At 58.5% G+C, this 113899-nt stretch carries 114 protein-coding genes, 4 tRNA genes and 1 pseudogene (1 of these 119 cut by a window edge); 82 read left to right on the top strand and 37 right to left on the bottom strand.

What is annotated here, in order from left to right; genetic code table 11:
- From birA to bfr, 50 genes are all read left to right on the top strand, one after another.
- Positions 1-280: the 3' portion of a bifunctional biotin--[acetyl-CoA-carboxylase] ligase/biotin operon repressor BirA gene (gene birA, locus AK821_RS24285; RefSeq protein WP_064392274.1), read on the top strand. It extends 674 nt beyond the left edge of the window; only the last 280 of its 954 coding nucleotides appear in the window; its start codon lies beyond the left edge, outside the window; it ends in the stop codon at positions 278-280.
- Positions 270-1022 carry a pantothenate kinase gene (locus AK821_RS24280; RefSeq protein ID WP_064392273.1) on the top strand — a complete coding sequence of 251 codons (753 nt, stop codon included), beginning with the start codon at positions 270-272 and terminating at the stop codon, positions 1020-1022. Before birA ends, AK821_RS24280 begins: the two co-directional genes overlap by 11 nt.
- A 7-nt stretch (positions 1023-1029) precedes the next feature.
- Positions 1030-1461: a hypothetical protein gene (locus AK821_RS24275; protein ID WP_064392271.1), complete on the top strand. Its 432-nt coding sequence runs from the start codon at positions 1030-1032 to the stop codon at positions 1459-1461.
- Between the two features lie 143 nt (positions 1462-1604).
- Positions 1605-1689 (top strand) — tRNA-Tyr (locus AK821_RS24270).
- A gap of 25 nt (positions 1690-1714) precedes the next feature.
- Positions 1715-1788 (top strand) — tRNA-Gly (locus AK821_RS24265).
- Positions 1789-1814: 26 nt separating this feature from the next.
- Positions 1815-1890: transfer RNA gene (locus tag AK821_RS24260), tRNA-Thr, on the top strand.
- 84 nt (positions 1891-1974) lie between these two features.
- Entirely contained in the window at positions 1975-3168 is a 1194-nt protein-coding gene (gene tuf / locus AK821_RS24255; protein WP_064392265.1) for an elongation factor Tu, read from the top strand.
- A gap of 53 nt (positions 3169-3221) precedes the next feature.
- Positions 3222-3297 (top strand) — tRNA-Trp (locus AK821_RS24250).
- Positions 3298-3342: 45 nt separating this feature from the next.
- On the top strand, positions 3343-3711 hold the full coding sequence (gene secE / locus AK821_RS24245) for a preprotein translocase subunit SecE (protein WP_007916493.1): 369 nt from the start codon (positions 3343-3345) through the stop codon (positions 3709-3711).
- Between the two features lie 9 nt (positions 3712-3720).
- Entirely contained in the window at positions 3721-4254 is a 534-nt protein-coding gene (nusG, locus tag AK821_RS24240) for a transcription termination/antitermination protein NusG (RefSeq protein WP_007916492.1), read from the top strand.
- Positions 4255-4371: 117 nt separating this feature from the next.
- A complete protein-coding gene (rplK, locus tag AK821_RS24235) occupies positions 4372-4803 on the top strand; it encodes a 50S ribosomal protein L11 (protein ID WP_003228756.1) in 432 nt (143 codons plus the stop codon).
- The gene (gene rplA, locus AK821_RS24230) at positions 4803-5498 is read left to right on the top strand and encodes a 50S ribosomal protein L1 (RefSeq protein ID WP_007916481.1); all 696 of its coding nucleotides are present in this window, start codon (positions 4803-4805) and stop codon (positions 5496-5498) included. The genes rplK and rplA overlap by 1 nt, the downstream gene beginning before the upstream one ends.
- A gap of 200 nt (positions 5499-5698) precedes the next feature.
- Entirely contained in the window at positions 5699-6199 is a 501-nt protein-coding gene (rplJ, locus tag AK821_RS24225) for a 50S ribosomal protein L10 (protein WP_007916479.1), read from the top strand.
- Between the two features lie 78 nt (positions 6200-6277).
- Positions 6278-6643, top strand: coding sequence for a 50S ribosomal protein L7/L12 (gene rplL, locus AK821_RS24220; RefSeq protein ID WP_007916477.1), 366 nt, complete (start codon positions 6278-6280; stop codon positions 6641-6643).
- 221 nt (positions 6644-6864) lie between these two features.
- Positions 6865-10938, top strand: coding sequence for a DNA-directed RNA polymerase subunit beta (gene rpoB / locus AK821_RS24215; RefSeq protein WP_064392269.1), 4074 nt, complete (start codon positions 6865-6867; stop codon positions 10936-10938).
- Positions 10939-11002: 64 nt separating this feature from the next.
- Positions 11003-15202: a DNA-directed RNA polymerase subunit beta' gene (gene rpoC, locus AK821_RS24210; RefSeq protein ID WP_016984189.1), complete on the top strand. Its 4200-nt coding sequence runs from the start codon at positions 11003-11005 to the stop codon at positions 15200-15202.
- Between the two features lie 216 nt (positions 15203-15418).
- On the top strand, positions 15419-15790 hold the full coding sequence (gene rpsL, locus AK821_RS24205) for a 30S ribosomal protein S12 (protein ID WP_003186084.1): 372 nt from the start codon (positions 15419-15421) through the stop codon (positions 15788-15790).
- A gap of 107 nt (positions 15791-15897) precedes the next feature.
- Positions 15898-16371, top strand: coding sequence for a 30S ribosomal protein S7 (gene rpsG, locus AK821_RS24200; RefSeq protein WP_007916467.1), 474 nt, complete (start codon positions 15898-15900; stop codon positions 16369-16371).
- Positions 16372-16401: 30 nt separating this feature from the next.
- Complete coding sequence (gene fusA / locus AK821_RS24195) at positions 16402-18507, top strand: elongation factor G (protein WP_064392267.1); 2106 nt, start codon at positions 16402-16404, stop codon at positions 18505-18507.
- 31 nt (positions 18508-18538) lie between these two features.
- Positions 18539-19732 (top strand): elongation factor Tu, encoded by a 1194-nt coding sequence (gene tuf / locus AK821_RS24190; RefSeq protein ID WP_064392265.1) that lies wholly within the window; start codon positions 18539-18541, stop codon positions 19730-19732.
- Between the two features lie 157 nt (positions 19733-19889).
- Entirely contained in the window at positions 19890-20201 is a 312-nt protein-coding gene (gene rpsJ, locus AK821_RS24185) for a 30S ribosomal protein S10 (protein WP_003186070.1), read from the top strand.
- 80 nt (positions 20202-20281) lie between these two features.
- Positions 20282-20917, top strand: coding sequence for a 50S ribosomal protein L3 (gene rplC / locus AK821_RS24180; protein WP_003228738.1), 636 nt, complete (start codon positions 20282-20284; stop codon positions 20915-20917).
- Positions 20918-20929: 12 nt separating this feature from the next.
- Complete coding sequence (rplD, locus tag AK821_RS24175) at positions 20930-21532, top strand: 50S ribosomal protein L4 (RefSeq protein ID WP_007918468.1); 603 nt, start codon at positions 20930-20932, stop codon at positions 21530-21532.
- Positions 21529-21828, top strand: a complete 300-nt coding sequence (gene rplW, locus AK821_RS24170) for a 50S ribosomal protein L23 (RefSeq protein ID WP_002555488.1) — start codon at positions 21529-21531, stop codon at positions 21826-21828. The genes rplD and rplW overlap by 4 nt, the downstream gene beginning before the upstream one ends.
- A gap of 14 nt (positions 21829-21842) precedes the next feature.
- Positions 21843-22667: a 50S ribosomal protein L2 gene (gene rplB, locus AK821_RS24165; protein WP_003228734.1), complete on the top strand. Its 825-nt coding sequence runs from the start codon at positions 21843-21845 to the stop codon at positions 22665-22667.
- A 16-nt stretch (positions 22668-22683) separates the two neighbouring features.
- A complete protein-coding gene (gene rpsS, locus AK821_RS24160; RefSeq protein WP_011336172.1) occupies positions 22684-22959 on the top strand; it encodes a 30S ribosomal protein S19 in 276 nt (91 codons plus the stop codon).
- Between the two features lie 11 nt (positions 22960-22970).
- On the top strand, positions 22971-23303 hold the full coding sequence (gene rplV / locus AK821_RS24155) for a 50S ribosomal protein L22 (RefSeq protein WP_003103908.1): 333 nt from the start codon (positions 22971-22973) through the stop codon (positions 23301-23303).
- A gap of 13 nt (positions 23304-23316) precedes the next feature.
- The gene (gene rpsC / locus AK821_RS24150) at positions 23317-24003 is read left to right on the top strand and encodes a 30S ribosomal protein S3 (RefSeq protein ID WP_003176422.1); all 687 of its coding nucleotides are present in this window, start codon (positions 23317-23319) and stop codon (positions 24001-24003) included.
- A 12-nt stretch (positions 24004-24015) separates the two neighbouring features.
- Positions 24016-24429, top strand: a complete 414-nt coding sequence (gene rplP, locus AK821_RS24145; protein ID WP_007896757.1) for a 50S ribosomal protein L16 — start codon at positions 24016-24018, stop codon at positions 24427-24429.
- Positions 24429-24620: a 50S ribosomal protein L29 gene (rpmC, locus tag AK821_RS24140; RefSeq protein WP_002555481.1), complete on the top strand. Its 192-nt coding sequence runs from the start codon at positions 24429-24431 to the stop codon at positions 24618-24620. Before rplP ends, rpmC begins: the two co-directional genes overlap by 1 nt.
- 2 nt (positions 24621-24622) lie before the next feature.
- Positions 24623-24889, top strand: coding sequence for a 30S ribosomal protein S17 (gene rpsQ, locus AK821_RS24135; protein ID WP_003176419.1), 267 nt, complete (start codon positions 24623-24625; stop codon positions 24887-24889).
- 23 nt (positions 24890-24912) lie between these two features.
- Complete coding sequence (rplN, locus tag AK821_RS24130; RefSeq protein ID WP_002555479.1) at positions 24913-25281, top strand: 50S ribosomal protein L14; 369 nt, start codon at positions 24913-24915, stop codon at positions 25279-25281.
- 11 nt (positions 25282-25292) lie between these two features.
- Positions 25293-25607 carry a 50S ribosomal protein L24 gene (gene rplX / locus AK821_RS24125; RefSeq protein ID WP_003176416.1) on the top strand — a complete coding sequence of 105 codons (315 nt, stop codon included), beginning with the start codon at positions 25293-25295 and terminating at the stop codon, positions 25605-25607.
- 20 nt (positions 25608-25627) lie between these two features.
- The gene (gene rplE, locus AK821_RS24120) at positions 25628-26167 is read left to right on the top strand and encodes a 50S ribosomal protein L5 (RefSeq protein ID WP_003176415.1); all 540 of its coding nucleotides are present in this window, start codon (positions 25628-25630) and stop codon (positions 26165-26167) included.
- Between the two features lie 13 nt (positions 26168-26180).
- A complete protein-coding gene (gene rpsN, locus AK821_RS24115; RefSeq protein ID WP_003228726.1) occupies positions 26181-26486 on the top strand; it encodes a 30S ribosomal protein S14 in 306 nt (101 codons plus the stop codon).
- Between the two features lie 209 nt (positions 26487-26695).
- Positions 26696-27088 (top strand): 30S ribosomal protein S8, encoded by a 393-nt coding sequence (gene rpsH, locus AK821_RS24110; protein WP_016772944.1) that lies wholly within the window; start codon positions 26696-26698, stop codon positions 27086-27088.
- Between the two features lie 12 nt (positions 27089-27100).
- Positions 27101-27634, top strand: a complete 534-nt coding sequence (gene rplF, locus AK821_RS24105; protein WP_003176412.1) for a 50S ribosomal protein L6 — start codon at positions 27101-27103, stop codon at positions 27632-27634.
- A gap of 10 nt (positions 27635-27644) precedes the next feature.
- Positions 27645-27995: a 50S ribosomal protein L18 gene (gene rplR, locus AK821_RS24100; RefSeq protein ID WP_003186037.1), complete on the top strand. Its 351-nt coding sequence runs from the start codon at positions 27645-27647 to the stop codon at positions 27993-27995.
- 3 nt (positions 27996-27998) lie between these two features.
- Positions 27999-28499, top strand: a complete 501-nt coding sequence (gene rpsE / locus AK821_RS24095) for a 30S ribosomal protein S5 (protein ID WP_064392263.1) — start codon at positions 27999-28001, stop codon at positions 28497-28499.
- Between the two features lie 2 nt (positions 28500-28501).
- The gene (rpmD, locus tag AK821_RS24090; protein WP_003176408.1) at positions 28502-28678 is read left to right on the top strand and encodes a 50S ribosomal protein L30; all 177 of its coding nucleotides are present in this window, start codon (positions 28502-28504) and stop codon (positions 28676-28678) included.
- Between the two features lie 3 nt (positions 28679-28681).
- Entirely contained in the window at positions 28682-29119 is a 438-nt protein-coding gene (rplO, locus tag AK821_RS24085; protein WP_011336169.1) for a 50S ribosomal protein L15, read from the top strand.
- The gene (secY, locus tag AK821_RS24080; protein WP_003228718.1) at positions 29120-30448 is read left to right on the top strand and encodes a preprotein translocase subunit SecY; all 1329 of its coding nucleotides are present in this window, start codon (positions 29120-29122) and stop codon (positions 30446-30448) included.
- A 27-nt stretch (positions 30449-30475) separates the two neighbouring features.
- Positions 30476-30592, top strand: coding sequence for a 50S ribosomal protein L36 (gene rpmJ, locus AK821_RS24075; protein WP_002555468.1), 117 nt, complete (start codon positions 30476-30478; stop codon positions 30590-30592).
- Positions 30593-30721: 129 nt separating this feature from the next.
- Positions 30722-31078: a 30S ribosomal protein S13 gene (rpsM, locus tag AK821_RS24070; protein WP_009045849.1), complete on the top strand. Its 357-nt coding sequence runs from the start codon at positions 30722-30724 to the stop codon at positions 31076-31078.
- 30 nt (positions 31079-31108) lie between these two features.
- Positions 31109-31498 carry a 30S ribosomal protein S11 gene (rpsK, locus tag AK821_RS24065; RefSeq protein ID WP_002555466.1) on the top strand — a complete coding sequence of 130 codons (390 nt, stop codon included), beginning with the start codon at positions 31109-31111 and terminating at the stop codon, positions 31496-31498.
- Positions 31499-31516: 18 nt separating this feature from the next.
- A complete protein-coding gene (gene rpsD / locus AK821_RS24060; RefSeq protein WP_003176404.1) occupies positions 31517-32137 on the top strand; it encodes a 30S ribosomal protein S4 in 621 nt (206 codons plus the stop codon).
- Positions 32138-32159: 22 nt separating this feature from the next.
- Positions 32160-33161 carry a DNA-directed RNA polymerase subunit alpha gene (locus AK821_RS24055; protein ID WP_003186012.1) on the top strand — a complete coding sequence of 334 codons (1002 nt, stop codon included), beginning with the start codon at positions 32160-32162 and terminating at the stop codon, positions 33159-33161.
- Positions 33162-33203: 42 nt separating this feature from the next.
- Positions 33204-33590 (top strand): 50S ribosomal protein L17, encoded by a 387-nt coding sequence (rplQ, locus tag AK821_RS24050; RefSeq protein WP_003176402.1) that lies wholly within the window; start codon positions 33204-33206, stop codon positions 33588-33590.
- 240 nt (positions 33591-33830) lie between these two features.
- Positions 33831-35285 carry a catalase gene (locus AK821_RS24045; protein WP_064392261.1) on the top strand — a complete coding sequence of 485 codons (1455 nt, stop codon included), beginning with the start codon at positions 33831-33833 and terminating at the stop codon, positions 35283-35285.
- A 149-nt stretch (positions 35286-35434) separates the two neighbouring features.
- Entirely contained in the window at positions 35435-35902 is a 468-nt protein-coding gene (bfr, locus tag AK821_RS24040; protein WP_053124309.1) for a bacterioferritin, read from the top strand.
- A 65-nt stretch (positions 35903-35967) separates the two neighbouring features.
- Here the strand turns inward: bfr and uvrA are convergent, their stop codons facing one another.
- On the bottom strand, positions 35968-38802 hold the full coding sequence (gene uvrA / locus AK821_RS24035) for an excinuclease ABC subunit UvrA (RefSeq protein ID WP_064392260.1): 2835 nt from the start codon (positions 38800-38802) through the stop codon (positions 35968-35970).
- 191 nt (positions 38803-38993) lie between these two features.
- Between uvrA and AK821_RS24030 the strand changes: the two genes are divergently transcribed.
- From AK821_RS24030 to AK821_RS24010, 6 genes are all read left to right on the top strand, one after another.
- Positions 38994-40391, top strand: a complete 1398-nt coding sequence (locus tag AK821_RS24030) for an MFS transporter (protein ID WP_064392258.1) — start codon at positions 38994-38996, stop codon at positions 40389-40391.
- Between the two features lie 9 nt (positions 40392-40400).
- Positions 40401-40925 (top strand): single-stranded DNA-binding protein, encoded by a 525-nt coding sequence (locus tag AK821_RS24025; RefSeq protein WP_008081898.1) that lies wholly within the window; start codon positions 40401-40403, stop codon positions 40923-40925.
- 184 nt (positions 40926-41109) lie between these two features.
- Positions 41110-41856, top strand: a complete 747-nt coding sequence (locus AK821_RS29670; RefSeq protein WP_161806674.1) for a GNAT family N-acetyltransferase — start codon at positions 41110-41112, stop codon at positions 41854-41856.
- A complete protein-coding gene (locus AK821_RS24020; RefSeq protein WP_064392255.1) occupies positions 41853-42347 on the top strand; it encodes a hypothetical protein in 495 nt (164 codons plus the stop codon). Before AK821_RS29670 ends, AK821_RS24020 begins: the two co-directional genes overlap by 4 nt.
- A complete protein-coding gene (locus AK821_RS24015; RefSeq protein WP_064392253.1) occupies positions 42344-43378 on the top strand; it encodes a peptidoglycan-binding domain-containing protein in 1035 nt (344 codons plus the stop codon). The genes AK821_RS24020 and AK821_RS24015 overlap by 4 nt, the downstream gene beginning before the upstream one ends.
- Entirely contained in the window at positions 43375-44784 is a 1410-nt protein-coding gene (locus AK821_RS24010; RefSeq protein ID WP_152974193.1) for a hypothetical protein, read from the top strand. Before AK821_RS24015 ends, AK821_RS24010 begins: the two co-directional genes overlap by 4 nt.
- Positions 44785-44826: 42 nt before the next feature.
- Here AK821_RS24010 and AK821_RS24005 read toward each other — a convergent pair whose 3' ends face one another.
- The 7 genes from AK821_RS24005 to AK821_RS23975 all read right to left on the bottom strand — a co-directional run bounded on the left by AK821_RS24005 (position 44827) and on the right by AK821_RS23975 (position 50074).
- On the bottom strand, positions 44827-45984 hold the full coding sequence (locus tag AK821_RS24005) for a glutathionylspermidine synthase family protein (RefSeq protein WP_064392249.1): 1158 nt from the start codon (positions 45982-45984) through the stop codon (positions 44827-44829).
- A gap of 2 nt (positions 45985-45986) precedes the next feature.
- Positions 45987-46682 carry a DUF1190 domain-containing protein gene (locus tag AK821_RS24000; protein WP_064392247.1) on the bottom strand — a complete coding sequence of 232 codons (696 nt, stop codon included), beginning with the start codon at positions 46680-46682 and terminating at the stop codon, positions 45987-45989.
- Between the two features lie 17 nt (positions 46683-46699).
- The gene (locus AK821_RS23995; protein ID WP_064392245.1) at positions 46700-47125 is read right to left on the bottom strand and encodes a DUF350 domain-containing protein; all 426 of its coding nucleotides are present in this window, start codon (positions 47123-47125) and stop codon (positions 46700-46702) included.
- Positions 47126-47139: 14 nt separating this feature from the next.
- Positions 47140-47790, bottom strand: a complete 651-nt coding sequence (locus tag AK821_RS23990; RefSeq protein WP_064392243.1) for a DUF2491 family protein — start codon at positions 47788-47790, stop codon at positions 47140-47142.
- 199 nt (positions 47791-47989) lie between these two features.
- On the bottom strand, positions 47990-48688 hold the full coding sequence (locus tag AK821_RS23985) for a PspA/IM30 family protein (RefSeq protein WP_064392241.1): 699 nt from the start codon (positions 48686-48688) through the stop codon (positions 47990-47992).
- A gap of 17 nt (positions 48689-48705) precedes the next feature.
- Complete coding sequence (locus AK821_RS23980; protein WP_064392239.1) at positions 48706-49374, bottom strand: YjfI family protein; 669 nt, start codon at positions 49372-49374, stop codon at positions 48706-48708.
- A gap of 145 nt (positions 49375-49519) precedes the next feature.
- Entirely contained in the window at positions 49520-50074 is a 555-nt protein-coding gene (locus AK821_RS23975) for a cysteine hydrolase family protein (protein WP_064392236.1), read from the bottom strand.
- A gap of 101 nt (positions 50075-50175) precedes the next feature.
- Here AK821_RS23975 and AK821_RS23970 point away from each other — a divergent pair, with 101 nt between their 5' ends.
- The 3 genes from AK821_RS23970 to AK821_RS23960 all read left to right on the top strand — a co-directional run bounded on the left by AK821_RS23970 (position 50176) and on the right by AK821_RS23960 (position 53312).
- The gene (locus tag AK821_RS23970; RefSeq protein WP_064392234.1) at positions 50176-51177 is read left to right on the top strand and encodes a GlxA family transcriptional regulator; all 1002 of its coding nucleotides are present in this window, start codon (positions 50176-50178) and stop codon (positions 51175-51177) included.
- Between the two features lie 280 nt (positions 51178-51457).
- The gene (locus tag AK821_RS23965) at positions 51458-52567 is read left to right on the top strand and encodes a DUF3182 family protein (RefSeq protein WP_064392232.1); all 1110 of its coding nucleotides are present in this window, start codon (positions 51458-51460) and stop codon (positions 52565-52567) included.
- A complete protein-coding gene (locus AK821_RS23960) occupies positions 52557-53312 on the top strand; it encodes an alpha/beta hydrolase family protein (protein WP_064392230.1) in 756 nt (251 codons plus the stop codon). Before AK821_RS23965 ends, AK821_RS23960 begins: the two co-directional genes overlap by 11 nt.
- Before the next feature lie 87 nt (positions 53313-53399).
- Here AK821_RS23960 and AK821_RS23955 read toward each other — a convergent pair whose 3' ends face one another.
- The 4 genes from AK821_RS23955 to AK821_RS23940 are packed head-to-tail and all read right to left on the bottom strand — an operon-like array spanning position 53400 to position 57377.
- Positions 53400-54389: a lysylphosphatidylglycerol synthase domain-containing protein gene (locus AK821_RS23955; protein ID WP_064392228.1), complete on the bottom strand. Its 990-nt coding sequence runs from the start codon at positions 54387-54389 to the stop codon at positions 53400-53402.
- On the bottom strand, positions 54386-55660 hold the full coding sequence (gene clsB / locus AK821_RS23950; protein WP_064392227.1) for a cardiolipin synthase ClsB: 1275 nt from the start codon (positions 55658-55660) through the stop codon (positions 54386-54388). The genes AK821_RS23955 and clsB overlap by 4 nt, the downstream gene beginning before the upstream one ends.
- A complete protein-coding gene (locus AK821_RS23945; protein WP_064392225.1) occupies positions 55657-56454 on the bottom strand; it encodes an endonuclease/exonuclease/phosphatase family protein in 798 nt (265 codons plus the stop codon). The genes clsB and AK821_RS23945 overlap by 4 nt, the downstream gene beginning before the upstream one ends.
- On the bottom strand, positions 56451-57377 hold the full coding sequence (locus AK821_RS23940; protein ID WP_064392223.1) for a DUF72 domain-containing protein: 927 nt from the start codon (positions 57375-57377) through the stop codon (positions 56451-56453). Before AK821_RS23940 ends, AK821_RS23945 begins: the two co-directional genes overlap by 4 nt.
- A gap of 411 nt (positions 57378-57788) precedes the next feature.
- On the opposite strand from AK821_RS23940, the gene AK821_RS23935 reads away from it, so the two are divergent.
- A complete protein-coding gene (locus AK821_RS23935; RefSeq protein ID WP_064392221.1) occupies positions 57789-59882 on the top strand; it encodes a mechanosensitive ion channel family protein in 2094 nt (697 codons plus the stop codon).
- A 115-nt stretch (positions 59883-59997) separates the two neighbouring features.
- On the opposite strand, the gene AK821_RS23930 is transcribed toward AK821_RS23935, so the two are convergent.
- On the bottom strand, positions 59998-64284 hold the full coding sequence (locus AK821_RS23930) for a DEAD/DEAH box helicase (protein WP_064392219.1): 4287 nt from the start codon (positions 64282-64284) through the stop codon (positions 59998-60000).
- Positions 64285-64561: 277 nt separating this feature from the next.
- Here AK821_RS23930 and AK821_RS23925 point away from each other — a divergent pair, with 277 nt between their 5' ends.
- Positions 64562-65446: a sugar nucleotide-binding protein gene (locus AK821_RS23925; RefSeq protein WP_064392217.1), complete on the top strand. Its 885-nt coding sequence runs from the start codon at positions 64562-64564 to the stop codon at positions 65444-65446.
- Complete coding sequence (locus tag AK821_RS23920) at positions 65439-66371, top strand: NAD-dependent epimerase/dehydratase family protein (RefSeq protein ID WP_064392216.1); 933 nt, start codon at positions 65439-65441, stop codon at positions 66369-66371. Before AK821_RS23925 ends, AK821_RS23920 begins: the two co-directional genes overlap by 8 nt.
- A gap of 476 nt (positions 66372-66847) precedes the next feature.
- On the opposite strand, the gene AK821_RS23915 is transcribed toward AK821_RS23920, so the two are convergent.
- From AK821_RS23915 to AK821_RS23895, 5 genes and pseudogenes are all read right to left on the bottom strand, one after another.
- Entirely contained in the window at positions 66848-67546 is a 699-nt protein-coding gene (locus AK821_RS23915; protein WP_064392214.1) for an OmpW/AlkL family protein, read from the bottom strand.
- Positions 67547-67768: 222 nt separating this feature from the next.
- Complete coding sequence (locus tag AK821_RS23910) at positions 67769-68287, bottom strand: DUF3299 domain-containing protein (protein WP_064392280.1); 519 nt, start codon at positions 68285-68287, stop codon at positions 67769-67771.
- Between the two features lie 11 nt (positions 68288-68298).
- Positions 68299-69563, bottom strand: a pseudogene (locus tag AK821_RS23905) (ABC transporter permease).
- A 1-nt stretch (position 69564) separates the two neighbouring features.
- Positions 69565-70275, bottom strand: coding sequence for an ABC transporter ATP-binding protein (locus AK821_RS23900; RefSeq protein WP_064392211.1), 711 nt, complete (start codon positions 70273-70275; stop codon positions 69565-69567).
- A gap of 136 nt (positions 70276-70411) precedes the next feature.
- On the bottom strand, positions 70412-71011 hold the full coding sequence (locus tag AK821_RS23895; protein ID WP_064392209.1) for a DUF2796 domain-containing protein: 600 nt from the start codon (positions 71009-71011) through the stop codon (positions 70412-70414).
- Between the two features lie 135 nt (positions 71012-71146).
- Here AK821_RS23895 and AK821_RS23890 point away from each other — a divergent pair, with 135 nt between their 5' ends.
- Positions 71147-71506 (top strand): hypothetical protein, encoded by a 360-nt coding sequence (locus tag AK821_RS23890; RefSeq protein WP_064392206.1) that lies wholly within the window; start codon positions 71147-71149, stop codon positions 71504-71506.
- An 88-nt stretch (positions 71507-71594) separates the two neighbouring features.
- On the opposite strand, the gene trxA is transcribed toward AK821_RS23890, so the two are convergent.
- From trxA to AK821_RS23875, 3 genes are all read right to left on the bottom strand, one after another.
- Entirely contained in the window at positions 71595-72467 is an 873-nt protein-coding gene (gene trxA / locus AK821_RS23885) for a thioredoxin (RefSeq protein WP_064392205.1), read from the bottom strand.
- A gap of 156 nt (positions 72468-72623) precedes the next feature.
- Positions 72624-73280, bottom strand: coding sequence for a class I SAM-dependent methyltransferase (locus tag AK821_RS23880; RefSeq protein WP_064392202.1), 657 nt, complete (start codon positions 73278-73280; stop codon positions 72624-72626).
- Entirely contained in the window at positions 73277-73741 is a 465-nt protein-coding gene (locus AK821_RS23875; protein ID WP_064392278.1) for a YbaY family lipoprotein, read from the bottom strand. The genes AK821_RS23880 and AK821_RS23875 overlap by 4 nt, the downstream gene beginning before the upstream one ends.
- A gap of 128 nt (positions 73742-73869) precedes the next feature.
- On the opposite strand from AK821_RS23875, the gene nrdR reads away from it, so the two are divergent.
- The 12 genes from nrdR to AK821_RS23815 all read left to right on the top strand — a co-directional run bounded on the left by nrdR (position 73870) and on the right by AK821_RS23815 (position 82695).
- Positions 73870-74334 (top strand): transcriptional regulator NrdR, encoded by a 465-nt coding sequence (gene nrdR / locus AK821_RS23870; protein ID WP_007910946.1) that lies wholly within the window; start codon positions 73870-73872, stop codon positions 74332-74334.
- Positions 74331-75464: a bifunctional diaminohydroxyphosphoribosylaminopyrimidine deaminase/5-amino-6-(5-phosphoribosylamino)uracil reductase RibD gene (gene ribD, locus AK821_RS23865; protein WP_064392200.1), complete on the top strand. Its 1134-nt coding sequence runs from the start codon at positions 74331-74333 to the stop codon at positions 75462-75464. Before nrdR ends, ribD begins: the two co-directional genes overlap by 4 nt.
- 47 nt (positions 75465-75511) lie before the next feature.
- Positions 75512-76177: a riboflavin synthase gene (locus tag AK821_RS23860; RefSeq protein ID WP_064392199.1), complete on the top strand. Its 666-nt coding sequence runs from the start codon at positions 75512-75514 to the stop codon at positions 76175-76177.
- 31 nt (positions 76178-76208) lie between these two features.
- On the top strand, positions 76209-77300 hold the full coding sequence (gene ribBA / locus AK821_RS23855) for a bifunctional 3,4-dihydroxy-2-butanone-4-phosphate synthase/GTP cyclohydrolase II (RefSeq protein ID WP_008081846.1): 1092 nt from the start codon (positions 76209-76211) through the stop codon (positions 77298-77300).
- A 91-nt stretch (positions 77301-77391) separates the two neighbouring features.
- Complete coding sequence (gene ribH / locus AK821_RS23850; protein WP_003228649.1) at positions 77392-77868, top strand: 6,7-dimethyl-8-ribityllumazine synthase; 477 nt, start codon at positions 77392-77394, stop codon at positions 77866-77868.
- Positions 77865-78365, top strand: a complete 501-nt coding sequence (gene nusB / locus AK821_RS23845) for a transcription antitermination factor NusB (protein ID WP_034153728.1) — start codon at positions 77865-77867, stop codon at positions 78363-78365. Before ribH ends, nusB begins: the two co-directional genes overlap by 4 nt.
- 18 nt (positions 78366-78383) lie before the next feature.
- Positions 78384-79349: a thiamine-phosphate kinase gene (gene thiL, locus AK821_RS23840; RefSeq protein ID WP_064392196.1), complete on the top strand. Its 966-nt coding sequence runs from the start codon at positions 78384-78386 to the stop codon at positions 79347-79349.
- Positions 79346-79849, top strand: a complete 504-nt coding sequence (locus AK821_RS23835; protein ID WP_011336134.1) for a phosphatidylglycerophosphatase A family protein — start codon at positions 79346-79348, stop codon at positions 79847-79849. Before thiL ends, AK821_RS23835 begins: the two co-directional genes overlap by 4 nt.
- Positions 79850-79886: 37 nt before the next feature.
- Positions 79887-80639, top strand: coding sequence for a substrate-binding periplasmic protein (locus tag AK821_RS23830; RefSeq protein WP_064392194.1), 753 nt, complete (start codon positions 79887-79889; stop codon positions 80637-80639).
- 222 nt (positions 80640-80861) lie between these two features.
- Positions 80862-81479: a GTP cyclohydrolase II gene (gene ribA, locus AK821_RS23825; protein WP_016984117.1), complete on the top strand. Its 618-nt coding sequence runs from the start codon at positions 80862-80864 to the stop codon at positions 81477-81479.
- Entirely contained in the window at positions 81476-81895 is a 420-nt protein-coding gene (locus AK821_RS23820) for a hypothetical protein (protein ID WP_064392192.1), read from the top strand. Before ribA ends, AK821_RS23820 begins: the two co-directional genes overlap by 4 nt.
- Entirely contained in the window at positions 81895-82695 is an 801-nt protein-coding gene (locus AK821_RS23815; RefSeq protein ID WP_064392190.1) for a cobalamin-binding protein, read from the top strand. Before AK821_RS23820 ends, AK821_RS23815 begins: the two co-directional genes overlap by 1 nt.
- Positions 82696-82808: 113 nt before the next feature.
- Here the strand turns inward: AK821_RS23815 and AK821_RS23810 are convergent, their stop codons facing one another.
- The 5 genes from AK821_RS23810 to AK821_RS23790 all read right to left on the bottom strand — a co-directional run bounded on the left by AK821_RS23810 (position 82809) and on the right by AK821_RS23790 (position 89209).
- On the bottom strand, positions 82809-84695 hold the full coding sequence (locus AK821_RS23810) for a TonB-dependent receptor domain-containing protein (protein ID WP_064392188.1): 1887 nt from the start codon (positions 84693-84695) through the stop codon (positions 82809-82811).
- A gap of 139 nt (positions 84696-84834) precedes the next feature.
- Positions 84835-86733, bottom strand: coding sequence for a 1-deoxy-D-xylulose-5-phosphate synthase (gene dxs / locus AK821_RS23805; protein WP_064392186.1), 1899 nt, complete (start codon positions 86731-86733; stop codon positions 84835-84837).
- A 91-nt stretch (positions 86734-86824) separates the two neighbouring features.
- A complete protein-coding gene (gene ispA, locus AK821_RS23800; protein ID WP_064392184.1) occupies positions 86825-87712 on the bottom strand; it encodes a (2E,6E)-farnesyl diphosphate synthase in 888 nt (295 codons plus the stop codon).
- Positions 87709-87951, bottom strand: coding sequence for an exodeoxyribonuclease VII small subunit (locus tag AK821_RS23795; protein WP_003228627.1), 243 nt, complete (start codon positions 87949-87951; stop codon positions 87709-87711). Before AK821_RS23795 ends, ispA begins: the two co-directional genes overlap by 4 nt.
- A 112-nt stretch (positions 87952-88063) precedes the next feature.
- Positions 88064-89209: a Fic family protein gene (locus AK821_RS23790; RefSeq protein WP_064392182.1), complete on the bottom strand. Its 1146-nt coding sequence runs from the start codon at positions 89207-89209 to the stop codon at positions 88064-88066.
- Between the two features lie 276 nt (positions 89210-89485).
- On the opposite strand from AK821_RS23790, the gene AK821_RS23785 reads away from it, so the two are divergent.
- The 6 genes from AK821_RS23785 to AK821_RS23760 are packed head-to-tail and all read left to right on the top strand — an operon-like array spanning position 89486 to position 99667.
- A complete protein-coding gene (locus AK821_RS23785) occupies positions 89486-90277 on the top strand; it encodes a YfaP family protein (RefSeq protein WP_064392179.1) in 792 nt (263 codons plus the stop codon).
- 34 nt (positions 90278-90311) lie between these two features.
- Positions 90312-92024, top strand: coding sequence for a DUF2138 domain-containing protein (locus tag AK821_RS23780; RefSeq protein WP_064392178.1), 1713 nt, complete (start codon positions 90312-90314; stop codon positions 92022-92024).
- Positions 92009-92659 (top strand): DUF1175 domain-containing protein, encoded by a 651-nt coding sequence (locus AK821_RS23775; RefSeq protein ID WP_064392177.1) that lies wholly within the window; start codon positions 92009-92011, stop codon positions 92657-92659. Before AK821_RS23780 ends, AK821_RS23775 begins: the two co-directional genes overlap by 16 nt.
- Positions 92656-97230 carry an alpha-2-macroglobulin family protein gene (locus AK821_RS23770; protein ID WP_082355489.1) on the top strand — a complete coding sequence of 1525 codons (4575 nt, stop codon included), beginning with the start codon at positions 92656-92658 and terminating at the stop codon, positions 97228-97230. Before AK821_RS23775 ends, AK821_RS23770 begins: the two co-directional genes overlap by 4 nt.
- Before the next feature lies 1 nt (position 97231).
- Entirely contained in the window at positions 97232-98851 is a 1620-nt protein-coding gene (locus AK821_RS23765; protein ID WP_064392175.1) for a DUF2300 domain-containing protein, read from the top strand.
- A gap of 3 nt (positions 98852-98854) precedes the next feature.
- On the top strand, positions 98855-99667 hold the full coding sequence (locus AK821_RS23760) for a YfaP family protein (protein ID WP_064392173.1): 813 nt from the start codon (positions 98855-98857) through the stop codon (positions 99665-99667).
- Between the two features lie 9 nt (positions 99668-99676).
- On the opposite strand, the gene AK821_RS29660 is transcribed toward AK821_RS23760, so the two are convergent.
- From AK821_RS29660 to exaC, 11 genes are all read right to left on the bottom strand, one after another.
- On the bottom strand, positions 99677-100108 hold the full coding sequence (locus AK821_RS29660; protein ID WP_082355488.1) for a hypothetical protein: 432 nt from the start codon (positions 100106-100108) through the stop codon (positions 99677-99679).
- Positions 100109-100185: 77 nt separating this feature from the next.
- The gene (locus AK821_RS23755; RefSeq protein ID WP_064392172.1) at positions 100186-101355 is read right to left on the bottom strand and encodes a GGDEF domain-containing protein; all 1170 of its coding nucleotides are present in this window, start codon (positions 101353-101355) and stop codon (positions 100186-100188) included.
- 498 nt (positions 101356-101853) lie between these two features.
- The gene (locus AK821_RS23750) at positions 101854-102600 is read right to left on the bottom strand and encodes a S24 family peptidase (RefSeq protein ID WP_064392169.1); all 747 of its coding nucleotides are present in this window, start codon (positions 102598-102600) and stop codon (positions 101854-101856) included.
- A 222-nt stretch (positions 102601-102822) separates the two neighbouring features.
- Complete coding sequence (gene ppa, locus AK821_RS23745; protein WP_003205933.1) at positions 102823-103350, bottom strand: inorganic diphosphatase; 528 nt, start codon at positions 103348-103350, stop codon at positions 102823-102825.
- A gap of 112 nt (positions 103351-103462) precedes the next feature.
- Complete coding sequence (locus AK821_RS23740) at positions 103463-104275, bottom strand: zinc-dependent peptidase (protein WP_064392168.1); 813 nt, start codon at positions 104273-104275, stop codon at positions 103463-103465.
- A 3-nt stretch (positions 104276-104278) separates the two neighbouring features.
- A complete protein-coding gene (locus AK821_RS23735) occupies positions 104279-104929 on the bottom strand; it encodes a DedA family protein (protein ID WP_064392166.1) in 651 nt (216 codons plus the stop codon).
- A gap of 230 nt (positions 104930-105159) precedes the next feature.
- Positions 105160-105621, bottom strand: coding sequence for a GNAT family N-acetyltransferase (locus AK821_RS23730; RefSeq protein WP_003228592.1), 462 nt, complete (start codon positions 105619-105621; stop codon positions 105160-105162).
- Positions 105622-105736: 115 nt separating this feature from the next.
- Positions 105737-106570 carry an ethanolamine ammonia-lyase subunit EutC gene (gene eutC / locus AK821_RS23725; protein ID WP_442965595.1) on the bottom strand — a complete coding sequence of 278 codons (834 nt, stop codon included), beginning with the start codon at positions 106568-106570 and terminating at the stop codon, positions 105737-105739.
- On the bottom strand, positions 106567-107961 hold the full coding sequence (locus AK821_RS23720) for an ethanolamine ammonia-lyase subunit EutB (protein WP_064392162.1): 1395 nt from the start codon (positions 107959-107961) through the stop codon (positions 106567-106569). The genes eutC and AK821_RS23720 overlap by 4 nt, the downstream gene beginning before the upstream one ends.
- Before the next feature lie 52 nt (positions 107962-108013).
- On the bottom strand, positions 108014-109465 hold the full coding sequence (gene eat / locus AK821_RS23715) for an ethanolamine permease (protein ID WP_064392161.1): 1452 nt from the start codon (positions 109463-109465) through the stop codon (positions 108014-108016).
- Between the two features lie 214 nt (positions 109466-109679).
- Positions 109680-111200 carry an acetaldehyde dehydrogenase ExaC gene (gene exaC, locus AK821_RS23710; protein ID WP_064392159.1) on the bottom strand — a complete coding sequence of 507 codons (1521 nt, stop codon included), beginning with the start codon at positions 111198-111200 and terminating at the stop codon, positions 109680-109682.
- A 380-nt stretch (positions 111201-111580) separates the two neighbouring features.
- On the opposite strand from exaC, the gene AK821_RS23705 reads away from it, so the two are divergent.
- Positions 111581-113494, top strand: coding sequence for a sigma-54-dependent Fis family transcriptional regulator (locus tag AK821_RS23705; protein ID WP_064392158.1), 1914 nt, complete (start codon positions 111581-111583; stop codon positions 113492-113494).
- Positions 113495-113899: the final 405 nt, after the last annotated feature.

Genomic DNA, 113899 nt, shown 5'->3' with positions numbered 1-113899 from the left:
CAGTAGCTGCGATCGTAATGCTTTGGTGGCTGAGCTGAGTAATCAGTTGGACGCCTACATTCGGTGTCATCAGGTGAGTGGTTTTTCAGTCCTTCGGGCGGAATGGGAGGCGAATCACTTGTGGCAGGAGCGATCGGTATCGTTGATTGCCGGTGCCAGCCACATAGATGGTGTGGTGCTCGGAATTGATAATCAAGGTGCTCTGCGCTTGAGGGTGAACGGCGTGGAAAAAGTATTTAGTGGTGGTGAGCTCAGCCTGAGGTTGCGTGATGATTCTTGAGCTCGACTGCGGAAACAGCTTTATAAAATGGCGCGTGCTGAATGCCACGGTCGGCGGCCTGGTCTCGGAAGGGGTCGTCGACTCGGATTTGGCGCTGCTTGAGAGTTTGCGGGCGTTTGACCGGCTTTGTCTGCGTAAATGTCGACTGGTCAGTGTAAGGACCAGTGAAGAAACCGGCGCTCTGATCGAAATTATTGAGCGGGAATTCGGTATTTCGGTGGTGTGCGCGAAATCTGCTCGCGAAATGTCAGGCGTTAGAAATGGTTACGAAGACTATGAGCGCCTTGGGCTTGATCGATGGCTGGCGATGCTGGGTGGGTTTCATCTGTCTTCGGGAAGTGCTTGCCTGGTACTGGATTTCGGTACGGCGGTAACTGCTGATTTTATCGCGGCTGATGGCGAGCATCTGGGCGGCTTTATTTGTCCTGGAATGCCGCTGATGCGAAACCAGTTGCGTACTCATACCCGAAAGATTCGTTATGGGGATTTGGCTGCCGAACGGGCGCTGTCCAGTAACGCGCCGGGGCGGACTACCGTTGAGGCGGTAGAGCGTGGGTGTTCATTGATGTTGCGAGGCTTCGTATTGACGCAGCTGGAAATGGCGCGCTCCTATTGGGGGGCTGACTTCGCTGTCTTTATAACCGGTGGTGATGCTGATCTGGTTGCAGGTGTTGTTCCTGAGGCCAGAAACGTTCCGGACCTGGTGTTTGTGGGGCTGGCTATGGCTTGTCCTTTGTCCTGAGGTTTGTATGCGTTGGTTGTTCCTCCTGCTTCTGGTTCTCAATGTTTTCTATTATGTCTGGCATCAGCAGGAGGCGCCCTTGCGGGCAAAGGATGTGACGCCTCTTAGTTTGTATCGGGGTTCGCAGCAGGATATTCGCCTACTGAGTGAAACGACCGGTGATGTACGGGAGGTGCAGGGGGCGCGGCGCCAAGAGTGTCTCTTTCTCGGGGGCTTTACTCGACAGGAGTCGATCTCAGCTCTTCAGCAGCGTTTGGCTGAAATGGGGGTTAATGGGCAGTCCTCGTCGAAGGGGGCTTTGGGGGCGGGTTATTGGCTGTCTGTTGCGCCTGAGAGCCAGCGTTTGTTGGGGAGTGTGCAATTGCAAAACCTTTCCAAGGAATTCAATGAGTTAAAACATAAAATAATGCTGTGTGAGGGGGTTGCACCTGCCGAATAGTTTGCATAGAATGGCGCCCGCTCCACAGTGAAGACCCAGACGGGGTTTCAAAGTGAAGCGGTGTCAATGCAGCTAAGCTCAGGTTTTTAAATGAGAAAATGCTTGACAGGGGCTTGGCATGATATAGAATGCCGGCCTGATTAGGAGGGGTTCCCGAGCGGCCAAAGGGATCAGACTGTAAATCTGACGTCTACGACTTCGAAGGTTCGAATCCTTCTCCCTCCACCAGATTTAAGCGTGAGCTGCAGGCTCCGCGGGTATAGTTTAGTGGTAGAACCTCAGCCTTCCAAGCTGATGATGCGGGTTCGATTCCCGCTACCCGCTCCAAGTTTGCAGGTTGTGCAAAGTGTTTCGCTCTTGTAGCTCAGTTGGTAGAGCACACCCTTGGTAAGGGTGAGGTCAGCGGTTCAAATCCGCTCAAGAGCTCCATATAACAAGGCAGATATGAAAATATCTGCCTTTGTTTTAATGGCTAATGTTGTTTGCTCAATTCTTCTGTTAAGGGTGATATCGATGGCTAAGGAAAAATTTGATCGTTCCCTGCCGCACGTCAACGTTGGGACCATTGGTCACGTTGACCACGGTAAAACCACTTTGACTGCTGCTCTGACTCGCGTTTGCTCCGAGGTTTTCGGTTCGGCAATCGTTGACTTCGACAAGATCGACAGCGCTCCGGAAGAAAAAGCACGCGGCATTACCATCAATACCGCACACGTTGAGTACAACTCGAAGATCCGTCACTACGCTCACGTTGACTGCCCAGGTCACGCTGACTATGTGAAGAACATGATCACCGGTGCTGCTCAAATGGACGGCGCTATTCTGGTTTGCTCGGCCGCTGATGGTCCGATGCCACAAACCCGTGAGCACATCCTGCTGTCCCGTCAGGTTGGCGTACCGTACATCGTGGTTTTCCTGAACAAGGCTGACCTGGTAGACGACGCTGAGCTGCTGGAACTGGTTGAGATGGAAGTTCGCGACCTGCTGTCCACCTACGACTTCCCGGGCGATGATACTCCAATCATTATCGGTTCGGCTCGTATGGCTCTGGAAGGCAAAGACGACAACGAGATGGGCACCACTGCCGTCAAGAAGCTGGTTGAAACTCTGGACAGCTACATCCCAGAACCAGTACGTCTGACCGACAAGCCGTTCCTGATGCCAATCGAAGACGTATTCTCGATCTCTGGTCGCGGTACTGTTGTGACTGGTCGTATCGAGCGCGGTATCGTTCGCGTTCAGGATCCTCTGGAAATCGTTGGTCTGCGTGACACCACCGTGACTACTTGCACTGGTGTTGAAATGTTCCGCAAGCTGCTCGACGAAGGTCGTGCTGGCGAGAACTGCGGCGTACTGCTGCGTGGCACCAAGCGTGACGACGTTGAGCGTGGTCAGGTTCTGGTTAAGCCGGGTACCGTTAAGCCGCACACCAAGTTCACCGCAGAAGTTTACGTTCTGAGCAAGGAAGAAGGCGGTCGTCATACTCCGTTCTTCAAAGGCTACCGTCCACAGTTCTACTTCCGTACTACTGACGTGACTGGTAACTGCGAGCTGCCAGAAGGCGTTGAAATGGTAATGCCAGGTGACAACATTCAGATGACTGTTACCCTGATCAAAACCATCGCGATGGAAGATGGTCTGCGTTTCGCTATCCGTGAAGGCGGTCGTACCGTCGGCGCTGGCGTCGTAGCTAAAATCATCGAGTAAGTTGTTGTAATGTCTTTTTCGGGCCGGCATAATGGTCGGCCTGATTTTGTTTTAGGTCAGTAGCTCAATTGGCAGAGCGACGGTCTCCAAAACCGTAGGTTGGGGGTTCGATTCCCTCCTGACCTGCCAGATTCACTTCGTGTGTCTGGCTTTCTTTTCACAGGATCTTCATAGATGACTCCTAAAGCTGAAGCTCAAGGCTCTCGCTTCGATCTGCTCAAGTGGCTTGTAGTAGTCGCTTTGGTGGTTGTTGGCGTTGTTGGCAATCAGTATTACTCTGCTTCGCCGATCCTGTACCGTGTACTCGCATTGCTTGTCATTGCTGCTGTAGCTGCCTTTGTAGGCTTGCAAACGGCGAAGGGCAAGTCTTTCTTTGTACTGGTTAAGGAAGCTCGCACCGAAATTCGTAAAGTCGTGTGGCCAACTCGCCAAGAAACCACGCAGACCACCCTTATCGTGGTGGCTGTTGTTCTGGTTATGGCGTTGCTGTTGTGGGGTCTTGATTCCCTGCTCGGCTGGCTTGTTTCCTTGATTGTCGGCTAAGGGTGTCCCGTGGCTAAGCGTTGGTACGTTGTGCATGCTTACTCGGGTTACGAGAAGCATGTAATGCGCTCGCTCGTCGAGCGCGTAAAGCTGGCTGGCATGGAAGATGGCTTCGGCGAGATTCTGGTTCCCACTGAAGAAGTGGTTGAAATGCGTAATGGCCAGAAACGCAAAAGCGAACGAAAGTTCTTTCCAGGCTATGTGCTGGTTCAGATGGATATGAATGAGGGTACTTGGCACTTGGTCAAGGATACCCCTCGGGTGATGGGTTTTATCGGCGGTACTGCTGATAAGCCTGCGCCAATCACCGATAAAGAGGCGGAAGCAATTCTGCGTCGTGTTGCTGATGGTAGCGACAAGCCTAAGCCGAAGACTCTCTTCGAGCCAGGTGAAACGGTGCGAGTCAATGATGGCCCATTTGCTGATTTCAATGGCGTCGTTGAAGAAGTTAACTACGAAAAGAGCCGGATCCAAGTGGCAGTGCTCATTTTCGGTCGCTCTACCCCGGTAGAGTTGGAGTTCAGTCAGGTCGAAAAGGTCTAACTGGACAAGCATCCCAACCCCGCAGCCCTAGGCTGTGGGGTTTTGTCGTCACTGGGATAAACGCGCAAGTAACCGGGGAGCCTTTCGAGGCGTTCGAACCCGTAATTGGAGTGCCTCATGGCCAAGAAAATTACCGCTTACATCAAGCTGCAAGTGAAGGCCGCTCAGGCTAACCCAAGCCCACCTGTTGGTCCTGCTCTGGGTCAGCACGGCGTGAACATCATGGAATTCTGCAAGGCTTTCAACGCCCGTACTCAGGGTCTTGAAGCAGGTCTGCCGACTCCAGTGATCATCACTGTCTACAGCGACCGTAGCTTCACTTTTGAAACCAAATCCACCCCTGCTTCGGTTCTGCTGAAGAAGGCGGCCGGTCTGACCAGCGGTTCCGCTCGTCCGAACACCGTTAAGGTTGGCACTGTTACCCGTGCTCAGCTGGAAGAAATCGCGAAAACCAAAAACGCGGATCTGACTGCAGCTGATATGGATGCAGCCGTGCGTACTATCGCCGGTTCTGCTCGTAGCATGGGCCTTAACGTGGAGGGTGTGTAATGGCTAAGCTGACCAAGCGTCAAAAGGCTATCGCCGGCAAAATCGAAGCAGGCAAGGCCTACAATATTGTAGACGCTGCTGCCCTGCTGGCTGAGCTGTCGACTGTCAAGTTCAGCGAGTCGTTCGACGTTGCTGTAAATCTGGGTGTAGACCCGCGTAAGTCCGACCAGGTTGTTCGTAGCGCTACTGTGCTGCCGCACGGCACTGGCAAGACTGTTCGCGTTGCTGTGTTCACCCAGGGTCCGGCTGCTGAAGCCGCTCTGGCTGCCGGCGCTGATCGCGTAGGTATGGACGACCTGGCTGCCGAAATGAAAGGCGGCGACCTGAACTATGACGTAGTGATCGCATCCCCGGATGCCATGCGCGTTGTAGGTCAACTGGGTCAGATCCTCGGCCCACGTGGTCTGATGCCTAACCCTAAGGTTGGTACCGTAACTCCAGACGTAGCTACCGCGGTTAAAAACGCTAAAGCTGGTCAGGTTCGTTATCGCACCGACAAAAACGGCATCATTCACACTTCCGTTGGCAAGATGGGCTTCGACGCCGTCAAACTGAAGGAAAACGTTGAAGCCCTGATCGCTGATCTGAAGCGTATCAAGCCAGCTTCCTCGAAAGGTATTTACGTCAAGCGCGTTACCCTGAGCACCACTATGGGCCCAGGTCTGGTTATCGACCAGAGCTCGCTGGACGCGTAAGACAAAGGTTGGCGCGATTTTTTTCGCGCCAATTGAAAGATTGGGGTCCCTGCCTGGCGGGGGCTATCCAAGACCGTAGGCGACGCAAGTCTTAAACCATCAGCCTACGCAGATGGTGCTCCCGGTTCCTTACCGAATCAGACACCAAAACGACATTCGGTTCCGATCGAATGAAACGGTAACAAGCAGGAGTTAAACCCGTGGCAATTAATCTCGAAGACAAGAAGGCCATCGTCGCTGAAGTCAACGAGGCTGCCAAAGTCGCTCTGTCCGCTGTCGTGGTTGATGCACGTGGCGTAACAGTAGGCGCAATGACCGGACTCCGTAAAGAGGCTCGTGAAGCTGGCGTTTACGTACGTGTTGTACGTAACACCCTGCTCAAGCGCGCTGTTGCTGACACTGAATACAGTGTTCTCAACGACGTGTTCACCGGCCCGACCTTGATCGCATTCTCCAACGAACACCCGGGCGCTGCTGCTCGTCTGTTCAAAGAGTTCGCTAAAGGTCAGGACAAGTTCGAGATCAAGGCAGCTGCGTTCGAGGGCAAGTTCCTCGCAGCTAATCAGATCGACGTTCTGGCAAGCCTGCCGACCCGTGACGAAGCAATTTCCCAGCTGATGAGCGTGATTCAAGGCGCTACCAGCAAATTGGCTCGTACTCTGGCGGCACTTCGCGACCAGAAAGAAGCTGCTGCAGCCTGAGGCTGAGCGTTTCCTCTCTCGCGTATTTTTGTTTATTTCGATGGCCTCCAGGCTATCCCCCAATTCAGGAAATAAGTCATGTCTCTGACTAACGAACAAATCATCGACGCAATCGGCGAAAAATCGGTTCTGGAAATCGTTGAGCTGATCAAGGCAATGGAAGAGAAGTTCGGCGTATCCGCTGCCGCTGCTTCGGCTGGTCCAGCTGCTGCTGCCGCTGTTGTTGAAGAGCAAACCGAGTTCAACGTTGTTCTGCTGGAAGCCGGCGAGAAGAAGGTTAACGTGATCAAGGCAGTTCGTGAACTGACCGGTCTGGGCCTGAAAGAAGCCAAAGAGAAAGTAGACGGCGCTCCTCAGGTTGTAGCTGAAGGCGTTTCGAAAGAAGCTGCTGAAGACGCCAAGAAGAAGCTGGAAGAAGCAGGCGCTAAAGTCGAGCTGAAATAAGTATCGACTTTGCTCCTCCAGCCCGAGCGTCAAGCGACAGGCTGATGGCTGGTGGCTCTTGCCACCGGCCTTTTTCCGTTATTGGCAGCCGACTGGGTCGGTGCTGATAAAGGCGCTGTAACCACCCGATGCGGTGGCGCAAACCATGGGGTTTGCACGATTTTCTGGCTGCTCCCGTCGGGAGGGGCCAAACAAGCAGGTGACCAAGCTGGGGAACGCTGATGGCTTACTCATATACTGAGAAAAAACGTATCCGCAAGGACTTTAGCAAGTTGCCGGACGTCATGGATGTGCCTTACCTCCTGGCCATCCAGCTGGATTCGTATCGTGAATTCTTGCAAGCGGGAGCGACTAAAGATCAGTTCCGCGACGTGGGCCTGCATGCGGCCTTCAAATCCGTTTTCCCGATCATCAGCTACTCCGGCAATGCTGCGCTGGAGTACGTCGGTTATCGCTTGGGCGAACCGGCATTTGATGTCAAAGAATGCGTATTGCGCGGTGTAACTTTCGCCGTACCTTTGCGGGTAAAAGTGCGCCTGATCATTTTCGACAAAGAATCGTCGAACAAAGCGATCAAGGACATCAAAGAGCAAGAAGTCTACATGGGTGAAATCCCCCTGATGACTGAGAACGGTACCTTCGTAATCAACGGTACCGAGCGTGTAATCGTTTCCCAGCTGCACCGTTCCCCGGGCGTGTTCTTTGACCACGACCGCGGCAAGACGCATAGCTCCGGCAAACTGCTGTACTCCGCGCGCATCATTCCTTACCGCGGTTCGTGGCTGGACTTCGAGTTCGACCCGAAAGACTGCGTGTTCGTGCGTATCGACCGTCGTCGCAAGCTGCCGGCATCGGTACTGCTGCGCGCGCTCGGCTACACCACTGAAGAAGTGCTGGACGCTTTCTACACCACCAACGTTTTCCACCTGAGCGGCGAAACCCTCAGCCTGGAACTGATTGCTTCGCGTCTGCGTGGTGAAATTGCGGTTCTGGACATTCAGGACGAGAAGGGCAAGGTCATTGTTGAAGCGGGCCGCCGTATTACCGCGCGCCACATCAACCAGATCGAAAAAGCCGGTATCAAGACTCTGGAAGTACCTCTGGACTACGTCCTGGGCCGTACTACCGCCAAGGTCATCGTGCACCCGGCTACCGGCGAAATCCTGGCAGAGTGCAACACCGAGCTGAACACCGAGGTCCTGGCAAAAATTGCCAAGTCCGGCGTTGTTCGCATCGAAACTCTGTACACCAACGACATCGACTGCGGTCCGTTCGTTTCCGACACGCTGAAGATCGACTCCACCAGCAACCAATTGGAAGCGCTGGTCGAGATCTATCGCATGATGCGTCCAGGCGAGCCGCCAACCAAGGACGCTGCCGAAACCCTGTTCAACAACCTGTTCTTCAGCCCTGAGCGCTATGACCTGTCTGCGGTCGGCCGGATGAAGTTCAACCGTCGTATCGGTCGTACCGAGATCGAAGGTTCGGGCGTGCTGTGCAAGGAAGACATCGTCGCGGTACTGAAGACTCTGGTCGACATCCGTAACGGTAAAGGCATCGTCGATGACATCGACCACTTGGGTAACCGTCGTGTTCGCTGCGTAGGCGAAATGGCCGAGAACCAGTTCCGCGTTGGCCTGGTACGTGTTGAGCGTGCGGTCAAAGAGCGTCTGTCGATGGCTGAAAGCGAAGGCCTGATGCCGCAAGACCTGATCAACGCCAAGCCAGTGGCTGCGGCGGTGAAAGAGTTCTTCGGTTCCAGTCAGCTCTCGCAGTTCATGGACCAGAACAACCCGCTGTCCGAGATCACCCACAAGCGTCGTGTTTCTGCACTCGGCCCTGGCGGTTTGACTCGTGAGCGCGCAGGCTTTGAAGTTCGTGACGTACACCCGACTCACTACGGTCGCGTATGCCCGATTGAAACGCCGGAAGGTCCGAACATCGGCCTGATCAACTCCCTGGCTGCGTACGCTCGCACCAACCAGTACGGCTTCCTGGAAAGCCCGTACCGCGTGGTGAAAGAGGGTGTGGTCACCGACGAGATCGTGTTCCTGTCCGCCATTGAAGAAGCCGATCACGTGATCGCGCAGGCTTCGGCGACCATGAATGACCAGAAAGTCCTGATCGACGAACTGGTAGCCGTACGTCACCTGAACGAATTCACCGTCAAGGCGCCTGAAGAAGTCACCCTGATGGACGTTTCGCCGAAGCAGGTAGTTTCGGTTGCGGCGTCGCTGATTCCGTTCCTCGAGCACGACGACGCCAACCGTGCGTTGATGGGTTCGAACATGCAGCGTCAAGCTGTACCGACCCTGCGTGCTGACAAGCCGCTGGTAGGTACCGGCATGGAGCGTAACGTAGCCCGTGACTCCGGCGTTTGCGTCGTGGCTCGTCGTGGCGGCGTGATCGACTCCGTCGACGCCAGCCGTATCGTGGTTCGTGTTGCTGATGACGAAGTTGAAACCGGCGAAGCTGGTGTCGACATCTACAACCTGACCAAATACACCCGCTCGAACCAGAACACCTGCATCAACCAGCGTCCGCTGGTGAGCAAGGGTGATCGCGTTCAGCGTAGTGACATCATGGCCGACGGCCCGTCCACCGACATGGGTGAACTGGCGCTGGGTCAGAACATGCGCATCGCGTTCATGGCATGGAACGGCTTCAACTTCGAAGACTCCATCTGCCTGTCCGAGCGTGTGGTTCAGGAAGACCGTTTCACCACGATCCACATTCAGGAACTGACCTGTGTGGCGCGTGACACCAAGCTTGGGCCTGAAGAGATCACTGCAGACATCCCGAACGTGGGTGAAGCTGCACTGAACAAACTGGACGAAGCCGGTATCGTTTACGTAGGTGCTGAAGTCGGCGCAGGCGACATCCTGGTCGGTAAGGTCACTCCGAAAGGCGAGACCCAACTGACTCCGGAAGAAAAACTGCTGCGCGCAATCTTCGGTGAAAAAGCCAGCGACGTTAAAGACACCTCCCTGCGTGTACCTACCGGTACCAAAGGTACTGTCATCGACGTACAGGTCTTCACCCGCGACGGCGTTGAGCGTGATGCTCGTGCACTGTCGATCGAGAAGTCCCAGCTGGACGAGATCCGCAAGGATCTGAACGAAGAGTTCCGTATCGTTGAAGGCGCTACTTTCGAACGTCTGCGCTCTGCTCTGGTAGGCCACAAGGCTGAAGGCGGCGCTGGTCTGAAGAAAGGTCAGGACATCACCGACGAAGTTCTCGACGGTCTTGAGCATGGTCAGTGGTTCAAACTGCGCATGGCTGAAGATGCTCTGAACGAGCAGCTCGAGAAGGCTCAGGCCTATATCGTTGATCGTCGCCGTCTGCTGGACGACAAGTTCGAAGACAAGAAGCGCAAACTGCAGCAGGGCGATGACCTGGCTCCAGGCGTGCTGAAAATCGTCAAGGTTTACCTGGCAATCCGTCGTCGCATCCAGCCGGGCGACAAGATGGCCGGTCGTCACGGTAACAAAGGTGTGGTCTCCGTGATCATGCCGGTTGAAGACATGCCGCACGATGCCAATGGCACCCCGGTCGACGTCGTTCTCAACCCACTGGGCGTACCTTCGCGTATGAACGTTGGTCAGATCCTTGAAACCCACCTGGGCCTCGCGGCCAAAGGTCTGGGCGAGAAGATCAACCGGATGGTCGAAGAGCAGCGTAAAGTTGCTGAGCTGCGCACCTTCCTGGACGAGATCTACAACCAGATCGGCGGTCGCAACGAAGATCTGGACAGCTTCTCCGATCAGGAAATCCTGGATCTGGCGAAGAACCTGCGTGGCGGTGTTCCAATGGCCACCCCAGTGTTCGACGGCGCCAAGGAAAGCGAAATCAAGGCCATGCTGAAACTGGCAGACCTGCCGGAAAGCGGCCAGATGCAGCTGACTGACGGCCGTACCGGCAACAAGTTCGAGCGTCCAGTTACCGTTGGCTACATGTACATGCTGAAGCTGAACCACTTGGTAGACGACAAGATGCACGCGCGTTCTACCGGTTCGTACAGCCTGGTTACCCAGCAGCCGCTGGGTGGTAAGGCGCAGTTCGGTGGTCAGCGTTTCGGGGAGATGGAGGTCTGGGCACTGGAAGCATACGGTGCTGCTTACACTCTGCAAGAAATGCTCACAGTGAAGTCGGACGATGTGAACGGCCGTACCAAGATGTACAAAAACATCGTGGATGGCGATCACCGTATGGAGCCGGGCATGCCCGAGTCCTTCAACGTGTTGATCAAGGAAATTCGTTCCCTCGGCATCGATATCGATCTGGAAACCGAATAACACGTGACGCGAATCGAGAGCGGGGCAGGATTGCCCGCTCTCTGCTCCGCCAGGAGGAAAGGCCTTGAAAGACCTACTGAATTTGCTGAAAAACCAGGGTCAAGTCGAAGAGTTCGACGCCATCCGTATCGGATTGGCCTCGCCTGAGATGATCCGCTCATGGTCGTTCGGTGAAGTTAAAAAGCCGGAAACCATCAACTACCGTACGTTCAAACCTGAGCGTGACGGCCTGTTCTGCGCCAAGATCTTTGGCCCGGTAAAGGATTACGAGTGCCTGTGCGGTAAGTACAAGCGCTTGAAGCACCGTGGTGTGATCTGCGAGAAGTGCGGCGTTGAAGTTGCACTGGCCAAGGTTCGTCGTGAGCGCATGGCGCACATCGAACTGGCTTCGCCAGTTGCCCACATCTGGTTCCTGAAATCGCTGCCGTCCCGTATCGGCTTGCTGATGGACATGACCCTGCGTGATATCGAACGCGTTCTCTACTTCGAGAGCTATGTCGTTATCGATCCAGGCATGACCACCCTTGAAAAAGGTCAGCTGCTGAACGACGAGCAGTACTTCGAAGCGCTGGAAGAGTTCGGTGACGACTTCGACGCCCGCATGGGTGCTGAAGCTGTCCGTGAACTGCTGCACGCTATCGACCTGGAACACGAGATTGGCCGTCTGCGCGAAGAAATTCCGCAAACCAACTCGGAAACCAAGATCAAGAAGCTGTCCAAGCGTCTGAAGTTGATGGAAGCCTTCCAGGGTTCCGGCAACCTGCCAGAGTGGATGGTGCTGACCGTTCTGCCTGTTCTGCCGCCAGATCTGCGTCCACTGGTCCCGCTGGACGGCGGTCGTTTTGCGACTTCCGACCTCAACGATCTGTATCGTCGAGTGATCAACCGTAACAACCGTTTGAAGCGCCTGCTGGATCTGTCCGCTCCGGACATCATCGTGCGCAACGAAAAGCGTATGTTGCAGGAAGCTGTCGATGCTCTGCTCGACAACGGTCGTCGTGGCCGCGCTATCACCGGTTCGAACAAGCGTCCTCTGAAATCCCTGGCCGACATGATCAAGGGTAAGCAAGGCCGTTTCCGTCAGAACTTGCTCGGTAAGCGTGTTGACTACTCCGGTCGTTCGGTAATTACCGTAGGCCCGACCCTGCGTCTGCACCAGTGCGGTCTGCCGAAGAAGATGGCTCTCGAGCTGTTCAAACCGTTCATTTTCGGCAAGCTGGAAATGCGTGGTCTCGCGACCACCATCAAAGCGGCCAAGAAAATGGTCGAGCGCGAACTGCCAGAGGTTTGGGACGTTCTCGCTGAAGTGATTCGCGAACACCCGGTTCTTCTCAACCGTGCACCGACCCTTCACCGTCTGGGTATCCAGGCGTTTGAACCGGTACTGATCGAAGGTAAGGCTATCCAGCTGCACCCGCTGGTCTGCGCCGCGTACAACGCCGACTTCGACGGCGACCAAATGGCCGTGCACGTACCGCTGACACTGGAAGCCCAGTTGGAAGCGCGCGCGTTGATGATGTCGACCAACAACATTCTGTCGCCAGCCAACGGTGAGCCAATCATCGTTCCGTCGCAGGACGTTGTATTGGGTCTGTACTACATGACTCGTGAAGCGATCAACGCCAAAGGCGAAGGTCGTGTGTTCGCGGATCTGCAGGAAGTTGACCGTGTGTTCCGTGCCGGCGAAGCCGCACTGCACGCCAAGGTTAAGGTTCGTATCAACGAAACCGTCAACGACCGTGACGGCAACAGCGTGAGCGGTACCCGTATCGTCGACACCACTGTCGGCCGTGCGCTGCTGTTCCAGGTTGTGCCAAAAGGTCTGTCGTACGACGTCGTCAACCTGCCGATGAAGAAAAAGGCGATCTCCAAGCTGATCAACCAGTGCTACCGCGTGGTTGGTTTGAAAGAGACCGTGATCTTCGCTGACCAGTTGATGTACACCGGTTTCGCTTACTCGACCATCTCCGGCGTTTCCATCGGTGTTAACGACTTCGTTATCCCGGACGAGAAAGCCCGCATCATCGGTGCTGCCACCGACGAAGTGAAAGAGATCGAGAGCCAGTACGCCTCCGGCCTGGTAACCCAGGGCGAGAAGTACAACAAAGTAATCGACCTTTGGTCGAAAGCGAACGACGAAGTTTCCAAGGCAATGATGGCCAACCTCTCGAAAGAGAAGGTTATCGACCGTCACGGCGTTGAAGTCGACCAAGAGTCGTTCAACTCGATGTACATGATGGCCGACTCGGGTGCGCGGGGTTCCGCAGCACAGATTCGTCAGCTGGCCGGTATGCGTGGTCTGATGGCCAAGCCGGACGGCTCCATCATTGAAACGCCGATTACTGCGAACTTCCGTGAAGGTTTGAGCGTACTTCAGTACTTCATCTCCACTCACGGTGCTCGTAAAGGTCTGGCGGATACCGCGTTGAAAACTGCGAACTCCGGTTACCTGACTCGTCGTCTGGTAGACGTGGCGCAGGATCTGGTTGTAACCGAGATCGATTGCGGCACCGAACACGGTCTGCTGATGACTCCGCACATTGAAGGCGGTGACGTTGTAGAGCCGTTGGGTGAGCGCGTATTGGGTCGTGTTATTGCCCGTGACGTATTCAAGCCAGGCACCGAGGACGTTATCGTTCCGGCCGGTACTCTGGTAGACGAGAAGTGGGTTGAATTCATCGAGCTGAACAGCATCGACGAAGTGATCGTGCGTTCGCCGATCAGCTGCGAAACCCGCTATGGCATTTGCGCCAAGTGCTACGGTCGTGACTTGGCTCGTGGTCACCAGGTGAACATCGGTGAAGCGGTCGGCGTTATCGCTGCCCAGTCCATCGGTGAGCCTGGTACCCAGCTGACGATGCGTACGTTCCACATCGGTGGTGCGGCAAGCCGTACTTCCGCAGCCGACAGCGTTCAGGTGAAGAATGGCGGTACCGTCCGTCTGCACAACCTGAAACACGTTGAGCGAGTGGATGGTCACTTGGTGGCTGTGTCCCGTTCCGGTGAGCTGGCCATCGCTGATGACTTCGGTCGTGAGCGCGAGCGTTACAAGCTGCCGTACGGTGCTGTGATTTCGGTTAAAGAGGGTGACAAGGTCGACGCTGGCGCAATCGTGGCCAAGTGGGATCCGCACACTCACCCGATCGTTACCGAAATGAAAGGTACCGTGACCTACGTGGGCATGGAAGAAGGCATCACGATCAAGCGTCAGACTGACGAATTGACCGGTATGACCAACATTGAAGTACTCGACGCGAAAGATCGTCCAGCTGCGGGCAAGGAAATCCGTCCAGCAGTGAAGATGGTCGACGACAACGGCAAGGATCTGTTGCTGCCAGGCACTGACGTTATCGCTCAGTACTTCCTGCCAGCCAACGCCCTGGTCGGTGTTGCGGACGGTGCGAAGATCGCGATCGGTGATGTTATCGCGCGTATCCCGCAAGAAACTTCGAAGACCCGCGACATCACCGGTGGTCTGCCGCGTGTTGCCGACTTGTTCGAAGCTCGTCGTCCGAAAGAAGCGTCGATTCTGGCTGAAGTCAGCGGCACCATCGCGTTCGGTAAAGAAACCAAAGGCAAGCGCCGTCTGGTTATTACCCCGAACGATGGTAGCGATCCGTATGAAGAGCTGATTCCGAAGTGGCGTCACCTGAACGTGTTCGAGGGTGAGCAGGTCAACCGCGGCGAAGTTATCTCCGACGGCCCGAGCGATCCGCACGACATCCTGCGTTTGCTGGGTGTGAGCGCGCTGGCCAAGTACATCGTCAACGAGATCCAGGACGTTTACCGTCTGCAAGGCGTGAAGATCAACGACAAGCACATCGAGACCATCCTGCGTCAGATGTTGCGTAAAGTTGAAATCGCTGAATCCGGCGATTCCAGTTTCATCAAGGGCGACCAGATGGAACTGACTCACGTACTGGTAGAGAACGAGCGTCTGGGCGGCGAAGACAAGTTCGTCTCCAAGTACACTCGCGTTCTGCTGGGTATCACCAAGGCGTCGTTGTCCACCGAATCGTTCATCTCGGCGGCTTCCTTCCAGGAAACCACCCGCGTACTGACCGAAGCGGCAGTCACCGGCAAGCGCGATTACCTGCGCGGCCTGAAAGAAAACGTTGTCGTGGGTCGTCTGATCCCGGCAGGTACCGGCCTGGCATATCACAGCGAGCGCAAGCGTCGTCGTGAAGCAGACAAGCCGTTGCGCGTAAGCGCCAGTGAAGTGGAAGCTGCACTGACCGAAGCGCTGAACTCGAGCGGTAACTGAGTTCTGCGATAAATGAGCGTAAGGCCCTGATCGCTCCGTTCATCGAATCGAGACAATTTGTCGAGGTTCGGGGGGCGGGGAGGTCGGGGCCTTGCCTTGACTGGGGACAAGATCCTCTTTAGACTCTTGATCCCCTAAATTTGGCGGGAATTCGTTCCTGCCATTTTGCTTTTCTTGCAAGACAATAGCGTCGCAAGACAACAGTGGAGCTAGTAGATGGCAACTATCAACCAGCTGGTACGTCAGCCGCGTAAGCGTATCGTCGAGAAATCCGACGTGCCTGCGCTGCAGAACTGCCCGCAACGTCGTGGCGTGTGCACCCGTGTGTACACCACTACGCCGAAAAAACCTAACTCGGCACTGCGTAAAGTATGCCGTGTGCGCCTGACCAACGGTTTCGAGGTTTCCTCGTACATCGGTGGTGAAGGTCACAACCTGCAAGAGCACAGCGTGGTACTGATTCGTGGCGGTCGTGTAAAAGACTTGCCAGGTGTTCGTTACCACACCGTTCGCGGCTCCTTGGATACTTCCGGCGTTAAAGGTCGTAACCAGGGTCGTTCGAAGTACGGTACCAAGCGTCCGAAGTAATCGGCCGTTTTGCAGATTTTCATTTTATTGAGTCGATAAGAGTAAGGTCGGGCACGCATCCATTGGATCTGTCCCGAGCTAACCTGAAGACCGCTTGAGGGCTTATCATGCCAAGACGTCGCGTAGCAGCAAAGCGTGAGATTCTGGACGATCCGAAATACGGAAGCCAGATCCTCGCCAAATTCATGAACCACGTTATGGAAAGCGGCAAGAAAGCCGTTGCCGAGCGTATCGTTTATGGTGCCCTGGAAACCGTTGCGACCCGTAAGGCTGGCACCGATCCCCTGGAACTCTTCGAAAAAGCACTCGACGCCATCGCTCCGCTGGTCGAAGTGAAGTCGCGCCGCGTTGGTGGTGCTACTTACCAGGTTCCGGTCGAGGTTCGTCCTTCCCGTCGTAACGCTCTGGCAATGCGCTGGTTGGTAGACTTCGCACGTAAGCGTGGCGAGAAGTCTATGGCTCTGCGTTTGGCTGGCGAACTGCTGGATGCTGCTGAAGGTAAAGGTGCTGCTGTTAAGAAGCGTGAAGACGTGCACCGTATGGCTGAAGCTAACAAAGCTTTCTCGCACTACCGCTTCTAATTTTAGCTTCACTAATTTTGCGAGGGCTTTATGGCTCGTACTACTCCGATTAGCCGCTACCGTAACATCGGTATCGTCGCTCACGTGGATGCTGGCAAAACCACCACCACCGAGCGCGTCCTTTTTTACACCGGCAAAAGTCACAAAATGGGCGAGGTGCATGATGGCGCCGCGACCACAGACTGGATGGTGCAGGAGCAGGAGCGTGGTATTACCATTACTTCTGCTGCTATCACCGCCTTCTGGAAAGGTTCCGAGAAGCAGTACAAGGACGAGCATCGCTTTAACGTAATCGATACCCCGGGCCACGTTGACTTCACTATTGAAGTTGAGCGTTCCCTGCGCGTACTCGACGGCGCTGTCGTTGTGTTCTGCGGTACTTCGGGTGTTGAGCCTCAGTCGGAAACCGTATGGCGTCAAGCCAACAAATACGGCGTTCCACGTCTTGTTTATGTAAACAAGATGGACCGTGCTGGTGCCAACTTCCTGCGCGTGATCGGCCAGATCAAGCAACGTCTGGGTCACACTCCGGTGCCGATCCAGTTGGCTATCGGTTCCGAAGACAACTTCCAGGGTCAGATCGATCTGATCAACATGGAAGCTGTGTACTGGAACGATGCTGACAAAGGTATGGTGCCTGTTCGCAAGCCTATCCCTGCAGAACTGCAGGAGCTGGCTGACGAGTGGCGTAACAACATGGTTGAGGCTGCTGCCGAAGCCAGTGAAGAGCTGATGAACAAGTACCTCGAAGGTGAAGAACTCACCAACGTGGAAATCAAGGCTGCTCTGCGTCAGCGTACTATCGCTGGTGAGATCGTCTTGGCTGTTTGCGGTTCCTCCTTCAAGAACAAGGGTGTTCCCTTGGTTCTCGACGCCGTTATCGACTACCTGCCTGCTCCAACCGACATTCCTGCTATCAAGGGTACCAACCCTGATAACGAGGAAGAAGAGATGGAGCGTCATGCAGACGACAATGAGCCGTTCTCGGCTCTGGCGTTCAAGATCGCTACCGACCCATTCGTGGGTACTTTGACTTTCGTCCGCGTTTACTCGGGCGTGTTGGCCTCCGGCGACGGCGTGATCAACTCGGTTAAAGGCAAGAAAGAGCGCGTGGGTCGTATGGTGCAAATGCACGCAAACGCCCGTGAAGAGATCAAGGAAGTACGCGCTGGCGACATCGCGGCCCTGATCGGCATGAAGGACGTCACCACTGGTGAAACCCTCTGCAACGCTGACAAGCCAATCATCCTGGTTCGCATGGACTTCCCGGAGCCGGTTATTTCGGTTGCCGTAGAGCCTAAGACCAAGGATGACCAGGAAAAAATGGGTATCGCACTGGGCAAGCTGGCCCAGGAAGACCCGTCTTTCCGCGTTAAAACTGATGAAGAGACTGGTCAAACGATCATCTCCGGCATGGGCGAGCTGCACCTGGACATCCTGGTTGACCGGATGCGCCGTGAGTTCAACGTCGAAGCCAACATCGGCAAGCCTCAGGTTTCGTATCGTGAGCGCATCACGAAGAACTGTGAAATCGAAGGCAAGTTCGTTCGTCAGTCCGGCGGTCGTGGTCAGTTCGGTCACTGCTGGATCCGTTTTGCTCCTGCTGACGAAGGTCAGGAAGGTCTGCAATTCGTGAACGAAGTAGTAGGTGGTGTGGTTCCTAAGGAATACATCCCGGCTATCCAGAAGGGTATCGAAGAGCAGATGAAGAACGGCGTAGTTGCCGGCTATCCGCTGATCGGCCTGAAGGCTACCGTGTTCGATGGTTCTTACCACGACGTCGACTCCAACGAGATGGCGTTTAAAGTGGCTGCATCCATGGCGACCAAGCAACTGGCCCAGAAGGGCGGTGGTGAGTTGCTTGAGCCGATCATGGCTGTAGAGGTTGTTACGCCTGAAGACTATATGGGTGATGTGATGGGCGACCTTAACCGTCGTCGCGGCATGATCCAGGGTATGGAAGACACAGTGTCCGGCAAGGTTATCCGTGCCGAGGTTCCACTGGGTGAGATGTTCGGTTATGCGACCGACGTTCGTTCCATGTCTCAGGGTCGCGCAAGCTACTCTATGGAATTCAAAAAATACGATACGGCTCCGTCGCACATCGTCGAATCCGTAACCAAAAAACAAGGCTGATTCAGCCCCTTTAGGCTAGGAGTTAATTGTCGTGGCTAAAGAAAAATTTGATCGTTCCCTACCGCACGTCAACGTTGGCACCATCGGTCACGTTGACCACGGTAAAACCACTCTGACTGCTGCTCTGACTCGCGTTTGCTCCGAAGTTTTCGGTTCGGCAATCGTTGACTTCGACAAGATCGACAGCGCACCGGAAGAGAAAGCTCGCGGTATCACCATCAACACCGCACACGTTGAGTACAACTCGAAGATCCGTCACTACGCTCACGTTGACTGCCCAGGTCACGCTGACTATGTGAAGAACATGATCACCGGTGCTGCTCAAATGGACGGCGCTATTCTGGTTTGCTCGGCCGCTGATGGTCCGATGCCACAAACCCGTGAGCACATCCTGCTGTCCCGTCAGGTTGGCGTTCCGTACATCGTGGTTTTCCTGAACAAGGCTGACCTGGTAGACGACGCTGAGCTGCTGGAACTGGTTGAGATGGAAGTTCGCGACCTGCTGTCCACCTACGACTTCCCGGGCGATGACACTCCAATCATCATCGGTTCGGCTCGTATGGCTCTGGAAGGCAAAGACGACAACGAGATGGGCACCACTGCCGTCAAGAAGCTGGTTGAAACTCTGGACAGCTACATCCCAGAACCAGTACGTCTGACCGACAAGCCGTTCCTGATGCCAATCGAAGACGTATTCTCGATCTCTGGTCGCGGTACTGTTGTGACTGGTCGTATCGAGCGCGGTATCGTTCGTGTTCAGGATCCTCTGGAAATCGTTGGTCTGCGTGACACCACCGTGACTACTTGCACCGGTGTTGAAATGTTCCGCAAGCTGCTCGACGAAGGTCGTGCTGGCGAGAACTGCGGCGTACTGCTGCGTGGCACCAAGCGTGACGACGTTGAGCGTGGTCAGGTTCTGGTTAAGCCGGGTACCGTTAAGCCGCACACCAAGTTCACCGCAGAAGTTTACGTTCTGAGCAAGGAAGAAGGCGGTCGTCATACTCCGTTCTTCAAAGGCTACCGTCCACAGTTCTACTTCCGTACTACTGACGTGACTGGTAACTGCGAGCTGCCAGAAGGCGTTGAAATGGTAATGCCAGGTGATAACATTCAGATGACTGTTACCCTGATCAAAACCATCGCGATGGAAGATGGTCTGCGTTTCGCTATCCGTGAAGGCGGTCGTACCGTCGGCGCTGGCGTCGTAGCCAAAATCATCGAGTAATCTCTTTTATAGAGTTTGCTTGTTGACTTGAGAAAGCCCCCGCTCAGCGGGGGCTTTTTTATTGGGTTGACACCTATCTGGGGCGTCTATAGAATTGCGCCTCCTTTTAACGGGCGTATTGCGCTCGGTGGGAATAGCAGCCGGAGTCTGAAATCCAATGCAAAATCAGCAAATCCGTATCAGGTTGAAGGCTTTTGACCATCGCCTGATCGACCAATCAACCCAGGAAATCGTGGAAACCGCGAAACGTACTGGTGCTCAAGTGCGTGGTCCAATTCCACTGCCTACCCGTAAAGAGCGGTTCACCGTTCTGGTTTCTCCGCACGTCAACAAAGACGCGCGCGACCAGTACGAAATCCGCACTCATAAGCGCGTTCTGGACATCGTCCAGCCAACGGATAAAACCGTTGATGCTCTTATGAAGCTTGATCTTGCGGCCGGTGTGGAAGTGCAGATCAGCCTCGGCTAAGACTCGGTCTTAGTCGTGTAACGCTCTGAAATGGGCGGCCATAGCGGGTGAAAGCCCCGTACACTCATGAGGTTTACAACATGACTATTGGTGTAGTCGGTCGTAAATGCGGTATGACCCGTATTTTCACCGAAGAAGGTGTCTCCATTCCGGTCACGGTCATTGAGATCGAACCGAATCGCGTCACCCAGTTCAAAACTGAAGAGACCGATGGCTATCGTGCAGTGCAAGTCACTGTCGGCGAGCGTCGTGCTTCGCGTGTAACAGCAGCTCAGGCTGGCCACTTCGCTAAAGCGAACGTTGCCGCTGGTCGCACCACCATGGAATTCCGTCTTGAAGAAGGCGAGTACCAGGCTGGCGATCTGATCAACGCTGAAATCTTCGCCGCTGGTCAACTGGTTGATGTAACCGGTCAGTCCAAGGGTAAGGGCTTTCAGGGTACGATCAAGCGTTGGAATTTCCGCGGGCAAGATAACACCCACGGTAACTCCGTATCCCACCGCGTCCCAGGCTCTATCGGCCAGTGCCAGACTCCTGGTCGTGTATTCAAGGGCAAAAAAATGTCCGGTCATATGGGCGCTGAGCGCGTGACCGTGCAGTCCCTGGAAGTAGTGCGCGTGGACGCTGAACGCAATCTGTTGTTGGTCAAGGGTGCTGTTCCTGGCGCTACTGGCGGCAACCTGGTTGTACGTCCAGCAGCCAAGGCTCGCGGTTAAGGGGAAGCTGACATGCAATTAAATGTAAATGACGCTCAAGCGATCGAAGTTTCCGAACTGACATTTGGCGGCGAATTCAACGAGACGCTGGTTCACCAAGCAGTCGTGGCCTACATGGCCGGCGGCCGTCAAGGTACCAAGCAGCAAAAGACCCGTTCCGACGTTCGTGGTGGCGGTAAGCGCCCATGGCGTCAGAAAGGTACTGGCCGTGCTCGTGCCGGTACTATCCGTAGCCCAATCTGGCGTGGCGGCGGTACCACTTTTGCAGCACGTCCACAGGATCACTCCCAGAAGCTGAACAAGAAGATGTATCGCGCAGCGATGCGTTCCATTCTTGCTGAGCTGGTGCGTACTGATCGTCTGGTCGTGGTTCAGGATTTCGCTGTTGAAACTCCGAAAACCAAAGATCTGCTGGGCAAGCTGAACAACATGAGCCTGACCGACGTTTTGATCGTGTCGGACGCTGTTGATCAGAACCTGTACCTGGCTGCTCGTAACCTGCCGCACGTTGATGTACGTGACGTTCAAGGTTCCGATCCAGTTAGTCTGATCGCATACGACAAGGTGTTGATCACCGTGTCGGCCGTGAAGAAATTCGAGGAGCTGCTGGGATGAACCAGGAACGCGTATTTAAAGTTCTGCTTGGCCCGCACGTTTCCGAGAAGGCTACGGTTCTGGCAGACAAGAAAGGCCAGTTCGTTTTCAAGGTTGCTACTGATGCAACCAAGCTGGAAATCAAGAAGGCCGTCGAAAGCCTGTTCAGCGTGAAAGTAGAGCGCGTCACTACCCTGAACGTTCTGGGTAAGAGCAAGCGCACTGCTCGCGGTCTGGGCAAGCGTAATGACTGGAAGAAGGCAGTTATCTCCCTTCAGCCAGGCCAAGATCTCGATTTCAGCAGCAGTGCTGAGTAAGGAAGGGGTGCATCATGGCAATCGTTAAATGCAAACCGACTTCCCCTGGCCGCCGTTTTGTGGTCAAGGTGGTCAACCAGGAGCTGCATAAAGGCGCTCCTCACGCACCGCTGCTCGAGAAAAAATCGAAGACTGGTGGTCGTAACAACAATGGCCGTATTACCACGCGTCACATCGGTGGTGGTCATAAGCAGCATTATCGTATGGTCGATTTCCGTCGCAACGACAAAGATGGCATCGTCGCCACTGTCGAGCGTATCGAATACGATCCAAACCGTACTGCTCACATCGCACTGCTCTGCTACGCAGACGGCGAGCGCCGCTACATCATCGCCCCTAAAGGCGTGAGTGCTGGCGACCAGCTGATCGCAGGCGCTCTGGCTCCAATCAAGCCAGGCAACGCTCTGCAACTGCGCAACATTCCAGTCGGTTCTACCGTACACGGCATCGAACTGAAGCCAGGTAAAGGCGCACAGATCGCTCGTTCCGCTGGTGCTTCGGCTCAGTTGATCGCTCGTGAAGGCGTGTACGTTACCCTGCGTCTGCGTTCCGGTGAAATGCGTAAAGTCCTGGCTGAATGCCGTGCGACCCTGGGCGAAGTCTCGAACTCCGAGCACAGCCTGCGTTCGCTGGGTAAAGCTGGTGCCAAGCGCTGGCGTGGCGTTCGCCCAACCGTTCGTGGTGTTGCCATGAACCCGGTTGACCACCCACATGGTGGTGGTGAAGGTCGTACCTCTGGTGGTCGTCATCCGGTATCGCCATGGGGCTTCCCGACTAAGGGCGCGAAGACTCGTGGTAATAAGCGTACCGACAAAATGATCGTCCGTCGTCGCAAGTAAATAGAGGGATACGACAGTGCCACGTTCTCTGAAAAAAGGTCCTTTTATTGATCTTCACCTACTGAAGAAGATCGAAGTGGCGGCGGAAAAGAACGATCGCAAACCAATTAAGACTTGGTCGCGTCGTTCGATGATCCTGCCACAAATGGTCGGTCTGACCATCGCAGTACACAACGGTCGTCAGCACGTCCCGGTTCTCGTTAACGAAGACATGGTCGGCCACAAACTGGGCGAGTTCGCCGGTACCCGCAACTATCGCGGGCACGTGGCTGACAAGAAAGCCAAGCGTTAAGGGGTAAGGAAATGGAAGTAGCCGCTAAGTTGTCGGGCGCTCGAATCTCCGCCCAGAAAGCCCGCTTGGTCGCCGACCAGATCCGCGGGAAGAAGGTGGGCGAAGCGCTCAACTTGTTGGCTTTCAGCAGTAAGAAAGCCGCCGAGATCATGAAGAAAGTGCTGGAGTCGGCCGTAGCCAACGCCGAGCATAACGAAGGCGCAGACGTTGATGACCTTAAGGTCAGCACCGTTTTCGTCAACGAAGGGCGTTCGCTGAAGCGCATCATGCCACGTGCCAAAGGCCGTGCTGATCGCATCGTCAAGCGGTCTTGCCATATCACTGTCAAGGTTGCTGACAAGTAACGGAGTCGAAGAGATGGGTCAGAAAGTACATCCCATTGGCATTCGCCTGGGAATCGTCAAGGAGCACACCTCCGTCTGGTACGCAGACGGTCGGACTTATGCGGACTACTTGTTCGCAGATCTGAAAGTGCGTGAGTATCTCCAAGACAAACTAAAAAGCGCGTCCGTAAGCCGTATCGATATCCATCGTCCGGCCCAAACTGCACGTATCACCATCCACACCGCTCGTCCAGGTATCGTTATCGGGAAGAAAGGTGAAGATGTTGAGAAACTGCGTCAGGACCTGACCAAGCAAATGGGTGTGCCTGTGCACATCAATATCGAAGAGATCCGCAAGCCGGAACTCGACGGTATGCTGGTTGCGCAGAGCGTAGCTCAGCAGCTGGAGCGTCGTGTAATGTTCCGTCGCGCTATGAAGCGCGCCGTTCAGAACGCCATGCGCATTGGTGCCAAAGGCATCAAAATCCAAGTGAGCGGTCGTCTCGGCGGTGCTGAAATCGCACGTACTGAATGGTATCGCGAAGGTCGTGTGCCATTGCACACCCTGCGTGCCGACATCGACTATGCCAACTACGAAGCTCACACCACTTACGGTGTGATCGGTGTAAAGGTTTGGATCTTCAAAGGCGAAGTAATTGGTGGTCGCCAAGAAGAGCTGAAACCACAAGCACCAGCGCCTCGTAAAAAAGCTGCTAAGTAAGGGGTACGCCAAATGTTGCAACCTAAGCGTACGAAGTTCCGCAAGCAGATGACAGGCCACAACCGTGGTCTGGCTCAGCGCGGTAGCAAAGTCAGCTTCGGCGAGTTCGCGCTGAAGTCTGTAGCTCGTGGTCGTCTCACCGCTCGTCAGATCGAGTCAGCGCGTCGTGCTCTGACCCGTCACGTTAAACGTGGCGGCAAGATCTGGATCCGTGTATTCCCGGACAAGCCTATTTCCAAGAAGCCACTCGAAGTTCGGATGGGTAAAGGTAAGGGTAGTGTGGAGTACTGGGTTGCCCAGATTCAGCCAGGTAAAGTCCTGTATGAAATCGAGGGTGTTTCTGAAGAGCTGGCGCGTGAGGCTTTTGCCCTGGCTGCTGCAAAGCTGCCGCTCGCCACCGCCTTTGTTAAACGGACGGTGATGTGATGAAAGCGAATGAACTTCGTGAAAAATCCGCACAGCAGCTGAACGAGCAACTGCTCGGCTTGCTGCGCGACCAGTTCAATCTGCGTATGCAGAAAGCAACTGGCCAGTTGGGGCAGTCTCATCTGCTCTCGCAAGTTAAGCGTGACATCGCTCGCGTGAAGACTGTGCTCAACCAGCAGGCAGGTAAGTGATCATGGCTGAAGCCGAAAAAACTGTCCGTACGCTGACTGGCCGTGTTGTCAGCGACAAGATGGACAAAACCATCACCGTACTGATCGAGCGTCGCGTAAAGCACCCGATCTACGGTAAATACGTTAAGCGTTCGACTAAGCTGCACGCGCACGACGAAACCAATCAGTGCCACATCGGCGACAAAGTCACTATTCGTGAAACTCGTCCTTTGGCCAAGACCAAGTCTTGGGCGCTGGTTGATGTTCTCGAACGCGCTGTGGAAGTCTAAGGACTAGGGGTCGGAGAAATTATATGATTCAGACTCAATCCATGCTCGATGTGGCCGATAACAGCGGCGCTCGCCGTGTTATGTGCATCAAGGTGCTGGGTGGCTCCCATCGTCGTTACGCTGGTATCGGTGACATCATCAAAGTTACCGTGAAGGAAGCAATTCCTCGCGGTAAAGTGAAAAAAGGCCAAGTGATGACTGCTGTTGTAGTCCGCACTCGTCACGGCGTACGTCGTGCTGATGGCTCCATTATCCGCTTTGATGGCAACGCTGCTGTTCTTCTGAACAACAAGCAAGAGCCGATCGGCACCCGTATCTTTGGGCCAGTGACCCGTGAGCTTCGTACTGAGAAGTTCATGAAGATCGTCTCGCTCGCCCCAGAAGTGCTGTAAGGAGATCCGACATGCAAAAGATTCGTCGTGACGACGAGATCATCGTGATCGCCGGCAAAGACAAAGGTAAGCGCGGTAAGGTGCTTAAGGTTCTCGCCAATAACCGTCTGGTTATTGGCGGTCTGAACCTGGTTAAGCGTCATACCAAGCCTAACCCGATGTCGGGCGTACAAGGCGGTATCGTCGAAAAAGAAGCTCCACTGGACGCTTCTAACGTCGCCATTTTCAACGGCGAAACCAACAAGGCTGACCGCGTTGGTTTCAAAGTAGAAGACGGCAAGAAAATTCGTGTCTTCAAGTCGACCCAAAAAGCGGTTGATGCTTGAACACTGCTAGGTAGAAGACCATGGCACGACTAAAAGAGATTTACTGGAAGGAAATCGCACCGAAACTTAAGGAAGAACTTAAGCTTTCGAACGTGATGGAAGTTCCACGCGTTACAAAAATCACCCTGAACATGGGTCTGGGCGAAGCTGTCGGTGACAAAAAAGTCATCGAGCATGCTGTTGCTGACCTGGAAAAGATCACCGGCCAAAAAGTCGTTGTGACCTACGCTCGTAAATCCATCGCTGGCTTCAAAGTCCGTGAAGGATGGCCGATCGGCGTCAAGGTGACTCTGCGCCGTGAGCGTATGTATGAGTTCCTGGATCGTCTGCTGTCGATCTCCCTGCCTCGGGTTCGCGACTTCCGCGGCCTGAATGCCAAGTCCTTCGATGGTCGTGGTAACTACAGCATGGGCGTGAAAGAGCAGATCATTTTCCCGGAAATCGACTACGACAAGATCGATGCTCTCCGCGGTCTGGACATTACCCTGACCACCACTGCCAAGAACGATGATGAAGGCCGCGCTCTGCTGCGTGCTTTCAAATTCCCGTTCCGCAACTGATTGGAGTAGGAAAATGGCCAAGAAGAGCATGAAAAACCGTGAGCTGAAACGTCAGCTCACCGTTGCCAAGTACGCCACCAAGCGTGCAGCGCTGAAAGCTATCATCGTCGATCTGAACGCAAGTCCAGAAGCGCGTTGGGAAGCTACCGTAGCTCTGCAGAAGCAACCACGTGACGCAAGTGCTTCGCGCATGCGTAACCGTTGCCGCCTGACTGGTCGTCCGCACGGCGTTTACCGCAAGTTCGGCCTTGGCCGTAACAAGCTGCGTGAAGCTGCAATGCGTGGTGACGTACCAGGTCTGGTTAAAGCCAGCTGGTAATTGCTGTCAAAGTCTCGATGTTCGGGTTCGCAAGAACCTGACCATCGGTGGCCTTGAATCTGAATCAAGCCCCTTTTGGGGCTTGATTCATTTCTGGGGTGTGTCTAGAATGACCGGCTCGCCTGAGCCCGTGTTTTTCATGCCCGGAAGTTCTCGGCGACAAGTAGTAGCCGCAAGGCTAATTTTTCTGTATTAGGAGCGTCTAGCCCATGAGTATGCAGGACCCGTTAGCGGACATGCTAACTCGAATCCGTAATGCCCAGATGGCTGAAAAGTCTGTCGTAAGCATGCCGTCTTCCACGTTGAAGGCTGCTGTAGCAAAAGTCCTGAAGGACGAAGGTTACATCGCGGATTTTCAGATCACCACCGACGCTAAGCCGTCGCTGTCCATCTCGCTGAAGTACTTCGAAGGCCGTCCGGTTATCGAAGAAGTGAAGCGCGTTAGTCGTCCAGGCCTGCGTCAGTACAAGTCCGTTGAAGATCTGCCGAAAGTTCGTGGCGGTCTTGGCGTGTCTATCGTCTCCACCAACAAAGGTGTGATGACGGATCGTGCTGCGCGCGCTGCCGGTGTCGGCGGCGAAGTTCTTTGCACTGTGTTCTAAGGGGGGATAAGCATGTCTCGCGTCGCTAAGAACCCCGTTAAGCTGCCAGCCGGTGTCGAAGTAAAATTCGCAGGCCAACAGCTTTCGGTGAAGGGTGCCAAGGGCACTCTTGAACTGAACATCCATTCGTCCGTTGAGATTGTTGAAGAAGCTGGTGAGCTGCGTTTCGCTGCTCGCAATGGCGATCAACAAACTCGCGCAATGGCCGGTACCACGCGTGCGTTGGTAAACAACATGGTCCAAGGCGTAAGCCAAGGCTTCGAGCGCAAGCTCCAGCTGGTCGGTGTTGGTTACAAAGCGCAAGCAAAAGGCACGGTTCTGAACCTTGCCCTTGGCTTCTCGCACCCAGTGGATTACGAACTGCCGGAAGGCATCACCGCTGAGACCCCTAGCCAGACCGATATCCTGATCAAGGGCATCGACAAGCAGCTGGTAGGTCAAGTGGCCGCTGAGATCCGCGACTTCCGTCCACCAGAGCCGTACAAAGGCAAAGGTGTGCGCTACGCGGACGAAGTCGTCCGTCGTAAAGAAGCCAAGAAGAAGTAGGGCATAGCAAATGACCGACAAAAAAGTTACTCGACTGCGTCGCGCTCGCAAAGCACGCCTGAAAATGCACGAACTCGAAGTCGTGCGTCTCTGCGTGTTCCGCTCGTCGCAGCACATCTACGCCCAGGTCATCTCGGCCGACGGCAACAAAGTCCTGGCAAGTGCCTCGACTTTGGATAAAGAACTGCGTGATGGCGCCACTGGCAACATCGACGCGGCCACAAAGGTTGGCCAGCTGGTCGCTACGCGTGCTAAGGCCGCTGGCGTCTCGCAAGTGGCTTTCGACCGCTCTGGCTTCAAGTACCACGGCCGCGTTAAAGCGCTGGCTGATGCTGCTCGTGAAGCTGGGCTGGAGTTCTAAGTTATGTCAAATAACGACCAAAAGCGCGACGAAGGCTACATTGAGAAGCTGGTTCAAGTTAACCGCGTAGCCAAAACCGTTAAAGGCGGCCGTATCTTCACTTTCACCGCGTTGACCGTGGTTGGTGATGGTAAGGGGCGTGTTGGCTTCGGCCGTGGCAAGTCACGTGAAGTGCCTGCTGCGATCCAGAAGGCAATGGAAGCTGCTCGCCGTAACATGATTCAAGTTGACCTGAACGGCACCACCCTGCAGTACGCAATGAAGTCCGGTCACGGCGCTTCGAAGGTGTACATGCAGCCTGCTTCTGAAGGTACCGGTATCATCGCTGGCGGCGCTATGCGTGCTGTCCTCGAAGTTGCTGGCGTTCAGAACGTTCTGGCCAAGTGCTACGGCTCGACTAACCCGGTAAACGTGGTTCACGCCACTTTCAAGGGTCTGAAGGCTATGCAATCTCCTGAGTCCATCGCTGCCAAGCGTGGTCTGACTGTCAAGGAGATCTTCTGATCATGGCTACCGTTAAAGTAACGCTGATCAAAAGCATGACCGGCCGCATCCCTAACCACAAATTGTGCGTTAAGGGTCTGGGTCTGCGTCGCATCGGTCACACTGTAGAAGTCCAGGATACTCCCGAGAATCGCGGGATGATCAATAAGGCTTACTACATGCTGCGTGTCGAGGGTTAATCGATGAAACTCAATGATCTGAGTCCAGCGCCGGGTTCCCGTCGCGAAAAGCATCGTCCGGGCCGTGGTATCGGTAGCGGTTTGGGTAAGACTGGTGGCCGTGGTCACAAAGGTCAGACCTCCCGCTCCGGTGGCACCATCGCTCCAGGCTTTGAAGGCGGTCAACAGCCGCTGCATCGTCGCCTGCCGAAGTTCGGTTTCGTTTCCCTGAAAGCCATGGACCGCGCAGAAGTGCGTCTGTCCGAGCTGGCTAAAGTGGAAGGCGACATCGTCACCGTGCAGTCCCTGAAAGATGCCAACGTGATCAACGTCAACGTACAGCGTGTGAAAATCATGCTGTCCGGTGAAGTGGCTCGCGCTGTCACTATCGGCAAGGGAATCGGCGCCACCAAAGGTGCGCGTGCGGCTATCGAAGCAGCTGGCGGCAAGTTCGAGGAATAAATGGCTAAGCAAGGTGCTCTCTCTGCGCTCGGCAAAGGCGGTATGTCTGAACTCTGGGCTCGTCTGCGTTTTCTGTTCCTGGCGATTATCGTCTACCGAATAGGCGCACACATCCCGGTTCCAGGTATCAACCCGGACCGACTCGCAGACCTGTTTCGACAGAATGAGGGGACCATTCTTAGCTTGTTCAACATGTTCTCCGGCGGTGCGCTGGAACGGATGAGCATCTTTGCGTTGGGGATCATGCCGTACATTTCGGCATCGATCATCATGCAACTGATGACCGCCGTCAGCCCGCAGCTGGAGCAGTTGAAGAAGGAAGGTGAAGCTGGCCGTCGCAAGATCAGCCAGTACACCCGCTACGGCACCGTCGTCCTCGCTCTCGTTCAGGCTATTGGCATGTCCATTGGCCTGGCGGGGCAGGGCGTTGCGTTCACTGGTGACTTTGGCTTCCATTTCGTCGCGGTATCCACTTTTGTGGCTGGTGCGATGTTCATGATGTGGCTGGGTGAGCAGATTACTGAGCGTGGTGTAGGTAACGGTATCTCGATGTTGATTTTTTCGGGTATCGTCGCCGGTCTTCCGAGAGCAATCGGGCAGTCTTTCGAGTCTGCGCGTCAGGGTGATATCAACATCTTCGCCTTGGTTGCCATCGGTTTGCTGGCAGTAGCGATTATCGGTTTTGTGGTGTTCATTGAGCGTGGTCAGCGTCGTATCGCTGTTCACTACGCCAAGCGTCAGCAGGGCCGCAAGGTTTTTGCTGCGCAGACAAGCCACTTGCCGCTGAAAGTGAACATGGCTGGTGTTATTCCGGCTATTTTCGCGAGCAGCATTTTGCTGTTCCCGGCTTCGCTGGGTGCCTGGTTCGGTCAGTCTGAAGGTATGGGCTGGTTGCAGGACATCTCGCAGTCGATCGCTCCTGGTCAGCCGTTGAATATTCTGCTGTTTAGTGCAGGGATTATTTTCTTCTGCTTCTTCTATACGGCGTTGATGTTCAATCCGAAAGACGTAGCGGAAAACCTGAAGAAGTCCGGTGCCTTTATTCCGGGCATCCGTCCAGGTGAGCAGTCTGCGCGCTACATTGATGGCGTTCTGACCCGCTTGACCATGTTCGGTGCTCTATACATGACGGCCGTATGCCTGTTGCCCCAGTTCCTGGTGGTTGCAGCAAACGTTCCGTTCTACCTTGGCGGGACCTCGTTGCTGATCGTGGTCGTGGTTGTGATGGACTTCATGTCCCAAGTACAATCGCACCTCGTTTCGCACCAGTACGAATCCCTGATGAAGAAAGCCAACCTGAAGGGTTACGGCAGCGGCATGTTGCGCTGAGTACCCATAAGGTTCGAGGAGTTGGTGATGAAAGTTCGTGCATCGGTGAAAAAGCTGTGCCGTAACTGCAAGATTATTCGCCGCGAAGGTGTTGTTCGAGTAATTTGCAGCGCGGAACCGCGTCACAAACAGCGCCAAGGCTGAGTGTGATCCGCTTGAAGCCCGGCAGCTAGTGCGCTGCCGGGTTGATTATTTGTTATTACAGCGATATTATCTCGCGCCCTATTTCTTGGCTTCCGGGGCGTAGGTAGCTGTCAATTGGAGTCCCACTGAATGGCCCGTATTGCAGGCGTTAACATTCCAGATAACAAGCACACTGTTATCTCGCTGACCTACATCTATGGTGTTGGTCGCACTACTGCGCAGAAAATTTGCGCAGAGACTGGGGTAAACCCAGCCGCAAAGATCAAAGATCTGAGCGACGAGCAGATTGAGCAATTGCGTGGCGAAGTGGCGAAGTTCACCACTGAAGGTGACCTGCGTCGCGAAATCAACATGAAAATCAAGCGTTTGATGGACCTCGGTTGCTACCGTGGTCTGCGTCATCGTCGTGGTCTTCCAGTACGCGGTCAGCGTACCAAGACTAACGCGCGTACCCGTAAAGGTCCGCGTAAGCCGATCCGCAAGTAATCGCCCACGCGAATCGACAGGAAATTAATCATGGCAAAACCTGCTGCTCGTCCTCGTAAAAAAGTTAAAAAGACAGTGGTTGATGGCATCGCCCACATCCATGCTTCTTTTAACAACACCATCGTGACCATCACCGACCGTCAAGGTAACGCGCTTTCTTGGGCTACCTCCGGTGGTTCGGGTTTCCGCGGTTCCCGCAAGTCCACTCCGTTTGCTGCTCAAGTAGCTGCTGAACGTGCTGGTCAAGCTGCGCTGGAATATGGCCTGAAAAACCTCGACGTTAACGTCAAAGGTCCAGGTCCAGGTCGTGAGTCCGCTGTCCGTGCATTGAACGGCTGTGGCTATAAGATCGCCAGCATCACCGACGTGACGCCAATCCCGCACAACGGGTGCCGTCCGCCGAAGAAGCGCCGCGTGTAATCCAGGAGATTGTAAAGAATGGCTCGTTACATTGGTCCAAAATGCAAACTCGCTCGTCGCGAAGGCACCGATCTCTTCCTGAAGAGCGGCGTGCGCGCGATCGAATCGAAGTGCAACATTGAAGCAGCACCTGGTATCCACGGCCAACGCCGCGGTCGCCAGTCCGACTACGGCACCCAACTGCGTGAAAAGCAGAAGGTCCGTCGTATCTACGGCGTTCTCGAGCGTCAGTTCAGCGGCTACTACAAAGAAGCTGCTGGCAAGAAAGGTGCAACCGGTGAAAACCTGCTGCAACTGCTCGAATGCCGTCTGGACAACGTTGTATACCGTATGGGCTTTGGTTCGACTCGTGCCGAATCCCGCCAGCTGGTATCGCACAAGTCGATCAGCGTTAACGGTCAGACCGTAAACGTTCCGTCGTATCAGGTTCGTGCTGGTGACGTGGTTGCAGTTCGCGAGAAAGCAAAAAACCAACTTCGCATTGTCCAAGCTCTCGATCTGTGTGCCCAACGTGGCCGCGTAGAATGGGTAGAAGTAGACACTGAGAAGAAGTCGGGCGTTTTCAAGAACGTTCCTGCTCGCAGTGATCTGTCCGCCGACATCAACGAAAGCCTGATTGTCGAGCTCTACTCCAAGTAAGGGCTAGAAAATAGGTGCATCCATGCAGATTTCGGTAAATGAGTTCCTGACACCCCGCCATATTGATGTGCAGGTTGTCAGTCCAACCCGCGCCAAGATCACTCTCGAGCCTCTCGAGCGTGGTTTTGGCCACACCCTGGGCAACGCGCTGCGCCGCATCCTGTTGTCCTCAATGCCCGGCTGCGCAGTAGTCGAGGCCGAGATTGACGGTGTGCTCCACGAGTACAGCGCCATCGAAGGTGTACAGGAAGACGTAATTGAAATCCTGTTGAACCTTAAAGGTCTGGCCATCAAGCTGCACGGTCGTGACGAAGTTACGCTGACCTTGTCGAAGAAGGGTTCGGGGGTGGTTACCGCTGCCGATATTCAGCTGGATCATGATGTCGAGATCGTTAATCCCGATCACGTAATCGCTAACCTGGCGTCTAACGGCGCCCTGAACATGAAGCTCACCGTAGCTCGTGGTCGTGGTTATGAACCAGCCGACTCGCGTCAGAGCGATGAAGACGAAAGCCGCAGCATCGGTCGCTTGCAGCTTGACTCTTCGTTCAGCCCGGTTCGCCGTATCGCATACGTGGTGGAAAACGCCCGTGTCGAGCAGCGTACTAACCTGGACAAGCTGGTTATTGATCTGGAAACCAACGGTACTCTGGATCCTGAAGAGGCTATTCGCCGCGCTGCAACCATTCTGCAACAGCAGTTGGCTGCGTTCGTCGACCTCAAAGGTGACAGTGAGCCAGTGGTTGTCGAGCAGGAAGACGAGATCGATCCGATCCTGCTTCGCCCGGTTGACGATCTGGAACTGACTGTACGTTCGGCTAACTGCCTTAAGGCGGAAAACATCTACTACATCGGTGACCTGATTCAGCGTACCGAAGTAGAGCTGTTGAAGACTCCGAACCTGGGCAAGAAATCCTTGACTGAAATCAAGGACGTTCTGGCCTCCCGCGGTCTGTCCCTCGGCATGCGCCTCGACAACTGGCCGCCTGCAAGTCTTAAGAAGGACGACAAGGCGACTGCCTGATCGTCGTAATCACCGAACGTAGTGTTTGGTAAGGAATGAACCATGCGTCATCGTAAAAGTGGTCGTCACCTGAGCCGCACCAGCTCGCACCGCAAGGCCATGTTTCAAAACATGGCGGTGTCGCTGTTCGAGCACGAGCTGATCAAAACTACTCTGCCAAAAGCCAAAGAACTGCGTCGCGTTGCTGAGCCGCTGATCACTCTGGCCAAGACAGACAGCCTGGCTAACCGCCGTCTGGCTTTCGACCGTACTCGTTCGAAAGCTATCGTTGGTAAGCTCTTCAACGACCTGGGCAAGCGTTACGCTACCCGTGAGGGTGGCTACCTGCGCATCCTCAAGTGCGGTTTCCGCGCTGGCGACAACGCGCCTATGGCGTACGTCGAGTTGGTTGATCGTGCTACTGCTGGCGAAGCTGTATCCGCCGAGTAAGACGTCAGTCTGAAACAAAGAACCGGGCCTAGTGCCCGGTTTTTTGTGCCTGCAAGAAAATGCGCTTTACGTACAAGCTTCTGACACAGGTCAGCTGGCACTATGGCTTGGGAATCATAATTAGTAATTTTCTATCGATAAGCACAAGTTAATGAATTTGTGGCTGTCACATTGATGATCAATACTTCCCAGCAAGCCGATTAGCCGGCAGTTTCAAGACTGACAGAGGAAGAAGACCGTATGAGCCAGATCAAAACGCTTACGACCGCCAGTGGCGCACCTGTCGCTGACAACCAGAATTCTCGTTCCGCCGGCCCCCGTGGCCCGCTGCTGCTCGACGACTTTCATCTGATCGAGAAGCTCGCTCACTTCAACCGTGAAAACATTCCGGAGCGTCGCGTGCACGCTAAAGGCTCGGGCGCCTACGGGACATTCACCGTGACCCGTGACATCACCGAGTACACCAGCGCCAAATTGTTTGCCGCGGTCGGTAAACAAACCCCGACGTTTCTGCGCTTTTCTACCGTGGGTGGCGAGCGTGGTTCGGCCGATACCGAACGTGATCCGCGCGGTTTTGCTCTGAAGTTTTATACCGAAGAAGGTAATTGGGACATCGTTGGCAACAACACGCCCGTGTTCTTCATTCGCGATCCACTGAAATTCCCTGACTTTATCCATACGCAAAAACGCCTGCCGCAAAGCAACCTGAAAAGCGCGCAGATGATGTGGGACTTCTGGTCACATTCGCCTGAAGCGCTGCATCAAGTGACCATTCTGTTCTCCGATCGCGGTATTCCTGACGGCTACCGTCACATGCACGGCTTCGGCAGCCACACTTACAGCCTTGTCAGCGCAAAAGGTGAGCGTCACTGGGTGAAGTGGCACTACAAAACCAAGCAAGGCATCAAGAATCTTTCGCCCTCCGACGCTGCACGCCTGGCGGGTACTGATCCGGACTACGCCCAGCGCGATCTGTTCGAGGCGATCGAGCGCGGTGACTTCCCGAAATGGCGCGTGTGCATTCAGATCATGACCGAAGCGCAAGCGGCGGCGCACTGCGAGAACCCGTTCGACGTGACCAAAACCTGGTCGCAGAAAGAATTCCCGTTGATCGAAGTCGGTGAGTTGGAACTGAACCGCAACCCGCTCAACTATTTCGCTGAAGTCGAGCAGGCAGCTTTTGGCCCGAGCAATATGGTGCCAGGCGTTGGTCTGTCGCCGGATCGCATGCTGCAAGGTCGCGTCTTCGCTTACGCCGACGCCCATCGCTACCGTGTTGGTACCAATCACCAGCAATTGCCGGTGAACGCGCCACGCAGCCCGGTCAACACCTATCAGCGTGATGGCTCGATGGCGTTCGGCAACAACGGCGGCGCAGCGCCCAACTACGAGCCGAACAGCTACATCGAATCGCCCAAACAAGCTCCGCATTATGCTGAGCCTGCGCTGGCCTTGAGCGGCGCGGCTGATCGTTACGATCACCGCGAAGACACCGATTACTACAGCCATGCCGGTGCGCTGTTCCGCTTGATGAGCGACGATCAGAAGGCGCTGCTGGTGAATAACATCGCCGGCGCCATGGCTGGCGTTTCGAGCGATGTGATTGACCGTCAGTTGCAGCATTTCTACAAAGCCGATCCGGCGTATGGAGAAGCAATCGCAAAGCTGCTCAACGTACAGCTTAACGAAGTCTAAACGAGAAGCAGAACCGCCCTCATTTGGGCGGTTTTTGCGTTATTTAGGCTGCTTTTCTAAGAATATCTTCGCTTTTATTGCGTGTGACGGGTGACCTTCCAGTCAGGTTGGTTCAAACTACAGACTTTCAAGTAGGGAGATGTAGGGCGATGCAAGGCCACCCAGACGTAATCGATTACCTCAACACGTTGCTGACCGGCGAACTGGCCGCGCGTGATCAATATTTCGTTCATTCGCGGATGTATGAGGACTGGGGGTTCACCAAACTCTACGAGCGAATCAACCACGAGATGGAAGAAGAAGCAGGTCACGCTGATGCATTGATGCGTCGGATTCTGATGCTCGAAGGCACCCCGCGCATGCGCCCGGATGATCTGGATGTCGGCAGCACGGTGCCAGAGATGCTTGAAGCAGATCTGCGCCTGGAGTACAAAGTCCGCGCGGCGCTGTGCAAAGGCATCGAACTCTGCGAGCAGCACAAAGACTATGTCAGCCGCGAGATTTTGCGGGTTCAGCTCAACGACACTGAAGAAGATCACACCTACTGGCTGGAAAAGCAGTTGGGTCTGATCAAGCTGATCGGTCTCGAGAACTATCTGCAGTCCCACACTTCCTGATTGCAGAAGATACAAAAAAGCCCCTGTCACTGTTGAAGTGACAGGGGCTTTTTCATGGCTGACGTTTAAGCCCGATCGCGGATCAGCAGCGGTTTAAGGTAATGGCCGGTGTGAGATTGCTTCATGTCGGCGACTTCCTCTGGCGTACCTGTGGCAATGATTTGCCCACCCTTTGAACCGCCCTCAGGGCCGAGATCCACCAGCCAGTCGGCGGTCTTGATCACGTCGAGGTTGTGTTCGATCACCACCACGGTGTTGCCGTGGTCGCGCAGGCGATGCAATACATCGAGCAATTGCTGGATATCCGCAAAATGCAGGCCGGTGGTCGGCTCATCGAGGATGTACAGGGTCTTGCCGGTGTCACGCTTGGACAGTTCACGAGACAACTTGACCCGCTGTGCTTCACCACCGGACAACGTCGTCGCCGACTGCCCGAGCTTGATGTACGACAGGCCGACGTCCATCAACGTTTGCAGCTTGCGCGCCAGCGCCGGCACCGCGTCGAAGAACACCCGGGCTTCCTCGATGGTCATTTCGAGGGTTTCGTGGATGCTCTTGCCCTTGTATTTGATTTCAAGGGTTTCGCGGTTGTAACGCTTGCTCTTGCACACGTCGCACGGCACGTAGATGTCCGGCAGGAAGTGCATCTCGACTTTGATCAGGCCATCGCCCTGACACGCTTCGCAACGGCCACCCTTGACGTTGAACGAGAAACGCCCCGGGCCGTAGCCGCGGGAGCGTGATTCAGGTACGCCAGCGAACAGCTCGCGGATGGGGGTGAACAGACCGGTATATGTCGCAGGGTTGGAACGCGGTGTACGACCGATAGGGCTCTGGTCAATGTCGACGACTTTGTCGAGATGTTCCAGGCCTTTGATGCTGTCGTGTGCTGCCGCTTCCAGTGTCGTCGCGCCATTGAGTGCGGTGGCGCTCAGCGGGAACAGCGTATTGTTGATCAGCGTCGATTTGCCCGAGCCGGACACGCCGGTCACGCATGTGAGCAAGCCAATCGGGATTTCCAGATCGACATTGCGCAGGTTGTTGCCGCGTGCGCCCTTGAGCGACAGCGTCAGCTTCTTGTTGCGCGGCGTGCGTTTGGCCGGCACTTCAATCTTCACCCGACCTGACAGGTATTTACCGGTCAGGGAGTCCGGGTGTGCCATGACTTCGGCCGGCGTACCTTCGGCAACGATCTGCCCGCCGTGCACACCGGCACCCGGGCCGATATCCACCACGTAGTCGGCCAGGCGAATCGCGTCCTCGTCGTGCTCGACCACAATCACCGTGTTGCCGATATCGCGAAGGTGCTTGAGCGTGCCGAGCAACCGGTCGTTGTCACGTTGGTGCAAGCCAATGGACGGCTCGTCGAGGATGTACAAGACACCGACAAGACCCGCACCGATCTGGCTGGCCAGACGAATCCGCTGCGCCTCGCCACCGGACAGCGTGTCAGCGCTGCGATCCAGCGACAGGTAATCCAGACCAACGTTGACCAGGAACTGCAGACGCTCGCGGATTTCCTTGAGGATCTTGTCGGCAATTTCACCGCGACGACCAGTCATCTTCAGCTCGCCGAAGTAAACGCAGGCATCGCCGATCGGCAGGTTGGTTACCGCAGGCAGGGTCTTCTCGCCTACCCATACATGTCGCGCTTCACGACGCAAACGCGTACCACGGCAATCCGGGCACGACTGAGTGCTGAGGAACTTGGCCAACTCTTCACGCACGCTCGCCGATTCGGTTTCGCGGTAGCGACGCTCCAGGTTCGGCACAATGCCTTCGAACGGGTGCGAGCGTTTGACGATATCGCCACGGTCGTTCAAATACTTGAAGTCGACATTCTGTGAACCGCTGCCGTGCAGGATCTGTTTCTGCTGCTCGGCGGTCAGTTCATTGAACGGCTTTTCCAGGCTGAACTTGTAGTGCGATGCCAGCGAGCCGAGCATCTGGAAGTAATAGACGTTGCGCCTGTCCCAGCCACGTATCGCGCCCTCGGCCAGGGTCAGCTCGCCGTTGACCAGACGTTTGATGTCGAAGAACTGCTTCACGCCCAGGCCATCGCACGTCGGGCAGGCGCCGGCCGGGTTGTTGAAGGAAAACAGTTTGGGTTCCAGCTCGCTGATCGCGTGGCCGCAAATCGGGCAGGCGAAGCGCGCGGAAAAGATCATTTCTTCGCCCGGCTCATCGTCCATCGGTGCGACCAGGGCGATGCCGTCCGCCAGTTTCAGCGCGGTCTCGAAAGACTCGGCCAGACGCTGCTGCAGATCGGCGCGCACTTTGAAGCGGTCGACGATCACGTCAATCGAGTGCTTCTTCTGTTTATCCAGTTTTGGCAGCTCGTCGAGCTCGCAGATGCGGCCATTGACCCGGGCGCGGACGAAACCTTGCGCGCGCAGCTCTTCGAAAACCGACAGGTGTTCGCCTTTACGCTCGCGGATCACCGGGGCCAGCAACATCAGTTTGCTGCCTTCGGGCTGCGCCAGCACCAGGTCGACCATCTGGCTGACGGTCTGCGCCTCCAGTGGAATGTCGTGATCCGGGCAGCGCGGCGTGCCGACGCGAGCATAGAGCAGGCGCAGGTAGTCGTAGATTTCGGTGATGGTGCCGACCGTGGAGCGCGGGTTGTGCGAGGTCGACTTCTGTTCGATGGAGATTGCCGGCGACAGGCCTTCGATGGTGTCGACGTCGGGCTTTTCCATCATCGACAGGAACTGGCGGGCATAGGCCGACAGCGATTCGACATAGCGGCGCTGACCTTCGGCGTACAGTGTGTCGAAAGCCAGGGACGACTTGCCGGATCCGGACAGGCCGGTGATGACGATCAGTTTGTCCCGTGGCAGGGTCAGGTCGATGTTCTTCAGGTTGTGGGTACGGGCCCCACGTATCAGGATCTTGTCCAAAGTGGCCTCGCTCGGCGGGCGTCGAAAACGTAGGAGTATACGGGCAAATACTGGATGGATGCACACTATCAAACGAAGGGTTATTTGCCCTGGATGAAGAGAGTTTCATCTATACGCGTCAAAGCGTCGCGATCTACCCCGTCTTTCGATGGGACTGGTAGAATCGCCGCCGGTTCACACGAGGTTTTTCCATGCACGATCCCCACAGCGAACGCATGAGTGGCAGCGAGACCCGCGCGGCGAGCGGTCTGGCCCTGGTGTTCGCCTTCCGTATGCTGGGCATGTTCATGGTGTTGCCGGTGCTGGCGACCTACGGCATGGATCTGGCGGGAGCGACCCCGGCCCTGATCGGCTTGGCCATCGGCGCCTACGGCCTGACCCAGGCAATTTTCCAGATTCCGTTCGGGGTTATTTCCGACCGCATCGGCCGTCGTCCGGTGATTTACCTCGGGCTGATCGTCTTCGCTCTGGGCAGTGTTCTGGCTTCACAGGCTGATTCTATCTGGGGCGTGATCGCCGGACGGATCCTGCAAGGTGCCGGCGCCATTTCCGCGGCGGTGATGGCTCTGCTTTCCGACCTTACCCGCGAGCAGCACCGCACCAAAGCCATGGCGATGATCGGCATGACCATTGGCCTGTCGTTCGCCGTGGCCATGGTCGTCGGACCATTGCTGACCCGCGCGTTTGGTCTATCGGGGTTGTTCCTTGCCACCGGTGGCATGGCGCTGGTGGGCATCGTCATTGTGATGTTCATGGTGCCGAAATCGACCGGTCCGCTGACTCACCGTGAATCTGGTGTAGCGCGTCAGGCCTTGATGCCGACGCTCAAGCACCCCGACCTGCTGCGCCTCGATTTAGGTATCTTTGTGTTGCACGCGATGCTGATGTCGAGCTTCGTCGCGCTGCCTCTGGCACTGGTGGAAAAAGCCGGTTTGCCCAAGGAACAGCACTGGTGGGTCTATCTCACCGCGCTGCTGATTTCGTTCTTCGCCATGATCCCGTTCATCATCTATGGCGAGAAGAAACGCAAAATGAAACGAGTTTTGCTCGGCGCCGTGACGACGCTGATGCTGACTGAGCTATTCTTCTGGCAGTTCGGCGACAGCCTGCGGGCTCTGGTGATCGGTACGGTGGTGTTCTTCACCGCGTTCAATCTGCTGGAGGCCTCATTGCCGTCGCTGATCAGCAAGGTTTCACCGGCAGGCGGGAAGGGCACGGCCATGGGCGTGTATTCCACCAGCCAGTTCCTCGGTTCGGCACTCGGCGGGATACTCGGCGGCTGGCTGTTTCAGCATGGCGGTCTGTCGGTTGTGTTCCTTGGATGCGCGGGTCTGGCTGCCATCTGGCTGGCCTTTGCTGTTACCATGCGTGAACCTCCCTACGTGACGAGCCTGCGCTTGCCGTTGTCGCCCGAAGCGATCCGCGAAGCGGGTCTGGTCGAGCGCCTCAAGGCCCTCGTAGGGGTAACCGATGCAGTGATAGTTGCTGACGAAGCGGCTGTTTACATCAAACTGGACAAAGAATTAGTGGATCGCGACACCCTCGAACGCCTGGTGAATAACCCGGCCGAGGCTGCTTGCGGCGCTTAGGAGAACGTTATGGCCCGTGGGGTTAACAAAGTCATATTGGTCGGCACTTGCGGCCAGGATCCCGAAGTTCGCTACCTGCCTAACGGTAACGCCGTGACCAACCTGAGTCTGGCAACCAGCGAACAGTGGACCGACAAGCAAACCGGTCAGAAGGTCGAGAAGACCGAGTGGCACCGTGTTTCGATGTTCGGCAAAGTCGCCGAAATCGCCGGCGAATACCTGCGTAAAGGTTCGCAGGTCTACATCGAAGGCAAGCTGCAGACCCGCGAGTGGGAAAAAGACGGTATCAAGCGTTACACCACCGAAATCGTGGTCGACATGCAAGGCACCATGCAACTGCTCGGCGGCCGTCCACAACAGGGCGACCAACAAGGTGGCGGCAACAACTATCAGCAGTCGGCTCCGGCTCCGCGCCAGCAGGCTCCGCGTCCTCAGCAGTCGGCTCCACAACAGCGTTCGGCCCCGGCTCCACAGCAGGCCGCACCGCAACCGGCTCCGGATTTCGACAGCTTCGATGACGATATTCCGTTCTGACGAATACTGCGTCTGACACGAAAAAAGCCCGGCACTCCTTCAAGGATGCCGGGCTTTTTGCTATTTGCGCTTTTACCAGTGCCAGCTATCTTGATCGTGCGAGGGTATGCGCGCGGTGTTGAGAGGCTGTGATAGCCCTCAGCATCCAACCAGTGGTTTGGGAGATGTTCGAGTGCAAGGAAGCGTGGCGCTTACTAACGCTGTATTCGCATGTGCTCGGCAAAATCGCTGGGCAGACTGCATTGCTGAATACGAACAAAACCTCTCGTCGACTGCGCCGGATGCAATCACGCTGCACAATTTGGCATTGGCCAGCTGGCAGCTGGCGCGTCATGCACAAGCACGAAGATATTGGCAACATGCCAGCAGGCTGGCACCGACGAATTCGCTGTACTCCGACATGTTGTCACGGCTGGACGCCTGGGTGCGTGCCTGCGAAGGTCCTCTTGCGCCAGCAACTCTCATAGCAGCAGACATCATCGCCACACCTTTCGGTCCGCACCACAGCCAGCATGCATTTACCGCTATCAAGGCTGATCCGCAAGGTAGTCATTGCGCCGGATACCCTTGTTTTGGTTCATCTGCAGAGCTGCGTGCCTGGATAAACTGGTTGCGACATTCCCTGGATGTTTCGGTGTATGCACTGGTAAACCCGGAACAATGTGGTTTTCTGGGTTTCATTACCTTGGGAAGGGACGGCCATTTTTCATACTGGATCAGTCTCCGATATCGCGGCAACGGATATGCCGGCCAAGCTTTAGACCTCATCCAGCAGTTGGCTTTCGCACGTCAACTGGATTGCCTTCATAGCAGCGTCCTCGCTACAAATCACGTATCCCGGCGGGCACTTGATTCGGCCGGATTTTACTGCGGCGGTTCGGGCTGCAGTCAGTCGCTTGTCTACTCAAAATCAATGAGGCGGACGCTATGACGCACTTGGTGCGACGGTCTCAACTGGAGGCGTTCGAGCTTCAGGCTAACGCACAGTATGTCTCGACGATGGTGGTGCATTTACGCATCTATTTTCCAGAACGCTATGCGGCTGACGACGACGTGATGTTGTCTGAAAAGGTACGTGCGTCGTTACGTAAGGCAAACGACTTTGGCCTGTACTCTCAGCGTGACTGCTGTCGTTTCGTGAGTCTGGCCGCGATCTATGGCAGAGATTTTCCTGATGAGCCTGCATCGCGCTGGGTTCGTGAAGTATTGACAGACGAATTGGGTGGAAGCCCCAGTGCGCGAATGGGGCGAGCGCTGGAGTTGGCGCTCTACCGCGAAGACGTTGAGCGCAGGAATCGCGAGTCAAGAGGACAATTCGACAGCGATACTCAGCCTTGGCAGCCTTCGGCTACGCACATGGATGATGAGTCGATCTGGGACCGCGATCTGCTGCAGCGACCTCATACAGGACAAGGGACATGACGCAAATCAGTTCACTGGCGAATGCAGATGGCGCTGCAATGGCGTTGCCGCAGACTCATTCAAATAGTATTGCCGTTTCTTGTGCGGCCAGATCAAACCTCCGTCAAGCCATTGAAGTACAGGTGGTTGGCGAAGATGGTGCTCCGCTCGAAGGCGTTGCTGTCGAGTTGAAGAAAGGTGCTACGCAAGTGATGACATCCCGTACGCGGCTCGACGGTGTTGCTCGCTTTGAGCCTCTCGATCACGGCAGCTATGAGATCGGGTTGACCGAACTGGACGCCGGTGCCTGGGAGCCGGCCGGAACGAGCGCTTTGATCATGAGCACGGTGACCGCCAGCGAGCCGGATTGGCGGCCACTTGCACCAACGAGTCACCCAGCGTTCACGCATTCCGCCATTCAAGGGGAATGTATCGCCAGACTGGCCCATCGGTTCGGTTTTTTCCCCGCAACGATATGGGGGCACAAGCGCAACCTGGACCTTGCGGATAAACGACGGGATCAGAACGTGCTGTATCGGGGCGATGAAATCTATATCCCCGAAAAACAATCGAAACGGATCGATGGGATTGTCGGGCGGCGCTATGTCTTGAAGCGCAAAGGCATTCCCGAAGTGTTGCGCCTTCGCTTCTTGCGCAATGGCAGGGCTCGCGTAGATGAACCCTATCAATTGGCGCTGACATCAGCCGATGGTGCTGCATATGTCGATCGTTGCGGCGTCATCGATCGCGACGGTTACATCCTCGCGTTTGTTTCTCCGGCGATCACGTTGGCCAAGGTGACGCTGGGGCAGGGGGCTCTTGCCGAGGTGCATCGTTTTCGGGTCAGTCATCTCAATCCAATTGACACGGTCAGCGGGGTGAAGGGGCGGCTGCAGTCGTTGGGTTATTACACTGGAACCATCGATGAAATGATCGACGAGGCGTTGCATTCAGCGGTGGCAGCCTTCCAGACCGATAACCGAATCACGGCCGATGGAGACGCAACGGAGAAAGCATTCGTATCTGCGCTGAAGAGGGTCTACGGATCATGATGACGAAAGAGCAACAGCGCGCCTATGACAATGAGGAAGAGGAGCACAAGCAAGCACCCTTGGGTATGAATGGAGCGACGATCGACGACAGGCGCTGCCCCCTGTGCGAAGTCGTTCACTCCACGGTGGATGTGTTGGCCGAAGAAGGCGATGCAGAACGCCTCAACCGATTGAAGGGTGCCTGCTCACCGAAGGTGACGGCTGCTGCCTTGTATACGCTTTACAATCTTGCCGACAAGGTTCTTACCTCCGACACCGCCTGCATGAGGGCTGCCGAGCATGCCGCGCGGTTTATGTTGACGCAGGGTGCCCAGTGGATATTGCCCGAAGTCAATTTACGTGCGAGGCGCAATGTTGCCTCCTCCGCGGAGGAAAGCGCCAGTTCCAGTGCGCCCAAACCTTCAGCATCGACGTCGGCCGTGCAACACCGGCCCCTTACCGAAATGCCGGCGACGACGGTACAGACAATCAGGGAGACCCCAGCAGAGTCATTGACCAAAGAGCCTTTAGTGCAGGCTTTCAGTTGCCACCTTAATGATCACCTTCATAATGAATTCGCGGCATTGAACGCTTTGGGTTGTATTTCGAGCGCCAACCTGGAAAAGCTTCGAAAGGAGGCGGCTGAAAAGCTGCCCTATTCGGATGATCTGCTTCAGTGCCTCAAGCGTTTCCCTTTGTCATTAACCCACTACGCTGAATTTTCGCGTGTACATGAACAACCCAAGGGAAAGCAAACTAAAAAAACTGCGCAGGGGCCGCAGACTCATACGTTGTCGTTATACAGCCGAACCTTTCTCGATCAATTCTCAGACGAGTTGGGTATCAAAGATTATCCGAAGGGTAATACTCCCAGCATGGCTTTCAAGAATATCGGTCACACCGACTATGTTTTTCTCGCCATTGAGCCCCGCGAAAACGACGCAGTCACCCGTCCTAAAAAAGTCGGGTCGCGTTTCGGCAATGTCTGCCATTTAGTCGATTTTGCTCAGTTGCCCTTTGCGTCTATCCTCACTTTGGGGGATCTGGATACTTGCAATGCAAAGATTGGCTCGAATCGTCTGACACTTGGTAGCGACCCAATGACCGCAGCAGGCTTGGGTTTTGGTGCTATTCCTGTGAAGAACTTGGTGGCGCACTGCGAAACAAAGACGGTTGCAGGAGGCTCAACCATACAGGTCAGAAAGTTTGATACGCGCTCTGAGCAGATGTTTCTGCGAGACGACATAAAAGAAGCTCTGGCATTGAGGGTATTGATTGATTGTGCAACGTACGGTTTCCTCAACTACGGGCAACCCGAAACGCCCCTAACCGCCGCTGACTACAATTGTCTGATCAACGGTTTGTATGTGCCTCAGATAATGGTGCCCCGCGCGTTCTGCACGGAGAAAGCCTACATTTTCGAATGATCGAGCGGTGTATTTCGTCGCTTGGTCATCGCAGATGTATTGTCAGTCAAGAATCAGGTGCGGCAGGAAGCGGCTCGAATCCTTGGTGATCAAACTGTTGTCTTCCCGCACACCAATCCCCGCCGCCTGATCGCCAATCACCCATGAGCCGATCAGCGTGTAGCTGTCGCCAAACTTCGGCAGCGGCGCAAACTTCTGCAGGATAAACGGCGCGTCGGTGTACGGTCCGTCCTCTTTGACGATCAGACCGTCAGCCGTCTGCAGTTCAATGTTGGCGCCCTCGCGGGAAAAGTACGGCTTGCGTACCCAGCCCTTTGGCACTGCACTGGCCGGATCTGGATCAAGATGCGCCGCCAGCAGATTCGGATGCCCCTTGTGCATTTCCCACAGTAACGGCAACACGCCTTTGTTCGACAGGATCGCCTTCCATGCCGGTTCGAAAAACTGCGTGTCGCACTCGGCAATCGCCGCGCCGAACGGTTCGTGGAAGATGAACTCCCAGGCATGCAGCTTGAACAGATGCGGGATCCATCGATCTTGCAGATCAACAAAGCGACCTTCAGCCGTAAGGCCGATGTCTTCAATGTCGATGTGTCGCGATTCGATACCGACTTTTTCGGCGATCAAGCGCAGGTAATCCGTGGTGCCTTTGTCCTCGACCGAGTCTTTCATCGACGCAAAGTAAAACGGCCGCTTCAGTTGCAACTCGGCAAAGGCCTGGTGCAGTTTGGTGTCGATGCTGTTGAATTGGTCGGCATGGCGCGGCAGCGTGCCGCGTTCGATGCATTGCTCAAGCCAACCCCACTGGAACGCCGCCGCCTCGTAGAGGCTGGTCGGCGTGTCGTAGTTGAGCTCCAGCAGTTTCGCCGGGCCGTTACCGCTGTAGGAAAAGTCCATGCGCCCGTACAGATGCGGATGACCTTCCAGCCAAGAGGTGCGGATCATGTCGTAGTACGACGCCGGGATGCTCAAGCGGTCGAGCAACTCTTCGCTGCGCACGACGCGGTCGACCAGGTCCATGCACATCTCGTGCAGTTCGGTGGTCGGATCCTCGAGATCGTTTTCGATCTGCGCCAGCGAGAACTGGTAGTAGGCGCTTTCGTCCCAGTACGGTTCGTCGTCGATGGTATGGAACATGAAGCCGAGGCTCTCGGCGGTGTGTTTCCAGTCGGGGCGCTCGGCGCAGTGGATCTTTTTCATGATCAGCTGCTCGAACGGCCGGAACTGCTGCCCCAGCCACCCCACCCGCTGCGGGCACTGGACTGGCTGCCGAAACCGCCACGGGAAGTCGAGGAGGCGACGTTCACCGGTTTGCTCTTGCTGCTCTCATAGTCAGGCTGGCTGCGTGTGACCGGAGCAGATTCGACTTTGCGGTACTGCGTCGAGGTGTTGTAGGTCTGGCGTGTGTCGCGATCACGATAAACCGTGCGATTGGAGTTGTTACTCATCGCGTTGCCGATCAGCCATCCCGTGAGCAGGCCGCTGGTCGAGCTAGCGGAAGAATGAGTCGTGGCCTGTGCGGCTTGTGCGGCGTTGACGTCACCGGCGGGCATCTGCGCATCGGCAATCGCATCGAGATTCTGCGGCGCTTCAGCGTTCTGGCTGATTTTGAAGCCACCCAGTTTCGGCACGAATTTGCCGGACGAATTTTTCTGGCACCAGTCGGCGGCAAAGTCTGCGTCGCACTCGGCCTTGTCATCGTACGCCGGGGCGATACGACGGTGCTCGGTCAGGGCGGCGACGTAGGCGTTCGAGCAGACATCGGCGGCGACTTCGGCATCGACACACTGCTCGACACTCTGGAAGCTGCGTGGCTGATCGACTGCTACCGCTTCGCCGGAGATGGCCAGGGCCACCGAGGCGGCGAGGGACAACTGAACGTATTTACTGCGTTTCATCGAGGGCTTCCTGCCGGTCAGTTGGACGGTGTCATGCAGGCGGCATTGAGCATGCCGACGCTGATCGCCACCGCAGCGACATAAATGCCGGAAGCCACTTCACCGTTGGCGATGCGCTGGGACGTGCCTTTGAGGACCAAGCCTGTGGCGAGAAATGCCAGCAGTTGTACAACGGCCGCAATCACCGCCCAAAGCACGAAGTCGACGACATTGACCGAGAAGGCGATCACGTTACTGGCCGGAATCGCAAAACCGATGATCGCGCCGGACAGCGCAATCGCCGCGGCGCTGTTGCCGGAACGGATCAGCTCGAATTCCTTGTGCGGGGTGATGCGTGTGTAGACGAATTGAAACAGCATGAACAGCAGCACGGCGCCGATCAGGTAAACGACGAAACCGACCAGTGCGGTCTTGTTCAGGGAAACGGCCAGCACTTCCAGCATGAAAAACTTCCTTTTTAAATGGTGCTCAAATCAGTCGTGTACAGCGAGATACCCAGAGAGGTGCTCAAGCTGACGGTGCCTTCTTCGTCCTGTTCGACGGAGAACAGCAGCAATTCGCGGCGATCGGTCAGGCCAGTGTCGCGGGCGTAAAGCATCGAGTGGTGTTCGATGGTGTAGCTTTCGTCCGGGTTGACCACTTGCTCGGTCATCGGTACGAGTTCGGTCTGACCTTGCTCGGTGCCCCATTCGCGGGTGAACCCGACACCGTCGTGGGTGTAAGCCGGAAGGCCGATCGGGCTGCTTGGACCCGCCAGGCGCTGCAGTTCGGCGTCACTGTTGACGGTCACGTAACTGAGGTAGTTGAACAGGGTGACCGATTCGATCTGGTCGTCGCCGGTGACGTGGATCTGCAGCCAGAAATCCTCGTCGTTCATGTAATAGCGGTGCAGTTTGTTGGACTGGCCGAGGTCGACCCAACCATGGCTCCAGATCGCCTGATCAAAGGGCACGCGCACGGTGGTCGAACCGTCGAGCAACAGCGCCAGCGTCGTATCGAACCTGACGGCCTTGCCCTGCGCCATGCCGAGTGGGCCACTGGCAACGGTCGGTGTTGGCGCAGCGGTCTGCCAGTTGCTGGTGCCCAGCAAGTCTTTAAACCATCCCATGGGTACGTTCCTTGAAGCGGGTGGAAGTGTTCGTTGGCGAAAAAGCGTGGCTAGTGTACCGGGCTGCGCGATCAACAACACGCCACAAAACAAGTAGGAGTGAGCCTGCTCGCGATTGCGCCGGTTCAGACAACACTGAGGTTGAATGTTCCGGCCTCATCGCGAGCAGGCTCACTCCTACAAGGGTTTTCCGCAGTGATTACTGAGCGGACTTTTGCTTCAGGCGCTCAAGAATCGCATTGGCGCTGCCTTCGTTCGGCGTGATGCCGGCGTCGCGCAGTTTGCGATCCAGGTCGTTGCCGGTCGAGGCGTCGGCCAGTTCATCAGCTGCACTCAGCTCGGCGGCGCGTTGCTGCTGCTTGGCCTGCAGGCGATTCAGAGTGCCGACGGCGGTTTCCAGTTTGCCATTGGCGCCGCCGCTGGCAATCGATGCGCTGACCTGGGCTTTCTGCACGCTTTCACGGGCCTTGGCCATGTCCACTTGCTGGCGCAGGCTCTTGATCCGCGCCTCGGCCTTGCTGATGTCTTTGCGCATGTTTTCGGCGTAGGTGCCGAATTCGTCGCTCTGTTTTTTCTCGGCGTCGAGGTCGTTGGTCAGGGTCGAAATCGCTTCGGCCACTTCCAGCGCGAGGTCTTCACGGCCGGCGTTCAGCGCCGAGACGGCTTTGGCTTCCAGATCCTTGATCTTGGCGTCGTACTCGCTTACGCGGTCGGCGGCCAGTTTGTGTTTGGCCATGATGGTGACCAGTTCACGGCGGGCGTTCGACAGTGCGGTATCGGCGTCGCGGATTTCCTGGTCGAGGATGCGCAGGGCCTGTTGGTCGACGATTGCTTCGCCGACTTCATTGGCGCCGCCGCGCAGTGCGGTGAACAACTTGCTCCAGATGGACTGAGTCATTGGATATTCCCTGTTGATTACTTGAAGAAGTGTTCGAAGGCTTCACTCGCGCGCTGCACGTTGTCGACCAGGGTTTTCACCTCGGTGACGACGTTGGTCAGGCTCGAGTCGGCGCTGAGGGCGCCAAACATGTTGTAAACGGTCTGCCCGTTCGGCATCGACTCGATACCGATCGAGGACAGCGGGAACATTTCCCGGCTGCGCAACACGGCGTCGTTGAAAGTCGCTACGTTCGAGATCGAGTCGATGTCCACCAGCACGGTGTCGACGATGATCTGCTGGCCGGCCAGGGCGATGTGAATCGGCAGACCGCCGAATTCATTCATTTCCAGCTTGATGCTGGGTTCGGAGCTCTGGATCAGCGACAGCGTGATCTCTTGCGAAGCTACCTCGTCCAGGGCCTTGAGGGCGTTGAAGAGGCTATCAATGGTCCAGTTGTTGCCTGCGCTCATGTAATTCTCCGACATGAAAGAGCCAGCCAGAATCGGTTGGCGTAGCTGTTGCTCCATTTGCTTGAGCAAGCTTCGGTTTTCGGGAAGCACCCAAGTTTCGTGTTTCACATAACCGGCAGCGGCCAGGCCTGCGCGCATCTGCTTCATATAGAAGCTCGACGGTTTTTTCGCCGACGGTTTCGCGCGCTCTCCCTTCGGGTTTTCTGATTTCGATGTGGGGGAACGGCTTTTCATGGCAATGGCTCGGTTATGAACATCTCACGCGTGAGCCACACTACAACCAAATCAAAGTGCCATCAATGGCTCACGCGTGAGATTTTTATGACAGACGAAAAAAGGCCCGCTGGAAGGCGGGCCCGGATAGTTTGCAAGGTATGACTCAGTGAGGTTTCGCGAGGAATTCGTCGGTGGACACCACGCTGGCATAGGCAAAACCCAAGGCTGACATGAACGCTGCATGAACATGCGCCGCCGGCACGGTGAGGCCGTTGAACTCCAGGTCGCGGCTGGCGCAGGCGTCGTGAATCACCGTAACGCTGTAGCCCAGATCCGCCGCTGCACGCGTGATACCGTCGACGCACATGTGGCTCATGCTGCCGACCACCACCAGTTCCTTGATGCCTTTCTCGTTGAGGATCGCTTGTAGTTCGGTTTCGCGGAATGAATTGACGAAGTGTTTGAGCACGACAGGTTCATCGGCGCGGTTGAGCACTTTGGGATGCAGCTTGGCGCCTTCAGAACCCGGGGTGAAAAACGGTGCGTCGGGGGAGGTGAATTCGTGGCGGATATGCACCACCGAATCGCCTGACTCACGAAACGCTGCGATCAGCCGCGCGGCGTTGTCGGCGGCGGCATCAGCACCGGCCAGCGGCCACTTGCCTTGGGGGAAGTAGTCGTTCTGGATATCGACTACGATGAGCGCTTGCTTGGCCATGGGTGTGTCCTCGATGGATTGGCTGGAAGTGGCTTCAGTATTGACGCTGACCAGCGAATCGAGGATTGGCCGCACCGACAATAAGCAGGGGAAAACTGACAATGGGCGTAGAAAGGGCCGCTGTCGCTGAACTGGGCATATTGATTTACCCCGGTGCGCAGATGGCGGCGGTGCATGGCCTGACCGATCTGTTCGCGGTGGCCAACCGGATTGCCGCCGAGTATCAGGCTGCGCAACTGCCATTGTTGCGAATGAGTCATTGGCAGGTCGAGGGCGATCAGCCGCCAACGCGCACTTACGACAGTCATGCGGGTGACGACAGCGCTTTGCTGGCGGTGCTGATTCCGCCATCGATCGGCGGGTTCTCGGCGGCGCAGGCACCGGCTAGCCTGATGCAATGGTTACGCGCTCAGCATGCCAACGGGGCGACGCTGGGCGGGGTTTGCGTAGGCTCGCTGCTGTTGGCTGAAAGCGGTCTGCTCGACGGCCGTAGCGCCACTACGCACTGGACGTCGGCCAAGGCTTTTGCCGAGCGTTATCCGAAGATCAAACTCAAGGCTGATACGCCCATTGTCGATGACGGGGATCTGATCACCACCGCTGGATTGATGGCGTGGTCAGAATTGGGCTTGCGTCTGGTTGATCGTCTGCTTGGGCCGAGCATCGCCACCGCCACTGCGCGATTTCTGGTGATCGAGCACAGCGACAGCGCGAGCGAGTGCGGTAGTAATTTCGCACCGATTCTGAGCCATGGTGACGCGCCGATACTCAAGGTTCAACATTGGCTGCAAAGCACTGGCGCGACGGATGTTTCGCTGACGACAATGGCCGAGCGGGCGGGGCTGGAGGAGCGCACATTCCTGCGCCGTTTTCGCGCGGCGACGGGGTTGAAGCCGACCGAGTATTGTCAGCACTTGCGGGTGGGCAAGGCGCGGGAAATGCTCGAGTTCTCCAATGGCACCATCGATCACATTGCCTGGACGGTCGGGTATCAGGATCCCGGAGCGTTTCGCGCGATCTTCAAGAAAATCACCGGGCTGGCGCCGAGTGATTATCGGGCGCGGTTTGGCGTAAGCCCAATTCCGAAGGCAACGAACATCTAATGTAGGAGTGAGCCTGCTCGCGATAGCAATCTGTCAGAAAACCGTGAGGTGACTGACCCACCGCTATCGCGAGCAGGCTCACTCCTACAAGAGACCGCACAAGGTTCGGGATCGTGCAATTTGCCGGGGATTTGTGGGTGGTCGTGCAGATTGAAACAGGCGCGGTGCCAGCACGATTCTGCCAAGTTTATGATTCAAAAAAGAATTTTGCGCAGCGATGGTTGGCCTGATCTCTGCACCCTCCACCGCTACAGTCATCGAACCGATGGAAGGGGGACGCATGACCCCGACACCCCGCAAAAAAATCGTCGTCGCCCACTCGGTGCGTGCCGACGCGCCGCAGCATGAAGTGCAAACCAACAAGGCGCTGGCCCGCTGGCTGGCGCAGATTCTCGGGTTGAAATTCGGTGGCAGTTACGACCCGGAAAAACATCGCGGCCGTGATCTGTATCTGCTGCCCACGCAAACCATCGTCGGCGCTGCCCAGGCCCAGGCGCTGGGCATCAAGGGCCCGGAGGATCTGTGGGGCGGCTTTGTCGAACATGACTTCATTTGCACCAAAGCCATCAGCCACGGTCTGCGCAGCCATTTGGCCACAGCGCCACAAGGCTGGTCGCCGCTGTTCAGCGAACGCACGCGCAATGTGGTCCTCGACGGTCTCAGCGTGTTTGCTCTGGAAGATGCACGGCCCGCTGCCGAGCACTTGTTGTACAGCGGGCCGATTCGTCTGAAGCCGATTCACGCCTGCGCCGGTCGCGGTCAGGAAGTTATAAAGAGTCTGGACGCCTTCGACGAAGTCCTCGCCCGTCCCGACATTGAAAAATACTTCAGTGAGGGCGTAGTGCTGGAGCAGGACTTGAGCGACGTGGTCACTCACAGCGTCGGCCAGTCATTCATCGGCGACAAAGTGTTGAGTTATTGTGGTGATCAATACCTGACCAAAGACGCCCACGATGAAGAGGTTTATGGCGGCTCGAACCTGCTGGTGGTGCAGGGTGGCTATGACGATCTGCTGGCGCTGGATTTACCGGACGATGTGCGCCTGGCCATCGAACAGGCGCAGATTTTCGACAGTGCCGCCGACGAAGCCTACCCACGTTTCTATGCCTCGCGCCGCAACTACGACATCGCCCAAGGGCTGGACAACAACGGCAAAACCCGCAGCGGTGTACTCGAACAATCCTGGCGCATGGGTGGCGCCAGCAGCGCTGAGGTCGCCGCGCTGCAAAGCTTCGTCAACGACCCGGGGATGCGCGCGATTCGCGTGTCTTCGGTGGAAACCTACATTGATCAACCGCTGCCGGCGAATGCCATCGAGGTGTATCGCGGCCCGGCCGAAAACAGTGAATTTCTCCTCAAATACGTAACGGTCAAATCCTATGACGGCTAGAAGCGAAAGCATTCAAATCGACATTGATGATGAACAGATGAGCGGGACCTTTCTCAGTCCCAAATCGAAAGTCCCGGGGGTGTTGTTTGTCCACGGTTGGGGCGGTAGCCAGGAGCGCGATCTGGAGCGGGCCAAAGGTATCGCCGGTCTCGGTTGTGTATGTCTGACGTTCGACTTGCGCGGGCATACCGGCGGCACCGGAATTCCGCTGACCCGCGTCACCCGCGAAGACAACTTGCGCGATCTGCTCGCGGCGTACGACCGCTTGCTGGCGCATCCGGCGCTCGATACCTCGGCAATCGCCGTGGTCGGCACCAGTTATGGCGGTTACCTGGCATCGATCCTTACGTCATTGCGCCCGGTGCGCTGGCTGGCGTTGCGCGTGCCAGCGCTGTATCGCGATGAGCAATGGCACACGCCCAAACGTGAGCTGGACAAGGCCGATTTGCGTGATTATCGAAGCACGCTGGTGCGCGCCGACAGCAACCGTGCGCTGCATGCGTGTTCGCAGTTCACCGGGGATGTGTTGCTGGTGGAGTCGGAAACCGATGACTACGTGCCCCACGCGGCGATCATGAGTTACCGCGCGGCATGCCAGCAGACCCATTCACTGACGCACCGGATTATCGACGGCGCCGATCATGCGCTGAGCGAGCCGGTGTCGCAGCAGGCGTATACCTCGATTCTGGTGGACTGGATTACCGAGATGGTCGTGGGCGAGCGGTTGAGCATTATCCAATCCTGAAGATCAAAAGATCGCAGCCTGCAGCAGCTCCTACAGGGAGAATGCATTCCAACTGTAGGAGCTGCCGCAGGCTGCGATCTCTTGATCTTAATGCCTCGGTTTCTTCTCTATCCGCAGCGCCTTCGCTTTGGCCTCCACCACCAGATACATCACCACCGTAATCAACAACGGCAATAGAAAATAAATCGCCCGATACGCCAGCAACCCCGCCACCAGACTGCCGCGCGAAGCCTCGTGTTGCAGCAGCGCCACAAACACCGCCTCCAGCACCCCAAGCCCCGCCGGAATATGGGTAATGACCCCGGCAATCGCGCTGATCAGCAACACCCCCAGCACCAACGGGTAGTCGAGCTTGCTCGGCAGCAAGGTGAAAATCACCGCCGCCATCAACGACCAGTTCAATGCGCCCAGCAACAGTTGCAATACCGCCATGCGCAGCGACGGCAGATTGATCTCCACACCGCGAATCGACCATTCGCGGCGCTTGGAAAACTGGCACGCCGCAAGATAGCCCGCGCTGATCAGCAGCAGTAAAACGCCGATGCCTTGCAGCGCGGTGCTGCTGACTTTCCACCCCGGCGGCATGCTCACCAGACCGCTGCTGAACACCACGCCGGCAATGGTCATGTAGCCAAACCAATTGGTCGCCAGGCTCAGGCCGAGGATCTTGGCGATGTTGCTTTTGCTCACCCCAAGGCGCGAGTAGAGCCGATAACGCATGGCAATGCCGCCGACCCACGCGCTCAGGTTCAAATTGAATGCGTAGCTGATGATCCCCACCGGCAGGATCTGTTTCCAGGTCAGATCCTGGCGAATGTAGGTGCGCCCGATCAGGTCGAAACTGGCGTACACCAGAAAGCTCAACAACGTCAGGCTGGCCGCGATGATCAGCGTGCGCACTTTGAAGTCGGCGAGGGTCTGCAGCACTTCGGCCCATTCGATGCGCGTGGCGAACATCGTCAGCAACACGATCAGTGCGAGAAAAAACAGCAGCGTCAGCGGGCGTTTCCAGCGACTCCATTTCGAGTGCGTCGCAGGCGTCGAATGCTGGGCGGAATGCACCTCGGAATGGCTCATGAGCGGTCACCTCGAAACGGCTTGAGCCTTGGTTTGTGCGCCGGCAGCCAACCGGCCATTGCCGGGAAGTGCCGCAGAAAGTGGAACACCAGAAACCCCACGGTCATGTGCCAGATCCGCCCGCGTGGCGACTTGCTCGCATCCATGGCCTTGCAGTGATTCTGGCTGAGGTCTTCGAGGCGCTCGAACAAGTGCTGATTGAAGGCGCGGTCGCGAATCAGCACGTTGGCTTCCAGGTTCAGCGACAAGCTCAGCGGGTCGAGGTTGCTCGAACCGACGGTGCTCCATTCGTCATCGACAAGCGCGACTTTGCCGTGCAGCGGGCGCGCACAATATTCGTCAATCTGCACTCCGGCCTTGAGCAAATAATCGTAGGTCATGCGCGCCGCGAGTTTGGCCACCAGCATGTCTGGCTGCCCTTGCAGAATCAGTCGCACCTCGACACCACGTCGCGCCGCATTGCGGATTTCCCGCAGCAAGCGGTAACCGGGGAAGAAATACGCGTTGGCGATCACCACGCGGCGTTTGGCGCGGCGCAGCACTTGCAGATAAACGTCTTCGATATCGGTGCTGTGCTGGTCGTTGTCGCGGAACACCAGACGTACCTGACCGTCATGGTCGTCGAAAGCCATTTCGGCGCGGCGCTGGCGGCGGCGCTGCCACCAGAACCGCGCGCGGCCCGGGCGACCACTTTGCAGCAGGGCGAAATGGTGGATGTCGGCGACCGCCGGGCCCTGAACTTCCACCGAGTAATCCTGCTTGGCTTCGGGGCCGAAATCGGCCAGGTGATCGCCGGAAAAATTGATTCCACCGATGAACGCGACCATGCCATCGACCACGACGATTTTACGATGCAGACGGCGAAACCAATTGGTGCGGATGCCCAGCCGTTTGGGGGCCGGATCGAAGATCTGCAAATGCACGCCGGCCGCACTCAGCGCGGTGAGATAGCCGGTGGTCAGCTCGCCGCAGCCAAAGCCGTCGAGGCTGACGGTGGTGCGCACGCCGCGCTTCGCCGCATCAATCAGAATCTCCTGCAGTTCGGCGCCGACCTTGTCTTCGAAAACGATGAAGGTCTCCAGGAGGATTTCACTTTTCGCCGCGCGCATGGCCTCGAACACGCGAGGAAAATATTCCTCACCGTTTTCCAGCAGCTGCACATGATTGTTGCCCTGCCAGCGATATTCGACATCGACTTGGCCGGGCTCGCGTATCGGCGGGGTGATAGCTATCGGTTCCACGGCGGATTTCTCCAGCGGCGCGCTGTTCATAGTTCGATCTCCACCGATAACGGTGCGTGGTCGGAAAGGTGGGACCAGGGCCGGTTGGCAAGGACTTTCGGCTGACTGGCTTTAAGGTTGCGCACGTAGATGCGGTCGAGGCGCAGGGTCGGCAAACGTGCGGGGAAACTGCGTGCCGGTTTGCCGTGATGCTCGGCGAAGACTTCGCGCAAGCCACAAGGTGTGAGCAGCGCATCGGCGCGTTGGCGCCAGTCGTTGAAGTCGCCAGCGACGATCACTGGCGCGTCGTCCGGTAACTCGGCGAGGCGTTCGCCGAGCAGCTTCAATTGGGCGTTGCGATGACTTTCACGCAGGCCCAGATGCACGCAGATCGCATGGATCTCGGCGCCGTCGCCGGGCAGGCGCAGCACGCAATGCAGCAGACCACGGTTCTCGTGGCCGCTGATCGACACGTCGAGGTTGTCGTGGCGGATGATCTGGAATTTTGACAGCAAGGCATTGCCGTGATCGCCCTCCGGGTACACCGCGTTGCGCCCGTAAGCGAACTGCGGCCAGAGGCTGTCGGCAAGGAATTCGTACTGCGGCATCGTCGGCCAGTTGCTGTAGCGCTTGGGATGGTGCTCGTGGGTGCCGTGAACTTCCTGTAAAAACACCACGTCGGCGGCAACGCTGCGCACCGCTTCGCGCAATTCCGGGAGGATGAAGCGTCGGTTTAGCGCGGTGAAGCCCTTGTGGGTGTTGACCGTCAGCACGGTGAACGTACGTACCGAAGGCGCGACCACCGAGCCTTCATCAGTGAAACCGACCGGTTCCGGAATACTCATGCCAGCACTCCTTGCGCAGCGGGTTCGCCGGGGGCGGTGGCGAGGTCTTTGTCCAGCTCGAAACGCTGCAGCAGATCACGGGCGTCGTAGGGCGCGCGGACTTTGATGTCGTTGTCGAAATAGCAGAATACTTCGCGGGATTTGCGTGGGCGCGGCTTCAGGCGTGGCGCAATCAAATGCGCATCTTTCGGTTGTTCGCCGTGATGCCAGGCGTCGATGCGCTCGGCCCAGCGTTTGAGGGCCGGCGCGGTGTAGCCGCTGGCGTAAAGCTCTTCGGCACCGTGCAGGCGCAGGTAGACGAAGTCGCTGGTGAGGTCTTCGCGGTAGGGCCATTTGTTTGCGGTGTCGGCGATGACCAGGGCGGTGTTGTAGCGCTTCAGCAACCGCACGAAATCGGGATCAAGGAAGCTGTCATTGCGGATCTCTACGGCATGGCGCAGCGGCTTTTTGCGCCAGGCTTTCATGCTCGCGTGACCGTGCAGGTGCGAGTCATGTTGATGGGCGAGGGCTGCGGCCGCTTCGGTGTCGTGGGGCAATAGCGCGAGGAAATGCTCAAAGCGCTCAGGCTCGAATTTGAAGTTTGGCGGGAATTGCCAAAGGATCGGCCCGAGTTTCTCCTTGAGTTCCAGAATCCCCGAGGCAAAGAAATTCGCCAGCGGTTTCTCGATGTCACGCAAGCGGCGGATGTGGGTGATGAAGCGCGGCGCCTTGACGCTGAAGACGAAGTCGTCAGGCGTTTCGGCGTACCACTGTGCATAACGTTCGGGTCGTTGCAGGGCGTAGAACGATCCATTGATTTCGATGCTGTTGACCGCCCGCGACGCAAATTGCAATTCGCGCTTTTGCGCCAGTCCCTTGGGGTAAAAGTCCCCGCGCCACGGTGCGTAGCGCCAGCCGGAAATACCGATGTGAATCGTCGCCATGCCGCCCTCCCGTCGAAAGTCCTCGTGTTGCCGGTATCTTTTGATGACTGCGGGCGGGCCGGGAAAGTTTCGATGGCGTTACGGACGGTCACGTCCAAGGCGAAGATCAAAAGCGCTCCCCCTCACCCCAACCCTCTCCCCCAAGGGGGCGAGGGGGAAGGGAGCAGATCTTCAGGGTTTTCAGGGTTTGAGTTCGACTCCGGATTTGTTGATCGTTCCCACGCTCCGCGTGGGAACGCCTCAATGGACGCTCCGCGTCCGCTTTTGGGGCGCAGAGCGTCCCTAGTCGCATTCCCACGCAGAGCGTGGGAATGATCGGGGTTCGCGGTGGTGCTCTGTGAGGGTGCTCTTGAACTTGCTGGGCAATTACCGATCAGTTCCTTACAGGTTCAGCCACGGGAGATCGGAGTTTTGAGCAAGTTCAGGATCGCCATTCTGCTGGGAGCACTGCTATTTCTAGGCACCAACGAACTGGAGGCCGCCGCACTGCCGGGCGTTCCCGCCGCCACCGAGGAGGCGGCCAAACCTGAACCGATTGTGCAGGGCGGTCTGCTCGGTGCGATCAGTTCGAGCATCGACGACGTCCAGGACAAACTCGATCTCAACGAACACCTGGTCGACGCCTGGCGCCTGCGCGCCGATCGCGCCGCCGATGAAGTCGACAAACTGGTCAATCAACCGTCGAACCGCTCGGGCTGGAGCGTCGCCGGGGATTTCCTTAGTCTCTCTGGAACTTGGCTCGGCAGTTTTGCGCTGCTCACCGTACTCGGCAGTTTGTTGGCCAACCGTATGCGTGGAGGTCGCTGGTTGCGCACCCGTCAGCGCAGTCAGGATCTGATCGGCTACTTGTTGCCGTACACCGTGCCGGCGCTGATCTGCCTGCCGCTGACGCTTTACGTCAGCCACTTTCTGCCAGCTTCGGTCGGACGTGCGCTGGCGCTGTGTCTGGCCTACGCCACCAGCAGCGGCATCTTTTCCACGTCGATGTTGTTGTGCGTGGTGGTGATGTTCAATGTCGGGCACAAACGGCCCGCTGCACGCATCATCCGCAATTATTGTCCGCGACCATTGTTCCTGATCGGCTTCCTCGCCGCCCTCAGCGATGCGCTGACCAGCCCGCAAATCGCCCGTCAACTGGGCGGCAATATCACCAGCAGCGTTGCCGTGTTTACCGGCCTGATCGCCTCGGTGATTTTCGGACTGTTGGTGATTCGTCTGCGCCGTCCAGTGGCCCATCTGATCCGCAACCGCTCGCTGGCTCAACGTTTGAAACAGCCCTCCTTGCAGGAGTCACTGCGGATTTTTTCCGGGCTGTGGTATTGGCCGATTGTGTTGATGGTGCTGGTCTCGGCGGTGAATCTGATCGGCATCGGCGAGGACAATCAAAAAGCCCTGCGCTGCGCGTTGTTCACCACGGTGCTGCTGATCGGCACGGTGTTTCTCAGCACGATTCTGCAGCACTTGTTCAAGTCACGAAAAGCCGAGGCGATCCAGCGCAGCAGCGCCTATAAGGAACGCTTCCTGAGCCTGTTGCATGCCTTGCTGCGGATCGTCATCGCGATTGCCTTCATCGATATTCTCGGACGGATCTGGGGCGTGTCGCTGCTTGATTTCGCCCAGAGCAGCACGGTCGGGCGAGCGATCAGTAATGCGCTGAGTAGCATTGGTCTGATCTTCCTGGTGACCTGGCTGTTGTGGGTGGTGCTCGACACGGCGATTCAGGAAGCACTGAAGCCACCAGTCAGCAAGCGCGGCGCTCGCCAGCCAAGTACGCGGGTGAAAACCATCCTGCCGCTGCTGCGCAACGCGATCAAAATCATCCTCGTGGTGATCTGTGCGATCACCACCATGGCCAATCTGGGGATCAACGTTGCGCCACTGCTGGCCGGGGCCGGGGTGGTCGGTCTGGCCATCGGTTTCGGTTCGCAGCAACTGGTGCAGGACGTGATCACCGGGTTGTTCATCATCATCGAAGACACCTTGTCGATTGGCGATTGGGTGGTGCTCGATTCGGGCCATGCCGGCACGGTCGAAGGGCTGACCATTCGTACCCTGCGTCTGCGTGACGGTAAAGGTTTTGTGCACTCGGTACCGTTCGGCCAGATCAAGGCTGTGACCAACCAATCGCGGCAGTTTGCCTTTGCGTTTTTTTCTGTGCAGTTCACTTACGACACGGATGTGGACAAGGCCATCGAGCTGATTCGTGAGACCGGCGATTCGATCCGCGAAGACCCGTTCCTCAAGTACAACCTGCAAGGGCCGCTGGATGTGTTTGGCGTGGACAGGATGGATTTGAACGGCGTGGTGCTCACGGCGCAATTCCGCACCGTGTCGGGTGGGCAGTATGCGGTGAGCCGGGCGTTCAATCAGCGTTTGAAGAAGCTTGTGGATAACACCGAGACGGTGCATTTCGCGCAGACTTATCCACAGCAGGTTTTGTTGCCGAAGCGTTCGCAGGGGAGTGAGGTGGTGGTGAGCGAGGTGCCACATGAATCGAGGACTTAATATCGGGTTTTGTGTTGGTAATACTGGCGTCATCGCGAGCAGGCTCACTCCTACCTTTGGAATGCGTTCCCCTGTAGGAGTGAGCCTGCTCGCGATAGCACCAGAACAGCCGACATCAATGCCGGATCAATTTGCTGCGCACCTGCTCCATCGCGATCTGATCCAGCTCCAGCCAAAATTGCGGCTTACCGGCAATCTCCGCGGCCACCGGCAAACCATCCCGATACACCAACCGATTACTCACCAGCGCCGGCACTTTCACCCCCGCTAACAACGTCCCGGCGAGGTTCAGCGGATCAGCCCCGCACACCGCAACCAGACTGCCGTCCTGTGGCCGCCGACGTACTTCGCGTAAAAGTGGAATCGCCTCCGGCAAGGCAAACTGTTCCCCCGCCAAGCCACTGACAAACCGTCCACCACGAATCTCGCCGCGCGCTTCCAGTCGATGAAACGTGCGCAGCAATTCCCGCCAACTTGGCAACCAATCCGCCTCACGCTCCAGCAAGCGCCAGAACACCACGCCATAGCGGCGCAGCAAGGTCATGGCGACATGTTCCAGGGTTTCGCTGTTATCCACAGCTGCCCCGCGCCGCAGCAAGGCCCAGCGCCCGGCATCATCCATGCCGCCTACAAACGCGCCGCGCCCGCGACGACTGCTGCGCTGCTGGCGTTTGCTCGCCGGGGTGATCAGCGCACGCAGGCCAGCGAAACTGTCGGCATTCACCAGCCCGGCGCCGACCAGTTCCTGCAGAGCGATTTCCAGCTCGGTGCGCAGCAGATGCGCCTCATGAATCAACTCATCGAAAAACAGCGCGCCGTGCTGACTCAACGCTTCAAAGACCTTCTGGGTTTTCGGCGACAGTTCGCTCACGGGCGTCTGTTCGGCCAGCGCACTCCACAAGCCAACCTGACTGCGCGGCAGCAACACGATGGGCGTACTGCGCAACGCCGTGCCGCTGATTTTTTGCCGGGCACTGAGGCGCGTCCACACCAGTTTGCCGTTGCGGCACAGCTCATCCAGCCAGCTCGGCGAATAGTCCTTGAGCCGCGCCGGCAGAATGTCGCTGTCCCACGCCGAAGCTGCCGCTGCGTAGCCTTCGAACTGGCTGACAATCGCCGGCAACACCGCGCCGCCCTGGCCCCGCGTCGAAGGCGAGAGATGCTGCCAGTCGAACAGAAATCGCATGAAATCCTGCAAAGCCACCGGTTCGATTTCCCGGCGCAGACGCTTGACCGTGTAGCGATGAATACGCGCGAGCAGGTGACGTTCGCACCATTCTTCGATGTTCAGTTTCGGCGTGAATTGACCGCGCAGGACATAGCCTTCGCGCTCCAGTTGAGCGAGGGCTTGGTTGACTTGAGTGGTTGGCAGCCCCAGCGGTTCGGCGATAGCGGTTAACGGCAACGGGCCGAAAGCACCGAGCCGTGCGCGGATCACTTCGACCAATGCCTCATCGTACGTCCAGGTTTCATCGAATCCCGGCAAGGCCTCCAGCCCGGGTTGCAATTTAGCCTGTGGATAAAGTGCTTGCAGGCAGGTCAGGCGCTCGCGGGCCAGCCATAAACAATGCTCGGAATCGATTTGCAAACGGCAGGCGCGGCCGCTGCTGGCCAAGGTTTCCAGCCATTTGCGCCAGCCTTCGTTCGCTTGCACCTCATCCTCGCTGATGCACGCCAGACTCATCAGCGCCTCATGCATTTCATCCACAGCGTTCGGCGTCGGCCAGGCTTCTTCGCGCACGGCGTTTATCGCGTCTGCATCCAGCGCACCGAGATCATCAGTCGATTGCGGATCGCTCCAGCGGCGGTTGATCACCGCTTGAGTGCGACGTTCTTCCAGCGGTGCATCGTCGAGAAAAGCGTACGGCCGAGCACTGAGAATTTCCGCCGCGAGCGGTGAGGGCGCTGGCAGATCGCGGCTGATCAAACGCACCTCGCCACGCTCCATGCGCCGCAGCAGATTGAGCCAGCCTTCGCTGTCCATCGCCTCGTGCAGGCAGTCGTCGAGGGTTTGCTCGATCAATGGATGCTCGGGGATTTCGCGTTCGCCGGCGAGGTTTTCCAGGCAGGCGATCTGATCGGGAAACACGCTGGCAATCAGGTCTTCGCTTTTCATCCGCTGCAACTGCGGCGCGACTTTGCGCCCGCCGGTAAAACGCGGCAATGCCAGCGCCACACCGGCGTTCCAGCGCCAACGCACGCCGAACAGCGGCGCATCGAGCACCGCTTGAATGAGGATCTGCTCGGCGCTGTTGCTGTGCAGGTAGCGCCAGATCTCATCGAGTTCAAAGCTGTGGCTGGTGGACAGCGACAGGACGATCGCGTCTTCACTGGCAGCGGCCTGCAATTCGAAGTTGAAGGTGCGGCAGAAGCGCTTGCGCAGGGCCAAACCCCAAGCGCGGTTGACGCGACTGCCGAACGGCGAATGAATGATCAGTTGCGTGCCGCCGGACTCGTCGAAAAACCGTTCCATCAGCAAAGTATCTTGCGAGGGCAGGGCGCCGAGGGTCTGCCTGGCGCGGGCGAGGTATTCGACCAGTTGCTCGGCGCTGGCGCGGTTGAGACCGAGGGTCTGTGTCAGCCAGTCGAGCGCTGGTTGCAAGTCTCCGGGGCAGGCGCCGAGCAGTTCGTCGAGTTGCGCTTGCAGGCGTGCCACGGCGAACGACAGTTCATCGCTGCGCCCCGGCGCTTCGCCGAGCCAGAAGGGAATGGTCGGCGGCTGGCCGTGGGCATCCTCGACTCGAACCTTGCCGGTTTCCACACGGAGGATGCGGTAGGAGGTATTGCCGAGCTGGAACACATCGCCGGCAATGCTCTCCACGGCGAAGTCTTCGTTGACGCTGCCGATGTTCAGGCCTTGCGGCTCAAGCATCACGCTGTAATCGGCGTTATCGGGGATGGTGCCGCCGCTGGTCACGGCAGCGAGTTTCGCGCCACGGCGGCCTCGCAAGGTGCGGCTGACGGCGTCGCGATGCAGATAAGCGCTGCGGATGCCCTGACGACCGTTGTAGCCTTCGGCGAGCATGCTCAACAGGGCTTGATAGTGTTTTTCGTCGAGATCGCGGTAGGGCGAGGCTTGGCGGAACATCGCCAGCAAATCGTCTTCTGGCCATTCCTGACAACTGACTTCGGCGATGATCTGCTGCGCGAGCACATCCAGCGGCGCGACAGGAATGTGCAGGGTATCGAGTTCGCCACGGCGCACGCAGTCGAGCAGGGCGGCGCATTCGATCAGGTCGTCGCGGGTGGTGGCGAACAGCCGACCTTTGGGCGTGCCACCCACCTGGTGACCGGAACGGCCGACGCGTTGCAGAAACCCGGCGATGGAGCGCGGCGAAGCGATCTGACAGACCAGATCGACTTCACCGATATCGATACCCAGTTCCAGCGAGGCGGTGGCGATCAACACCTGCAACTCGCCACGCTTGAGGCGTTGCTCGGCGTCGAGGCGAAACTCCTTGGCCAGACTGCCGTGGTGCGCCGCTACCGCATGCTTGCCGAGGCGTTCGCTGAGGTGTCGGCTCAGGCGTTCGGCCAGGCGCCGGGTGTTGACGAAAATCAGCGTGGTGCGATGCTCGCGGGCCAGTTCGGCGAGGCGGTCGTAGACCAGCTCCCAAACGTCGTTGGCCATGACTGCCGACAACGGCACGGGCGGGACTTCGATGCCAAGATCCCGGGGGCGGGCGTGACCAATGTCGATGATTTCGCAGGGGCGACCATGACCGACCAGAAATTGCGCCACGGCTTCAACCGGTTTTTGCGTGGCAGACAGGCCGATGCGGGTCAGCGGTTCGGCGCACAAGGCCTCAAGGCGTTCAAGGCTCAGGGCCAAGTGACTGCCGCGTTTGCCGGCGGCCATCGCGTGGATTTCGTCGATGATAACTGTGCGCGTGGTGCCGAGCATTTTTCGCCCGGAGTCGGAACCGAGCAGCACGTACAGCGATTCCGGGGTGGTCACCAAAATGTGCGGCGCGTTTTTGCGCATGGCCGCGCGTTCTTTTTGCGGGGTGTCACCGGTGCGCACGGCGGTGGTGATGTGTACTTGCGGCAGGTTCATCTGCCGCAACTGTTCGGTGATCCCGGCCAGCGGGTTTTGCAGGTTGATGCGGATGTCGTTGGACAGCGCTTTCAGCGGGGAGACATAAACGACGAGCGTTTCATCGGGCAGGCTGTCGGGGTTTGCCAGGCCTCGGTGGACGAGGTCGTCGAGCACGACGAGGAACGCGGTCAGGGTTTTTCCCGAGCCGGTGGGTGCGGCGATCAGTGTCGAGCGGCGCTGGCGGATCAACGGCCATGCGCGGGCCTGGGCGGCGGTGACCGTCGGGAAGGTCTTGCGGAACCAGGCGCTGACGGCGGGGTGAAAGCCTGCCAGGGCCGCGTCCGTGGGGATGGGCAGATTCATGGCTAAGTTATGCGGGCGCAGGGGGGAAGATGCAAGTACCGTTCGGGCCTCATCGCGAGCAGGCTCACTCCTACAGGGGAATGCATTTCAATTGTAGGAGTGAGCCTGCTCGCGATGGCGCCAGTCGAAGCGCTACAAATATCCGGGATGTACACTTTACGGATGACGGTTGCGCACTAAACCCGCAAAATGCAACGATTCCGGCAATTATCGGCGACGGTTCCACAAGATCTGTCGCTAAAGCCATCGTTCCAACCAGACTGGGCCTGCTGACTCTATGCGAATGCGCCTTATGTTACTGGGCGGCGGAAATGCCCTTGGGCAGGCGCTGATTCGCCTCGGTGCAGAGGAAGACATCGGTTTCCTCGCCCCCCGCCCGCCCGAAAACGGCTGGGATGCCGCGAGCCTGACCCAATTGCTCGACGACACCCGTCCCGATGCGTTGATCAACCTCGCCTACTATTTCGACTGGTTCCAGGCGGAAACCGTCAGCGAAAGCCGTATGGCCGGACAGGAACGTGCAATCGAACGTCTGGCCGAACTGTGCCAGCACCACAACATTGTCCTCGTGCAGCCCTCCAGCTATCGGGTGTTCGACGGCTCGCGTGCGACTGCTTACAGCGAAAAAGACGAACCGGTGCCGCTCGGTCTGCGCGGTCAGGCCTTGTGGCGTATCGAACAGAGCGTTCGCGCGACGTGCCCGCAGCACGTGTTGCTGCGTTTCGGCTGGCTGCTCGATGACAGCGCCGACGGCACCCTCGGGCGTTTCCTCGCCCGCGCCGAGCATCCGGAAGAATTGCTCCTGGCCGATGACCGCCGCGGTAATCCGACCCCGGTCGACGACGCTGCGCGGGTAATCATTTCGGTGCTCAAGCAACTCGATTGCGCCGCGCCGCTGTGGGGCACTTATCACTACGCCGGCCACGAAGCGACCACCCCGCTGGCGCTGGGCCAGGCGATTCTGACCGAAGCGCGCAGCCTGCACGCCCTGGCCATCGAAGCGCCGACCGCACAGGCTCACGCCGCGCGCCCGGACGCAGCCGAAGAGCCGCAACACGCAGTGCTGGCCTGCAAGAAAATTCTGCACACTTTCGGGATCAAGCCGCGCGCCTGGCGTGCTGCGCTCCCGGCTTTACTGGATAGGTTTTATCGCCATGGCTGAAGGCCCTGTTTTAATCACCGGCGGCGCCGGTTTCATCGGCTCGCACCTGACCGACGCCTTGCTTGCCAAGGGCCATTCGGTGCGCATTCTCGATGACCTGTCGACTGGCAAACGCGCCAACCTGCCGCTGGACAATCCCAAGGTCGAGCTGATTGTTGGCGATGTCGCCGACGCCGCACTGGTTGCGCAAGCGATGCAGGGTTGCAGCGCTGTGGCGCACTTGGCCGCCGTGGCCTCGGTACAGGCCTCGGTGGATGATCCGGTAAAAACCCACCAGAGCAATTTCATCGGCACGCTGAATGTCTGCGAAGCGATGCGCCAGACCGGGGTCAAACGCGTGCTGTACGCCTCCAGCGCGGCGGTGTATGGCAACAACGGTGAAGGCCAGTCGATCGACGAAGACACGCCGAAAGCGCCGCTGACGCCGTATGCCTCGGACAAACTGGCCGGTGAGCACTACTTCGATTTCTATCGTCGCCAGCATGGTCTGGAACCGGCGATCTTCCGTTTCTTCAACATCTTCGGCCCACGTCAGGATCCGTCCTCGCCGTACTCCGGAGTGATCAGTATTTTCAGCGAGCGCGCACAAAAAGGCCTGCCGATCACCGTGTTTGGTGACGGCGAGCAGACGCGGGATTTCCTCTACGTCGAGGATCTGGTCGATGTGCTGGTACAGGCGATTGAAAAGCCTGAAGTGGACGTCGGTGCGGTGAACGTCGGCTGGAATCAGTCGATGAGCCTCAAGCAGATGCTCGAAGCCCTGCAAGCGGTGGTCGGTGAATTGCCGCCCATCAGTTATGGGCCGGCGCGTTCCGGCGATATCCGTCACTCGCGGGCGGACAACGCTCGCTTGCTGGAGCGCTTCAAGCTGCCAGAGCAGACGCCGATGAGTGTGGGTTTGGCGCGGTTGCTCGGTCGCTACTGAAAAGCCCCCTCACCCTAACCCTCTCCCTGAGGGAGAGGGGACTGATCGAGGTGTACTTTCGAGTTACGCCGACGTGAAATACCGAGTCGAACTCAGGTTTTGAAGACACAACAAATCGGCTCCCTTTTCCCTCTGTCATAGGGAGAGGGTGCTCACCGAGGCGTTCGGATGAGATACACCGAACTGAGGTATCGAGTCGAACTCGGATTTGAAAAGCACACAAATCGGCTCCCTTTCCCCCTCTCCCTGAGGGAGAGGGCTGGGGTGAGGGGGAGATCCAACTCACGCCACAGGTTTCCAGCAGACATGAAAAAGGCGCCCTTTGACAGGCGCCTTTTTCACGGCCGGAATTTGTCGCCATTCCTGTGGCGAGGGGATGTTATCCCCCGATCAACTGCGTACGGTCGCCGTCAGTTCTAAGCCTGCTCACCACCAAGCCTCATTCACCACCACGTGAACGTTCGGTAAAAATCAGCTTAGAACTTATAGCCCAGACCGACCATGTAGATGAACGGATCGACATCGACGTTCACCCTTGCGCGGGTGCCCGGAGCGACGGCGTTGTTTTCCACAGTGGCGCGGGTATCGATGTCGATGTAGCGCACTTGGGCGTTGAGCATGATGTTGTCGGTCAGCATGTAATCCGCACCGACCTGCCAGGCCAGACCCCAGGAGTTTTTCGCCTTGAAGTTGCTGAAGCCTGCAGTCTGCGCTTCGCTGCCGACGTGCTCGTCATAGATCCAGGTGTAGTTGATACCGCCGCCAACGTAAGGCTGGAAGGCCGACTTCGAATCCAGCGGGTAGTAGACGACGCTGAGGGTCGGCGGCAAGTGCTTCAGTGTGCCGAGCTTGCCGTTCGCGGCTGGGAGGGCAGTGCCCTTGAGCTTGACGTCATGCTCGAACGGCGTGGCCGCAAGCAATTCGAGGCCGACGTGATCGGTGAGCATGTAGGCGAAGTTCAGACCCAGTTGGGTATCGCTGCTCATGGTCGCCTTGCCGCCGAGATTGGTGCCACTCAACGGACCCTGATCGACCTTGACGCTGGAGCTGTCAGCCTTCGGGTTGACGGTGATTGCACCGGCGCGGATGAGGATGTCACCGGCCTCGTGGGCGTGGGCGAGCGGGGCTGCGAGCGCGAGGGCAAACAGCGAAGCACTGAGCAAGGACTTGTTCATGGGGGCTCCAAAGGACGTTTAAAATTTCTGATGTCCTATGGTACGAAGCCAACTGATACGGTCTTTTGACGCAGCTCAATGAAACAGTGAAGGGGGCGGGTTTCTGTGGAACCTTTGCCGACCCCATCGCGAGCAAGCTCGCTCCCACCCTGGAATGTGATCACCTGTGGGAGCGAGCCTGCTCGCGAAGACGATGGATCAATCAACACAAAACCGCCGGATTCACTCCGGCAGCTCATACACATAAATCTTGTCCGCATCCATCTGATACCCGGCATCCGCCAGTTCGCTGCTCGACGCCTTGACCTGCAACGGCCCTTCGACCCAGTACGGCTGATACAGCTCATCAAGCTTCACGCCCAACTCGCTTTTGACATGCACGATCTGGTTCGACGGTGGTGGCGGCACGTGGATGCAGGCGCCGAAATACGGCACCAGCAAAAAGTCCGTGGTGCGTCCTTCTTCGTTGACTTCCAGTGGCACGATGTAGCCCGGCAAACGAATGGTCTGCCCGTCGAGTGACTGCACCACCGGCGCATTCGGCAGATCCTGCTTCGCCGCTGGCGCGGACTCGGCAGACAACGCATCGCCCATCTTCGACAGGTCGTGCAGCGGCGTCATGTTCGGTACTTCCGGCGCGGCGTCCGGCGGAATCATTTCCGACCACGTCAGGTCTTTCGGCGCCGCTGCCCACACGGGCAGGGCGACCAGCAACAGCAGCGCAAGTGCAGCGCGGGGCATGGTGAACATCCTCATAAACGGATCGACAGGCCATCGGCCAAGGATTGGCGATAAGCGCGCCAGGCCGGCACGCTGCCCATCAGCAGCGCGGCCGCCAGAATGCCACCGAGCAGCGTCCATTCATACTCGCTCGGCCACGCCAGCGGCAGATACAAACCGTAATTGGCCTGCACGTAACCCTGCGCGGCGGCGATGCCGATGTACAGCAACGCCAGACCTGCGATGACGCCGGTCAGTGCCAGCGCGAACGCCTCCAGCACCAGCAGGCTCGCGATGTGCCACGGCCGCGCTCCGACCGAGCGCAGAATCGCCATCTCGCGGCGACGTTCGTTGAGGCTGGTGAGAATCGCCGTGAGCATGCCGATCAATCCGGTCAGCACGACGAACAACGACACCACGAACAACGCTTTTTCAGCGGTGCTCATCAGGCTCCACAACTCCTGCAACGCCACCCCCGGCAGGATCGCCAGCATCGGTTCGCCACGGAATTCATTGATTTCGCGTTGCAGTGCAAACGTGGAAATCTTGCTGTTGAGGCCGAGCATGAACGCGGTGATCGCTTGCGGCGTCAGGTCCATGTTGCGCGCCTGATCTGCGCTGATCCGCCCGTTGCCTCGGGCCGGCACGCCGTTGTGCCAGTCGATGTGAATCGCCTCCATGCCACCGAGACTGATGTGCAGTGTGCGGTCGACCGGGGTGCCGGTGCGCTTGAGGATGCCGACCACGGTGAACGGTTTGTCATCGTGCTTGACCAGACTGATCGCCGCCACGCCGTGGGCCAGCACCAGTTTGTCGCCGAGTTTGTAATGCAGCGCATCGGCCACTTCCGCGCCGAGCACCACTTCAAACGGATCGGTGGCAAACGCGCGACCGTCGGCGAGTGCCAGATGTTGCTGGCGACCGTACTGGTAATGCTCGAAATAGGCTTCGGTGGTGCCCATCACCCGGTAGCCGCGATGGGAATCGCCGAGGGACATCGGGATCGCCCACTTCACTTTCGGGTTGTTGGCAAAGTGTTCGAAGCTGTCCCAGCGGATGTTGTTGGTGGCGTTGCCGATGCGGAACACCGAGTACAGCAACAGGTTTACCGAACCGGAGCGAGCGCCGACGATCAGGTCGGTGCCGCTGATGGTGCTGGCGAAACTGGCTTTGGCCTCGGTGCGCACCCGTTCTACGGCGAGCAGCAGGCAGACCGACAGAGCGATGGCGAATGCCGTGAGCAAAGCGGTGAAGCGGCGGTTGGCCAGGCGGCCATGGCCAGACGAAACAGATACATCTCAGACCTCGGCCGACGTGGCGGCGCGATTGAGTTCGGCCAGGGACAGATGACGGGCGAACAGCGGCGCCAGGCTCTGGTCGTGGCTGACGAACAACAGGCTGGAACCGGCTTCGCGGCATTCGGCGAACAATAGGCGAATGAAGTTTTCCCGGGCGTCGTAGTCAAGGGCCGAGGTCGGTTCGTCGGCGATAACCAGCTCAGGCTGACCGATCAAGGCGCGGGCAGCGGCGACGCGTTGTTGTTGGCCGATGGACAGCGAGTCAGCGCGACGGCTGAGTAGGCTTTCATCCTTCAGGCCCAAGTGGGCGAGGAGGGTGGCAGCGGCTTGGTCGACGCTGCCGTGGCGCTGTTTCGCCCGTTGCGCGCGCAGTTTCGAGAAGTGACACGGCAACTCGACATTCTCGCGTACCGAGAGAAACGGCAGCAGGTTGAACTGCTGGAAGATGTAGCCGGTGTGATCGACGCGGAAGGTGTCGCGGGCGCCGGCGGAGAGTTCGGTGAGTTCCTGGCCGAGCAGGCGAATGCTGCCGCGACCGGGCTTCTGCACGCCGCCGAGCAGGCCGAGCAGGGTGGTCTTGCCGCTGCCGCTGGGGCCTTTGAGGAAAAGGGTTTCGCCGGCTTCCAGACGAAACGCCGGGATGTCCAGCAACGGCGGGTGGCCGGGCCAGTTGAAGCCCAGGTCGGACAGTTCGATGAGTGCTTGGGTCATGGCACCAGTTTCAAAGTTGTAGACAGAACCCCTGTAGGAGCTGCCGAAGGCTGCGATCTTTTGATCTTGGCTTTTACAATCAAAAGATCGCAGCCTCGTTTCACTCGACAGCTCCTACAGGAGATTTACGGAGTGATCAGAATTTCAGCGCGGCAGCCTTGGCCGTCACTTCGGTACCTTGCTGGCCGTTCGTGCTGATCAGTTGTACCTGAATTTTCTGCGTGGCCGGGAAGGTCTTGAAGACGTTCGCCAGATCCAGGGTCTTCAACGCACCTGGTGTGGTACAGCTGAATTGGTAATGCGCATGGATTTCGCTGTGGTCGTGGTGATGCTCGTGGCCGTCCTTGTCCGCTTCATCGTCGTCATGGTCGTCGGCATCCGGCTTGTCACCGAACAGCGGGCTCTCCAGTTCCTGACTGATCACTTTGCAGCCGGCAGCAGACGGCAGGCTGAACAGGGCCAGCGGCTTTTCCAGCTGCGCACGGGCGGCAGCGACTTTGGCCTTGTCGGCATCCGTGGTGGCGGCGTGTTCGAAACCGACGAGGTTCATTGCCGGGCTTTCCAGCTCAAGCTCCAGGGTCTGCCCATCGAGCGCGGCGTTCAGTCGACCAACACCATGTTCATGCGCGCCAAGGCTGCCGTGTTCATGATCGTGATCGTGGTCATGCTCATCAGCCGCATGGGCGATGGCCAGCGGCAACAGGGCAAACGGCAAAGCGAGCAGCAGACGACGCATGATGGTCTCCGGGAAGTAAAGTGAAGAGTTTGTTATGTAATCTTATAACGAAAGTCCGCAGAGTTTGCCCGTGCGCTTGGCGTTGCACAAGTCCCGTGGGAGCATGCAGGTCATAAATGTGCGGGAGCGAACTCAATGTTGCGGATACGCGGAACCGTCGGCGACGTGCCGGTGGACTTGATGGTGGAACTGGATGACAACGACTGGGCCAGGCTCGGTTCGGCGCTGAATGCGCAGGCACCGATCACCCAACCTGAGGTCGCCGCGTCGGCGCCAGCGGCGAAACCGCTGAATCAGGACGACGCGTTGTGGCAGGTGGCCAAGGATCTGTTGCGCAAGGCCGGGCAACTCAGCGGGCCGGATCTGCTTGATCAGCTTGAAGGACTGACGGGCAGCGCGGCGGCGGGCAAGCGCTTGCTGGTACGCCTGCGCCACAGTTCGGACGTGAAAGTGGTGAGCGGCGGGGGTACGCCGCTCTACAGCTGGATCGAGTGAACCGCAAAAGATCGCAGCCTGCGGCAGCTCCTGCAAGGGTGTACACGATCCCAATGTAGGAGCTGCCGCAGGCTGCGATCTTTTGATCTTAATAAAGCGCAGCAAACATCTTGCGGCGGTACACCGTCACCAGCGGATGATCATTGCCCAGCAACTCGAACACCTGCAGCAAGGTTTTGTGCGGCAGACCTTCGCCATAGTTGCGGTTGCGGATGAACAGCTTCAGTAGTGCATCCAGCGCCGCTTCGTACTGCTGACGCGCCAGTTGCTGGATCGCCAGTTGATACACCGCTTCATCGTCCTGTGGATCTTTCGCCAGCCGCGCTTTCAGGTCGGCGGCATCCGGCAGATCACGCGCCAGGCCAAGGAATTTGATCTGCGCCTTGGCGCCGGCCAGTGCGGCTTTGTGCTCATCACTCTTGACCGCATCCAGCACGGCCTGCGCTTCGCCCAGTTCGCCGCGCTCAGTCAGGCAACGGGCATAGAGAATCAGCGCCTTGGCATTGGTGTTGTCTTCATTGAGCATGACCACCAGCGCCGCTTCGGCATCGGCGTAACGACCGTCATCGAACAACGCCTGAGCCTGCTCGAACGGATCGGCTGCGGCCGGTGGTGGCATCTGCACATGTGGCTCAAGCAGGGCGCGCACGGCGGATTCCGGTTGTGCACCGGCAAAACCGTCGACCGGTTGACCGTCCTTGAACAGCACTACGGTCGGCAGGCTGCGAATGCCGAAACGGGCGACGATGTCCTGCTCGATGTCGCAGTTGACCTTGGCCAGCAGCAACTCGCCCTGATAGCTCTCGGCGATGCCCTGCAACATCGGCATCAACGCCTTGCACGGCGCACACCACTCGGCCCAGAAATCCACCAGCACCGGTTTGTTGAAAGAAGCCTCGATCACCGACTGGTCGAAATCGGCCGTCGTGGCGTCGAAGATGTACGGCGTTTGCTCACTCATGGGGGATCTCGTCAAAGCGTTAATGAACGCACTATAAGCGGTGGCGCAAAAGATCGCAGCCTTCGGCAGCTCCTACAGGTTCAGTGTCCGCCCGCAATATGGACGACAAAACCGATCACTGTAGGAGCTGCCGAAGGCTGCGATCTTTTAACGATTTCAATCACGCCGCGCGTGGTACAGGCTGACATGCCGAAATTCCTCAGGCTCCGCCAGATCCGGCAACGTCATCGCCTCAAGCATTTCAATGCGCTCATACAACGGATGCCGAAAATCCCGAACCCGAGAATCCGCCACCAACGCCTCTCGCCCACGGCTTAAAAACGCATCGAGTAACGGCAGATTCGCCCGGTCGTACAACACGTCAGCCACCAGAATCAGATCGAACCGGTCGGCCTCGGCAAAGAAATCCGTCGAATAACTCATCTCGACATTATTCAGCGCGGCATTCGCCCGGCACGCGGAAATAGCCAGCGGATCGAGATCGCAGGCTACCACCTCCAGCGCCCCGGCCTTAACCGCCGCGATCCCGGCAATCCCGGAACCCGCGCCGAAATCCAGCACACGCTTGCCGCGCACCCACTCGGGGAACTCCGCCAGATAACGCGCCACCGCCAGACCGCTGGCCCAGCAGAAACCCCAATAGGGTGGCTCGTGCAGAATTCGCTGGATTTCGTCCTGACTGAATTGGCGATCCATGTTGTCGCCATCGATCAGCCACAGCTGCAATTCGGTGTCCGGCAACGCACAGACCTTGAGTCTGGCGTCGCCGAGCAGTTCACCTAACGCCTGTTGCAGGTCGAGCGGTGCCGTCATGGTGCTTTGACAAATTGCAGTTGGCCCAGCGCCTGAGTGGTCGGCTGGGTGATGGTTTGCGATGGCAGATGCAGGATCAACTGGCCGGACTGGCTGGCGCGACCGCGCAACTCAACCCGCGCACCGGCCGGGAAGGCGTCCGGGTTGAAACGCAGGCGGAACGGTAGAACCTGGTTGTTGCCGATCAGGCTGGAACTGGCGAGCAATTGTTGCGGGCGATCCTTTGCATCGATCACCAGCAACGCCAGCTCGACTTCGGCACCGGCCGGCACGCCCTGAAGGGTGCCACTCAATTCGCGTTGATAGGCGGGCAGCGGGCCAAGTTCGGCGGCCTCTTTGGCTTTTTTCTGCGCCTGTTGCGGCGCGGGGCCTGGCGTCGGCGGCTGAGGCTTGGGTGCATCGCTGCCACAGGCCACCAGCAGGCTGAAAAGACTGAGCAAAACGAGCGGACGTAACGGCATTGGATGCTCCGGCAAAATGAAATCCATGGATCAAACGATCATGCCGTTCTGTATACCGCAAAGCCTATGGCTTGTCTTGCCACCGGGATGCGCTACCATGGCCCTCCCTTTTTTTGTTGCCAGCCACCATGCACTGTCCCTTCTGCGGTGCCAACGACACCAAGGTCATCGACTCGCGTCTGGTCGCCGAGGGCGAACAGGTGCGCCGCCGGCGTGAATGCCTGGCCTGCGGCGAACGTTTCACGACGTTCGAGACGGCCGAACTGGTGTTGCCGCGCCTGATCAAAACCGACGGCAGCCGCCAACCGTTCGACGAAGAAAAACTCCGTGCCGGCATGCAACGCGCCCTGGAGAAACGTCCGGTGAGCGTCGAGCGCCTCGAATCCTCTCTGGTTCACATCAAGCACAAGCTGCGCGCCACCGGCGAGCGCGAGGTCAAATCCCTCGTGGTCGGCGAACTGGTCATGGCCGAGCTGCAAAAGCTTGATGAAGTCGCCTACATCCGTTTCGCTTCGGTGTACAAGCGCTTCCAGGACCTCAACGAATTCCGCGAAGAAATCGACCGCCTCGCCCGCGAACCGGTGAAAGAATGACCGCCGCCGCCGAGCAGGCCATCCTCGACGCCCACTTCATGGCGCGTGCGCTGGAACTGGCGCGCAAAGGTCACTACACCACCCATCCCAATCCTCGGGTGGGTTGTGTGGTGGTGCGCGACGGGCAGATTGTCGGCGAAGGCTGGCATGAACGTGCCGGCGAACCGCACGCTGAAGTCCATGCGTTGCGCGCCGCCGGTGAGCTAGCCCGAGGCGCGACCGCTTATGTGACCCTCGAACCGTGCAGCCACCATGGCCGCACGCCGCCGTGCGCCGATGCGCTGGTGAATGCTGGCGTAGGCCGCGTGGTCGCAGCGATGCGTGACCCTAATCCGCAGGTTGCCGGACGTGGATTGCAGCGCCTGGCCGATGCCGGTATCGCCACTGAAAGCGGTGTACTGGAAGCTGAAGCGCGCAAGCTCAATCAAGGTTTTCTGAAACGCATGGAACACGGCTTGCCGTTCGTGCGGGTCAAGTTGGCCATGAGCCTCGACGGTCGTACAGCGATGGAAAACGGCGAGAGCCAATGGATCACCGGCCCGGCCGCACGTTCAGCCGTACAGCGTCTGCGCGCTGAGGCCGCCGTGGTGCTGACCGGTGCCGACACGGTACTGGCCGATGGCGCGCGTTTGACTGTGCGGGCCGATGAATTGGGTCTGGATGCCGAACAAACCGCATTGGCCATGAGCCGTCCGCCGCTACGCGTATTGATCGACGGCCGCCTACGGGTGCCGCTGGATGCGCCGTTCTTCAAGGCCGGCCCGGCGTTGGTCGCCACCTGTGTCGCGATCGAAGAGCAATACGCTCACGGTCCCGAGTGCCTGATCGTGCCGGGTGAGGACGGGCAGGTCGATTTGCATCAATTGCTGATCGAACTGGCCGGTCGCGGCGTCAACGAAGTGCTGGTCGAGGCGGGCCCACGTCTGGCCGGCGCCTTTGCTCAGCTGGGTCTGGTCGATGAGTTCGTGATCTTCATCGCCGGCAAGTTTCTCGGTTCCACGGCGCGTCCATTGCTGGACTGGCCGCTGGCCCATATGAAGGATGCGCCGGAGCTGAAAATCACTGAAATTCGCGCGGTGGGCGATGACTGGCGAGTCACTGCCAACCCTGTCCTTTCGGCGAGCGTATAATTCCCGGCCATCGCGTTAGCGCTGGCTCAGTTCTCAAGGAGAACCCCATGTTTACCGGCATCATCGAATCCATCGGCAGTATCCGCGCATTGACCCCAAAGGGCGGTGATGTGCGGGTCCACGTCGCCACCGGCAAGCTCGACCTGAGCGACGTCAAACTCGGCGACAGCATCGCGGTCAACGGCGTCTGCCTGACTGCCGTTGAACTGCCAGGCGACGGCTTTGCCGCCGACGTCAGCCGTGAAACCCTCGACTGCACCGCCATGAATGACCTGAAAAGCGGCAGCCCGGTCAATCTGGAAAAAGCCCTGACCCCGACCACCCGTCTCGGCGGGCACCTGGTCAGCGGTCACGTCGACGGCGTCGGCGAAATCGTCTCGCGCAGTGACAATGCCCGCGCCGTGGAATTTCGCATCCGCGCGCCGAAAGACCTGGCCAAGTACATCGCCCACAAAGGCTCGATCACTGTCGACGGCACCAGCCTGACCGTGAACGCCGTCGATGGCGCCGAATTCATGCTGACGATCATTCCGCACACCCTGAGCGAAACCATCATGGCGTCGTACACGCCAGGTCGCCGGGTGAACCTGGAAGTCGATTTGCTGGCACGTTATCTGGAGCGTCTGCTTTTGGGCGACAAGGCCGCAGAGTCGACATCCGGCGGCACGATCACTGAAAGCTTTCTGGCCCAAAACGGCTACCTCAAATCCTGAAGCTCTAAATTCGAAAGAAGGGGGGTGCCTTGTGGCGCTCAATAGCATCGAAGAACTGGTTGAAGACATCCGCCAAGGCAAGATGGTCATCCTCATGGATGACGAAGACCGCGAGAACGAAGGCGACCTGATCATGGCCGCCGAGTGCTGCCAGGCCGAACACATCAACTTCATGGCCAAGCACGCCCGTGGCCTGATCTGCATGCCGATGAGCCGCGAGCGCTGCGAACTGTTGAAGCTGCCGCTGATGGCGCCGCGCAATGGTTCCGGTTTCGGCACCAAATTCACCGTTTCGATCGAAGCGGCCGAAGGCGTGACCACCGGCATCTCCGCCGCTGACCGTGCGCGCACCGTGCAAGCGGCGGCGGCCAAAGACGCCAAGGCTGAAGACATCGTCAGCCCGGGCCACATCTTCCCGCTGATGGCGCAGGCCGGCGGCACCCTCGCGCGCGCGGGCCACACCGAAGCCGCTTGCGACCTCGCACGCATGGCCGGTTTCGAGCCGAGCGGAGTGATCTGCGAAGTGATGAACGACGACGGCACCATGTCCCGTCGCGCCGAACTGGAAGCTTTCGCGGCTGAGCACAACATCAAGATCGGCACCATTGCCGACCTGATTCACTACCGGATGATCCACGAACGTACCGTTCAGCGGATTGCCGAGCAGCCGCTGGACAGCGAACTGGGCCAATTCAACCTGGTGACCTATCGTGATTCCGTGGAAGGCGACGTGCACATGGCGCTGACCCTGGGCACTGTTTGCGCCGAAGAGCCAACGCTGGTTCGCGTGCACAACATGGACCCGCTGCGTGACTTGCTGATGGTCAAGCAGCCGGGCCGCTGGAGCCTGCGCGCCGCCATGGCGGCGGTTGCCGAGGCGGGCAGCGGTGTAGTGTTGTTGCTCGGTCACCCGCTCGATGGCGACGTGTTGCTGGCGCATATCCGTGAAACCGGTGATCAGCCGGCACCGAAAAAACCGACCACCTACAGCATCGTCGGTGCCGGTTCGCAGATCCTGCGAGACCTCGGTGTACGCAAAATGCGCTTGATGTCTGCGCCAATGAAATTTAATGCGATATCCGGTTTCGATCTGGAAGTTGTAGAATACGTGCCCTCCGAATAATGACCGGTTGTTTCCGGACTCCGATTCGCGGCAAATAAATCACTGAGGGACGCGTAGCAGACGCGTCCCGGCTCTTTAAGAGAACTGACGAATGACCCTGAAGACCATCGAAGGTACCTTCATCGCCCCTAAAGGCCGCTACGCTTTGGTAGTGGGCCGTTTCAACAGCTTCGTGGTTGAAAGCCTGGTCAGCGGTGCAGTTGATGCCCTGGTTCGCCACGGCGTGAGCGAAAGCGACATCACCATCATCCGCGCACCTGGCGCCTTCGAAATCCCGCTGGTAGCGCAGAAAGTCGCCCAGAAAGGTGAATTCGCAGCCATCATCGCCCTCGGCGCGGTCATTCGTGGCGGTACTCCGCACTTCGAATACGTGGCAGGCGAGTGCACCAAGGGTCTGGCCCAGGTGTCCATGGAGTTCGGCGTGCCGGTCGCTTTCGGCGTCCTGACCGTTGATTCCATCGAGCAAGCCATCGAACGTTCCGGCACCAAGGCCGGTAACAAAGGTGCCGAAGCTGCCCTGTCCGCTCTGGAAATGGTCAGCCTGCTGGCGCAGTTGGAGGCCAAGTGATTAGCGACGAAAGCGATCGTTTCAACCCGCGCGAGCCGCGTCCAACCGACGCCGGCAAGCCTTCGAAAAGTGAAAAGCGCCGCGCTGCCCGTCAGTTGGCGACTCAAGCGTTGTACCAGCGCCACATGGCCAGTACTTCGCTGAACGAAATCGAAGCGCAGTTCCGCGTCGATAACGATTTCACCTTCGCCGATGCCAGCTACTTCCACGACATCCTGCACGGTGTTCCGGCCAGTCTGACCGAGATCGACACTGCGCTGGCGCCGTGCCTGGACCTGACCATCGAAGAGCTCGACCCGGTTGAACTGTGCGTACTGCGCCTGTCGACCTGGGAACTGCTCAAGCGCGTTGACGTGCCGTACCGCGTTGTGATCAACGAAGGTATCGAGCTGGCGAAAGTCTACGGTTCGACCGACGGTCACAAGTTCGTCAACGGCGTGCTCGACAAGCTGGCGCCGCGCCTGCGTGAAGCTGAAGTGAAGGCGTTCAAGCGCTGAAACGCGCTTGAAACCTCAATGGGCGAATTCGAGCTGATCCGCAATTTCTTCGCCGCCGCGCCTTGTGCGCAGGGCGGCGAAGGCGTTGCTCTGGGGATCGGCGATGACTGCGCCTTGCTCGCTGTTCCCCCCGGGGAACAGTTGGCGATTTCCACCGATACGCTGGTGGCCGGTGTGCATTTCGCCGACCCCTGCGATCCGTTTCTGCTCGGTCAGCGCTCGCTGGCCGTCGCGGTCAGCGATCTGGCCGCCATGGGCGCCACGCCCGTTGCCTTTACCCTTGCCCTGACTGTGCCGACGGTGACTGCCGATTGGTTGCAAGCCTATGCCCACGGTTTGAACCGCATGGCGCAGAACTGCGGCGTTGCGTTGGTGGGCGGCGATACCACGCGCGGGCCGTTGAGCCTGACGGTGACCGTGTTTGGTCGCGTGCCTGCGGGCCTGGCGTTGACCCGTAGCGGTGCGCAGCCGGGTGACTTGCTATGTGTCGGCGGTGAGCTGGGCAATGCCGCTGGCGCACTGCCGCTGGTGCTGGGGCAGCGTGACGCCGAAGCGCCTATCGCCCAACCGCTGCTCGATCATTACTGGTCGCCGCAGCCGCAACTCGCCCTCGGTCAGGCCCTGCGCGGCAAAGCCACGTCGGCGCTGGATATCTCCGATGGCCTGCTCGCCGATTGCGGTCATATCGCGCTGGCATCACAGGTGCGGCTTGAGATTGAACGCGAGCGCGTACCGCTGTCGGATGCATTAGTGGCGTTTCTCGGTCAGCGCGGCGCCGAGCGTGCCGCGCTGAGCGGCGGCGATGATTACGTGCTGGCCTTCACCCTGCCGTCCGTCGAGTTGCCTGCGTTGTTGGCCAATGGCTGGCCGATCCATGTGATCGGTCGTGTGTCAGAAGGTCAGGGCGTGATTCTGCTGGATCGCGAAGGGCACGACATCACCCCGCAAATCCGGGGCTATCAACATTTTCAGGAGACACCGTGACAGATCACCCGAAACAGGTTCCGGCCGAATTCGTTCCGCCGTCGGTCTGGCGCAATCCCTGGCATTTCCTCGCGTTCGGCTTTGGCTCCGGCACCTTGCCGAAAGCGCCGGGCACGTGGGGCTCGTTAGTTGCGCTACCCTTTATTCCGTTGTGGCAGATGTTGCCCGATTGGGGTTACTGGTTGATGCTCGGGATCACCATGCTGTTCGGCTTCTGGCTGTGCGGCAAGGTCGCCGACGATCTGCGGGTACACGACCACGAAGGCATCGTCTGGGACGAAATGGTCGGGATGTGGATCACCCTCTGGCTGGTGCCGGAAGGCTGGTACTGGTTGCTCGCGGGTTTTCTGGTGTTCCGTTTCTTCGACATTCTCAAACCATGGCCAATTCGCTGGATCGACCGGCATGTGCATGGCGGCGTCGGCATCATGCTCGACGACGTGCTGGCCGGCGTATTTGCCTGGCTGGCGATGCAGGGGCTGGTGTGGGTTTTCGCCTGATTCCAAGGGATGTCAGGGGTAAGTGAGGAGACTAGGGATGGCTCGACGCTGGTTGGCGGTGATGTTTTTTGCTTTGCTGGGCACGGTGGCCAGTGCGCAGGAAGCTGTGCCGACGCCTGCGGTCATCCATCTGGCCAGCGAAGACTGGGAAGACTACACCGCCGCCGACGGCCATGGCCTCGGTTGGGACGTGTTGCGCAAGGTGTTCGAACCGGCCGGCGTGAAGCTGGACATTCGCACGGTGCCGTACACCCGTTCGATCGGTCTGGTGCAGTTGAAGGAAGTCGATGCGCTGGTCGGCTCCTATCGCGACGAAGCCGAGCAAGTCCTGTATCCGCGCTGGAATTTTGATTCCGACCACATTTACGCACTGGGTCTGGCGAGCAACCCATCGCCGACTCAGGCGACGCTGGGCAAGTATCGCCTGGCCTGGGTGCGTGGCTATCGTTACGAAAACTACCTGCCGAACATCAAGCGTTACAACCAGATCGAACGTCGTACCGGCATTCTGTCGATGCTCAAGCAGGGGCGGGCGGATTACTACATTGATGCGTTGACCGAGATTGAAGCCGTGGTGAAAACCGCAGCCGATCCAGCACAGTATCGCTATTCACACCTGGCCGAGCTGCCGCTGTTTCTCGGCTTTGCCGACACTCCGCAGGCGCGAGCGCTGATGGCTCTGTATGACCAGCGTATGGAGCAGTTGGTGAAGAGCGGCGAGTTGAAGCCGATCTTCGAGAAGTGGCAGCAGCCGTATCCGTTCACTACCGGCGCGACGAATCCCCTGTAGGAGCTGCGGCACGCTGCGATCTTTTGATCTTGATCCTAAAAGCCGGATCAAAAGATCGCAGCCTCGTTTCACTCGACAGCTCCTACAAGGATCCATGTCGACCGGGTTGTTATCAAACTTTTTGATCGTTATCCCCGATAATTCAGCCTAAGCGTCTGCAGGAACCTGCTGTTACAATGCCCGCCTGCGAATTTTCAGACTCTTTAGATCAGGAGCACACCGGTGCCTGTCGTCTTTGTCGCCGCTTCCAAGCTGCCAACACCTTTTGCGCAATTCACCATGCACGGTTTTCTCGATGAAGCCACCGGCCGCGAGCACGTCGTGCTGAGCCTGGGTGAAATTGCCGACGGTGCCCCGGTACTCGGCCGGTTGCACTCCGAATGCCTGACGGGCGATGCCTTGTTCAGCCAGCGTTGTGACTGCGGCTCGCAACTCGAAGGCGCGCTCAAGGCGATCGCTCGCGAGGGCCGTGGCGTGTTGCTGTACCTGCGCCAGGAAGGTCGTGGCATCGGTCTGCTGAACAAGATTCGCGCTTATGAATTGCAGGACGGCGGCGCCGACACCGTTGAAGCCAACGAGCGTCTGGGCTTTGCCGCCGACCAGCGCGACTACGCCATGTGCCTGCCGATGCTTGAGCATCTGGGCGTGAAATCCCTGCGCCTGATGACCAACAACCCGCGCAAGGTCAAAGCCTTGACCGACATGGGCATCACCGTGGCGGAGCGCGTGCCGTTGCACACTGGCCACAACCCGCACAACAAACTGTACCTGGCGACCAAGGCCAGCAAGCTCGACCACATGATGGGCAACGAGCACCAGGGCGAGGTTGATCGCGCGTGACCCGTGGTCAGGTGCGGCGCCGATTGTCGGTCGATTGGTGGAAATACCTGGCGCTGGCGCTGGTGCCGCTGTTCGTGCTCAACGCACTGTTTGGTCAGGGCAAAGGAATTCTGCCAGTACTGGCGATGCCGTTCTTTATCGCCGGTGTGGCATCGATGTTTGTCAGCCTGAAGTTTTTCGGCCGTTACAAACATGCGCTGATCGCCACGCAAAAAGCCCTCGATACCCCGGATGAACCGGCCGCGTGGATTGCCCTCGCTGCGCGTCGTCGGGCGGCTTTTCTGGCGGCAGCCTTGCCGGCGTGGATCGGCGCACTGGCGGTGTTCGTCGGTCTCGAAGCAGTACCGCTGATGCTGCTGGCGCTGTCCACGGCAGTGCTGTTCTATCTCTACCGTATCCCGCGTCAGCTCGGCTGATGCGCCGTCTCTGGCTGGCGCTTCTGCTGCTGGCCGTCTCGGCTCCGGTTCTGGCCGGCCTGCGGGTGGTCAGCCTCGCACCGTCGCTTTCTGAAATTGTTGTCGAGCTTGATTCGGCTGATCTGTTGGTCGGTGTGCTGGATGCCGGTGAGCGTCCGACCGAGATTGCCAGCGTGCCGTCGGTTGGGCGCTATGGGCAACTCGACATGGAACAGTTGCTGAGCTTAAAGCCTGATTTGCTGTTGCTCTGGCCCGGCAGCGTCGGCCCGGCGCAGCGTGATCAGCTCAAGCGTCTGGGCATCCCGACCTTCGTTGCCGAACCGCATTCCCTCGAACAACTCGCCGCGCAGATCGAAGCCATTGCCGCGCAATTGGGGCGACCGGAGCGTGGGGTGAAACGGGCTTCGGAGTTGCGCAAACAACTCGCAGAGCTGCGCCAGCGCTATCGCCGGGACGTGCCGTTGCGGGTGTTTTATCAGGTGTGGGACAAGCCGCTGTACACCGTCGGTGGCGGGCAGATCATCAGTGATGCGCTTGAGGTGTGCGGCGCGCGCAATGCTTTCGGCGATCTGAGTCTGCCGGCGCCACAGGTGAGTATCGAGGCGGTGTTGCAGCGTGATCCGGAGGTGATTCTGGCGGGGGATCAGGCGCAGTTGAATGCGTGGAAGGCCTGGCCGCAAGTGGCAGCGGTGAAACAGGGGAAATTACTGTTGGTCACCGATAAAGGCCTTGAACGCCCCAGCGGTCAGATGATCGACGCCACCGCCAAGCTCTGCCAGTTGATCGCGCCGAACAGGTGATTCTGTAGGAGCTGCCGAAGGCTGCGATCTTTTGACTTTGTTGTTTGACTGAGTCGGAAACGCCGAAGATCAAGATCAAAAGATCGCAGCCTTCGGCAGCTCCTACAGGGGGCTCAGTTGATTTCGGGAGTCCAGGTCACCCCGAACATCCACACCCGACCTTCCTCGCGATAACCGTACTGGCTGCCGTCATAGCTGTAATTCGCCCGGCTGTAACCCTTGTCCAACAGGTTGTCGACCTTCAGATCCAGCTTGATCTCGCGATTCAACGCCCAACTGCTGCGCAAGCCGAACAGCGCATAGCCACCCAGCGCCTGCGTATTGTCCTTGTCGTCATAACTGCTGCTGACCGCCTGCCAACTGGCGCCGAGGCTGACTTGGTCAAACTGTCGATCCAGATCCCAACTCAACGTGCGCCGCGCACGCCGGGCCAAGGTGTGTCCGCTATCGCGGTCGCGCGGGTCGATGATCGCCACGCCCAGATTGCTCTGCCAGTCGAACAGCTCCTGCTTCAGCGCCGCTTCAAAGCCGTTGATTCGTGCTGAAGCGACATTTTCCGGACGTGAATTGCTGCCGAAGATAATTGCGTCTTCCAGATCCGTTCGGTAAATCGAGGCTTCGAGACGGCTGCTGTCGGTCAACTGGCTACGCCATTGCAGCTCGTAGCTTTTCGAGGTTTCCGGCTTCAGATCAGGGTTGCTGAAATCCGGGTAGTACAGGTCGTTGAAAGTCGGTGCACGAAAGCCTTCGCTGTAGCTGAGCAGCAGATCGTTGTCCGGATTCAGTGGCAGGGTGAACGTGCCACTCCAGGTGTTCTGGCTGCCAAACTGCTGGTTGTCGTCGTGACGCAGACCGAGTTCAGTGGAGAAACTGTCGGCCTGATAACGATGCTGGATAAATGCCGCCCGGTTCCAGCGGCTGTCCTCATCGAATGCGGTGCTGCTGTTGACTCGATCTTCGTACCAGTCGCCGCCGAGGATCAGGCTGTTGCGCGGGTCCAGAGTCAGGTCGTTCTGCCAGTTCACCGAGTCGCGGTAGGTGTTGAACACCGTGCGCTCGTCGCTGAGTTTGTCGAAGGTCTTCTCGCGGTTTTCGGTGTGGCCGAACTCGACGCGGGTTTTCCAGGTTTCGTTGACCCGCGCGTCGACGTAACTGCTGACGCTGCTGACGTTGAAATCGCTGTAGGGCTGCTGCTGCACCGAATCGAACGTGGTCGTGTCGAAGCGGCCGAAGGGGTTGTCGAACTCGCTCTTGCCTCGGTTATCCAGCAGATTGGCACCAATTTCGATGTCATCGGTCAGCGCATGGCTGAGGCTCAGGCTGACGGACTTATTGCGGTAAGCATCGTGATCGCTGTCGCTTGGGTACGACTCATGGGTACGGTCGATCCCGGCGGTTTCATCCAGGCTCGCACCAAGATTGAAGCGGGTTTTATCGTCGCCCCCGGATAGCCCAAGGCTGCGTTCCCAGGTCTGGTTGCTGCCAAAACCGACGTGCATCCGCGGCTGCAAACCCTGTTCGCTGCCACGGCGGGTGAAGATCTGAATCACCCCGCCAATCGCATCGCTGCCGTAAATCACCGAACGCGAACCGCGCAGCACTTCCACGCGCTCGATTTGTGCGATGTTCAGGTGCTGCAGATTGCTGTCGCCCGAGGTGGAGTTGCCGATGCGCTGGCCATCGACCAAAACCAGACTTTGCGCCGATTGCGTGCCGCGAATGTAGATCCCCGGCAGACTGCCGCGCCCGCCGGTCTGCGCCACTTGCACGCCCGGCACGCGCCGCAGCAAGTCCGGCACGTCGCTCGGTTGCAGACGATCGATGTCTTCGCGAGTGAATACCGTGTTGGCGGCGCTGCTGTCGTTGCGCGCTTCGATCTGACGGTTGGCGGAGATCAGCATATCCGGCAGTTTCAGTGCCTGATCACGCTCGAATGTGTCGGCGAGGGCGTTGGCCGATGGCAGCAGAAAGAAGGGCAGGGCGAGGCGCGAGAGGTTCATCGGGCGTCCGTTGTCATTGTTGATATACACAAAACAAATGTGGGAGCGAGCCTGCTCGCGAATGCGGTGTATCAGTCAGCAATGATTTGACTGACAGTCCGCCTTCGCGAGCAGGCTCGCTCCCACAGGGGTATTGCGTTTACTTGTCGAGCAGGGTCAGACGCTCACGAATCGACGCTTCGATCCCGGCCTCATCCAGCCCGCATTCGGCCAGCATCTGCGCCGGTTTCGCGTGCTCGACGTAAACATCCGGCAAGCCCAGATGCAACATCGACTTGAGGATGTTCTCCCGTGCCAGGAACTCGCTGACCGCGCCGCCGGCGCCGCCCATGATTGCGTTCTCTTCGATGGTCACCAGCAACTCGTGGCTGCCGGCAATCTCGCGTACCAGCGCTTCATCCAGTGGCTTGACGAAACGCATGTCGACCACCGTGGCATCCAGCTTCTCGGCGACTTTCAGCGCCTCGGCCAGTTGCACACCGAACACCAGCAAAGCCACTTTGCTGCCCTGACGGCGGACGATGCCCTTGCCGATTTCGATCGGCTCGAGATCTTTCTCGATGGCGGCATTCGGGCCGCTGCCGCGTGGATAACGCACTGCCGCCGGGCCGTTGTACAGGTGGCCGGTGGTGAGCATCTTGCGCAGCTCGTTTTCATCGCTCGGAGTCATGATGACCATGCCCGGGATGCAACGCAGGTACGACAGATCGAAACTGCCAGCGTGGGTCGGACCGTCTTCGCCGACCAGACCGGCACGGTCGATGGCGAACAGCACGTCGAGGTTTTGCACCGCAACGTCATGCACCAGTTGATCGTAACCACGCTGCAGGAACGTCGAGTAGATCGCCACCACCGGTTTCGCGCCTTCGCAGGCCATGCCGGCAGCGAATGTCACCGCGTGTTGCTCGGCAATTGCCACGTCGAAGTAGCGCAGCGGGAAGCGTTCGCTGAACGCCACCAGATCCGAGCCTTCCTTCATCGCCGGGGTGATCCCGACCAGACGTGGATCGGCGGCGGCCATGTCGCACAGCCACTCGCCAAACACTGCTGAATACTTTGGCCCGCTGGCCTGCTTCGGCGCGGCGGCCGGAGCGTCCAGTGGTTCGAGTTTGGTGATGGCGTGGTAACCGATCGGGTCGACTTCCGCCGGGGCGAAGCCTTTGCCTTTCTTGGTGACGATGTGCAGGAACTGCGGGCCTTTCAGATCGCGCATGTTGCGCAGCGTGGCGATCAGCGTTGGCAGGTCGTGGCCGTCGATTGGGCCGATGTAGTTCCAGCCCAGCTCTTCGAACAGGGTGCCGGGAACCAGCATGCCTTTGGCGTATTCTTCGGTACGACGGGCGATTTCCCAGGCGCCGGGCAGGCGCGACAGGACTTTCTTGCTGCCTTCACGCATGCTCGCGTAAGTGCGGCTGGAAAGGATCTTCGCCAGATAATTCGACAGACCGCCGACATTGCGCGAGATCGACATGTCATTGTCGTTGAGGATCACCAGCATGTTGGCGTTCACTTCCGGCGCATGGTTCAGCGCCTCGAAGGCCATGCCGGCGGTCAACGCACCGTCGCCGATCACCGCAATCGCCTTGCGATCACTGTCCTGCAGGCGGGCGGCAATGGCCATGCCCAGCGCTGCGCTGATCGAGGTGCTGGAGTGGCCGACGCCAAAAGTGTCGTACTCGCTCTCGGCGCGACGCGGGAACGCGGCAATGCCGTCCTTCTGACGCAGGCTGCCCATGCGCTCGCGGCGACCGGTGAGGATCTTGTGCGGATAGGCCTGATGACCGACGTCCCACAGCAGACGGTCGTCCGGTGTGTCGAAGACGTAATGCAACGCGATGGTCAGCTCGATCACGCCCAGGCCGGCACCGAAATGCCCACCGGTCTGACCGACCGTGTAGAGCAGTTCCAGGCGCAACTCATCGGCCAGGGTTTCCAGCTCGGCTTCGCCTAACCGGCGCAGGCCGTCCGGCGTATTCGCGCGGTCGAGCAGGGGCGTGGTCGGGCGCTTGCGGGGAATCTCATGAAACGTCGTGGGCATCAGGCGAATCGTTATAGGTATAGAAGATGCGGCAGTTTACCTGATGCATCGCCCCCTGCCCACGCGTTGGTTTTTTTTGGCGGATTCGCCGTCAGCTGCGGCGCTCGACGATATACCGGGCCAGCTCGCGCAAAGGCTCGGCTGCCGCGTCAAACGGTCGCAGGGCGTGCAGGGCCTGATCACGCAGTTCCAGCGCGTAGGCTTTGGCGGCGTCGAGGCCGAGCAGCGCCGGGTAAGTTGGTTTGTCACGAGCGATGTCGGCGCCCTGGCGTTTGCCGAGGGTTTCGGTATCGCTTTCGACGTCGAGGATGTCGTCCTGCACCTGAAAGGCCAGGCCGATGGCCTGTGCATACGACTGCAGGGCCTTGAGTTCATCCTGCTCGGCACGGCCGCTGGCCAGAGCGCCGAGTTTGACGCTGACTTCGATCAGCGCGCCGGTCTTGTGCCGGTGCATCTGTTCGAGGGCTTGCTGATCGAGTTTCAAACCGACCGAACCAAGGTCGATGGCTTGACCGCCGACCATGCCTGCCGGGCCGGCGGCGTTAGCCAGCGCGGTGACCATTTGCAAGCGAATGTCGCTGCTGCAATCGCTCAAGCGCGGGTCAAGCAGGGCACTGAAGGCCAGGCTCTGCAAACCGTCACCGGCGAGAATCGCGCAGGCTTCGTCGAATTTCTTGTGCGTGGTGGGCTGGCCGCGACGCAGATCGTCGTCGTCCATCGCCGGCAAATCATCGTGAACCAGCGAATAAGCGTGGATCAGCTCGACCGCGCAAGCCGCGCCGTTGGCTTGCTCAGCCTTGCCACCGAGCGCTTCGCACGCGGCGTAGGCCAGCAGCGGGCGCACGCGTTTGCCGCCGTTCATCACGCTGTAGCGCATGGCTTCGTAAAGCCGCGCCAGCTCCGGCAACGGCGCATTGAACAGGGTTTCCAGCGCTGCGTTAACCCGGGTCTGGCTGGTCGCCGTGTACGCCGCAATCATTCTGGCTGTTCCGCGTCGAAGGGTTCCTCGGCGAGTTCGCCATCGCGCTCCAGCAGCACTTGCACCTTCTGCTCGGCTTGCGCCAGCGCTGCCTGGCAATCACGGGTCAGACCGATGCCCTGCTCGAAAGCGGTCAGCGAGTCTTCCAGCGACAATTCACCGTTCTCCAGACGCTCGACCAGTGTTTGCAGGTCGGCGAGGGACTGTTCGAAATCCAGTGCAGCTTTTTTGCGGGCCATGGCGGCGATTTCCGGTTGACGTTAAACCGGCGCGACACTAGCAGATAGGGGGTTTATGGGCAAATGAGCGGGCCGCCTCCCAAGGACAGAAATGGCACTGTGGTGAGTGAGATTAATGTTTGGCTCTGTCGGGATAGTTGATCTGGTAGCGCGTACTACGACCGCCCCCCGGCAAGCGTTGCAGGCAACCTTTGTCCAGCAACTCCACAAGATGTCGGGTTGCCGTGGCCTTCGACACTTTCGCCACCGCTTGATATTGCCCGGCACTGATGCCGTGCTCAAAGCCCCGCTCGCCGCCGTCGAGCAGGCGATTGAGTACCTTGATCTGCTCCGCTGAAAGTTCGGACTCGCGATGCGCCTGCCAGAAACGCGACTTGCCCAGCACGCTTTCAATTCGAGTGATGGCTTGTTGCAGACTGCTTAGCAACGTTTGCAGGAACCATGTGAGCCATTCAGTGATATCCAGTGTGGCTTTCTGGCTCGATTCCAGAATCCGGTAGTAGCCGGAACGATCATCCAGAATGCTCGCCGACATGGCGTAGAAACGGATGGCTTGCGCTTCGCCCTGTGCCAGCGCCAGATCAGTGATGGTACGGGTCAGGCGACCGTTGCCATCGTCGAACGGATGCAAGGTGACGAACCAGAAATGGGCGATGCCCGCGCGAAGCATCGGGTCCAGTGCTGTCTGATGCTGGCTGGCCTCGAACCATTGGAGAAATTGGTCGAGCTGCTGCTCAAGACCTTGGCGAGGTGGCGCCTCGAAATGAACCGTTGGACGATCAATGCGACCCGATACCACCTGCATAGGCTCGTCACCGCGTAGTGCACCCACATGCATGCGGCGTGCAGTAAGGTCAGCCTCTTGATCGGGAAACAGCCATTGGTGCCATTCCAGAAGGCGTTCCAGCGTCAACGGTTCGGCAAATCGACGGGTGACATCCAGCATAAGCTGCGCCAGACCTTCACTGCGTTGGCTGACGTTATCGCCGTCGATCAACTCCAGGCCCAAACGTCGCGCCAAGGATGACCGCACGGAGCCGACATTCAGTTGCTCACCTTCGATGGCCGAGGACGTCACGATATTCTGCAAAAGGGCGTCCAGTTCGGTCTGAGCCCCCAAAGAGTCACCTACCGAACCGGCCATACCCATCAACTGACCTTGCGCCTGCACACACTCGCGCAACAACGGTGTCAGGCGTTCTGCCTGCCAGTTGAAGTCGGGCCAATCGGGCTGCTGCCAGATCCAGTGAGTTGCCATTCGTTGTCTGCCTTGAGTCCGTGAGCCGAATAGAAAAGCTATTCGGCTCATTTTGTGAGCCGAATATGACGGCTATTCGGCTCACCGTCCACCGGATTGGCGTGATTCCTACAGTAAAAGCACATGTATCCGATTGTTAAAAAACCGCCGAATCGCTAATCTTCGCGCCTTCTACGACCCCATAGTCACGGGTCTTTCAGACGAAACGCAGTTTCACCGCTGTGAAGTACCGAGGATCGGGTGCAAGGTTTCGTTCAGGCATGGCAGGAGGCTTACATGCGTTCATTTCTTTGGCTGTTGATCGGGTTGTCCTGCGCGCCCGCGTTGCTGGCTGCGCCGAGTGCCGAGTTGTCGGAACCGGTGGGTGGCTGGCGCTATCACGGCCTGCTCGATCGCACGGAAAACCCGCAAGTCGCCTACCCGACGCCGCCGATCGATCGCGGCGTCCAGCGCAATCGCACGATGATCCAGGGCCAGCTCAAAGCCATCGGCCACATGCGCCCGCCGCACAGCCTCGCCGTGAACGGCAATCCACTGAATCTGTACACCGACGACCAGGGCCGTTTTGCCCGGCCGTACGCGTTCGGCGCCGGCTCCAACAGCGTCGAGGTGATCAGCGCCGAAGGCCAGTCGCTCAAACGCGTGCAATTTTATGAAGCAAATAACTTGCGCACGCCGGCGCGAATTCGTCTTGTCTTGGGCTGGGACGATCCGAAAGCCGAACTCGATCTGCACATTGTCACGCCCGACGGTCAGCATGCCTTCTGGGCGCGGCCGGCGCTGAGCAATGGCGGCGGTCTCGACCCGGATGGCGTCGATGGTCCCGGCCCGGAAATGTTCACCATGACCGCGCCGCTGCATGGTACTTATCTGGTTTACGTCAACTATTGGGGCAACTTCGGCAACGGCGGCTATAACTTCGAGGAGACCAGCAACCAGAACGAGGTGATCACCTCGCAGATCACGCTGGTGCTTAATGAAAACACCGTCGACGAAAAACGCGAAACGTTCATCGTGCCCCTGCGGGCGATCGGTGATCTGCTGCTGGTCAAGACTTTCAACTATTAAGCATCCCGTCACGGATGAAACTGGGTTTGTGAAGATGAGCGATAACACTGTTACTTCGGCTGCCGACACGCCGGCGGCCAAACCTTCGCGACGCTGGCCGCTGTTGCTGGCCGGGTTGTGCCTGGTGGCCGGGGTGGCGGGTGGTTTTGGCTGGCTGCTGCTCAAGCCCAAGGCACCGCCGGCGGAATTGGCCAGTGACAAGCTTGGCCTGAGCCGTCCGGATGCGTTGCTGGAAACCCGCTCGCTAAGCCAGTTGCCCAAGGACTTGCTGACCGTGCCGTTTCTCAAAGCCACGCTCACCGAAGATTTCGTCTTCTATTACGAAACCCACGCCGACCGCCTCGGGCTGATCGGCAGCCTGCGCCGGATCATCTACGAGCATGACCTGAAACTGCAGGACAGCTTGATCGAAGAACTTTTCGATCAGCCGGCCGACGTCGCGTTGTGGCGTGGCGCGGATGGTCGCTTGAAGGATTTCCTGCTGGTGATGGACCGTGGCGGTCTGGCGAAACTGCTTGAGCCATTGGCAAAGGTTGCGCTGGATGACACGCAGCTAAGTCAGATGGGCGAGCTCAAGGTCGGCGGCGACACTGTGCCGCTGTACCAACTGACCTATAACGCCAGCAAAGCCCTGTTGTTCGCCTCTCGCGGCGACAAACTGGTGGTGCTGTCCAATCCGGCCAAGTATTACGACCCGGAAAGCGGCGTCTCCGAAGAGTCGGGCCACGTCTCGCCACAAGCGCTGGCGGCGTTGCTCAACGGCGAAAAACTGTTCCCTGAGGCGTTCGGTCTGCCGGCTAAAACCCCGGAAATCAAGCAGCGCCTGTCGGTCAACTCCAGCGTTCTCGCGATGGGCTATCAGCGTTTCATCCCGAACTTCGCCGGGCTGCGTTTCGACATGGACGACAAGGGCTGGCACAGCTACCTGGCCATGGACGAACTGGAAAACCAGCCGGACTTCGATTTCAAACCGGTCTGGCAGGCGATGCCGCTCGGTGCCAGTGCCTGCGTGACCTTGCCGGTCGCGGCCGAACCGCAAAAACCATTGCTGGTGAAGCTCGGCGCTGAAGAAGCTGTGGCGCAAACCCTCACCGAACACGTGGCCGGCGCGGCGGGCCTGTGCTGGTACGCCGATTCGCGTTTGTACACGCCGTTGCTGGTGGCCAGTCTGAAAGACGAGGACAGCAGCAAACTTGATGGCGATCTCGGCAAGCTGTTCGGTTCGATGGTTGGTGCGTTCGAGGCCAATGTCGACGAAAACGTGTTCCCGGTGGTCGAGAAGCAAGAAGGCCAGAACCACGTCTGGCAGCGTCAGGTCAGTTCCAATTTCGGACCCTACGCGGCGAAGACTGCGGAAAATCCGGACGCGATTTCCGGCAAGGCATTCATGAAAGTCAGCCTCGCTCGCCACGGTTCGACGCTGCTGTTTTCCCTCGATGACAAACTCGTCGACAAGGCCCTCGGCACCCTCGACAAACGCTTTCCGCCAATGGCCGACGTGCTGCCCAAAGATGTGCTGATGCCGATCTACTTCGGCCCGGATTCGATGGCGCAACTGATGCAGCAGGAAACCCTAGACAGCCTGCCGCAGGACATGGAACCGGTGTTCTATAACGCCGCGCAAACTTACCTGATCCCGAAACTGCGCACCCTTGGCGGCTACGGCAAATATGCCCTGACCTTGCCTGAAGGCAGCGAGCCTGACGGTCACTGGCAATGGTTGCCGCTGGAATGGAAAGCGCTGTGACGGCACTGATCCGCAGCCTCGGCCTGCTCGCGCTGTTACTCAGCGCGGGCGCCCGAGCCGTTGAAGCACCTGCACTGGATCCGGCGCAATCCCAGGTGTTTCGCGCCTGGTTCGTGCGCATCGCCCAGGAGCAATTGAGCCAGGGGCCGAGCCCGCGCTGGTATCAGCAGGACTGCGCCGGGCTGGTGCGTTTTGCCGCCAACGAAGCACTGAAAGTCCATGACGACAAATGGCTGCGCAGCAATGGCCTGTCCAATCGTTATCTGCCGCCGGAACTGGCGCTCAGCGACGAGCAGCGCAAGCTCGCCCAGCAATGGCAGCAGGGCGGCGGCAAGGTCGGGCCGTACGTCAACGCGATCAAACTGATTCAGTTCAACAGCCACTTGGTCAGCCGCGACGTGTCGCAGGCGCGGCCCGGGGACTTGATGTTTTTCGATCAGGGTGACGACCAGCACCTGATGATCTGGATGGGCCGCTACATCGCCTATCACACCGGCAGCACCACCCCGACTGACAACGGCATGCGTTCGGCAAGCCTGCAGCAACTCATGACATGGAAGGACACCCGATGGATACCCGACGCAGCCAACCCCAACTTCATCGGCGTCTATCGACTGAACTTTCTCTCCCAATGACCGGTGCCCGCATGTTGCGTATCTGCTCGCGAATTCCTTTGCTGTTGGCGCTGTTGCTGCCACTGGCCAACGCCAATGCCGAAGATTCGGTCGAGCCGAGCAACTACATGCCGGTCTCGGGTGAGAGCTTTTTCCTCTTGGCCGACAGCAGTTTCGCTGCCGATGAACAGGCGATGGTGCGCCTCGAAGCGCCGGGCCGAGACTATCGCCGTTTCCGCATGGAACCGTACGGCGGCGCCGACATTCGTGTGTACCGCATCGACAAGCCGCTGGATTTCCTCAAGCGCCAGAAGAACCTGCATCGCGTGGTCAGCGACGGCCAGTTCAAGGGCGAGGGCCTGTCCAACACCCTCGCGTACCTGTGGGACAACTGGTACCGCAAATCCCGTCGGGTGATGCAACGCGCGTTCTCCTATGAGTCGCGCAAACAGGTCACCGAAGAAGTGCCGGAACTGAAGATGGGCGACGCCATCGCCGCGCCGACACCGTACGACGCGCAACCGCAGTTTGCGTTGATTCCAGGTCTGCCGGTGGTTAGCCAGTTCCGTTATCCGTTGTGGCAGGCCAAGCCGATTCAGCCGCCAGCCGGGGTCAATCTCGCGGGCTCTTCCAGCGATTTCGTCAGCGTCGCGCCGGGTAACGTTTATATCCCCTTGGGTAATCTGAAACCGGGTCTGTATCTGGTCGAAGCGCTGATCGGCAAGTACCGCGCGACCACCATGGTGTTCGTCTCCAACACTGTCGCAGTGAGCAAGATTGCCGGTGATGAACTGCTGGTCTGGGCTGCGCGCAAACACGAAGGCAGTTCGGTGCCGAAGGTCAATGTGCTATGGACCGATGGCCTCGGCGTGATGAGCAGCGGTGCCACTGATGCCGATGGCTTGCTGCGCCTGAAACACGTCAGCCCGGAGCGTTCGTTCGTCATCGGCGAGGATGAAGAGGGCGGCGTATTCGTCTCGGAAAACTTCTATTACGACAGCGAAATCTACGACACCAAACTTTATGCCTTCACCGATCGGCCGCTGTATCGCCCGGGCGATTGGGTGTCGCTGAAAATCGTTGGTCGCGAATTCAAGAATGCGCGGGATTCGGTGCTGCCAGGTGCGGCAGATGTCACGGTCAGCGTGCTCGATGCCACCGGCACCGAGCTGCAACACCTTGACCTGAAACTCGATTCGAAGGCTGGCACTCAGGGCCGTTTCCAGTTGCCGGACAACGCGGTAGCGGGCGGTTACGAGATCCGCTTCAACTACAAGGATCAGGCTTACAGCAGCGCCTTCCGTGTCGCCGAGTACATCAAGCCGCACTTCGAGATTTCGCTGAACCTGGCCAAGCAGGATTACCGCACCGGCGAGCCGGTCAAAGGCAGTCTGGTGTTGCTATACCCCGACGGCAAACCGGTGGCCAACGCCAAACTGAGCCTGAGCCTGCGCGCCCAGCAACTGTCGATGGTCGACAACGAGCTGCAATACCTCGGGCAATTCCCGGTGGAGTTGACCAGCACCGAACTGACTACCGACAGCAAAGGCAGCGCGGCCCTTGATCTGCCGGCCGCCGACAAGCCGAGCCGCTACATGCTCACCGTGTTCGCCAGCGATGGCGCGGCCTATCGGGTCAAGACCACCAAGGAAATCCTCATCGACCGTGGCGCCGCAAGCTTCCGTCTGAATGCACCGCAACGCTTCAGCGCGGTCGGCGACAAGGTTGCGTTCAGCTACGCCAACGAAGGCGGCACCGAGCAAAGCAAAGCGGTGACGCCGAGCACCTATGGCTGGGTGCGCCTGGAAGACCAGAGCACCGGTGAAGGCAAACTGGCGGCGACGGATAAAGGCTTCAGCCTCGCTTTCGAGCGTCCGGGCACCTACAACCTGACCTTGAAAGATCAACACGGCCGCGTCCTCGGGGCAACCGGGCATTCGGTCACCGGCGATGGCGTCAAGGCAGTACCGGGCACCGTGGAAATCGTCCTCGATAAACCTGAGTACAAGGCCGGCGATGAAGCGCTGGCGCTGATCACTTTCCCGGAACCGGTCAGTGATGCATTGCTCTCGCTGGAACGTGACAAGGTCGAAGCCACGGCGCTGCTGGCCAAGGGCGGCGACTGGTTGAAGCTAGAAAAACTCAGCGACACCCAATACCGCGCACGCATCCCGGTGAAGGATAACTTCGCGCCAAATCTGACCTTCTCCGTGCTCTACACCAAGGGCGGTCAGTACAGCTTCCAGAACGCCGGGATCAAAGTGATCGCGCCGCAAATCGACGTGGCGATCAGCACCGACAAAGCGGTGTATCTGCCGGGCGATACCGTCACGGTTGACCTGACCACGCAGTTTGCCGGCAAAGCAGTGCCGGCGCATCTGACCGTCAGCGTCGTCGACGAAATGGTTTATGCGCTGCAACCGGAAGTCGCGCCGACCATCGACCAGTTCTTCTATCACCCGCGCCGCAACAACGTGCGCACCAGCGCCAGTCTGTCGTTCATCAGCTACGACGTCGCGTTGCCGGGCAGCCCAGGCGCACCGGGCAAAGCCAACCGCAGCGAGCGCGGGGTGAAAGTACTGGAGCGACCGCGTCGTGAAGACGTCGATACTGCGGCGTGGCAGCCAGAGTTGTTGACCGGAGCCGACGGCAAAACCCGCTTCACCTTCAAGATGCCGGACTCGCTGACCCGCTGGCGCATCACCGCCCGCGCGATCGCCGATGATGGGCAGGTCGGGCAGAAGAAGCAGTTCGTGCGTTCGGAAAAACCGCTGTACCTGAAGTGGAGCGGGCCGAGCAAATTCCGTAAGGGCGATCAGCCGCAACTCGGTGTGTTCGCGTTCAGTCAGGCCGAGAAACCGGTCAAGGCTGAACTCGTGACCCACTACGCTGGCGCTGAACAACGTGTCCCGGTGACCCTCAACAACGGCATCAATTACCTGCCGCTGCCAGCATTCGCCTTGGCTTCCGGCGAGTGGACGGCGGAGTTGGTGCAGGATGGCAAAACTGCCGACTCCCTCGCCGTGCGCCTGAGTGCGACCGGTGACGGCTGGCAAGTGACGCAGACGCAAAGCCTTGATGTCGCCAGCGGCGACACTGCGCTGAGTCTGCCGGCGGATGCCACGGATATTCGTCTGCGTCTGGATGACAGTCCGCAAGCGCTGTTCCGTTCGGCACTCGATGATCTGCTCAGCTATCCGTATGGCGGCGTCGAGCAAACCGCCAGCCGTTTGCTGCCGTTGAGCATCGCCTATCCATCACTGGCGTCGAATCCGCAGATCCGTGATCGCTTGCGTCTGATCATGCAGAACAGCCGTCTGCGTCTGGTGCAAATGGCCGGGCCGTCGGCGAGCTTCACCTGGTGGGGTTACGACGGTGAGCCGGATGCGTTCCTCACCGCTTACGCCTATTACGCCGACTTTAACGCCAGCCAAGTGCTGGAACTGACCTTGCCGCCGGAGCACTGGCAGCGCGTGCTGGAGGTGTATGCCAAGCAGGCGCCGAACACGCCGTTGCTGCAGCGGGCGCTGATTCTGTCGTTCGCCAAGCAGATGCATTTGCCGGTGAACACACTGCTTAGCGGTTTGATGGACGATCTGGCCAAGGTCGGTGAAGGCAATGCGCAAACCATGCTCGACGATGGCGAAGACAGTCTGGTGATGAGCGATCCAGACTCGGCGCTCGGTCTGGCAGCGGCGCGAGTGTTGACCGCAGCGCTGGCCTCGCAGTCGAAAGTGGCCTTGCCAGATGCATTCAATCGTCAGTTGGCTGCTGCGCAACAACGTTTGGCGGTCAGCTCGCAGCCATTTGCCGAAGCGCTGAATCTTTCGCTGCAAGCGTTCGATCAAGCGCGTGCGCAAGCGTTGCTGCAACGTCTGCTGCCACAGCAATCCACCCTTGAACGTGCGCTGGCGCTGACCTGGCTGCAACGCAGCATCGCCCAGGCTTCGCCGACCATCGCATTGACGCCGGGTGAAGGCTGGAAGAAAAACTACGGTGCAACCGGTGAGATGTATTGGACGTGGCAGGGCGCGACGCCGGTCCCGAGCGTATTGACGGTGTCCGGCACGCAAGAGCGTCCGCTGCGCGCGGCGCTGAGCTTCCAGACCCAGCAACCAGCGGTCGATCCAATGGCCGTGACCATCACCCGTCGCCTGTCGCGACTGGTGCCGGGCGATGAAGCGTTCACCTTCAAACTGGAGCCGGTCGGCACCAAGCCGCTGTCCAGCGACAGCCTGTATCTGGACGAAGTGATCCTCACCAGCAAAGCGCCGAAACCGCTGCGCTACGGCATGCTCGAAGTGCCGCTGCCACCGGGCGCCGATGTCGAGCGCACCACGTGGGGCATCAAGTTGCAGGGCAAGGACGGCACCGAGCCGACTGCGCTGGAGAAGGCGCGTTTCGAACCGGGACAACTGGCTTACGCGGTGCCGGTCGATGCGTTGAGCGGCGAGTTGCGCCTGCGCCATCTGGTGCGCTTCTCGCAGAAGGGCCAGTTCAATCTGCCGCCGGTGCGTTTCAAGCAGGTTTACGCGCCGCAACATCAGGCCCAGGAAGCGAAAGCCGCCCTCGGTCAGCTCACGGTCAACTGACATGAGCCGGCCGCTGCTGTGGCTGCTGATGTGTGTGATGCCTGCGCTGGCGACGGCGCAGGATGAACCGTTGCGCGTGGCGTACAAGGGCGAGTTGTTGTCGCTGAATCAGACACAACTGATCGCTCGTGAACCGTTGCCGTCATCGCTGGATACGCCGCTGGGCAGCCTGTGGAAGCTGTTTGTCTTCGCGTGGCTGGTGGACACCGGCGCACGGGAGCCGGCATATGAATGTCGCGGACAGTCGAAGGAAGAGGTTTATTGCTGCTCGGCGGGCGGCAGGATCGAGCGTGATCAGGCGCTGGTGAAATCCTGCGGGTTGTATTTCGAGCCTGCACGATTGGGCATTACGGCGACGGATTGGCGGACCTATTGGCAGGCGCGGCAGGCGCCGTCGTGGTTGCTGGATTTGCCGTCGGTGCAACCGGCTCAACGGGTTTCCGTGGTTGAACTGCTGAAGGTCCTGGCCTCGTTGCCGGCACAGGATCAGGCGCGGCGGGTGTTGCTCGATGTGGTGCTGAATGCGGCGGACGGCAATGTCGTCGGTGAACTGGGCGGGCGCCTGCGGGTGAAGACCTGGAGCTGGCTCGGCGATCAGGACCCGCAATCGCGGCAGGGTGGTTTCGCCGGTTGGACGGCGGACGGCTCGCCGCTCTGGGCTGGCGGGCGTGGCACCAGTCAGATGGTCTTGCGCCATTACGGCCAGGCATTGGCGACCGTGTTGCCGGCGGCCTGGCCCACGGAGGCGGGGCGTTGTGTCGAAGTCAGCCTGTTTTCGAAGTACCCAGTTTCGAAGGTCTTAGCGGGTGATCGCCGCGCGACATCCGGCCCGTTGCAGGGCGACTATCGCGTCGAATTCGCCAACGGCAACGCGCTGGATATCCACAGCGACGGCGAACTGTTTCTGCTCAACGACAAACTCGTCGCAAGGCTTGATCGCGAAGAATACGTCGCCCGCGTGCTGGAACGTGAAGCCAAACCTGAACCCGCCGAAGCCGCCAAGGCGTTGGCCGTAGCGATCCGCACGTACCTGCTGCAAAACGCTACACGTAACGGCGATTGCCTGAGTATCGATGACAGCAGCAACCGCCAACGCGTCGCACCGCGCCCGGCCTCGGCCGAATCCCGCAACATCGCCGCATGGACGGCGGACCTGGTTTTGGCCGGCAGTACGGTCACCTATCACTCCGACCAGCCCGGCCCGGACAAACTCGCCTGGCAACAAGCTGTCGAGCAAGCCAATGCCGGACAGCGTTACGACGCCATTCTGCTGCACGCCTATCCGCGTGCCAGCCTCAGCCGTTGGGACAACCCGGTTGCTTCCTGCGAAGCGCTGCCCGCCGCGCAAGACTGGCTGCAAAAACAACGTCGCGGCTGGCGTCCGACACTGGAAAGCGAAACCGGCTACAACGAAGTCAGCACCTTCGCCGTGTGCAAACTCGCCTTCGGCCGGCCCTTCGTTGATCGCGAACGCCAACGTATTTACGTGCGTGGCGTACTGACCCTGCAGGATCGCCTCGACCTGACCCACGAATATCTGCATCTGGCCTTTGAAGCACATCCCAACGGCCAGGATGAAACCTACATCGAAGGGCTCGCCCGTCACCTTTTGCTGGAATAGACCATGACACTCCGTTATCCACAGGTCTTGCTGCTGCTCTGCACATTGACCGCGCTATCGCCGGCCATCGCCGCCGACAGCGTCAAACTCGACACCCCGGTCGGCGGCTGGCGCAGCGGTGCGCCCGAAGGCGAGGGCGAAAGCTTCCGCCAGACCGTCAACTACCCGGCCTCGTCGGTCAATACCCCGGTGGGCCAAGCCAACACCGCACGCATCAGCGGCGAGATCAAAGCTGCGCGGAAGGACAACGAACCCGGTCGCCTGATCGTCAACGGCGTGAGCATGCCGCTGAAAATCGACGACAGCGGCCGCTTTGACCGCCCGTTCTCCTTCCCCAACGGCAGCAACAGCGTCGAAGTGCGCAGTCCCGACGGCCAGCAACGTCATCGCACGCAATTTCTCAACACCAGCGGCGGCGCCACCCCGGCAAAACTGCGCGTACTGCTGGCGTGGGACAGCGATGGCACCGACCTCGACCTGCACCTCGTCACCCCTGACGGCGCGCACATCTGGTACGGCAACCGCACCGCACCTAACGGCGCCGCGCTCGACGTCGACGTCACCACCGGCTACGGCCCGGAAATCTTCGCCATGCCGGCACCGATCAAGGGCCAGTATCTGGTGTATGTGAATTACTACGGCGGTGGCTATCGCGGGGATGACGAGGGTGGAGATGAACCGGTGCAGCCGCTGACCACGGCGCAAGTGACGGTGATTACTGAAGAAGGCACGCCGAGCGAGAAGATGGAGACGTTTGTGGTGCCGATGCGGGCGGTGGGGGAGTTGACGTTGGTGAAGTCGTTCAGTTATCCGTGAATCAACGGATCAGTCAGGAAAAACACCGCACAGCGCATTCCCTTCGTAACCGTGAACGATCGGCCCCAGCACCATGAGTGGGCCACAGGCGTAGAGCGGGGATGGCACTGATTGTCGGGTGTTGAGCAGAACGGTCTCCCTCCCGAACTCGTCACTGCCGAAGGATTGCTCGGAGTACGAGTGGCAAACCGGCAGCTTCAACGGCACCGGAATCACCAGCGCCCAGACAGTGATTCCGCACCATTCGCGGGTGGGCGTCGATGTTGCTGTTCGGGTGATTTGTGGGGTGATTGAGCGGTAACTTTGCGCTCGGTAGGCGTCGGTTTTCAGTGTGACTTTTTCTGGCAGGGAGATGCCTACTCCGACACACCCGGTCAAGCAGAGGCACAGGGTGGTTGCGGCAACGGATTTCAGCTGTGAGTTCAGCCTGCGGAGATTCAATGTCTAACTTCCTTGTGGAGCGTTTCTCGGATTTACAGCCCGGCCAACTGCGTCGGACGGCTACTTCAAAAGGGTTTTTACGCCAGACCCAGATACAACGAGCGCAACGTTTGAACCCGGTTGCGGCCCTGATGCTTGGCGCCGTACAGCGCCTGATCCGCCTCCGAAAGCAGACGCGACAGGTCGTAACCCGATTCACGGGTGGTGACCACGCCGATACTGACGCTGAGCAGCCCCGGTTCCAGAATGGAGAGTCCGGCGAAGGCGTGACGGATTCGCTCGGCAGTCTCCAGCGCAGTCGGCTCATCGCATGCGCAGAGCAGACAGGCAAACTCCTCGCCACCGATGCGCCCGAATACATCCTCTTTGCGCACGCTTTCCATCAGGACTTCGCTGAACGCGATCAACGCTTGATCGCCGACAGGATGGCCGTAGGTGTCGTTCAAACGCTTGAAGTGATCCAGATCGCAAAGGAGCAACGCCGCCGGTTCGGCCCGCTGCTGACAGCCGTCCAGCAAGTGACTGCCGTGCTGCATGAACGCGCGACGATTGCCGATGCCGGTCAACGGATCGCTGAGCGCCGCGGCCTTGAGCTTGAGTTCGGCGCGTTCCTTGACCATCGCCAAGGTGATGTAGGCAATGCCGATGACATACAACATCGACTCGAAGAGCATGAATGAGAAAAACGGCACGCCTTCGCCACTGCCCAGCAACGCCTTGGTCACCGGCAGCCCGTCATCGGTCGCGCTGCGCACCGCATAGAAAATGGTGTGCAAAACGGTCAGCACCAACGCCGGCATGAAAGCGACGTCCAGGCTGTGACGGTTGCGCCAGAGTTCCAATGTCGTCAGCACGCCATACCCGAATGCCAGGAGAGAGTAGATCAGTACTCGATTCGCCATCGAGTCGTAAAAGGCGGGTATCAGGCACAACAGCAGCCAGACCACAGAACCCGCCAAAATGCCTGGCAGGTAAGGTTGGCGACCCGTCAGCGTGCGCATGGCCGTCCAGTTCATCGCGGCGCTGAGCAACAGAACAATGTTGCCGAAGATGATCGGAACGAAATCCACCCCGCGATCCCGCCAACTCACCAGCACCACGCCCAGCGCACCCAACAGCATCATGCTGCCGAGGTAGGCCAGCGGCGGCTCGCGGGTTTCGCGATACCAGGCGTGCAGCGTCAACAGCCCCATCAAAAAGAAGACGAAGACGGAAACGACCAGCAGGGTCGGGATATGCAGGGCCATTCCATGGATTCCCGTGAGGCTCAATACCGGAATCCGGCCGGGGGCGGGAATGCGGGTAAAAACAGAGGGGTTGGGTGTTGGGCAGGATTTAGCACTGAGGGGGTTAGGGTTGGCAAGTGTTGAGTCAAGCTCGCCAAGGTAAACGTGTTTTTTTGCAGGCATTAAAAAGCCGGCTTGTGGCCGGCTTCTCGGGGACTGGCTTGGCCTATTTTTGGTAAGCCTTGCCAGCCTTCAAAACGTACATCCGGATCTGCGTCCGGCTGTGGGACTTGGTCAGACGTTGGTCTGCCGCGTCGGGCGCTCTCTGAGCCGCGGGGCGGGTCGATGCGCAAATGTGGGGCGCAGGATACTGAGTTTTGCTTGGGATTCCCAGCCTGAAGTGCGGGTTAGAGCGACTTCTGCGCCACAAATCCGGAATTTGTACCGTTTGTCCGGGCCTCTTCGCGAGCAGGCTCGCTCCCACAGGGTTCAGTGCAGACTCGAAAAAAACGCATCAGGTCAAAGAAACGGCACCACCGGCCGGCGCTTGCTCACCGTCGACCACCAGAACACCCAGCCCAATATATGAATCCTTTGCTCCTCGATCTGCGCTGGGCGGAACACTTCGTCCGGGTATTCGGCGCTGTTGTGGCTGCGCAGTCGCAAGCCGTTGCCGGGCATGCGGTGCAGGTATTTGATGCGCAGCATGCCGTCGTGTTCGATGGCGTAGATTTCGCCGTCGACGACCTGAGTCAGGCCGCGGTCGATGGCGACAATGGAGCCGTCTTCGATGCGCTCGGCCATGCTGTTGCCGATCATTTGCGCGCAGATGGCGTCTGAGTGTCTGACTTCCAATTGATCGAGCTGGGCGCGGAGCAGGCGGATGGATTGATCCGGGTCCTGAATGACATGGGTTTTTCCGGAGCCGTTGCTAAGCGGGGTTTCCTTGAAGAACACCAGGTCGATGTCGTTGGGGTCGATTACGGTGTAGACGCCGCAGATGGCGTGGGCGTCGAAGGTGTCGCCGTTGCTGGCGGGTGCATTGAGGCTTGGCGACTCTTTGCTGCCTTCACCGGTTTTCAGCCATTCACTGTTGACGGACAGCAGGCGTGAGACTTCTTCCATGCGATACGCCGGGACGCCCCGGGTGTACCAGTTGTGGACATTTTGGGCTTCCGTGCCCCAGAACTTTGCGAAACCCGTGGTGGTGATGTTCGCTGCTTCCAGGAGTGCCTTGAATCTTGGACCGCTAGTGTTCTTTCTCATAAACACAGAGTCTACGGCCGTGCCAGAGCGGTTTGAATAAACCTGGCGTTCAAAAGCGGGGTGAATTTTGCGACGGGATGTAAGGCATTCTTGTAGGAAATTAAACAGGTTAAAACTGCGTCGTTCAGATTTTAAACGAGCCGTTTAACGTGCATGTTCTCGCGCACAAAAAACCCCGGATCAACCGGGGTTTTCTTCAAGCATCACGCGTAGCGCAGGTGCTTAGCCTTTGTAGGCGGCAACCGACTTGGTGATCGCTTCGCGGGCGGCGTCTGCACCGGCCCAGCCTTCGATCTTGACCCATTTGCCTTTTTCGAGATCTTTGTAGTTCGCGAAGAAGTGCTCGATCTGCTGGATCAGCAGTGGCGGCAGGTCGGTGTATTCCTTCACGTCGACGTACAGCTGGGACAGCTTGTCGTGTGGCACTGCGATGACTTTGGCATCGCCGCCGCCGTCGTCGGTCATGTTCAGGATACCGACCGGACGTGCGCGGATCACCGAGCCTGGCGCGACCGGGTAAGGGGTCACAACCAGCACGTCGAGGGGATCACCGTCGTCAGCCAAAGTGTTCGGGATGTAACCGTAGTTGGCCGGGTAGAACATTGGGGTGGCCATGAAACGGTCAACGAACAGGCAATCGCTGTCTTTGTCGATTTCGTATTTGATCGGCGCGTGGTTGGCCGGGATCTCGATCGCGACGTAGATGTCGTTCGGCAGGTCTTTGCCAGCCGGAATCTTGCTGTAGCTCATTGGGCGTTGCCCCCGTAGTTGACCAAAAACACTTGGCCGGATTGACCAAAAAGTGGCGGCGATTATAGGCATATTCTGCCGTCGACGCCATGTACCGAAAGTCGTGCAGAGCTTAGTCGTGCGCCTGATAGACCGGGTCTGTGGCCTGAAGTTGCCGCAACCGGCTCAACGGGTCCTGCCGGTAGAAAAGCTGCAACTGCGCATACACCTGTGGATAAGCCTCGTGCAGCAGATCCGGGGCGCTGAAGAAATACTCGCTGGTGACCGCAAAGAATTCCGCCGGGTTCTCGGCAGCGTAGGGATCAATGGCGGTTTCGGCGTCGGGGTTGCGATCGAGCTGGCGGTTGAGGTCGTCGTAGGCCTGTTGCATGACCTCGGCCCAGTCGCTCACGCGCATGTCGGCATGCAGCGGCGGCAGGCCGTTGGCGTCGCCGTTGAGCATGTCGAGTTTGTGCGCCAGTTCGTGGATCACCAGGTTGTAGCCTTCCCAGCCACCACTGGCCATGACGCCGGGCCAGGCGAGAATGATCGGGCCCTGTTGCCAGGCTTCGCCGCTGTGTTCGCCGTCCCACTCGTGCTCGACACCGCTGGCATCGCGGTGGCGCTGCGGGCTGAGGAAGTCATCGGGATAGAGGACGATTTCGTGGAAACCCTGATACCAGTTCAAATCACCGAGATTGAGCAGCGGCAATTGCGCCTGGGCTGCAAGCAACAGGCGTTGCTCCTGGTGCAGCTCGACGCCGGGCAGGGCGCTGAGGTGTTTTTCTTCGAGGAACAGCACGCAGGCTTCGCGCAGCCACTGGTCTTGCGCGGCAGTGATGCCGTCGAGAAAGCTCAGGTGATGGCGCACCCGTTGCCACATGTCGTCGGCAATCGGGTGTTTCGCCAGGATGCGCCGGCGACGCCAGGCGCTCAGCGACCACATTGCTTAGTGCGATTCGGCTTTGCTGCCGCCGAAACGGCCGCGAACCACGCCAAGGATCATTGGCACCAGCGATAGCAGAATGATTGCCACGACCAGCAACGACAGGTTTTTCTTGATGAACGGTACATTGCCGAAGAAGTAGCCCAGCGTCACCAGACCGCCAACCCAGAGGATGGTGCCGAGCACGCTGAAGCCGAAAAAGCGTGGGTACGGCATCCGCGCCACACCGGCGACGAACGGCGCAAAGGTACGGATGATCGGCAGAAAGCGCGCCAGGGTCACGGTCTTGCCGCCGTGCTTGTCATAGAAATCGTGGGTTTTTTGCAGGTAGTCGCGACGGAAGATTTTCGAGTTGGGATTGCTGAACAGTTTTTCTCCCGCCGTTCGTCCGATCACGTAGTTGGTACTGTCTCCCATGATCGCTGCCAGCATCAGCAAACCGCCCAGTAGCACGGGGTCCATACCACCGCCCGCCGCCACGGCGCCGGCAATGAACAACAGCGAATCGCCAGGCAGGAACGGCATCACCACCAGACCGGTTTCACAGAAGATCACCAGAAACAGGATGGCGTAGATCCATGGCCCATAGTTGTTCACCAGCAAATCGAGGTACACGTCGAGATGCAGGATAAGGTCGAGCGGGTTGAAATCCATGGGGGCACCTGTTTGACGGCCGGACTCGGCAGGCCTGTGCGGATGACTTCGTGTAAGCCTACAAGCGGGTGTAGTTTTTCTTACAAGCCGGAAAGATCGGGATTATACGGTCTGAAGGATGAAAAGCGCGTTGGTTTTGTAGCGAGGGATGTCGAGGTGTGAACAATTGTCAGGGACGCGTTTTGCGTTTCTGAGGGAGCGGGCTCCCTCATCACAGGTTGTATCCGCGATCAGAGTTCGTCGCTGATCGGCAGCACATAGTTCTTGAACTCGGTGTCTTCCTTGAACCCGATGGATTCGTAGGTTTTCTGCGCCACTTCGTTGTTGCTGCTGGTGGAGACGCGCATGCGCACGGCCTGGGTTTCCTTGGCCATTTTCTTCGCAGTGCGGATCAGGTTGTCGGCGACCAGTTGGCGGCGCGCGTCTTCGGCGACATAGATGTCATTGAGGATCCACACGCGTTTGAGCGATAACGATGAAAAACTTGGGTAGAGCTGGCAGAAGCCCATCAGCTTCTTGTCGTCATCATCGGCCAGCGCCAGATAGATCACCGATTCCTTGCGCCGCAGGCGTTTTTCGAGGAAGGCGCGGGAGGAGTCCGGATAAGGCAGGGAACCGTAGAACTCGCGATACTTGACGAACAACGGAGTTAACAAATCCAGATGTTCGAGGGTCGCTTGAATAATCCGCATGATAGGTCTCGTCTTCAAGTGGCTGTCTTCAACTGCTCTGACGGCGATGGGAAACCCGGGCGGCCGTGCATCGATCCTGCCTGAAACCGGCGCAGAAACGCAATGCGGAAACGGTTCAGGTTGAGGGCGGATCGAGTAGGAAATTGCCTTTCATGTCTACACCGGCGTCCGATTCCAGCGTCTGAACCTGAGCTTCGTCCTTCAGGTTGACCCCCGACAACTGCCGCCGACAGGCCTCACGCATCAGATACAACAAGCGATGCGCCGCCATGCCGTAGCTCAAGCCTTCGAGCCGCACGTTGGAGATGCAATTGCGGTAGGCATCGGTCAGTCCGACTTTTGGATTGTAGGTGAAATATAAACCGAGGCTGTCCGGCGAGCTGAGGCCTGGACGCTCGCCGATCAGCATCACCAGCATTTTTGCGCCGAGCAACTGGCCGATTTCATCGCCGACCGCGACGCGGCCCTGTTCCACCAGCACGACGGGCGCGATTGACCAGCCATCGCCGCCCATCTGTTCTTCCAGTTGCGTGATAAATGGCAAGGTATGCCGGTGAACCGCCAGCGCCGACAAGCCGTCAGCCACGACAATCGCCAGATCGACGCCGCCCGGATGCGCGGCCGCGTAATCACGCAAGTGCTGGGCCGAGTCATCGCTCAGTTTGCGCCCCAGATCCGGGCGTTGCAGATAGCTGTTGCGGTCCACAGCGGCGCTGTGCAGCAGCAGGCTCTCACGCCCGCGCTCAGTCAGTTGCGCGCTGAGCCCGGCGTGATCGAATGGCAAGTGCACAGCATCGCGCGCTTGGGCGTGGGCGAACTGGAAATCCAGTTGCGCGCTGGTCGGCAGGCTGGTGCCAGTGCGGCCCAGAGCGATGCGCGCGGGCGTCAGGCGGCGCAGTTCCAGCCAAGGGTTTTGTGGGTCCACGGGCGGTTTATCCATACGACTCATCCCAGTTGCGCCAGAGCCTGGCGGAAGGCCGGCGGCAAGTTGTTACCGAAGCGAACCTTGCCATCCGCTTGCGTGAAAATACCCATGTTCGCCAGCCATTGCTCGAACTCCGGCGCCGGTTTCAGGCCCAGGGTCTGGCGCGCGTAGAGTGCGTCGTGGAACGACGTGGTCTGGTAGTTGAGCATGATGTCGTCGGAGCCGGGGATGCCCATGATGAAGTTGATCCCGGCAACACCCAAGAGGGTCAGCAGGGTGTCCATGTCGTCCTGATCGGCTTCGGCGTGGTTGGTGTAGCAGATGTCGCAGCCCATCGGCACGCCGAGCAACTTGCCGCAAAAATGGTCTTCGAGGCCGGCGCGGATGATCTGTTTGCCGTTGTAGAGGTATTCCGGGCCGATAAATCCTACGACGGTGTTGACCAGGAACGGTTTGAAATGTCGCGCCACGGCGTAGGCTCGGGTTTCGCAGGTCTGTTGGTCGACGCCGTGGTGGGCGTTGGCCGACAGTGCACTGCCCTGACCAGTTTCGAAATACATCAGATTCTGCCCAAGCGTGCCGCGATTCAGGCTCAGGCCAGCGTCGTAGCCTTCCTGCAATACGTTGAGGTTGATGCCGAAACTGGCGTTGGCGGCTTCGGTGCCGGCAATCGACTGGAACACCAGATCCAGCGGCACGCCACGGTTGATCGCCTCGATGGAGGTGGTGACGTGCGTCAGCACGCAGGCCTGGGTCGGGATGTCGTAGCGCTGGATGATTGCGTCGAGCATCTCCAGCATGGCGCAGATCGAGGCGATGCTGTCGGTGGCCGGGTTGATGCCGATCATCGCGTCGCCATTGCCGTAGAGCAGGCCGTCGAGAATGCTTGCGGCAATGCCGGACGGCTCGTCGGTTGGATGATTGGGTTGCAGGCGCGTCGACAGACGCCCGCGCAGGCCGAGGGTGCCGCGAAACTTCGTCACCACGCGAATCTTTTGCGCCACCAGCACCAGATCCTGCACGCGCATGATCTTCGACACGGCGGCGACCATTTCCGGGGTCAGGCCGGGGGCGAGGGCGCGCAGGCTGGTTTCGTCGGCGGCGTCGCTGAGCAGCCAGTCGCGGAAACCACCGACAGTGAGGTGGCTGACTACGGCAAAGGCTTGTTTATCGTGAGTGTCGATGATCAGCCGGGTGACCTCATCGGACTCGTAGGGAATCAGCGCTTCCTGCAGGAAGTGCGTGAGCGGGATGTCGGCCAGCGCCATTTGCGCAGCCACCCGCTCGCCGTCGTTGAGCGCCGCGACGCCGGCGAGGAAGTCGCCGGAGCGCGCCGGGCTGGCCTTGGCCATGACGTCCTTGAGGCTGTCGAAACGATAGGTCTGGGCGCCGACCGTGTGGGCGAAACTGGCCATACACAATTCTCCGTGACGGCGCAGACCGAGCCTGCGCCGGGATTCTCAGCACTCAGTGCAAGGCTTGCTCAGCCTTCTGGATCGCCGCGAATTCTTCTTCCGGCGTGCCTGCTACCAAGTGATGTCGACTGTAGAACGCAAAGTAAGCAATTAACACTCCATAGATGACGGCGGCACCGATTACCACCCGTGGATCGACCAGGAAGCCCGCCACCACGGCAATGCACGCCAGCACCAAGGCCACGCCGGAGGTGAAGATGCCGCCCGGTGTGCGGTACGGCCGGTCCATTTTGGGGCGGCGAATCCGCAAAGTGATGTGCGCGGCCATCATCAGCACGTAGGAAATGGTTGCGCCGAACACCGCCACTAGAATAAGCAGATCGCCCTGACCGGTCAGCGACAGGCCGAAACCGATGATGCCGGGAATCACCAGCGCCAGGACCGGTGCCTTGCTCTTATTGGTTTCGGACAGTTTGCGTGGCAGGTAGCCGGCCCGCGACAGCGCGAAAATCTGTCGCGAGTAGGCATAAATGATCGAGAAGAAACTCGCGATCAAGCCGGCAAGGCCCACGAGATTGACGAAACTGCCCATCCAGGTCGAGCCGCCATAAGCCTTGGTCAACGCTTCGACCAACGGGTTGCCAGAGGTCAGCAGCGAGTTGGCGCCTGCACCGCCAGGGCCGACGATCAGAATCAACAGGGCAAACATGAGCAGCACCAACATGGCGCCGATCAGACCGCGCGGCAGGTCACGCTTGGGGTTCTTGGTTTCTTCTGCTGCCAGCGGCACACCTTCAACGGCAAGAAAGAACCAGATCGCATAGGGGATCGCTGCCCAGACGCCGACATAGCCGAATGGCAGAAACGGACTGGCGCCCGCTGCGGCGGTGACCGGAATGTCGAGCAGGTTGGCGACGTCGAAGTGCGGAACCATCGCCACCAGAAATACCCCCAGCGCCAGCGCGGCAATGGCCGTAATGACGAACATCAGCTTGAGCGCCTCGCCGACGCCGAAAATGTGGATGGCAATGAAAATGATGTAGAAGGCCAGATAGATCATCCAGCCGCCGATGCCGAATAGCGACTCGCAGTAAGCGCCGATAAACACCGCGATGGCCGCTGGGGCAATGGCGTACTCGATGAGGATCGCGGTGCCGGTGAGAAACCCGCCCCACGGCCCGAAAGCACTGCGCGCAAAACCGTAGCCACCGCCGGCGGTGGGGATCATCGAAGACAACTCGGCCAGAGAAAAGCACATGCACAGGTACATGGTGGCCATCAGCAGCGTCGCCAGAAACATACCGCCCCAGCCGCCTTGTGCGAGACCGAAGTTCCAGCCGGCGTAGTCACCGGAAATGACATAGGCAACGCCCAGACCCACCAGCAGAACCCAGCCGGCGGCGCCTTTTTTCAGTTCGCGTTGTTGAAAGTAATCCGATCCGACTTTTTCGAAGTCGACAGAAGCGCCGGACGCCGGAGCGCCAGCCGGGGATTCGCTAGGCATAGGGTTCACCATTTTTATTGTTGTATTGGCCCGGGTGCTCCGTCAGGAAACATCGGGTTGAATGGCACGCCGCTTTCGCGAGCAGGCTCGCTCCCACACTGGAGTTGTGTCGAGTCGAACATTGCAGGTGCACGCAGTTCCCTGTGGGAGCGAGCCTGCTCGCGAAAGCTATCTGAGGGGCGATGCAGAAACGACTGCTTCGCCCCCCATCCGCTTAGAAGAAGCCCAACGGATTGATGTCGTAGCTCACCAGCAGGTTTTTCGTCTGCTGGTAGTGATCGAGCATCATCTTGTGCGTCTCACGGCCAACGCCGGACTTCTTGTAACCACCAAACGCGGCATGCGCCGGATACAGGTGGTAGCAGTTGGTCCACACGCGCCCGGCCTTGATCGCCCGGCCCATGCGGTAGGCGCGGTTGATGTCGCGGGTCCACAGGCCGGCGCCGAGGCCGAATTCGGTGTCGTTGGCAATCGCCAGGGCTTCGGCTTCGTCCTTGAAGGTGGTGATGCTCACCACCGGGCCGAAGATTTCTTCCTGGAACACGCGCATCTTGTTGGTGCCCTTGAGCAGGGTCGGCTGGATGTAATAGCCGGTCGACAGGTTGCCCTCGAGTTTTTCTACCTTGCCGCCAGTCAGCAGCTCGGCGCCTTCGCCCTTGGCGATTTCCAGATACGAAAGAATCTTGTCGAATTGCTGCTCGGACGCCTGCGCGCCGACCATGGTGTCGGTGTCCAGCGGATCGCCGCGTTTGATTTGCAGGACCTTCTTCATGACGACGGCCATGAACTCGTCGTAGATCGATTCCTGCACCAATGCGCGGGAAGGGCAGGTGCAGACTTCGCCCTGGTTGAAGAACGCCAGCACCAGACCTTCAGCGGCCTTTTCGATAAAGGTCGGTTCGGCCTGCATGATGTCTTCGAAGAAGATGTTCGGCGACTTGCCGCCCAGTTCCACGGTGGACGGAATGATGTTCTCGGCGGCGCATTTCATGATGTGCGAGCCGACCGGGGTCGAGCCAGTGAAGGCGATTTTAGCGATGCGTTTGCTGGTGGCCAGGGCTTCGCCGGCTTCTTTGCCGTAACCCTGAACAATGTTCAGCACGCCCGGTGGCAGCAGATCGCCGATCAGTTCGACCAGCACGGAAATACCCAGCGGAGTCTGCTCGGCAGGCTTGAGCACCACGCAGTTACCCGCTGCCAGGGCTGGCGCCAGTTTCCACGCGGCCATCAGGATCGGGAAGTTCCACGGGATGATCTGACCGACCACGCCCAGTGGTTCGTGAATGTGATAGGCCACGGTGTTGCCGTCGATTTCGGCAGCGCTGCCTTCCTGGGCACGGATGCACCCGGCGTAGTAGCGGAAGTGGTCGGCGGCGAGCGGGATGTCAGCGTTGAGGGTTTCGCGGATGGCTTTGCCGTTGTCCCAGGTTTCGGTGATCGCCAGCAGTTCGAGGTTCTGTTCGATGCGGTCGGCGATTTTCAGCAGGATCAGCGAGCGCGCCTGCACGGAGGTCGCGCCCCACGCGTCGGCTGCGGCGTGGGCGGCGTCCAGTGCCTTATCGATGTCTTCGGCAGTTGAACGCGGGAATTCGGCAATCGGTTGGCCATTCACTGGCGAGGTGTTGGTGAAGTACTGACCTTTGACAGGCGCGACGAACTCGCCGCCGATGTAGTTACCGTACTTGGCTTTGAACGAAACTTTGGCGCCTTCAGTACCGGGGTGAGCGTAACGCATGATGATGTTCTCCTTGGCTTTGTACTTATTAGAGAAACGCGCAAGTGCGCTTGCTATAAGCGTAGAGCAAAGGTCGGGCCACTGCCGTGCAGGTCAGGCAAATCAAGGGCTTGGCAGATTTTTGTCGGACGAGTGGATTGTGTCTGTGACGGTTTCGGTACAGGTGGGGTGACAGTTTGTACCGTTTCTGGCACAGCCGGTGACCGGGCAGTCTTGCCAGCATTGCAATGGTGCTTGAGCTGGAGGATGCTCAGCCAACAGCAACCCCTGTAGGAGCTGCCGCGGGCTGCGATCTTTTGATCTTGATCTTCAAAAATACAAGATCAAAAGATCGCAGCCTTCGGCAGCTCCTACACGGGGAATATGGAGAACAATAAGAAATGCACGACAACCATTTGAGTCGCCATGCTCAGCAGGTCCTCACCGTCAGTCAGGGCAAGCGGCACCTGCACGGGCCCGGCGCCGATCCGTCGATTGCGCGCTCCTGGCTTCGCTGCCTTGAGGACTATCACCTCGACCCGGCGCTGAGCATGGCGCCGACCGTGCTCGAACATGGCCGGGTACTGGAAAGCCGCGAACGTCTGCAACAGGTTCTGCAGATCGCCGGCAACGAAATGAGCAGCCTGCATCAACAGCTCTCCGGCGCCGGCCACGCGGTGCTGCTGACCGACGCGCGCGGGGTGATCCTCAACTGCGTCACCGCACCCGCCGAGCGCAAGATCTTCGAGCGCGCCGGTTTGTGGCTCGGCGCTGACTGGAGCGAGGCCTGCGAAGGCACCAATGGCATCGGCACTTGTCTGGTCGAGCGTCAGGCGCTGACGATTCATCAGGATGAACACTTTCGCGGCCGTCATACCGGCCTGACCTGTTCGGCGAGCCCGGTGTTCGACCCACACGGTGAATTGCTCGCGGTCCTCGACGTGTCCTCGGCCCGCCACGACGTCTCGCGGCAGAGCCAGTTCCACACCATGGCGCTGGTCAATCTGTCGGCGAAGATGATCGAGAGCTGCTACTTCCTGCGCTGTTTCGATAACCAATGGCTGCTGCGTTTCCACTTGCAGGCCGAGTCGGTCGGGCTGTTCAGCGAAGGCTTGCTGGCGTTTGACGGGGAGGGGCGGATCAGTGCGGTCAATCAGAGTGCACTGAACCTGCTCGGGCATATTCGCGGAGGATTGCTCGGTAAACCGGTCGAAGCGTTCTTCGATTGCTCGCTGGATGAACTGCTCGGTCGCGCCAGCGCCAATGCCAGCGCCAGTTGGCCGCTGCACACCCGCGACGGCCGGCATCTGTTCGCGGTGTTGCGCGGTGAGTCGCGTAAACCGACGCCGCTCATGCAGGCGGCAAAACCAATAGCAGCGCCACGACTGTCCGGGATCTGTCTGGGAGACGCCGCGCTGCAAGCCGATTTCCGCAAAGCCCTGCGGGTGTTCGAACGGGACGTGCCGCTATTGGTCAATGGCGAAACCGGCTCGGGCAAAGAAGCGTTCGCCAAGGCTGTGCATCAGGCCAGCCAGCGCTCGAGCAAAGCCTTCGTCGCTCTCAATTGCGCGGCCATTCCTGAAAGCCTGATCGAGAGCGAATTATTCGGCTATCGCGGTGGCAGTTTTACTGGCGCACGCAAGGACGGCATGCGCGGCAAGTTGCAGCAGGCCGATGGCGGCACTTTGTTCCTTGATGAAATCGGTGACATGCCGCTGGCCTTGCAGACACGGTTGTTGCGGGTGCTGGAGGATCGACAAGTGGTGCCGATCGGTGGCGAACCGGAAGCGGTCAACGTGCGGATCATCAGCGCTACCCACCGCAATCTGCTGGAGCGGGTCGCCGATGGCAGCTTCCGCGAAGATCTGTATTACCGGCTCAACGGGCTGGAAGTGGCACTGCCTGCGCTACGCGCGCGCAGTGATAAATCGCAATTGCTGGATTTTTTGCTGGCTGAAGAGGCGGGCGGCGATACGATCATGATCGACGAGGCGGCGCGTCAGGCGTTGCTGGCATTCAACTGGCCGGGCAATGTGCGGCAGTTGCGCAATGTGCTGCGTACATTGGCGGCGTTGTGTGATGAAGGGCGGATCGGGATTGAGGATTTGCCGGTGATGATTCGGCAGGGGAGTCCGGCAGTACGAGCGGTGGATGAATCCGATCATCCGCTGGAAGATGCCGAGCGGTCGGCTCTGCTCAATGTGCTGGAGCAAACTCGCTGGCACATGACCCATACGGCGCAGCAACTGGGGGTCAGCCGCAACACTCTTTACAGGAAGCTGCGTAAGCATGGGATCGAGCGGCGAGTCAGTTAGAAGGCCCCTCACCCTAGCCCTCTCCCAAAGGGAGAGGGGACTGACCGCGGTGTTCTGCCAATTTACGCCGACCTGAAATATCGAGCCGAACCCAGGATTTGAAAGCAACCGAGATCGGCTCCCTCTCCCGACGAAAAATGGACTGGTCGAGTCAGATCTACTGATCTACGCCGACCTGAAATATCGAGCCGAACTCAGGATTTGAAAGCAACCGAGATCGGCTCCCTCTCCCGTCGAAAAGTGGACTGGCCGAGTCAGATCTACTGATCTAGGCCGATCTGAAATATCGAGCCGAACCCAGGATTTGAAAGCAACCGAGATCGGCTCCCTCTCCCGACGAAAAATGGACTGGTCGAGTCAGATCTACTGATCTACGCCGACCTGAAATATCGAGCCGAACTCAGG

The sequence above is a fragment of the Pseudomonas sp. RIT-PI-r genome, assembly GCF_001297015.1.
Taxonomy (GTDB): Bacteria; Pseudomonadota; Gammaproteobacteria; order Pseudomonadales; family Pseudomonadaceae; genus Aquipseudomonas.
Note: the sequence above shows the minus strand (reverse complement) of the source record. Positions and strands in the feature narration are given on the sequence as shown.

Coding starts and splice junctions, on each gene's coding strand:
- AK821_RS24280 (WP_064392273.1), top strand. CDS start 270: ATGATTCTTGAGCTCGACTGCGGAAACAGCTTTATAAAATGGCGCGTG.
- AK821_RS24275 (WP_064392271.1), top strand. CDS start 1,030: ATGCGTTGGTTGTTCCTCCTGCTTCTGGTTCTCAATGTTTTCTATTAT.
- tuf (WP_064392265.1), top strand. CDS start 1,975: ATGGCTAAGGAAAAATTTGATCGTTCCCTGCCGCACGTCAACGTTGGG.
- secE (WP_007916493.1), top strand. CDS start 3,343: ATGACTCCTAAAGCTGAAGCTCAAGGCTCTCGCTTCGATCTGCTCAAG.
- rplK (WP_003228756.1), top strand. CDS start 4,372: ATGGCCAAGAAAATTACCGCTTACATCAAGCTGCAAGTGAAGGCCGCT.
- rplA (WP_007916481.1), top strand. CDS start 4,803: ATGGCTAAGCTGACCAAGCGTCAAAAGGCTATCGCCGGCAAAATCGAA.
- rplL (WP_007916477.1), top strand. CDS start 6,278: ATGTCTCTGACTAACGAACAAATCATCGACGCAATCGGCGAAAAATCG.
- rpoB (WP_064392269.1), top strand. CDS start 6,865: ATGGCTTACTCATATACTGAGAAAAAACGTATCCGCAAGGACTTTAGC.
- rpsL (WP_003186084.1), top strand. CDS start 15,419: ATGGCAACTATCAACCAGCTGGTACGTCAGCCGCGTAAGCGTATCGTC.
- rpsG (WP_007916467.1), top strand. CDS start 15,898: ATGCCAAGACGTCGCGTAGCAGCAAAGCGTGAGATTCTGGACGATCCG.
- fusA (WP_064392267.1), top strand. CDS start 16,402: ATGGCTCGTACTACTCCGATTAGCCGCTACCGTAACATCGGTATCGTC.
- rpsJ (WP_003186070.1), top strand. CDS start 19,890: ATGCAAAATCAGCAAATCCGTATCAGGTTGAAGGCTTTTGACCATCGC.
- rplC (WP_003228738.1), top strand. CDS start 20,282: ATGACTATTGGTGTAGTCGGTCGTAAATGCGGTATGACCCGTATTTTC.
- rplD (WP_007918468.1), top strand. CDS start 20,930: ATGCAATTAAATGTAAATGACGCTCAAGCGATCGAAGTTTCCGAACTG.
- rplW (WP_002555488.1), top strand. CDS start 21,529: ATGAACCAGGAACGCGTATTTAAAGTTCTGCTTGGCCCGCACGTTTCC.
- rplB (WP_003228734.1), top strand. CDS start 21,843: ATGGCAATCGTTAAATGCAAACCGACTTCCCCTGGCCGCCGTTTTGTG.
- rplV (WP_003103908.1), top strand. CDS start 22,971: ATGGAAGTAGCCGCTAAGTTGTCGGGCGCTCGAATCTCCGCCCAGAAA.
- rpsC (WP_003176422.1), top strand. CDS start 23,317: ATGGGTCAGAAAGTACATCCCATTGGCATTCGCCTGGGAATCGTCAAG.
- rplP (WP_007896757.1), top strand. CDS start 24,016: ATGTTGCAACCTAAGCGTACGAAGTTCCGCAAGCAGATGACAGGCCAC.
- rpmC (WP_002555481.1), top strand. CDS start 24,429: ATGAAAGCGAATGAACTTCGTGAAAAATCCGCACAGCAGCTGAACGAG.
- rpsQ (WP_003176419.1), top strand. CDS start 24,623: ATGGCTGAAGCCGAAAAAACTGTCCGTACGCTGACTGGCCGTGTTGTC.
- rplN (WP_002555479.1), top strand. CDS start 24,913: ATGATTCAGACTCAATCCATGCTCGATGTGGCCGATAACAGCGGCGCT.
- rplX (WP_003176416.1), top strand. CDS start 25,293: ATGCAAAAGATTCGTCGTGACGACGAGATCATCGTGATCGCCGGCAAA.
- rplE (WP_003176415.1), top strand. CDS start 25,628: ATGGCACGACTAAAAGAGATTTACTGGAAGGAAATCGCACCGAAACTT.
- rpsN (WP_003228726.1), top strand. CDS start 26,181: ATGGCCAAGAAGAGCATGAAAAACCGTGAGCTGAAACGTCAGCTCACC.
- rpsH (WP_016772944.1), top strand. CDS start 26,696: ATGAGTATGCAGGACCCGTTAGCGGACATGCTAACTCGAATCCGTAAT.
- rplF (WP_003176412.1), top strand. CDS start 27,101: ATGTCTCGCGTCGCTAAGAACCCCGTTAAGCTGCCAGCCGGTGTCGAA.
- rplR (WP_003186037.1), top strand. CDS start 27,645: ATGACCGACAAAAAAGTTACTCGACTGCGTCGCGCTCGCAAAGCACGC.
- rpsE (WP_064392263.1), top strand. CDS start 27,999: ATGTCAAATAACGACCAAAAGCGCGACGAAGGCTACATTGAGAAGCTG.
- rpmD (WP_003176408.1), top strand. CDS start 28,502: ATGGCTACCGTTAAAGTAACGCTGATCAAAAGCATGACCGGCCGCATC.
- rplO (WP_011336169.1), top strand. CDS start 28,682: ATGAAACTCAATGATCTGAGTCCAGCGCCGGGTTCCCGTCGCGAAAAG.
- secY (WP_003228718.1), top strand. CDS start 29,120: ATGGCTAAGCAAGGTGCTCTCTCTGCGCTCGGCAAAGGCGGTATGTCT.
- rpmJ (WP_002555468.1), top strand. CDS start 30,476: ATGAAAGTTCGTGCATCGGTGAAAAAGCTGTGCCGTAACTGCAAGATT.
- rpsM (WP_009045849.1), top strand. CDS start 30,722: ATGGCCCGTATTGCAGGCGTTAACATTCCAGATAACAAGCACACTGTT.
- rpsK (WP_002555466.1), top strand. CDS start 31,109: ATGGCAAAACCTGCTGCTCGTCCTCGTAAAAAAGTTAAAAAGACAGTG.
- rpsD (WP_003176404.1), top strand. CDS start 31,517: ATGGCTCGTTACATTGGTCCAAAATGCAAACTCGCTCGTCGCGAAGGC.
- AK821_RS24055 (WP_003186012.1), top strand. CDS start 32,160: ATGCAGATTTCGGTAAATGAGTTCCTGACACCCCGCCATATTGATGTG.
- rplQ (WP_003176402.1), top strand. CDS start 33,204: ATGCGTCATCGTAAAAGTGGTCGTCACCTGAGCCGCACCAGCTCGCAC.
- AK821_RS24045 (WP_064392261.1), top strand. CDS start 33,831: ATGAGCCAGATCAAAACGCTTACGACCGCCAGTGGCGCACCTGTCGCT.
- bfr (WP_053124309.1), top strand. CDS start 35,435: ATGCAAGGCCACCCAGACGTAATCGATTACCTCAACACGTTGCTGACC.
- AK821_RS24030 (WP_064392258.1), top strand. CDS start 38,994: ATGCACGATCCCCACAGCGAACGCATGAGTGGCAGCGAGACCCGCGCG.
- AK821_RS24025 (WP_008081898.1), top strand. CDS start 40,401: ATGGCCCGTGGGGTTAACAAAGTCATATTGGTCGGCACTTGCGGCCAG.
- AK821_RS24020 (WP_064392255.1), top strand. CDS start 41,853: ATGACGCACTTGGTGCGACGGTCTCAACTGGAGGCGTTCGAGCTTCAG.
- AK821_RS24015 (WP_064392253.1), top strand. CDS start 42,344: ATGACGCAAATCAGTTCACTGGCGAATGCAGATGGCGCTGCAATGGCG.
- AK821_RS24010 (WP_152974193.1), top strand. CDS start 43,375: ATGATGACGAAAGAGCAACAGCGCGCCTATGACAATGAGGAAGAGGAG.
- AK821_RS24005 (WP_064392249.1), bottom strand. CDS start 45,984: ATGAAAAAGATCCACTGCGCCGAGCGCCCCGACTGGAAACACACCGCC.
- AK821_RS24000 (WP_064392247.1), bottom strand. CDS start 46,682: ATGAAACGCAGTAAATACGTTCAGTTGTCCCTCGCCGCCTCGGTGGCC.
- AK821_RS23995 (WP_064392245.1), bottom strand. CDS start 47,125: ATGCTGGAAGTGCTGGCCGTTTCCCTGAACAAGACCGCACTGGTCGGT.
- AK821_RS23990 (WP_064392243.1), bottom strand. CDS start 47,790: ATGGGATGGTTTAAAGACTTGCTGGGCACCAGCAACTGGCAGACCGCT.
- AK821_RS23985 (WP_064392241.1), bottom strand. CDS start 48,688: ATGACTCAGTCCATCTGGAGCAAGTTGTTCACCGCACTGCGCGGCGGC.
- AK821_RS23980 (WP_064392239.1), bottom strand. CDS start 49,374: ATGAAAAGCCGTTCCCCCACATCGAAATCAGAAAACCCGAAGGGAGAG.
- AK821_RS23975 (WP_064392236.1), bottom strand. CDS start 50,074: ATGGCCAAGCAAGCGCTCATCGTAGTCGATATCCAGAACGACTACTTC.
- AK821_RS23970 (WP_064392234.1), top strand. CDS start 50,176: ATGGGCGTAGAAAGGGCCGCTGTCGCTGAACTGGGCATATTGATTTAC.
- AK821_RS23965 (WP_064392232.1), top strand. CDS start 51,458: ATGACCCCGACACCCCGCAAAAAAATCGTCGTCGCCCACTCGGTGCGT.
- AK821_RS23960 (WP_064392230.1), top strand. CDS start 52,557: ATGACGGCTAGAAGCGAAAGCATTCAAATCGACATTGATGATGAACAG.
- AK821_RS23955 (WP_064392228.1), bottom strand. CDS start 54,389: ATGAGCCATTCCGAGGTGCATTCCGCCCAGCATTCGACGCCTGCGACG.
- clsB (WP_064392227.1), bottom strand. CDS start 55,660: ATGAACAGCGCGCCGCTGGAGAAATCCGCCGTGGAACCGATAGCTATC.
- AK821_RS23945 (WP_064392225.1), bottom strand. CDS start 56,454: ATGAGTATTCCGGAACCGGTCGGTTTCACTGATGAAGGCTCGGTGGTC.
- AK821_RS23940 (WP_064392223.1), bottom strand. CDS start 57,377: ATGGCGACGATTCACATCGGTATTTCCGGCTGGCGCTACGCACCGTGG.
- AK821_RS23930 (WP_064392219.1), bottom strand. CDS start 64,284: ATGAATCTGCCCATCCCCACGGACGCGGCCCTGGCAGGCTTTCACCCC.
- AK821_RS23925 (WP_064392217.1), top strand. CDS start 64,562: ATGCGAATGCGCCTTATGTTACTGGGCGGCGGAAATGCCCTTGGGCAG.
- AK821_RS23920 (WP_064392216.1), top strand. CDS start 65,439: ATGGCTGAAGGCCCTGTTTTAATCACCGGCGGCGCCGGTTTCATCGGC.
- AK821_RS23915 (WP_064392214.1), bottom strand. CDS start 67,546: ATGAACAAGTCCTTGCTCAGTGCTTCGCTGTTTGCCCTCGCGCTCGCA.
- AK821_RS23910 (WP_064392280.1), bottom strand. CDS start 68,287: ATGCCCCGCGCTGCACTTGCGCTGCTGTTGCTGGTCGCCCTGCCCGTG.
- AK821_RS23900 (WP_064392211.1), bottom strand. CDS start 70,275: ATGACCCAAGCACTCATCGAACTGTCCGACCTGGGCTTCAACTGGCCC.
- AK821_RS23895 (WP_064392209.1), bottom strand. CDS start 71,011: ATGCGTCGTCTGCTGCTCGCTTTGCCGTTTGCCCTGTTGCCGCTGGCC.
- AK821_RS23890 (WP_064392206.1), top strand. CDS start 71,147: ATGTTGCGGATACGCGGAACCGTCGGCGACGTGCCGGTGGACTTGATG.
- trxA (WP_064392205.1), bottom strand. CDS start 72,467: ATGAGTGAGCAAACGCCGTACATCTTCGACGCCACGACGGCCGATTTC.
- AK821_RS23880 (WP_064392202.1), bottom strand. CDS start 73,280: ATGACGGCACCGCTCGACCTGCAACAGGCGTTAGGTGAACTGCTCGGC.
- AK821_RS23875 (WP_064392278.1), bottom strand. CDS start 73,741: ATGCCGTTACGTCCGCTCGTTTTGCTCAGTCTTTTCAGCCTGCTGGTG.
- nrdR (WP_007910946.1), top strand. CDS start 73,870: ATGCACTGTCCCTTCTGCGGTGCCAACGACACCAAGGTCATCGACTCG.
- ribD (WP_064392200.1), top strand. CDS start 74,331: ATGACCGCCGCCGCCGAGCAGGCCATCCTCGACGCCCACTTCATGGCG.
- AK821_RS23860 (WP_064392199.1), top strand. CDS start 75,512: ATGTTTACCGGCATCATCGAATCCATCGGCAGTATCCGCGCATTGACC.
- ribH (WP_003228649.1), top strand. CDS start 77,392: ATGACCCTGAAGACCATCGAAGGTACCTTCATCGCCCCTAAAGGCCGC.
- thiL (WP_064392196.1), top strand. CDS start 78,384: ATGGGCGAATTCGAGCTGATCCGCAATTTCTTCGCCGCCGCGCCTTGT.
- AK821_RS23830 (WP_064392194.1), top strand. CDS start 79,887: ATGGCTCGACGCTGGTTGGCGGTGATGTTTTTTGCTTTGCTGGGCACG.
- AK821_RS23815 (WP_064392190.1), top strand. CDS start 81,895: ATGCGCCGTCTCTGGCTGGCGCTTCTGCTGCTGGCCGTCTCGGCTCCG.
- AK821_RS23810 (WP_064392188.1), bottom strand. CDS start 84,695: ATGAACCTCTCGCGCCTCGCCCTGCCCTTCTTTCTGCTGCCATCGGCC.
- dxs (WP_064392186.1), bottom strand. CDS start 86,733: ATGCCCACGACGTTTCATGAGATTCCCCGCAAGCGCCCGACCACGCCC.
- ispA (WP_064392184.1), bottom strand. CDS start 87,712: ATGATTGCGGCGTACACGGCGACCAGCCAGACCCGGGTTAACGCAGCG.
- AK821_RS23795 (WP_003228627.1), bottom strand. CDS start 87,951: ATGGCCCGCAAAAAAGCTGCACTGGATTTCGAACAGTCCCTCGCCGAC.
- AK821_RS23790 (WP_064392182.1), bottom strand. CDS start 89,209: ATGGCAACTCACTGGATCTGGCAGCAGCCCGATTGGCCCGACTTCAAC.
- AK821_RS23785 (WP_064392179.1), top strand. CDS start 89,486: ATGCGTTCATTTCTTTGGCTGTTGATCGGGTTGTCCTGCGCGCCCGCG.
- AK821_RS23780 (WP_064392178.1), top strand. CDS start 90,312: ATGAGCGATAACACTGTTACTTCGGCTGCCGACACGCCGGCGGCCAAA.
- AK821_RS23775 (WP_064392177.1), top strand. CDS start 92,009: ATGGAAAGCGCTGTGACGGCACTGATCCGCAGCCTCGGCCTGCTCGCG.
- AK821_RS23770 (WP_082355489.1), top strand. CDS start 92,656: ATGACCGGTGCCCGCATGTTGCGTATCTGCTCGCGAATTCCTTTGCTG.
- AK821_RS23765 (WP_064392175.1), top strand. CDS start 97,232: ATGAGCCGGCCGCTGCTGTGGCTGCTGATGTGTGTGATGCCTGCGCTG.
- AK821_RS23760 (WP_064392173.1), top strand. CDS start 98,855: ATGACACTCCGTTATCCACAGGTCTTGCTGCTGCTCTGCACATTGACC.
- AK821_RS23755 (WP_064392172.1), bottom strand. CDS start 101,355: ATGGCCCTGCATATCCCGACCCTGCTGGTCGTTTCCGTCTTCGTCTTC.
- AK821_RS23750 (WP_064392169.1), bottom strand. CDS start 102,600: ATGAGAAAGAACACTAGCGGTCCAAGATTCAAGGCACTCCTGGAAGCA.
- ppa (WP_003205933.1), bottom strand. CDS start 103,350: ATGAGCTACAGCAAGATTCCGGCTGGCAAAGACCTGCCGAACGACATC.
- AK821_RS23740 (WP_064392168.1), bottom strand. CDS start 104,275: ATGTGGTCGCTGAGCGCCTGGCGTCGCCGGCGCATCCTGGCGAAACAC.
- AK821_RS23735 (WP_064392166.1), bottom strand. CDS start 104,929: ATGGATTTCAACCCGCTCGACCTTATCCTGCATCTCGACGTGTACCTC.
- AK821_RS23730 (WP_003228592.1), bottom strand. CDS start 105,621: ATGCGGATTATTCAAGCGACCCTCGAACATCTGGATTTGTTAACTCCG.
- eutC (WP_442965595.1), bottom strand. CDS start 106,570: ATGAGTCGTATGGATAAACCGCCCGTGGACCCACAAAACCCTTGGCTG.
- AK821_RS23720 (WP_064392162.1), bottom strand. CDS start 107,961: ATGGCCAGTTTCGCCCACACGGTCGGCGCCCAGACCTATCGTTTCGAC.
- eat (WP_064392161.1), bottom strand. CDS start 109,465: ATGCCTAGCGAATCCCCGGCTGGCGCTCCGGCGTCCGGCGCTTCTGTC.
- exaC (WP_064392159.1), bottom strand. CDS start 111,200: ATGCGTTACGCTCACCCCGGTACTGAAGGCGCCAAAGTTTCGTTCAAA.
- AK821_RS23705 (WP_064392158.1), top strand. CDS start 111,581: ATGCACGACAACCATTTGAGTCGCCATGCTCAGCAGGTCCTCACCGTC.